General features: G+C 63.0%; 88 protein-coding genes, 1 tRNA gene, 2 pseudogenes and 1 riboswitch (2 of these 92 running past the window's edge). Of the genes and pseudogenes, 37 read left to right on the forward strand and 54 right to left on the reverse strand.

The window, feature by feature from the left end; translation table 11 throughout:
- Positions 1 to 1077, reverse strand: partial view of a DNA helicase RecQ gene (gene recQ, locus H3221_RS09405; protein WP_196474020.1) — the 5' portion only. 1056 nt of this gene lie to the left of the window's left edge; the window shows 1077 of its 2133 coding nt (coding positions 1-1077); the start codon lies at positions 1075 to 1077; its stop codon lies off the left edge, out of view.
- 171 nt (positions 1078 to 1248) lie between these two features.
- Here recQ and H3221_RS09410 point away from each other — a divergent pair, with 171 nt between their 5' ends.
- The 4 genes from H3221_RS09410 to lapD all read left to right on the forward strand — a co-directional run bounded on the left by H3221_RS09410 (position 1249) and on the right by lapD (position 5098).
- The gene (locus tag H3221_RS09410; protein ID WP_196474019.1) at positions 1249 to 1833 is read left to right on the forward strand and encodes a UPF0149 family protein; all 585 of its coding nucleotides are present in this window, start codon (positions 1249 to 1251) and stop codon (positions 1831 to 1833) included.
- A gap of 45 nt (positions 1834 to 1878) precedes the next feature.
- Positions 1879 to 2277, forward strand: coding sequence for a YbaN family protein (locus H3221_RS09415; protein ID WP_196474018.1), 399 nt, complete (start codon positions 1879 to 1881; stop codon positions 2275 to 2277).
- A gap of 183 nt (positions 2278 to 2460) precedes the next feature.
- On the forward strand, positions 2461 to 3141 hold the full coding sequence (lapG, locus tag H3221_RS09420) for a cysteine protease LapG (RefSeq protein WP_196474017.1): 681 nt from the start codon (positions 2461 to 2463) through the stop codon (positions 3139 to 3141).
- A 10-nt stretch (positions 3142 to 3151) separates the two neighbouring features.
- The gene (gene lapD / locus H3221_RS09425; RefSeq protein WP_196474016.1) at positions 3152 to 5098 is read left to right on the forward strand and encodes a cyclic di-GMP receptor LapD; all 1947 of its coding nucleotides are present in this window, start codon (positions 3152 to 3154) and stop codon (positions 5096 to 5098) included.
- 94 nt (positions 5099 to 5192) lie between these two features.
- Here lapD and H3221_RS09430 read toward each other — a convergent pair whose 3' ends face one another.
- Together H3221_RS09430 and H3221_RS09445 are read right to left on the reverse strand one after the other, a co-directional pair.
- The gene (locus H3221_RS09430; RefSeq protein WP_079784014.1) at positions 5193 to 5534 is read right to left on the reverse strand and encodes a tryptophan synthase subunit beta; all 342 of its coding nucleotides are present in this window, start codon (positions 5532 to 5534) and stop codon (positions 5193 to 5195) included.
- A 151-nt stretch (positions 5535 to 5685) separates the two neighbouring features.
- Positions 5686 to 13809, reverse strand: a complete 8124-nt coding sequence (locus H3221_RS09445) for a retention module-containing protein (protein ID WP_196474015.1) — start codon at positions 13807 to 13809, stop codon at positions 5686 to 5688.
- A gap of 445 nt (positions 13810 to 14254) precedes the next feature.
- On the opposite strand from H3221_RS09445, the gene H3221_RS09450 reads away from it, so the two are divergent.
- From H3221_RS09450 to H3221_RS09460, 3 genes are read left to right on the forward strand one after another with little or no spacing between them, the layout of a single operon-like run.
- Positions 14255 to 15610, forward strand: a complete 1356-nt coding sequence (locus H3221_RS09450) for a TolC family outer membrane protein (RefSeq protein WP_196474014.1) — start codon at positions 14255 to 14257, stop codon at positions 15608 to 15610.
- A gap of 33 nt (positions 15611 to 15643) precedes the next feature.
- On the forward strand, positions 15644 to 17794 hold the full coding sequence (locus H3221_RS09455) for a type I secretion system permease/ATPase (RefSeq protein WP_196474185.1): 2151 nt from the start codon (positions 15644 to 15646) through the stop codon (positions 17792 to 17794).
- Between the two features lie 12 nt (positions 17795 to 17806).
- On the forward strand, positions 17807 to 19165 hold the full coding sequence (locus H3221_RS09460; RefSeq protein WP_160016768.1) for an HlyD family type I secretion periplasmic adaptor subunit: 1359 nt from the start codon (positions 17807 to 17809) through the stop codon (positions 19163 to 19165).
- Positions 19166 to 19293: 128 nt separating this feature from the next.
- On the opposite strand, the gene H3221_RS09465 is transcribed toward H3221_RS09460, so the two are convergent.
- The 4 genes and pseudogenes from H3221_RS09465 to H3221_RS09475 form a co-directional block, all read right to left on the reverse strand.
- Positions 19294 to 19887 carry a tRNA-uridine aminocarboxypropyltransferase gene (locus H3221_RS09465; protein ID WP_196474013.1) on the reverse strand — a complete coding sequence of 198 codons (594 nt, stop codon included), beginning with the start codon at positions 19885 to 19887 and terminating at the stop codon, positions 19294 to 19296.
- A gap of 83 nt (positions 19888 to 19970) precedes the next feature.
- A pseudogene (locus tag H3221_RS09470) lies at positions 19971 to 20945 on the reverse strand (methyl-accepting chemotaxis protein); the annotation flags it as partial.
- Between the two features lie 309 nt (positions 20946 to 21254).
- A pseudogene (locus H3221_RS25795) lies at positions 21255 to 21536 on the reverse strand (PAS domain-containing protein); the annotation flags it as partial.
- A gap of 117 nt (positions 21537 to 21653) precedes the next feature.
- Entirely contained in the window at positions 21654 to 22547 is an 894-nt protein-coding gene (locus H3221_RS09475) for a LysR family transcriptional regulator (protein ID WP_074675036.1), read from the reverse strand.
- A 279-nt stretch (positions 22548 to 22826) separates the two neighbouring features.
- Here H3221_RS09475 and H3221_RS09480 point away from each other — a divergent pair, with 279 nt between their 5' ends.
- The 10 genes from H3221_RS09480 (at position 22827) to H3221_RS09525 (ending at position 34927) form a co-directional block, all read left to right on the forward strand.
- Positions 22827 to 23669 (forward strand): sugar phosphate isomerase/epimerase family protein, encoded by an 843-nt coding sequence (locus H3221_RS09480; RefSeq protein ID WP_196474011.1) that lies wholly within the window; start codon positions 22827 to 22829, stop codon positions 23667 to 23669.
- A gap of 9 nt (positions 23670 to 23678) precedes the next feature.
- Entirely contained in the window at positions 23679 to 24719 is a 1041-nt protein-coding gene (locus H3221_RS09485) for an isopenicillin N synthase family dioxygenase (protein WP_196474010.1), read from the forward strand.
- A gap of 202 nt (positions 24720 to 24921) precedes the next feature.
- Positions 24922 to 25728, forward strand: coding sequence for an ABC transporter substrate-binding protein (locus H3221_RS09490; RefSeq protein ID WP_196474009.1), 807 nt, complete (start codon positions 24922 to 24924; stop codon positions 25726 to 25728).
- A gap of 100 nt (positions 25729 to 25828) precedes the next feature.
- Positions 25829 to 27343, forward strand: a complete 1515-nt coding sequence (locus H3221_RS09495; RefSeq protein WP_196474008.1) for an amino acid ABC transporter permease/ATP-binding protein — start codon at positions 25829 to 25831, stop codon at positions 27341 to 27343.
- Positions 27340 to 28062: a class II aldolase/adducin family protein gene (locus tag H3221_RS09500; protein WP_196474007.1), complete on the forward strand. Its 723-nt coding sequence runs from the start codon at positions 27340 to 27342 to the stop codon at positions 28060 to 28062. The genes H3221_RS09495 and H3221_RS09500 overlap by 4 nt, the downstream gene beginning before the upstream one ends.
- A 169-nt stretch (positions 28063 to 28231) precedes the next feature.
- Positions 28232 to 29191 carry an agmatinase gene (gene speB / locus H3221_RS09505; protein ID WP_196474006.1) on the forward strand — a complete coding sequence of 320 codons (960 nt, stop codon included), beginning with the start codon at positions 28232 to 28234 and terminating at the stop codon, positions 29189 to 29191.
- Positions 29192 to 29270: 79 nt separating this feature from the next.
- Entirely contained in the window at positions 29271 to 30665 is a 1395-nt protein-coding gene (locus H3221_RS09510) for a YjiH family protein (RefSeq protein ID WP_196474005.1), read from the forward strand.
- A 73-nt stretch (positions 30666 to 30738) separates the two neighbouring features.
- Complete coding sequence (locus H3221_RS09515) at positions 30739 to 32340, forward strand: 5-guanidino-2-oxopentanoate decarboxylase (protein ID WP_196474004.1); 1602 nt, start codon at positions 30739 to 30741, stop codon at positions 32338 to 32340.
- A 257-nt stretch (positions 32341 to 32597) separates the two neighbouring features.
- Positions 32598 to 33938, forward strand: coding sequence for a purine-cytosine permease family protein (locus H3221_RS09520; RefSeq protein ID WP_196474003.1), 1341 nt, complete (start codon positions 32598 to 32600; stop codon positions 33936 to 33938).
- 257 nt (positions 33939 to 34195) lie between these two features.
- Positions 34196 to 34927 (forward strand): MBL fold metallo-hydrolase, encoded by a 732-nt coding sequence (locus H3221_RS09525; protein ID WP_196474002.1) that lies wholly within the window; start codon positions 34196 to 34198, stop codon positions 34925 to 34927.
- A 6-nt stretch (positions 34928 to 34933) separates the two neighbouring features.
- Here H3221_RS09525 and H3221_RS25585 read toward each other — a convergent pair whose 3' ends face one another.
- Complete coding sequence (locus H3221_RS25585; protein ID WP_017677423.1) at positions 34934 to 35062, reverse strand: PA1414 family protein; 129 nt, start codon at positions 35060 to 35062, stop codon at positions 34934 to 34936.
- An 87-nt stretch (positions 35063 to 35149) separates the two neighbouring features.
- The gene (gene aceK / locus H3221_RS09530) at positions 35150 to 36868 is read right to left on the reverse strand and encodes a bifunctional isocitrate dehydrogenase kinase/phosphatase (protein ID WP_196474001.1); all 1719 of its coding nucleotides are present in this window, start codon (positions 36866 to 36868) and stop codon (positions 35150 to 35152) included.
- A 213-nt stretch (positions 36869 to 37081) separates the two neighbouring features.
- Here aceK and H3221_RS09535 point away from each other — a divergent pair, with 213 nt between their 5' ends.
- Positions 37082 to 37972: a DMT family transporter gene (locus H3221_RS09535; protein ID WP_196474000.1), complete on the forward strand. Its 891-nt coding sequence runs from the start codon at positions 37082 to 37084 to the stop codon at positions 37970 to 37972.
- A 183-nt stretch (positions 37973 to 38155) separates the two neighbouring features.
- Here H3221_RS09535 and cysK read toward each other — a convergent pair whose 3' ends face one another.
- Positions 38156 to 39127: a cysteine synthase A gene (gene cysK, locus H3221_RS09540; protein ID WP_196473999.1), complete on the reverse strand. Its 972-nt coding sequence runs from the start codon at positions 39125 to 39127 to the stop codon at positions 38156 to 38158.
- A 207-nt stretch (positions 39128 to 39334) separates the two neighbouring features.
- Here cysK and H3221_RS09545 point away from each other — a divergent pair, with 207 nt between their 5' ends.
- Entirely contained in the window at positions 39335 to 40180 is an 846-nt protein-coding gene (locus H3221_RS09545; protein ID WP_160016783.1) for an AAA family ATPase, read from the forward strand.
- 188 nt (positions 40181 to 40368) lie between these two features.
- Positions 40369 to 41547, forward strand: a complete 1179-nt coding sequence (locus H3221_RS09550) for a vWA domain-containing protein (protein WP_196473998.1) — start codon at positions 40369 to 40371, stop codon at positions 41545 to 41547.
- A gap of 125 nt (positions 41548 to 41672) precedes the next feature.
- Here H3221_RS09550 and H3221_RS09555 read toward each other — a convergent pair whose 3' ends face one another.
- Positions 41673 to 42719: a DUF2167 domain-containing protein gene (locus tag H3221_RS09555; protein WP_196473997.1), complete on the reverse strand. Its 1047-nt coding sequence runs from the start codon at positions 42717 to 42719 to the stop codon at positions 41673 to 41675.
- 215 nt (positions 42720 to 42934) lie between these two features.
- Entirely contained in the window at positions 42935 to 49027 is a 6093-nt protein-coding gene (locus tag H3221_RS09560; protein ID WP_196473996.1) for a peroxidase family protein, read from the reverse strand.
- A gap of 554 nt (positions 49028 to 49581) precedes the next feature.
- On the opposite strand from H3221_RS09560, the gene H3221_RS09565 reads away from it, so the two are divergent.
- Complete coding sequence (locus H3221_RS09565; RefSeq protein ID WP_196473995.1) at positions 49582 to 51054, forward strand: sensor histidine kinase; 1473 nt, start codon at positions 49582 to 49584, stop codon at positions 51052 to 51054.
- Positions 51055 to 51065: 11 nt separating this feature from the next.
- Here the strand turns inward: H3221_RS09565 and H3221_RS09570 are convergent, their stop codons facing one another.
- Both H3221_RS09570 and H3221_RS09575 read right to left on the reverse strand, forming a co-directional pair.
- Positions 51066 to 51734, reverse strand: a complete 669-nt coding sequence (locus H3221_RS09570) for a response regulator (protein WP_160016788.1) — start codon at positions 51732 to 51734, stop codon at positions 51066 to 51068.
- A 75-nt stretch (positions 51735 to 51809) separates the two neighbouring features.
- Positions 51810 to 64124: a peroxidase family protein gene (locus H3221_RS09575; RefSeq protein WP_196473994.1), complete on the reverse strand. Its 12315-nt coding sequence runs from the start codon at positions 64122 to 64124 to the stop codon at positions 51810 to 51812.
- Between the two features lie 667 nt (positions 64125 to 64791).
- Here H3221_RS09575 and H3221_RS09580 point away from each other — a divergent pair.
- From H3221_RS09580 to H3221_RS09590, 3 genes are read left to right on the forward strand one after another with little or no spacing between them, the layout of a single operon-like run.
- Positions 64792 to 66531 carry a type I secretion system permease/ATPase gene (locus tag H3221_RS09580; RefSeq protein ID WP_196473993.1) on the forward strand — a complete coding sequence of 580 codons (1740 nt, stop codon included), beginning with the start codon at positions 64792 to 64794 and terminating at the stop codon, positions 66529 to 66531.
- 6 nt (positions 66532 to 66537) lie between these two features.
- Positions 66538 to 67884 (forward strand): HlyD family type I secretion periplasmic adaptor subunit, encoded by a 1347-nt coding sequence (locus H3221_RS09585; protein WP_196473992.1) that lies wholly within the window; start codon positions 66538 to 66540, stop codon positions 67882 to 67884.
- Position 67885: 1 nt separating this feature from the next.
- Positions 67886 to 69229, forward strand: a complete 1344-nt coding sequence (locus tag H3221_RS09590; RefSeq protein ID WP_196473991.1) for a TolC family outer membrane protein — start codon at positions 67886 to 67888, stop codon at positions 69227 to 69229.
- A 54-nt stretch (positions 69230 to 69283) separates the two neighbouring features.
- On the opposite strand, the gene H3221_RS09595 is transcribed toward H3221_RS09590, so the two are convergent.
- The 4 genes from H3221_RS09595 to H3221_RS09610 form a co-directional block, all read right to left on the reverse strand.
- Positions 69284 to 69808: a DUF2937 family protein gene (locus H3221_RS09595; protein WP_196473990.1), complete on the reverse strand. Its 525-nt coding sequence runs from the start codon at positions 69806 to 69808 to the stop codon at positions 69284 to 69286.
- A gap of 4 nt (positions 69809 to 69812) precedes the next feature.
- Positions 69813 to 70586, reverse strand: a complete 774-nt coding sequence (locus H3221_RS09600) for a class II glutamine amidotransferase (protein WP_143509008.1) — start codon at positions 70584 to 70586, stop codon at positions 69813 to 69815.
- A 4-nt stretch (positions 70587 to 70590) separates the two neighbouring features.
- Positions 70591 to 71037, reverse strand: a complete 447-nt coding sequence (locus tag H3221_RS09605) for an HIT family protein (protein WP_196473989.1) — start codon at positions 71035 to 71037, stop codon at positions 70591 to 70593.
- A gap of 63 nt (positions 71038 to 71100) precedes the next feature.
- Positions 71101 to 71574, reverse strand: a complete 474-nt coding sequence (locus H3221_RS09610) for an MFS transporter (protein ID WP_196473988.1) — start codon at positions 71572 to 71574, stop codon at positions 71101 to 71103.
- A 105-nt stretch (positions 71575 to 71679) separates the two neighbouring features.
- Between H3221_RS09610 and H3221_RS09615 the strand changes: the two genes are divergently transcribed.
- Entirely contained in the window at positions 71680 to 73722 is a 2043-nt protein-coding gene (locus H3221_RS09615; protein WP_196473987.1) for a S9 family peptidase, read from the forward strand.
- An 87-nt stretch (positions 73723 to 73809) separates the two neighbouring features.
- On the opposite strand, the gene H3221_RS09620 is transcribed toward H3221_RS09615, so the two are convergent.
- On the reverse strand, positions 73810 to 74124 hold the full coding sequence (locus H3221_RS09620; protein WP_196473986.1) for a hypothetical protein: 315 nt from the start codon (positions 74122 to 74124) through the stop codon (positions 73810 to 73812).
- Between the two features lie 84 nt (positions 74125 to 74208).
- Here H3221_RS09620 and H3221_RS09625 point away from each other — a divergent pair, with 84 nt between their 5' ends.
- Together H3221_RS09625 and H3221_RS09630 are read left to right on the forward strand one after the other, a co-directional pair.
- Positions 74209 to 74550 (forward strand): YajD family HNH nuclease, encoded by a 342-nt coding sequence (locus tag H3221_RS09625; protein WP_003461667.1) that lies wholly within the window; start codon positions 74209 to 74211, stop codon positions 74548 to 74550.
- Between the two features lie 47 nt (positions 74551 to 74597).
- Complete coding sequence (locus H3221_RS09630; protein ID WP_003461669.1) at positions 74598 to 75068, forward strand: RNA methyltransferase; 471 nt, start codon at positions 74598 to 74600, stop codon at positions 75066 to 75068.
- Positions 75069 to 75103: 35 nt separating this feature from the next.
- Here the strand turns inward: H3221_RS09630 and H3221_RS09635 are convergent, their stop codons facing one another.
- The 5 genes from H3221_RS09635 to rnd all read right to left on the reverse strand — a co-directional run bounded on the left by H3221_RS09635 (position 75104) and on the right by rnd (position 79521).
- Positions 75104 to 76330: a gluzincin family metallopeptidase gene (locus tag H3221_RS09635; protein WP_196473985.1), complete on the reverse strand. Its 1227-nt coding sequence runs from the start codon at positions 76328 to 76330 to the stop codon at positions 75104 to 75106.
- A gap of 101 nt (positions 76331 to 76431) precedes the next feature.
- Positions 76432 to 76881, reverse strand: a complete 450-nt coding sequence (locus tag H3221_RS09640; RefSeq protein WP_196473984.1) for a YcgN family cysteine cluster protein — start codon at positions 76879 to 76881, stop codon at positions 76432 to 76434.
- A gap of 136 nt (positions 76882 to 77017) precedes the next feature.
- Positions 77018 to 77950 carry a D-2-hydroxyacid dehydrogenase gene (locus H3221_RS09645; RefSeq protein WP_196473983.1) on the reverse strand — a complete coding sequence of 311 codons (933 nt, stop codon included), beginning with the start codon at positions 77948 to 77950 and terminating at the stop codon, positions 77018 to 77020.
- 147 nt (positions 77951 to 78097) lie between these two features.
- Entirely contained in the window at positions 78098 to 78391 is a 294-nt protein-coding gene (locus H3221_RS09650) for a YcgL domain-containing protein (RefSeq protein ID WP_160018322.1), read from the reverse strand.
- Positions 78388 to 79521 carry a ribonuclease D gene (gene rnd, locus H3221_RS09655; protein WP_196473982.1) on the reverse strand — a complete coding sequence of 378 codons (1134 nt, stop codon included), beginning with the start codon at positions 79519 to 79521 and terminating at the stop codon, positions 78388 to 78390. Before rnd ends, H3221_RS09650 begins: the two co-directional genes overlap by 4 nt.
- 131 nt (positions 79522 to 79652) lie before the next feature.
- On the opposite strand from rnd, the gene H3221_RS09660 reads away from it, so the two are divergent.
- Positions 79653 to 80714, forward strand: a complete 1062-nt coding sequence (locus H3221_RS09660; protein WP_196474184.1) for an SMP-30/gluconolactonase/LRE family protein — start codon at positions 79653 to 79655, stop codon at positions 80712 to 80714.
- A gap of 42 nt (positions 80715 to 80756) precedes the next feature.
- On the opposite strand, the gene H3221_RS09665 is transcribed toward H3221_RS09660, so the two are convergent.
- Together H3221_RS09665 and gdhA are read right to left on the reverse strand one after the other, a co-directional pair.
- Positions 80757 to 81437 (reverse strand): spermine/spermidine synthase domain-containing protein, encoded by a 681-nt coding sequence (locus H3221_RS09665; protein WP_196473981.1) that lies wholly within the window; start codon positions 81435 to 81437, stop codon positions 80757 to 80759.
- Positions 81438 to 81610: 173 nt separating this feature from the next.
- Positions 81611 to 82948, reverse strand: a complete 1338-nt coding sequence (gdhA, locus tag H3221_RS09670) for an NADP-specific glutamate dehydrogenase (RefSeq protein ID WP_196473980.1) — start codon at positions 82946 to 82948, stop codon at positions 81611 to 81613.
- A gap of 324 nt (positions 82949 to 83272) precedes the next feature.
- Between gdhA and H3221_RS09675 the strand changes: the two genes are divergently transcribed.
- From H3221_RS09675 to H3221_RS09690, 4 genes are all read left to right on the forward strand, one after another.
- A complete protein-coding gene (locus H3221_RS09675; protein WP_196473979.1) occupies positions 83273 to 84127 on the forward strand; it encodes a sulfurtransferase in 855 nt (284 codons plus the stop codon).
- Positions 84128 to 84325: 198 nt separating this feature from the next.
- Positions 84326 to 84805 (forward strand): hypothetical protein, encoded by a 480-nt coding sequence (locus H3221_RS09680; protein WP_196473978.1) that lies wholly within the window; start codon positions 84326 to 84328, stop codon positions 84803 to 84805.
- 150 nt (positions 84806 to 84955) lie between these two features.
- Positions 84956 to 86215: an OmpP1/FadL family transporter gene (locus H3221_RS09685; RefSeq protein ID WP_196473977.1), complete on the forward strand. Its 1260-nt coding sequence runs from the start codon at positions 84956 to 84958 to the stop codon at positions 86213 to 86215.
- Between the two features lie 229 nt (positions 86216 to 86444).
- Positions 86445 to 87056, forward strand: coding sequence for a response regulator transcription factor (locus tag H3221_RS09690; RefSeq protein ID WP_196473976.1), 612 nt, complete (start codon positions 86445 to 86447; stop codon positions 87054 to 87056).
- Here H3221_RS09690 and H3221_RS09695 read toward each other — a convergent pair whose 3' ends face one another.
- The 22 genes from H3221_RS09695 to moaB all read right to left on the reverse strand — a co-directional run bounded on the left by H3221_RS09695 (position 87057) and on the right by moaB (position 106349).
- Positions 87057 to 88805, reverse strand: a complete 1749-nt coding sequence (locus H3221_RS09695; protein WP_196473975.1) for a hybrid sensor histidine kinase/response regulator — start codon at positions 88803 to 88805, stop codon at positions 87057 to 87059.
- Positions 88806 to 88817: 12 nt separating this feature from the next.
- Positions 88818 to 89864: a lipase secretion chaperone gene (locus tag H3221_RS09700; RefSeq protein ID WP_196473974.1), complete on the reverse strand. Its 1047-nt coding sequence runs from the start codon at positions 89862 to 89864 to the stop codon at positions 88818 to 88820.
- 42 nt (positions 89865 to 89906) lie between these two features.
- Positions 89907 to 90833, reverse strand: coding sequence for an esterase/lipase family protein (locus tag H3221_RS09705; protein WP_196473973.1), 927 nt, complete (start codon positions 90831 to 90833; stop codon positions 89907 to 89909).
- A 145-nt stretch (positions 90834 to 90978) separates the two neighbouring features.
- Positions 90979 to 91530, reverse strand: coding sequence for a glutathione peroxidase (locus H3221_RS09710; protein WP_196473972.1), 552 nt, complete (start codon positions 91528 to 91530; stop codon positions 90979 to 90981).
- Between the two features lie 205 nt (positions 91531 to 91735).
- Positions 91736 to 91861, reverse strand: coding sequence for a hypothetical protein (locus H3221_RS25590; protein WP_263482737.1), 126 nt, complete (start codon positions 91859 to 91861; stop codon positions 91736 to 91738).
- On the reverse strand, positions 91858 to 93063 hold the full coding sequence (locus H3221_RS09715) for an MFS transporter (protein WP_196473971.1): 1206 nt from the start codon (positions 93061 to 93063) through the stop codon (positions 91858 to 91860). The genes H3221_RS25590 and H3221_RS09715 overlap by 4 nt, the downstream gene beginning before the upstream one ends.
- A gap of 52 nt (positions 93064 to 93115) precedes the next feature.
- Entirely contained in the window at positions 93116 to 93520 is a 405-nt protein-coding gene (locus tag H3221_RS09720; RefSeq protein ID WP_196473970.1) for a MarR family winged helix-turn-helix transcriptional regulator, read from the reverse strand.
- Positions 93521 to 93593: 73 nt separating this feature from the next.
- The gene (locus H3221_RS09725; protein ID WP_196473969.1) at positions 93594 to 94325 is read right to left on the reverse strand and encodes an adenosylcobinamide-GDP ribazoletransferase; all 732 of its coding nucleotides are present in this window, start codon (positions 94323 to 94325) and stop codon (positions 93594 to 93596) included.
- Positions 94322 to 94894 carry an alpha-ribazole phosphatase family protein gene (gene cobC / locus H3221_RS09730; protein WP_196473968.1) on the reverse strand — a complete coding sequence of 191 codons (573 nt, stop codon included), beginning with the start codon at positions 94892 to 94894 and terminating at the stop codon, positions 94322 to 94324. Before cobC ends, H3221_RS09725 begins: the two co-directional genes overlap by 4 nt.
- Positions 94894 to 95949, reverse strand: a complete 1056-nt coding sequence (gene cobT, locus H3221_RS09735) for a nicotinate-nucleotide--dimethylbenzimidazole phosphoribosyltransferase (RefSeq protein WP_196473967.1) — start codon at positions 95947 to 95949, stop codon at positions 94894 to 94896. Before cobT ends, cobC begins: the two co-directional genes overlap by 1 nt.
- Positions 95946 to 96467, reverse strand: a complete 522-nt coding sequence (gene cobU, locus H3221_RS09740; RefSeq protein WP_196473966.1) for a bifunctional adenosylcobinamide kinase/adenosylcobinamide-phosphate guanylyltransferase — start codon at positions 96465 to 96467, stop codon at positions 95946 to 95948. The genes cobT and cobU overlap by 4 nt, the downstream gene beginning before the upstream one ends.
- Before the next feature lie 78 nt (positions 96468 to 96545).
- Positions 96546 to 97997, reverse strand: coding sequence for a cobyric acid synthase (locus tag H3221_RS09745; RefSeq protein WP_196473965.1), 1452 nt, complete (start codon positions 97995 to 97997; stop codon positions 96546 to 96548).
- Positions 97997 to 99007, reverse strand: coding sequence for a threonine-phosphate decarboxylase CobD (gene cobD / locus H3221_RS09750; protein ID WP_196473964.1), 1011 nt, complete (start codon positions 99005 to 99007; stop codon positions 97997 to 97999). Before cobD ends, H3221_RS09745 begins: the two co-directional genes overlap by 1 nt.
- The gene (gene cbiB, locus H3221_RS09755) at positions 99000 to 99908 is read right to left on the reverse strand and encodes an adenosylcobinamide-phosphate synthase CbiB (protein ID WP_196473963.1); all 909 of its coding nucleotides are present in this window, start codon (positions 99906 to 99908) and stop codon (positions 99000 to 99002) included. Before cbiB ends, cobD begins: the two co-directional genes overlap by 8 nt.
- Before the next feature lie 3 nt (positions 99909 to 99911).
- Positions 99912 to 100571, reverse strand: a complete 660-nt coding sequence (gene bluB, locus H3221_RS09760) for a 5,6-dimethylbenzimidazole synthase (protein ID WP_196473962.1) — start codon at positions 100569 to 100571, stop codon at positions 99912 to 99914.
- The gene (locus tag H3221_RS09765) at positions 100562 to 101854 is read right to left on the reverse strand and encodes a cobyrinate a,c-diamide synthase (protein ID WP_196473961.1); all 1293 of its coding nucleotides are present in this window, start codon (positions 101852 to 101854) and stop codon (positions 100562 to 100564) included. Before H3221_RS09765 ends, bluB begins: the two co-directional genes overlap by 10 nt.
- Entirely contained in the window at positions 101854 to 102465 is a 612-nt protein-coding gene (cobO, locus tag H3221_RS09770; protein WP_196473960.1) for a cob(I)yrinic acid a,c-diamide adenosyltransferase, read from the reverse strand. The genes H3221_RS09765 and cobO overlap by 1 nt, the downstream gene beginning before the upstream one ends.
- Before the next feature lie 185 nt (positions 102466 to 102650).
- Positions 102651 to 102860, reverse strand: a riboswitch (cobalamin riboswitch).
- 33 nt (positions 102861 to 102893) lie between these two features.
- Entirely contained in the window at positions 102894 to 103214 is a 321-nt protein-coding gene (locus H3221_RS09775) for a hypothetical protein (RefSeq protein WP_196473959.1), read from the reverse strand.
- A gap of 6 nt (positions 103215 to 103220) precedes the next feature.
- The gene (locus H3221_RS09780; protein WP_196473958.1) at positions 103221 to 103745 is read right to left on the reverse strand and encodes a C40 family peptidase; all 525 of its coding nucleotides are present in this window, start codon (positions 103743 to 103745) and stop codon (positions 103221 to 103223) included.
- 84 nt (positions 103746 to 103829) lie between these two features.
- A complete protein-coding gene (locus tag H3221_RS09785) occupies positions 103830 to 104450 on the reverse strand; it encodes a C40 family peptidase (protein WP_196473957.1) in 621 nt (206 codons plus the stop codon).
- Between the two features lie 148 nt (positions 104451 to 104598).
- Complete coding sequence (locus tag H3221_RS09790) at positions 104599 to 105813, reverse strand: molybdopterin molybdotransferase MoeA (protein WP_196473956.1); 1215 nt, start codon at positions 105811 to 105813, stop codon at positions 104599 to 104601.
- On the reverse strand, positions 105810 to 106349 hold the full coding sequence (gene moaB / locus H3221_RS09795) for a molybdenum cofactor biosynthesis protein B (RefSeq protein ID WP_192985312.1): 540 nt from the start codon (positions 106347 to 106349) through the stop codon (positions 105810 to 105812). The genes H3221_RS09790 and moaB overlap by 4 nt, the downstream gene beginning before the upstream one ends.
- A gap of 68 nt (positions 106350 to 106417) precedes the next feature.
- Between moaB and mobA the strand changes: the two genes are divergently transcribed.
- From mobA to H3221_RS09810, 3 genes are all read left to right on the forward strand, one after another.
- Positions 106418 to 107008, forward strand: a complete 591-nt coding sequence (gene mobA / locus H3221_RS09800) for a molybdenum cofactor guanylyltransferase MobA (RefSeq protein WP_196473955.1) — start codon at positions 106418 to 106420, stop codon at positions 107006 to 107008.
- Between the two features lie 86 nt (positions 107009 to 107094).
- Positions 107095 to 107316, forward strand: coding sequence for a YgdI/YgdR family lipoprotein (locus H3221_RS09805; RefSeq protein WP_196473954.1), 222 nt, complete (start codon positions 107095 to 107097; stop codon positions 107314 to 107316).
- 116 nt (positions 107317 to 107432) lie between these two features.
- Positions 107433 to 107509: transfer RNA gene (locus H3221_RS09810), tRNA-Pro, on the forward strand.
- 61 nt (positions 107510 to 107570) lie between these two features.
- Here the strand turns inward: H3221_RS09810 and H3221_RS09815 are convergent.
- Both H3221_RS09815 and H3221_RS09820 read right to left on the reverse strand, forming a co-directional pair.
- A complete protein-coding gene (locus H3221_RS09815; protein ID WP_196473953.1) occupies positions 107571 to 107807 on the reverse strand; it encodes a glutaredoxin family protein in 237 nt (78 codons plus the stop codon).
- Between the two features lie 48 nt (positions 107808 to 107855).
- Positions 107856 to 108998, reverse strand: a complete 1143-nt coding sequence (locus H3221_RS09820) for a DUF5610 domain-containing protein (RefSeq protein WP_196473952.1) — start codon at positions 108996 to 108998, stop codon at positions 107856 to 107858.
- Between the two features lie 319 nt (positions 108999 to 109317).
- Between H3221_RS09820 and H3221_RS09825 the strand changes: the two genes are divergently transcribed.
- Both H3221_RS09825 and H3221_RS09830 read left to right on the forward strand, forming a co-directional pair.
- The gene (locus H3221_RS09825) at positions 109318 to 110565 is read left to right on the forward strand and encodes an OprD family porin (protein ID WP_196473951.1); all 1248 of its coding nucleotides are present in this window, start codon (positions 109318 to 109320) and stop codon (positions 110563 to 110565) included.
- Between the two features lie 119 nt (positions 110566 to 110684).
- Complete coding sequence (locus H3221_RS09830) at positions 110685 to 110957, forward strand: Rho-binding antiterminator (protein ID WP_196473950.1); 273 nt, start codon at positions 110685 to 110687, stop codon at positions 110955 to 110957.
- 103 nt (positions 110958 to 111060) lie between these two features.
- Here H3221_RS09830 and H3221_RS09835 read toward each other — a convergent pair whose 3' ends face one another.
- The 4 genes from H3221_RS09835 to rlmD form a co-directional block, all read right to left on the reverse strand.
- Positions 111061 to 111600: a DUF2058 domain-containing protein gene (locus H3221_RS09835; RefSeq protein ID WP_017677480.1), complete on the reverse strand. Its 540-nt coding sequence runs from the start codon at positions 111598 to 111600 to the stop codon at positions 111061 to 111063.
- Between the two features lie 144 nt (positions 111601 to 111744).
- A complete protein-coding gene (gene mazG, locus H3221_RS09840; RefSeq protein WP_196473949.1) occupies positions 111745 to 112575 on the reverse strand; it encodes a nucleoside triphosphate pyrophosphohydrolase in 831 nt (276 codons plus the stop codon).
- Between the two features lie 12 nt (positions 112576 to 112587).
- Positions 112588 to 114831: a GTP diphosphokinase gene (relA, locus tag H3221_RS09845; protein WP_196473948.1), complete on the reverse strand. Its 2244-nt coding sequence runs from the start codon at positions 114829 to 114831 to the stop codon at positions 112588 to 112590.
- A gap of 134 nt (positions 114832 to 114965) precedes the next feature.
- Positions 114966 to 115343, reverse strand: the 3' end of a protein-coding gene (gene rlmD / locus H3221_RS09850; RefSeq protein ID WP_196473947.1) for a 23S rRNA (uracil(1939)-C(5))-methyltransferase RlmD. 981 nt of this gene lie beyond the right edge of the window; the window shows 378 of its 1359 coding nt (coding positions 982-1359); its start codon lies off the right edge, out of view; its stop codon occupies positions 114966 to 114968.

The following is a 115343-nucleotide window of genomic DNA, read 5'->3' on the forward strand; positions in this document are numbered from 1 at the left end:
GTGCTGCTCGATGCGCTTGTGACGCTCATCGCCGTCGGAATTGTTGAGCATCTGCTTGAGGAAGATCACGTCCTGCAGGCCGTAAGCCATCCAGGCATCGGCCGGCAAGCCGTCGCGGCCGGCGCGCCCGGTTTCCTGGTAGTAGGCCTCCAGCGACTTGGGCAGATCCAGATGACAGACGAAGCGCACGTTGGGCTTGTCGATGCCCATGCCGAACGCGATGGTCGCCACCATGATCAAGCCTTCCTCATTGAGAAAGCGCTTCTGATTGAAGGCACGCAATTCGTTGGGCAAGCCGGCGTGATAGGGCAACGCCGGGAAGCCCTGACTACTGAGAAAATCGGCGACCTCCTCGACCTTCTTGCGCGACAGGCAGTAGACGATGCCGGCATCGCCCTTGCGCGCGGCGAGAAAGCCGAGCAGTTGCTTGCGCGGCTGATCCTTGGGCTGGATGCGGTAGAAGATGTTCGGTCGATCGAAGCTCGACAGAAAGCGCTCGGCGTTGTCCAGATGCAGGCGCTGGACGATTTCCTCACGGGTACGTTTGTCCGCGGTAGCGGTCAGGGCGATGCGCGGCACATTGGGAAAGAGCTCGGCAAGCTGACCGAGTTGCAGATACTCAGGCCGGAAATCATGGCCCCACTGCGACACGCAGTGCGCTTCGTCGATGGCGAACAGGGCGATATCCAGGCCCTGCAGGAAGCTCAGCATGCGCGGTTGCACCAGGCGCTCGGGCGCCAGGTAGAGCATCTTGATCTGCCCGCGACGGATACGGTCGGCGATCTCGCGCTGCTCGTCAGGGCTCAGCGTGGAATTCAGCGCCACGGCTGCCACACCCAGCTCGTCCAGGGTGGCCACCTGATCATCCATCAGGGCGATCAGCGGAGAGACCACCACTGCCAGGCCCTCGCGCATCAGTGCCGGCACCTGGAAGCACAGCGACTTGCCGCCGCCGGTAGGCATCAACACCAAGGCATCGCCGCCGCCGGCCACACGCTCGATGATCGCGGCCTGATTGCCGCGAAAAGCGTCGTAGCCGAAAACGTCTTTGAGAATGCGCATGGCGTGGTCGAGCATGAAGGCCTCCGAATCTGGCCGCGCATTATGCCGCAGGATCGCAGGCAACAGGGCACCTACCCGTCCGAAGCCGCTGAATCACCGTTAGTAGAGCGCCCGTGCTGGTCGCAGAGGCGGCGGTGAACTAGAATCCTTCCTCGTTTATCCCCTAAGCCTCAAGGTAACCCCACGATGTCCTTCGCTGAGCAACTGTCCCGCCTGCAAGCCTTTCTCGATGCCGATGAGCTGCACGAAGAGGCGTTGGACTACGTGGCCGCCCATGGCTACCTGACCGCCCTGGCGATCTGCCCGGATCAGGTACCGGAGCGTGAGTGGATCGATGCGCTGTTCGCCGAGACGCCGAACTACCGCAGCGACGCCGAACGCGAAGAGATCGAAAGCACGCTGGTCCACCTCAAAGCCCACATCGCCCGCCAGCTGGCTGGCGAGGAAGAGCCCGAGCTGCCGTGCGACCTGGAACTCGGTGACGAGCCGGATGACTCCGATCTGCGCGGCTGGTGCATCGGTTTCATGGAAGGCGTGTTCCTGCGTGAAGCCGTGTGGTTCGAAGATGCCGAAGACGAAGTCAGCGAATTGTTGCTGCCAATCATGGTCGGCTCGGGCCTGTTCGACGAACAGACCGAGTTTGCCGAGATCGCCCGCGACCGCGACCTGGTGGACAGCATGATCGACCAGATTCCCGAACTGCTGACCGCCCTCTTCCTGCTGTGTCAGGCTCCGGAAGAAAAACCCGCACTGCTCAAGCCCCGCCACTGACCGAACCCGCCGGGGCACTGCCCCGGCCGCCGCCAAGACCCGCACATGCCGCGTGACATCCAGCCAAGCCGCCATCGCAGTGTCCGCTACCTGCTGCTGACCATCGGCTGGCTGAGCGTGGCACTCGGGGTTATCGGCATCTTTCTGCCGGTGCTGCCGACCACGCCGTTCCTGCTCCTGGCGGCGGCCTGTTTCGTGCGTAGCTCACGGCGCTTCTACCTCTGGCTGGTCACTCACCCGCGCCTGGGCCCATGGATTCGCGACTACCTGGAGGGCCAGGGCATCCCGCTCAAGGGCAAGGTCTACGCCCTGGTGCTGATGTGGGCCAGCATCAGCTTCTCCTGCTATCTGGTGCCCATGCCCTGGGCGCGAGTATTCATGCTCGGCAGTGCCGTGCTGGTCAGCCTGTACATCCTCAAGCAGAAGACCCTGCCCAATCCCTGAGTGCTCTGCGTAGCCCGGATGCACTCCCCCCAGCGCCAGCCCCCCCGGATTGCATCCGGGCTACGGGAGCCAGTCACCTCCTCGACAACCTTTTGACACTACTTTCTCGTTCCAGCGAAGCGGCCGGCAAAAAGCCGACACCTCGCCTAGACTCTGCCAATCGAGCCTGGAGACGACGACCCCATGCGATGGCTGCGCGTTCAGGGATGGCGTTGGCGGCTGCTGATCCTGTGGATCGGCGGCGGGCTGCTGGCCGCGCTGGCAGTAGCCGATTGGGACTTCGCCGTGATCGTGAAGAACGCGGAAAACCGCTACGGCAACCTCGGCCCCGCACGCAACCGCATTCTCGACTGGGAAGAGTCGATCAAGAGCAGCACCAGCCTGAACGAGGCGGACAAGCTCAACGAGGTCAATCGCTTCTTCAACCGCACCATCCGCTTCGTCGATGACAGTCAGCTCTGGCGCGAGAACGACTACTGGGCAACCCCCGTGGAAATGCTGGTCAAGGGCGCAGGCGATTGTGAGGACTATTCCATCGCCAAGTACTTCACCCTGCGCCGCCTCGGCATCCCCAGCGAGAAGCTGCGCATTACCTACGTCAAGGCGCTGAACTACAACCAGGCGCACATGGTGCTGACCTACTACGCCAGCCCCACTGCCGAGCCGCTGGTGCTGGACAACCTGATCAACGACATCCGCCCTGCCTCACAGCGCAAAGACCTGCTGCCGGTGTACGCCTTCAACGCCGAAGGCCTCTATCTCGCAGGTTCCAATACGCGCAAGAGCGACACCAAGAAGCTCTCTCGCTGGCAGGACATTCTGAAAAAAATGCGTGCGGAGGGCTTCGCCATCGGCGAAGGCTAGGAGGAATCCCATGTCCCTACTCAAGCAGCTGTTTCTCGCCATCTGCCTGTTTCTGGTGGTGGCCTTCACCGGCAGTTTCATCGCCGGAGTGGAGAGCTCGCGCGAACAGTTGATCAGCCAGCTGCGCTCGCACGCGCAGGACGCCGCCACGGCGCTGGGGCTGTCGATGACCCCGCACGTGGACGACCCGGCAATGATCGAGCTGATGGTCAGCTCGATCTTCGACAGCGGCTACTTCGCCAGCATCCGTGTGGTGCGCATTGCCGACGACAGCGTGATCGTCGAGCGCAGCACCGAGATCAAACCCGACAATCTGCCCGGCTGGTTCGTCGATCTTGTCGATCTGCAGCCCCAGGGCGGCGATGCGCTGATCATGCGCGGCTGGGAGCAGGCTGCCAGAGTGGAGGTGCTCAGCCATCCACAGTTCGCCCTGGCCAAGCTGTGGGACAGCGCCCTCGGCAGCCTGTTCTGGCTACTGCTGTGTGGCCTGGTCAGTGCCGTGCTCGGTGGCTGGCTGCTGCGTACCCAACTGCGACCGCTGGACAACATGGTGCAGCAGGCGCAAGCCATCAGCCGCCGCGAGTTCCTCACCCTGCCGCGAGTGCCGCGCACGCCGGAGCTCAAGCGTGTGGTGCTGGCCATGAACCAGATGGTCGACAAGCTCAAGACCCTGTTCGCCGAGGAAGCCGCGCGCAGCGAAAAACTGCGCGGTGAGGCCTATCAGGACACCCTCACCGGCCTGGCCAACCGCCGCCAGTTCGACATACGCCTGAGCAACCAATTGGTGATCAACGAGCAGCATCCTGATGGCTACCTGCTGCTGCTGCGCCTCAACGACCTGGGCGGCCTCAACCAGCGCCTCGGCGGCCAGCGTACCGACGCGCTGATCGCCGCATTGGGCGATCAACTCAAGCAACTGCTGGCGTTACCGGAGCGCAGCCAATGGCTGGCATCGCGCAACCGCGGTGGCGAGTTCACGCTGCTTGCGCCCGGCCTCAATGGCGAAGACGCAGAGCGCCTGGCCAGCGAGCTCAGTGAAGCCCTGAACAGCCTGAAGCAGACCGGTGCCAGTGACTGCGATCCCGTTGCCCACATCGGTATTGCCGCCTTTCGCCCCGGCGAACAGAGCGAAGCCGTGCTGAGCCGCGCGGATCAGGCGCTGGCTCAGGCACAGAGCAACACAGACAGGTGCTGGGAGCGCCTCGACGACTTCATCGCCCGGACCACTCAGGGCCTGCACGACTGGCGCGCCTGGATCGACGATGCGCTGACCCAGGGCAAAATACAGTTGTACTTCCAGCCTGTAGCCGACTGTGCTGCGGGGACGCTCATGCAGCACAAGGTCCTGGCGCGTCTGCTCGATCCGGCTGGCGAAGCCATCACCGCCGGGCGCTTCCTGCCCTGGATCGAGCGCCTGGGCTGGGCCGCGCGCTTTGATCTGGCAATGCTCGAACATAGCCTGGCCCACCTCACACAACATCCTCGCCCGCTGGCGCTGAGCCTGTCTGCCGCAACCCTGCGCAATGAACAGGACAAAGCGCGCCTGCTCGATGTGCTGAACCGTCATGAGGACGTCGCACACCTGATGACGCTGGAAATCGACGAACGCCACCTGCCACCGCCTGCCGAGCTGGAAGCGCTGAGCCAGTCGATTCGTGAGGCGGGTTTCAACCTGGGCCTGCAGCATTTCGGTGGGCGCTTCAGCCTGATTGGCAACCTCACCCACCTGGGCCTGGCCTACCTGAAGATCGATGGCACCTATATCCGCGCCATCGACCAGGAGAGCGACAAGCGGCTGTTCATCGAAGCGATCTTCCGCGCCACCAACAGCATCGACCTGCCGCTGATCGCCGAGATGGTGGAAACCGAAGAGGAACTTGCAGTGCTGACCGAACTGGGCGTCCACGGCGCCATGGGCCGCCTTATCGGCGCGCCAGCGCCCTGGGGCAACCAATAATTGCAGGAGCCCCGCCCCAGGGGAGGTTCCAGAGGTTACAGGTTGTCGCACCGACTGCTTCGCCGCGGGGCGCGGCTCCTGCAATGGCGGGGTTCTAAACCAGATCGTGCTCGTCGTCGCCAAGCAGGCCGCTGAGGCCCTCGATTTCGGCACGGGCGATGGCACGCTGGTCGAGCTTCTGTCGCGCGGCCTCGGGCAGGTCGGTGTAGCGGATAACGCCTCGTTCGACCAGCACGCTGACCACGTCTTCCAGTACGCGCACCAGCTCCAGGTCAGACTGTTTCAGGCTGTCCAGGCGTGCCTTGACCTCTTCCTTGGCCTCGAGCCAGCTGTGTAGCTCCTCGCTCTCGACAGCCAGGTTCTCCGTCATACCCTCAAAGGGCTCATGTTCGACTCGCAACAAACGCCCGGCCGCGTCGCGCTGTACGTAAACCATCGCTGCCTCCAGCAAACGCCATAAAAAAGCCCGCTACTCGGAACGGGTAGCGGGCTTACTCTAGTTGAGTGCTCCAACTAAGGAAACTCTGATAAGCATTTCCCTTTGCCTGAAAGGCCGCCAGCGCAGCACTGACGGCCTCCCTCACACCTCAGGCGACCAACTGCTGGCTGTTCAACATGTCATCGATTATGTCAGCAGCATTGCCCATACCGCCGCCAAGCAAGGTGTTCTCCAGGGTGATGGTCTGATCGATGGTGGAGGTGTCAGCCACGTTGCCGGAGCTGGAAACACTGATCACTGTATTGGTGGCCGTGAAGCTGAAGCTCAGATAGTCATCCAGCACATTGGCGTCGCCGGAGTCGCTCACACCCACCAACAGATCGGACAGATCCAGCTTGTCGCCCAGGCCGAAGTCCTTCACGACATCGTGGTAGTTGCCGTCTCGGTCGCCAGCATTCCAGACGAAGGTATCGTTGCCGCTGCCGCCGAACAGCACGTCATTGCCGGTGCCACCGATCAGGATGTCATCGCCGCCCTGGCCGAACAGCCAGTCGTTGCCGGCGCCACCTTCGAGCTTGTCATCTCCTCCGACACCCGGTACCGACGCCCCCAGTTGCTCGGCATGCAATTGGATAAAGTCCATGATTTGCGCCTGGGTCGGGGCTGCGCCCAAGGTTATCGTCAGGTGATCGATCAGCACCTGATAACCCGGCGCCTTGCTGGCATCTATCCACAGGGTATTGAGCGAGTCACCGAACAGGTAGTCGTCACTTGCACCAGCTACCAGATGATCGTCACCCAGGCTGGCGTAGCCACCATCGGTGACGCTGCCGGGATCGAGTACCGCAAAAAGCTGACTCGGCGTGGTCACGATCTGCGGCTCGCCTACCGCACCGTTAACGGTGTTACCACCGAATGATAGTGACCCCTGCCCTGTGACATCGGTATTGTCGAAGAAACGCAGCACATTGCTGTTGACCCCGGTACCGATGCCGATGGCATGCACCTCGGCGCGATCCATCAGCGCCGTCGCATCATCCAGAGCCCGGTTGACGTCGCGGTAGTTCACCGTGCTGCCGCTGTTGCCGTTGTCATTGTTATAAGTGGTCGGGTCGCCATCGGTCAGGAAGTAGGCGAGGTTGTTATAGTCGTTGGCCTCCACCCCATCGAACCAGGCATTGGCCTGCTGCATCGCCGCCTCGTAGTTGGTGGCGCCGGAAGCAGTCAGCGCCATCAGCACGTTGTTAGGCGCCGCCAGGGCTAACTGGATCTGCGTCAGGGTACCGCTGAGCAACAGGCTGGAGCTGGACGAGAAGGAGATCAGCGCGATGTTGATCTGCCCCGTGTGAGTGCCCAGCTTGCCGACAAAGGCATTGACCGCATCCTTGAGCAACCCCAGCCGGCTGCTGTATCCCCCCGGGCCATCCGGATTGTCCGCCATACTGCCGGAACGATCGAGGATCAAGGCAATGTTGTAATTCTCCGCCGGTTTGACCACCGGAGGCTTGGCACCACCCAGATCGCCAACCAGCACATCATTGCCGAAGGTCCCTTCGATAGCCCCTTTGCCATCGTCGCACTGACTGGGCACATGATGGGGCACGCTGGAGTTCGGTGTGTCGTCGGCGTTGCTGCCGACTACCAGCACCGACTGGTCGCCGCGGATGCAGATATCCAGATCGGCCGTAGCGTGGTCGCCGTCGCCGTCGCTCACCACATAGGTGAAGCTCTGCGTCAGTTGCCCACTGGGGCCGAAGTTCAGGTTGCCTTGTGCGGAGAAGTCGAACTGCCCGATATCGTCGCCATCCAGATGAATCTTCAGCGTTCCGGTTGCGGTAGTGAGCGTCAGCTCAGCGGTCGCGGCATCGAAGCCCCAGGCGACAGTACCAGCCCCGCTCACCTCGATGCCGTCGCCGGCTTCATTGAGGCTGAAAGTCTGGCCATCGACGCTGACTGATTCGATACGCCCCAGACCGTCGGCGCCCAGGCTGTCGTTGACCAGAACGTCACCAGAGACGCTGCCGCCCAGATCGGCCAGGTCCAGCAGAGTTTCGGACAGGCTGTCAGGCTCGCTGCTGATCACCGAACCATCACTGGCGATCTGCCCCATGAAAGAACCCGTGAAACTGACACCCACGGAGTGCGCGGTAAAGCTATTGGTGGCGCTGTTGTTATCACCATCGACGTTGCCGATGAAGTTCGTCCAGTTGTTGGCGATCCAGCTGGTCAGCGTCGCGCCCTGCGCTCCGACGGTAGGCTCACCATCGGAAATGAAGTACAGCTTGTGCTGCTGCGCTGGATCGGCACCCGGAGCGTTGATGTCGCTGGTGATCTGCGTCTTGGCCACGCCCAGGGCCTGCTCGTAGTTGGTGAAACCACTGACGGTAAGACCCTCGACCGCCGTGAGCAGATCCGTGTAACCCGGATCACCCAGCGCGCTGAAGGTGAAGTCGCCGATTTCTGCAGCGCCCGAGTTGAAGGTGATCAGATTGACGTGCACCGGTGCAGAGAGGCCGGCATAACCCTGGGCAAGGTCGATCACCGCTTGCTTGAGGGATTCCAGCTTGGAACCGGCCATGCTTAACGAGATATCCAGCACCAGGGTGAGGTTCACCAGCGGTGGCGCGGCCTGCACGATGCAGTCGGGCTTGTCGCTGGCGGCAATGGGCACGTCATCCTGCACGTCGATCACCAGCGTCCCTGCCGCGAAGCCGGCGGGTAGCGGGTCGCCGTCGCCATCGGTCGCCTGCAGCATCTTGGAGAAATCGATGGGCTGCCCTGCCGTACCCAAGGTCTCGCTATCGTCGCCATCGCCCAGCGGATGATCCAGCGGACCTTTGAGCTCGAAGCGATAACTGCCGTCAGCACCCACCTCGAAGCTGAATACCGGGTAGCCCTCGACACCCGCCACCTCACCGATCAGGGTGGAATTGACCAACTGGTCGCCATCCCATTCGTACTCGACCCGGTAGCTCAGTTCGACGCCACCGGAGCTGAGCTGCTGCGTCAGCATCGAAGCCACATCACCGGTCAGGCTGAAGTTCCCCGGCCCATCGGCGCCGAAATCGACCAGCGCATGCAGCGTGCCGGCACTGCCTTCGACCACCAGTGTCTGGCCGGCCTCGGGATTGCCCAGATAGGGCGAGCCGAGCTGATCCTCGTGCACCAGGTGATCGAAGGTGGGCGCGCAATTCTCGTCCACGGCCTGATACTGCGGGTGCTTGGCAACGATCACCTGGGTTCCACCGAAGGCGCTGTTGCCACCGACCAGGTAGCTGCCCAGGCCTAGCTCGACGGGATTGATGACGTCACCATCGCCGTCGTAGAACTTGGTACCGGCCTTTATGTAATAGGCCTCGACGGTGCCGCCATAGGCCTGCTCGACCCAGGCAACGTAGCCTTGCGGGTGGCTCGGATCCTTGATGTCACTCCCGCCGGGGTATTCGATCTTGACCGCCTTGGTGCCGTCGACGGTGTCGACCAGGAACAGCACATGGGAAATGCCATGATCGATGTTCTTGGGATCGCAGCCACAGTCCTTCTCGGCCAGGGTTGGCACGTCGTCCTGCACGTTGATGACGAACAGACCGCCAGCCCCCTGCGGTATCTGCAGCGGGTCGCCATCACCATCGGTGATCGCCAGCAACTGGGTGAAGTCGATGCCAAAGGCACCGTCCGACGACCAGAGCTCGTTGTCATCACCATTTTTCAGCGGATGGTCGATTGGCCCCTGCAGTTCGAATCTGAAGTCGCCGTTGGCCTTCACCACCAGTTCAAATACCGGATAACCGCCTGCAACCGTGGCCGTCGCAGTAAGCGTGGTGCTGACCAGATTGCCGTCGTCATCGAACTCCTGGGTGACCTCGTAGTCGAGCGGCTCACCGCCAGACGTCAGTCCCTGGGCATTCAGCAACTCGGCTGCACTATCCTCCCCCACCAGGCTGAAATCACCGGGCCCATCGGCGCCGAAGGCCACCAGTGAGAGCAAACTGGCCGCGCCCGTCGTAGTACTGATCACTAGAGTCTGGCCGGGGCCATCCGGGTTGCCCTGATGGGGATCGGTCAGTTTGTCCTCATGTACCGTACCGCCTACCGGTGAAGGCGTCTTGACCGTCCAGGTGGCCTGGATATTGACATCGTTGTAGTCGTTATCGCTGGCGCTGGCGCTGTTGATATCCTCCCAGTTCTGGTTTCCGGGAGCGTCGTTGTCTTGTACATGGGTCTTGCCGGCGGGGTTGAGCGCCGGGTTGTCGAACAGTACATCAGTGCCGCCACTGCCGGTAAGCGGCTGACCATCAGCCACAGCCTGCCACTGCCCATCGATCAACTGGAACGTTAGCGCAGTGCCGTCAGGTACATCGTTCGAGGCACCATTGGGGATGATGAAGAAGCCCACTGACGCGGGATCGAGCCCCTGCAGCGTGATGAAATCATTGATCTGCATGGCGGTGGTATTACCCCAGACCAGCACGCCACTGACCGGTATGCCATCAGGCCCCTTGATGTAGTAGCCGTAGCTGTTGAGGTAGCCGGCATCACCGCCCTTGTAGGTAAGGGTCAGACAGTGATTGGGGCCGTCATCCACCAGCTCAGGTACATCGTCCTGCACGTTGATGACGAACAATCCAGCAGCATCGAGCGGCATATCCAGTGGGTCACCATCGCCGTCGGTAGCGGTGATCAACTGGGTGAAATCGATGCCAAATCCGCCTTCCGACGACCACAACTCATCGTCGTTACCATCCTGAACCGGATGATCGATGGGCCCTTGCAGTTCGAAGATGAAGTCGCCGTTGGCCTTCACCACCAGTTCAAATACCGGATAGCCTCCCACGGCAGTGGCCGTGAGCGTGGTACTGAGCAGATTGCCACTGCCATCGTGCTCTTCGATCACCACGTAATCCAGGGGCTCACCGCCAGAGGTGAGGCCTTGCGCCCACAGCAGGCTCTCTGCCGTATCGGCATCCACCAGGCTGAATTCACCGGGACCATCGGCGCCGAACGACACAAGGGCAGAAAGGCTTCCTCCACCAGTGACAGTGCTGACCACCAATGCCTGCAACGCACCGTCGGGGTTACCCGTGTGCGGGGTGCTCAGCAGGTCTTCGTGCACAATGCCACCCACAGCAGGTAGCTGCGGATTGGGTTCGTTGAGCGTCGGCACATCGTCTTCGATATCGATCACGAAACTGCCGGCATCGAAACCGTCGGCCAGCGGATCACCATCGCCATCGGTGGCTACCAGCACACCGGAGAAATCCAGCGCCAGGCTGTTGTCACCAAGGGTTTCGGAGTCGATACCATCATCCTCCTGATGGTCCAACGCGCCCTTGAGTGTAAACAGGTAGCTGCCATCGCTATTGACCTCGAGGCGGAAGACCTCGCTGCCACCTTCACCAGCCGTAGCGGTGAGCGTGGTGCCATCCGTAGACACGACGTAGAACAGCGCAACACCGCCGGAGCTCAAGGCAAGTGTCTGCAGTCCAGACAGCGCACCGGGCTCCTGACTCAGGTGGAAACCACCGCGACCATCGGCGCCGAAGTTGACCAGTACATCCAATGCGCCGATACCGCCCTCAACCGTGAGGGTCTGCTCAGGCTCGCTGCCGGGCTCGGCGTTGCCGTTACCCAAGGCATCTTCGTGCACCAGCCCACTGACCACCGGCTGTTGCGGATTGGGCTGGGCCGGCAACGGCACGTCATCCTGAATCTTGATGACGAACAGGCCTTTCGCGCCTTCAGGCAGCTGTAGCGGGTCGCCGTCGCCATCGGTAACGGTGAACAGGTGAGTGAAGTCAAGGCCGATGCCGCCTTCGCTCGACCATAGCTCGTTATCGTCGCCGTCATCGCTCGGATGATCGATGGGTCCTTGCAACTCAAAGCTGAAACTGCCATCGGCGTTGATTATCAGGGTGAATACCGGGTAGCCGCCAACTTCTGCGGCAGCCGTTGCGGTTAATGTGCTAATCGGGTTGCCGTCAGGGTCCGTGGTCGTGCTGATGCTGTAGAGCATCGGCTCGCCGCCAGAAGTGAGGCCCTGGGCACCCAGTACCTCTGCCACCGTTTCACTGTCCACCAGGCCGAATGCACCAGGGCCGTCAGCCCCGAAGGACACCAGCGCCATCAAACTACCGGCGCCACCCTCCGTACTGATCAGCAGACGCTGACCAGCTTCAGGGTTACCTGGATAAGGTGTGTCCAATTGGTCTTCGTGCACCGTGCCGCCGACGGGAGCCTTGGTGGTCCATGCCACCTGGATGTTCACATCGTTGTAGTCGTTGTCACTGTTGCCGTCGCTGACGTCTTCCCAGTTCTGGTTGCCCTGCGCGGCATTGTCGTCAACATGGGACTTGCCAGCGGGGTTCAACGCTGGGTTGTCGAACAATACGTCAGCACCACCGGCCCCATTGATGGGTGTATCGCCGATGAACGCTTGCCACTGCCCCTCCACGAGCTGGAAGGTTACTTCGGTGTTGCTGGCGGCGCCGTTCAAGCCCCCATTGGGAATGATGAAGAAACCAACCTCACTCGGGTCGAGCCCGTGAAGGGTGATCGAGTCGCCCTCTGTCAGGCCGCTGGTGTCGCCCCAGATGATCTGACCGCTAATCGGCTCACCATCCGGGCCTTTGATGTAATAGCCATAGCTGTTGAGGTATGACGCATCACCGCCCTGATACGTGATGGTCAGGCAGTGTTTGCCACTGTCCTCCACCAACACGGGTACGTCGTCCTCCACGTCGATCACGAAGCTGCCAGGGTTGAAGCCACCTGGCACCGCGTCGCCGTCGTAGTCGGTGGCGATCAGCAGCTTGGAGAAGTCCAGCGCGAGGTCCTTGTCGCCCAGCAGCTCGCTGTCATCTCCGTCCTTGCGTGGATGATCGATCGGCCCCGACAAGGTAAATACATACCCACCATCGCTGGTCACGACCAAGGTGAATACCGGCACGCCACCCGCAGTCGCTGTCAGTGTGCTCGTGCTGCCATCGTCCGAGACCGCAACTGAATAGACCAACGGTTCGGTAGCCGAGGTCAGAGCCAGCGCCTGCAGATCGGTCAATGCCTCAGGGTCGGTACTCAGCTGGAACCCCCCGCGCCCATCAGCCCCGAAGTTGACCAGCACATCCAGCGCCCCCGGATCACCCATGAGCTGATGGGTTTGCGCGGGCAGGTTGCCGGGTTCGGCGTTACCAATACTGACCAGGGCATCCTCATGCACCAGGCCTCCGACGACCGGAGGCTCACCTTCGCTTTCGACCAGCTCGGGACTGTCATCGTCGACCATGATGCTCAGGTTGCCGGTCGCAGGGGTGCCGTTGCCGTCCGTGATGGTGTAGGTGAAGGTAAGGAAGAGATCGTTCTCGTCGCTGCCTCCGGGCAGCGGCGGCTCGTGATCCAACGCGGCTAGCAGTTCAAATGTGTAAGTACCGGCCAACAGGTCGGTGACTTCGAGCGTGAAGACCTCCTGATCACCAGCGAAAGCCATCAACGTCAGTCCATCCAGACTCACTTCATAGCTAAGCGCCACGCCCCCCGAAGTCATCCCAAGCTCAGACAGCCCAGCCGTGCTCCAGGTGAAACCACCCGGGCCGTCAGGACCAAAGCTGTAGCCCAAAATACCGAATACCGAGGCAGCCTCACCGGGAAGATCGTTTGGACCGCCTGCAATGCCGCCTGACAAACCCTCCTCGTCGACTGCATTGATAGCCTCGCCCCCGGTAGGGGCACCGTCAACCTCGAGCACCACCGCGTCATCCGGATCGACAATCGGCTCGCCATCGGGGAATTCGGGACCGGTGCTGAGCCCTGCGGTGGGAAAACCTATCACGGGGTCGAGTGCGCCGCCGACCTCGCCGAGCAGCACGAAGGAGTGGCCGCCACCGACACCGCCTGCACCACCACCTGCACCCGGGCCGGCGGCGGTGGCTTCACCTTCAAGGGTCGGGTCGACGCCGGCCTCGATCGCCGCCTGCAGTCGCTCGACGTCGGTCAGATCGCTATCGCTGGGAACGGGGGGCGGCGCATCGGCCGTCGGAGTCTGCGAGTCGGGACTGGCGGCAAGCATCTGCGCGTCGAGCGTCATGCTGCTGTCGCGCCCAAGCGTCAGTTGCTGGCCGTTGGTCATGGCAATGGCCACCGCGCCAGAGGCGCCGGTTACCAGTTGCTCGCCCGCGTAGACCCGGTCTCCTTCACTGATCGGCCGGCGCGATCCGTCGCTCGCTACCGCGAACACTTCGCCGACAACCTGACTGACGACACCAATAAGAGTAGCCATGATTCCATCCTCACTACGGCTGCCGACCACCGCCGACACGTACCTACCGAAAGGGTCAGAACACCTTTTCGAAGCCGAGGAGAAACCCAAGACAGCTGATTGAAATGGAACGGCGCAAAATCCCAAAAACGCTACTGACAAAAAAATGTCACTACAACCTGCGTCGAACTACTCCATCAGATGAATCCCCGCCCTGTGATGCCTGACAACCCATTTCAGCTGCACAACCCACGGAAAATGAGGGTTTGCGCAGCTCACAGGTTCAAACAATGTGCTGCTTTTCGCAGAGTTCATAAGATTTTTTCTGAATATAGGTTGTGAAAAAAACATCTTAGGTTCTCCAAAAGTTGTTCTTAGCTCTGATGTTACAAGCCTGAAACGGTTTTACAGGCAAAAACGCCATTTTAATGGCGACAGGATAAGAACTCAGTCAGGAGAAACGCCAATGCGCACCTTGACCCCGCTATGGAGCGCCATGCTTTTGGCGACTGTTTGCAGCCAGGCGCACGCCATGAATCTCTCGGAAGCGATTCAAAGCACGCTGGACAATCACCCGGAAATCCACGCAGCCGCCAATAGTCGACTCTCATCGGATGAGGACGTGAAATTCGCGAAAGGGGGATATCTCCCAACGGTCGACCTGTTGGTCGGCTACGGTCGCGAGCAGACGGACAGCCCCAGTACCCGCGCACTGGGCGATCACAACAAGGAGACACTCAACTACCGCGATGCCGAACTTCGACTGAGACAGATGCTCTTCGACGGCTTCAATACCCCCAATGAAGTGGCACGTACCGAGGCCGTGGTGAACTCACGGGCCTATCGCCTGCTCGGCACCTCCGAAAGCCTGGCCCTGCGCACCGTCGAGGTGTACCTCGACGTGCTGATGCGTCGCGAAATGGTCACCCTGGCCCGCAACAACCTGCAGGCACACCAGCGCATCAACGATCAGATCGGCTTGCGCAGCCGCCAGGGCGTTGGCAGCACTGCCGACCTGGATCAGTCCGAAGCTCGCCTGGCACTGGCGCAGAACAACCTCTACACCGAAGAGGTCAACCTGGCCGATGCCGAAGCCAACTTCTTCAGCGCCGTGGGCCGCCTGCCGGATCAGCTGGAAAGCCCGGCTTCGATCAAAGGTGGCATGCCCGCCGATCTGCTCGCCGCACGGCAAACCGTGATGGACAACAACCCGTTCCTGAAATCGGCACAGGCTGACGTCCACGCCGCCGAGAAGCAGTACGAGGTCGCCAAGTCGCCCTTCTACCCGCGCTTCGATCTGGAGCTGGCGACATCGGCCGATGACAACGTGCAGGGCGATGAGGGTCACTACAACACCTGGCGAGCCGCGGTGGTGATGAACTACAACCTGTTCAACGGCATGCGCGACAAGGCCCGGCTGCAGTCGGCGGCGCACCAGATCAACGAGTCGATGGACATCCGCAACAACGCACTGCGTGTGCTCAACGAGAACCTCTCGCTGGCCTGGAACGCCATGGAAAACGCGCGTCTGCAAACCCCCAAGGCACGTGATTATGCGGACTACACCTCACGGGTTCGCGAGGCCTATCAGCAGCAGTTCAGCCTGGGTCAACGCACCTTGCTCGACCTGCTCGACAGTGAGAACGAGCTGTTCACTGCCAACCGCCGTTACACCGAAGTGCGCTACGGCGAAGAGTTCTCGATGTACCGCGTCGTTGCGGCAATGGGTGATCTGCTGCGTCAGCAACAGGTCGTGGTCCCGGCGGAAGCTGTAGCCCTCACTGAAGTGAAGAGCGAGGCACGTTTGCCGGATATGAAGTAGTACCGGCTTGAGGAGTAGTAGAAATTGACCACCATGGAACTGCCAGGGGCGGCCAGTGACCCGCGACTCAGCCACGACGATCCGCTGCTGGATGGTTTGTTGATCCTCTGCCGGCTACACGGCTGCTCAGCCAGCCGTGGCACCCTCAGTGCCGGCCTGCCCATGCCGGAGCAACGCATGAGCCCCGACCTGCTGCCGCGTGCTGCGGCACGGGCCGGGCTGCAGGGTCGCCTGTTGCAGCGTGACCTTGCCAGCATTTCCGCCCTCAACCTGCCCGTCCTGCTGTTGCTCAAGGACGGTCGCTGTGCGGTCTTGCGCCAGTGGGGGCCGAAGCAGCAGGCGCAGATCCTGCCCTGCGAGACCGATGGTGGCGAACAATGGGTCAGCCGTGAACAACTGGCCGCCGAGTACAGCGGCCGGGCCTTTTTTGCCCGCCCGCGACATCAGCTGGAGGAGGCCCGCACGCCGCTGGTGCCCCGCATCGAAGCCTGGTTCCGCGACACCCTCAAGCTGTCGCGCTGGCTCTACACCGATGCCGTCCTGGCCAGCCTGCTGATCAACCTGCTGGGCCTGATGGTGCCGCTGTTCGTGATGCAGACCTACGACCGCGTGGTGCCCAACCAGGCGACCGCGACGCTCTGGGTGTTGGCCATTGGTCTGTTTATCGGTACCGGCTTCGAACTGCTGCTCAAGGTGCTGCGCGCGCACCTGCTCGATACCGCAGGCAAGAAAACCGATGTGGTGTTGTCGGCCACCCTGTTCGAGCGCATCACCGGCATGTCGATGAAGGCACGACCGGCCACGGTGGGTGGCTTCGCGCAAAGCATCCATGACTTTCAGGGACTGCGCGATTTTCTCACTGCGGTGACGCTGACCAGCCTGATCGACCTGCCTTTCTCCCTGTTGATGCTGCTGGTGATCGGGCTGATCGGCGGGCCACTGGTATTCATCCCGCTGCTGGCCTTCCCGATCACCGCGTTGTTCGCCTACATCATCCAGGTACGCCTGCGCGATACCGTGCAGAAGAGTCTGCAGCTCGGCTCGCAACGCCAGGCGCTGCTGATCGAAACCCTCGGCGGTCTGGAAACGCTCAAGGCCTGTGGTGCCGAAAGCGAGCGCCAGCACCAATGGGAGCAAACCCACGGCGCCCTCACCCGCCTGGACGGCCATGCAAAATTCCTCGCCTCACTGGCCACCAATGGCACCCTGTTCCTGCAGCAGTTCGCCGGCATGGCCACTATAGTCGCTGGGGTCTATCTGATCATCGCCGGCAACCTCAGTGTCGGTGCGCTGGTGGCCTGCTACATGCTCGGCAGCCGCATCCTCGCCCCACTGGGACAGATCGCCGGGCTGATCACCCGCTACCAGCAGGCACGTCTGACCATGACCAGCACCGATGCCCTGATGGCCCTGCCGCAGGAGCGTCAGGACAAGCAACGGCCGCTGGATCGCACCCAGCTCAAGGGTGCCCTGGAAGTCCGGCAGATCAGCTTCACCTACCCCGAGCAGAGCGCACCGGCGCTGAACAACGTCAGCCTGCGCCTGGGCGCTGGCGAGCGCCTCGGCATCATCGGCCGCAGCGGTTCGGGCAAGAGCACTCTGGCGCGGCTACTGATGGCCTTCTACAGTGCCGACGAAGGGCAGATCCTGCTCGACAACCTCGACCTGCGTCAGCTCGATGTCGCCGACCTGCGCCACCAGATCGGTTACGTCGCCCACGACCTGCCGCTGCTTGCCGGCAGCCTGCGCGACAACCTGACCCTCGGCGCCCGATACATCAGCGACGCGCGCATGCTCGAAGTCGCCGAGCTCACCGGCGTGGTGGAACTGGCGCGACAGCATCCGCAGGGTTTCGAACGCCCGGTAGGCGAACGCGGCCAGTTGCTGTCCGGTGGCCAGCGCCAGGCCGTGTTGCTGGCCCGCGCACTGTTGCTCGACCCGCCAATCCTGGTGCTCGACGAACCCACCAGCGCCATGGACAACACCAGCGAAGACCTGCTGCGCCAGCGCCTGCACAAGTGGGTGCAGGGCAAGACGCTGATCCTCATCACCCATCGCGCCTCCATGCTCAGCCTGGTGGATCGCCTGGCCGTGCTGGACAACGGCCATGTGGTGGCGGACGGGCCGAAGCAAGCGGTGATCGAAGCCTTGCGCAAGGGCCGCGTCGGCCCGGCCAGCCTGTAGGAGCGACGTGCGATGCAAGCGACCCAGAGCCTCGGCAACTACTTCAGCAGCCTGCGCGAGAAACGTCAGGACACCGAGTTCATGCCGGAAGTCGAAGGTGCCATTCTGGAGGACTCGCCCTGGCTCAGCCGCGCCACGATCTGGGTGGTCAGCGCCTGCCTGCTGGCAGCGCTGGTCTGGGCGAATTTCGCCGTGCTGGAAGAGGTCACCACCGGCGAAGGCAAGGCCATCCCGTCGAGCAAGGTGCAGGTGATCCAGAACCTGGAGGGCGGCATCGTCAGTGAGATCTTCGTGCGCGAAGGCCAGGTGGTGAACAAGGGCGATACCCTGCTGCGGCTGGATGACACACGTTTTCTCTCCAATCGCGGGGAAACCGAAGCGGATAGACTGGCGCTGATCGCCCGTCTCGAACGGCTGAGCGCAGAGGCCGAAGGGCGCGAACCACAGCTACCCGAGGAAATCACCCGCGACGCGCCACAGCTGGCCGAAGACCAATTGGCCCTGTACCGCTCGCGCCAGCAACGTCTGCGCAGCGAGCAACGCACCTTGGGCGAGCAACTGCGGCAGAAGGAGCAGGAACTTGCCGAATTTCGCTCCAAGGCCCAGCAATACCGCTCCAGTCTCGGCCTTTTGCAGCAGGAGCTGAACATGTCGCAGCCGCTGGTAGCCTCAGGCGCCATCTCCGAGGTCGAAGTGTTGCGTCTGCGCCGCAGCGTGGTGGAAGTGCGCGGCTCGCTGGAGGCTACCAACCTGGCCATCCCGCGCGCCGAAGCGGCGATGAGCGAGATCAGGAGCAAGATGGAGGAGTCCGAGCTGGCATTCCGCGCCGAGGCCTTCAAGGAGCTCAACGAATTACGCACCGAACTGAAGAAGATCACTGCTACCAGCGTTGCCATCCAGGACAAGGTGACCCGTACCACCGTCACCTCGCCGGTGCGTGGGGTGATCAAGCAGCTCAAGGTCAACACCATCGGTGGCGTGGTGCAGCCGGGCAGCGACATGCTGGAAATCGTGCCGCTGGACGACAGCCTGCTGATCGAGGCCAAGGTCCGCCCGCAGGACGTGGCCTTCCTGCATCCCGGGCAGAAAGCCATGGTCAAGTTCACCGCCTACGACTACACCATCTACGGCGGACTCAAGGCCAACCTCGAACTGATCAGCGCCGACACCATCACCGACGAGGAAGGCAACAGCTTCTACCTGATCCATGTGCGCACCGACAAAAGCCACCTCGGTAGCGAGGAACAGCCACTGCTGATCATCCCCGGCATGGTCGCCACGGTGGACATCATCACTGGCGAGAAGAGCGTACTGGCCTACCTGCTCAAGCCCGTACTCAAGGCCCGCTCGGAAGCCATGCGCGAGCGTTGAATACGTGCCATGCCCGTTGCGTGGTCTGGATGAAGTCCGGGACAGGTTGTCGAGACGCAGAACCGCCCCGGATTGCATCCGGAATACGCGCCCGAAGCCATACCCCAGGGTGCGCCATGCGCACCTCGTTAACGCTGGTGATTGCGGATGAACACCTCGTCCCCCATCGCCGCAATCTGGCCTTCGATCAACGCATCGAAGGGCCGCAGTAACGCATCGAAACCCAGCGGCGCCTCCAGCACGTCCAGCGCGGCAGTGATCGCTTCGATGGTCGACAGCGCCCCTTCTGCTGGAGCCTTGCGCAGGCGATAGCGCGAGGGTGCTGCGGCGCTCAGGCTGACTCGCGGCAATGCCATCAGCGACGGATTGAGGTGCAACAGTTTGCGCGCCTTGCGCCAGGTGCCGTCGGGCACCACCAACAGCAGCGGTTTCTCCTTGGACGCGTAGCCTGTCAGGGCGACAGCCTCTTCACCTGGAAACAGCAGGCAGGCTCGATAATCAGGCTGCGCGAGTAATTGCGGCAGATCAGCGAATACCTCACCGACGCGCAACTCGGCATTGCGCAGCCCAAGCGCAGCCAGGCGAGCGGTATTGAGGGCATGACCGACCTCACTCGGGTGCTGCAGGATAAGCACACGAGTACGACTCTCGAGGTCGGGAATCAGCGGACAGAGGCAATGGCCAAGCGGGCGCTGGCAGCGGGAGCAGGTCGGACGAGACATGCCGCGCAGTGTGCCAGAACGGCTCGGGCTCGCGTAGCCCGGATGCAATCCGGGAACATTCCGGATTACATCGGGCTCCAGGGTCAGCGGTTGAAGCGCTCCGCAAGACTGTGCAGGTAATCGGCCATTTCCTCCAGCTCGCGACTGATGGCCGCGCCCTGATGCGCCTGCCCGGCACTGTGATCGGAAAGCTGGGCGATACGAGTGATCTGCCGGCTGATGTCCTCGGCCACGTGGCTCTGCTCTTCGGAAGCCGCCGCCATCTGCTGGCTCATGCTGGTGATGCGCGTCACTGCCGAGCTGATGCCCTCCAGCGCATCGCGAACCGACTCCACGCTCTGCACACTGCCGCGGGAAATGTCCTCGCCCTTGCCCGCCGTGACCACCGCACGCTCGGCCCCTGCACGCAAGTCGGCGATGATCTGGTGAATCTGCTCGGTGGACTGGCGCGTGCGCGAAGCCAGCGAGCGCACTTCATCGGCCACTACCGCGAAACCGCGGCCCTGCTCCCCTGCCCGCGCGGCCTCGATGGCGGCGTTGAGCGCCAGCAGGTTGGTCTGCTCGGCAATCGAAGTAATCACGTCGGCCACACTGCCGATGGACTGCGTGGAGTTGGCCAGCTCGTTGACCGCCTGGCCAATATCGTTGACCGCCTTGGCCATCTGGCGCATCGAATCAAGGCTGCCTACAGCCAGATCGCGCCCCTCACGTGCCAGGCGATCAGCCTCTTCGGCAGCATGCGAGGTGTTCTGCACGTTGTGTGCAACTTCCTGAATGGTCGCCGCCATCTGGTTGATCGCCGTGGCCGATTGATCGGTCTCGGCACGCTGTTGATCGAGCATCTGTGCGCTGGATTGCGATAACTCGGCGGACTGCGTGGCGCGCTTCTTGACGTTCTCGCCAGCATCTTCCAGCCGCGTCAACGCCGTCTGCAGTCGCGCCTCCTCACTGATCATCGCCATATCCAGCAACGCCTGGGCGCCACGGTTGTCGCTGTAGGTCAGCGCCACCAGGCCGCTGGTAAAGGCTTTCGGATGCTCGGCCAGCGTGCGGCGGATCAGCTGCCGGGTCCGATAAAGCTGGTAGGAACCCAGCGCGAACAGCGTCAGCACGATGAAAGCCATCAGCGGCCAGCCAGAGACCACCCAGTGCGCCGCGAGGATCAGCAGCGACGCGGCGATCAGCGGCCAGGAACGCACCACATCGTACGTCCAGTATTCCAGTTTCGGCACGGGTGATTTGCCAGCCCGCAGCCGGGCATAAAGCGCTTCGGCGCGACGCTTCTGGGCCTCGGTTGGCAGTGAGCGTACCGACTCGTAGCCCGAAACCCGGCCGTTCTCGTAGACGGGCGTGACGTAGGCACTGACCCAGTAGAAATCACCATTCTTCGCACGATTCTTGACGATGCCCATCCAGGGTTTGCCCTGCTTGATGGTGTCCCACATATGGCCGAACACCGCCGGCGGCATGTCCGGATGGCGCACGAGATTGTGCGGCTGGCCGACCAGCTCCTCGCGGGTGAAGCCGCTTATCTCGACGAAGGCGTCGTTGCAGTAGGTGATGTTGCTGTTGAGGTCGGTGGTGGAAATCAGGCGTTCATCAGCGGGGAAGGTTCTTTCCCGCTGAGTCACGGGCAGGTTCTGGCGCATCGAGGCTTCCCTGTTCGAATTGATGTTGGTACAGACGTATGGATAAGTACTAGCACAGCCTGATAACCGCGCCAGTTGTAGGCTCTAAGCCTCTCGAAGGAGAAAGACGACCCTGTTTCAGATTTGATTCAGTTGCGTCTTGAGCAAGTCGCGAAAGGTCTGAATCAGCGGCTCGCGAGTGCGCCCCCGGCGCAGGATCAAAGAGAACGGTGCCTGGTAGCCAAATACCGCTGGCAGCAATACCCGCAGCTTGCCTTGATCCGCCCAGGGCTGGGCGTAGTGCTCCGGCAAATAGCCGATGTAGGCGCCGGAGAGCACCAGAATCAGCTGCGCCTCCATCGACTCCACGGTAGCCGCACTGTGCTTGAAACCATGGCGGGCCAGTTCGGCCTGGCTCCAGTAGCCACGACCGACCATGCGCTGCTGGGTGATCAGCTCCTCAGGGATCCGCCTCTGCTCGAACAACGCATGCCGCTCGCTGCAATACAGCCAGTGCTGCTCGCGGTACAGCGGCTGGTAGACCAGCCCGTTCATGCGCGTGGAAAAGGCGCCAATGGCCAGGTCCAGGCGGTTGTCCAGCACCGCCAGTTGCAGCTCATAAGGGCTCATCACCGACAGGTGCAGGTGCACGCCCGGGTGCTCCTGGCTGTAGGCGCCGATCACCTCGGCCAGCGGCAGGGCCGGATCGCTGACAGTGGAGTCCAGCACGCCGAGGTTGAGCGTACCGCGCAACTCGCCCTTGAGCGCCGCCGAGTAACGCTCGAAACCTTCCAGTTCGCCGAGCAGGCGCAAGGTTTCCTGGTGAAACAACTCGCCCTTGCTGGTCAGGCTGAAGCCGCCACGGCCGCGATGGCAGAGCACGATGCCGAGCTGACTTTCCAATTGGCTCATGTAGGTACTGATGGCCGACGTGGAAAGATTGAGTTCCTGCTGCGCGGCGGCGAAGCCCTGATGACGCACCACGGCGACAAAGATCTTCAGCAGTTTCAGGTCGGGTAAAGCGAGGGACATGGCGGCGCACGACAGATGAACGGAGCGCCAGTGTAGCGCCCTGCCCTGGCCTGGCACATCCAGCAAACGTAGCCCGGATGAAATCCGGGACATCGCACGGCGTATCGATAGTTCAGTAATCACTGAACTAAGTATTTGTTCGATGCGATTTAACCCGTTCCTAGGCTGAGCCAACAATGCCGCCATAACCAGGCGCCGGCTCGAACCGCACGCCACCGGGCGCCACACCACGCCCCTTGCCAATCTGCCGCTGACCTTCGCCCTCTCCAGGAGACGGCCATGCGACTGGAAATCTTCCGTACCCTCTGGGGTTACCGCGGCAGTTGGCAGCAAGCGCTCGATGAAGCGCTCGGTGCCGGCTTCGACGGTATCGAAGCGCGCATCCCCGAGACCGCTGCGCAGCGCGCCATCAATGCCCGTCTGCTGCGCGAGCAGAACGTCCCCTATATCGCCACCCTGTTCACCTCCACACCGGTACTGCCGCGCCAGAGCGATAGCCCGCAGGTACACCTCGAAGACCTGCGCATGAAGCTCGACTGGGCCGCCGAGCTGAGCCCACGCCTGGTCAACGTACTGCCCGGCAATGATCGCTGGGCGCTGAGCGAACAGGTCGATTTCTTCGGTCGCGCCGCCGAACTGGCCTTGGCCTGCGGCCTTCACGTCTGTTTCGAAATTCATCGCGGCCGTTCCCTGTACAGCCCCTGGGTCACGCTGGACGTTATCCGTCAGGTCCCCGAACTGCACTTCACCAGCGACATCAGCCACTGGCTGGTGACCTGCGAGCGCCTGCTCGACGACCCTGCCGACGACCTCTCGGCCTTCATCGAGCGGGTCGACCACATCCAGGCCCGCGTCGGCTATGACCAGGGCCCGCAGGTGCCGCACCCCGGCGCGCCGGAGTACGCCGAGGTGCTGGCCTTCCATCAACGCCACTGGGAGAGCATCTGGAGCAGCCAGGAGAAGCGCGGCCTGCAGATCACAACCCTGACGCCAGAATTCGGCCCGGACGGCTACCTGCACCACCTGCCCTTCACCGACGTGCCAGTGGCCGACCTGTGGCAGCTAAACCAGTGGATGGCGCGCTGCGAGCGCCAGCACTTCCACCGTTTCACCAGTCGCTGAGGAGCCGTGATGAACACCAACGCCAAGCATTTCACCGAAATCCCCGTGGTCGACATCGCCGGCCTGTTCAGCAGCGACCCGGCCGCGCGCCTGGCCGTGGCCGAGAACCTGGGTCGCGCCGCCCGTGAGGTGGGCTTTCTCTACATCAGCGGCCATGGCATCGAGCAGACGCTGATCGATGGCCTGCACCGCGCCGCCGAGGACTACTTCGCCCAGCCCCTGGACGCCAAGATGCTCCACTACATCGGCACCTCGGTCAGCCACAAGGGCTTCGTACCCGAGGGCGAGGAGCGCTACGGCGCCGGCAAGCCGGACCACAAGGAAGCCTTCGACATCGGCTTCGAAGTCCCCGCCGACAACCCGCTGGTACTGGCCGGCACGCCGCTGCTGGGGCCCAACGACTGGCCCACTCTGCCTAACTTCAAGGAGGCGGTGCAGGCCTACTACGCGCGCATCTTCCAGCTCGGCCGCACGCTGTTCCGTGGCTTCGCCCTGGCCCTTGGCCTACCGGAAATCACCTTCGACGAGATGGCCAAGTTCCCGCCGTCGAAGCTACGCCTGATCCACTACCCCTTCGACGGCGACGCCCATGATGCACCCGGCATCGGTGCCCACACCGACTACGAGTGCTTCACCATCCTGCTCGCCGACCGCCCGGGACTGGAAGTGATGAACGACCTCGGCCAGTGGATCGACGCCCCGCCGCGCGCTGGCACCTTCGTCGTCAACATCGGCGACATGCTCGAGGTGATGAGTGCCGGCACCTTCGTCGCCACCTCACACCGCGTGCGCAAGGTCAGCCAGGAGCGCTACTCCTTCCCGTTCTTCTATGCCTGCGACTACCACACGCAGATCCGCCCGCTGCCGCAGTTCGAGGCAACAGGCCAGCGCTACGAAACCATCAGCATCGGCGAGCACATGTGGAGCCAGGCGCTGCAGACCTACCAATACCTCAAGAAGCGCGTCGAGAACGGCCAGTTGCAGCTGCCCGAACGCGCCCGCGCGCCGTCCAGCTTCGGCCACCTGAAGCACCAGCCGAGCGCGCTATGACTTTCCCCTCTGCCACCACAGGGGCTCCTCTAAAAACGTAGGCGAGGCAGTCAGTGCAAGGCGAAAACAGGCGAAAAACGACCGGGGTCGCGCTCGACTTTACGAGCTGCAAATGAGCATTTTGAGCCTGTTTTCAACGCAGCACTGACAACGCAGATAGTTTTTAGAGGTGCCCATAAAACCTGATCCGGAGATAAACACAATGGCAACCCGTACCCCGCTGCGCACCACCACCCTGGCTCTGGCCTGCACCCTCGCCGGACTGTTCACCACCGCCCACGCCGCCGAAACGCCCAAGACTATCGCCGGCGGCGAGCTGAAGGTGGGCATGGAAATTACCTACCCACCGTTCGAATACTACGAAGGCGACAAGGTGAAAGGCTTCGACCCGGAAGTTTCGGCGGCTCTGGCCAAGCGTTTAGGGCTGAGCGCCAGCTTCAGCGACATCACCTTTCCCAACCTGATCCTCGGCCTCGACGCTGGCCGCTTCGACACCATCATTTCCGGCATGTACATCCTCCCCGAGCGCCTGGAGAAAGCCGACGCCATCCCCTACGCCAAGACCGGCGCAGCAATCATGGTGCGCAGCGACGCCACGAAGAAACCCGCCACCCCCGAAGAGCTCTGCGGCCTGACCGTCGGCCTGCAACAGGGCACCTCATGGATTCCGGCATTGCAGAAGGTTTCCGACGGCTACTGCAAGGAACAGGGCGCCGGCGCCATTACCATCAACCAGTACCCGACCACCTCGGAAACCTCCCAGGCGCTGCTCTCCGGCCACATCCAGGCGCACCTGGAGATCGACGCCGCCTCGCTGCTGATCGTCGAAAAATCCCGGGGCCGCATCGCCATCAGCTCCCAAGGTTCGATCTACCCGCAGGTACTGGGCATCTATGTGAAGAAGGGCAACGCCCAACTGCTCGATGCCCTGAAAACCGCGCTGGACGACTTCAAGGCCAGCGGTGAATACGCCGAACTGCTGAAGAAATACAACCTGGAAGAAGCCTAAAAAGCAGCCGCAGGCGACAAGCTGCAAGCCACAAGCGAAGGCAACAACCGATTCGCTTGCAGCATGTGGCTTGTGGCTTACGGCTCGCTGGAGATAACGCATGCCGTTTGAATGGAGCTATTTCTTCTCCCTGTTTTCCATGCCGGCCTTCTGGGCCGCGTGCTGGACGGTGGTGAAACTCAGTAGCCTGGCCTGGCTGCTCGGCCTGGTGCTCGGCTTCGGCCTGGCCAGTGCCAAGCAAGCCGCCGGTCGCTGGCTCAGCGCACCGGCCGCGATCTACGTCTGGTTCTTCCGCAGCGTGCCGCTGTTGGTACTGCTGATCTTCGTCTACAACCTGCCGCAGCTCATCCCGGCCAGCGGCAAGGTACTGTCCAACCCGTTCTACGCCGGCCTGTTCGCCCTGGTGCTGACCGAGGCGGCGTACATGGCGGAAATCCACCGTGGCGGTCTGCTTTCGGTAGCCAAAGGGCAGCGCGAGGCCGCCCGTGCCCTGGGTATTGGCCGGCTTGGTACGCAGCGGCTGATCGTCGTGCCTCAGGCCTTTCGTATCGCACTGCCGACGCTGACCAACGAGTACGTCACCATCGTCAAGCTGACCTCGCTGGTCTCGGTGATTTCCCTCAGCGAACTGCTGCTGGTCGGCCAGCGCCTTTACGCGCAGAACTTCCTGGTACTCGAAACCCTCGGCGCCGTGGCCGTGTACTACGTGCTGATCGTCAGCCTGTTCGGCTGGAGCCTGCAGTATCTGGAGCGCCATCTCGACCTTGGCCGGCGTAAACCCGGCACCCTCGCCGACGCCCAGGTGGCCAAGCTGCGCAGTAGCCTGCCACAGATGGCGGCCGGCAACACCCGAGCTCGCAAGCCTGGCACGCCGGCGGCGCTGTACCTGAGCAATATCCACAAGCGGTACGGCAACCACCATGTACTCAAGGGCATCGATCTGAGCGTGCAGCCTGGCGAGGTGATTTCCATCATCGGCCCGTCCGGCTCCGGCAAGACCTCGCTGATTCGTACCGTCAACGGTCTGGAAAGTATCGACGAAGGCGAGATCGTGCTGTTCGGCGAGAGTTTCATCCAGGCCGGCGACCGCCCCGAGAACCGCCGCCAGCGCGAAGGTGTGCGGCGCATCGGTATGGTGTTCCAGAGTTTCAATCTGTTCCCCCACCGCACCATCCTTGACAACGTCCTGCTCGCGCCGCGCTATCACGGCCTGGTTGATACCGCCGAACTGCGCCGGCAAGCCCTGGCGCTGCTGGACAAGGTCGGCCTGCTGGCCCATGCCGACAAATACCCGCACCAGCTCTCCGGCGGCCAGCAACAGCGCGTAGCCATCGCCCGCGCCCTGGCCATGCGGCCGGACATCATGCTGTTCGACGAGCCCACTTCGGCGCTTGACCCGGAACTGGTGGGCGACGTGCTCGCGGTGATCCGCGATCTGGCCCGCGAAGGCATGACCATGCTGATCGTCACCCACGAAATGGACTTCGCCCTGTCGATCTCCGACCGCGTGCTGTTCATGGAAGACGGTCATGTCCAGCTCGACGACTCGCCCGACGCCATCCGTCACGGCAACCACCAGCGCGTACGCCGCTTCATCGGCCTGGAGAACGCATGAACGATATCGCCACCCTGCGCCGCGACCTGGCTGCGGCCTACCGCCTGGCTGCCCTGTTCGGCTGGGACGACACCCTCTACACGCACTTTTCCGTGCGCCTGCCGGGCGACGGCGAGCCGCGTTTTCTGATCAACCCCTTCGGCCTGTTCTTCGAGGAAATTCGCGCCAGCGACCTGATCGTGGTGGACATGCACGGCAAGGTGGTCGAGGGCAACGCCGACTACAACGTCGCCGGTTTCACCATCCACAGCGCCGTGCACATGGCTCGCGACGACGCCCATTGCGTGATCCACACCCATACCCTGGCCGGCATGGCGGTGGCCGCGCAGAACGATGGCCTGCTGCAGCTCAACCAGATCAGCACCGAGTTTCACCAGCGCCTGGGCTACCACGCCTACGAGGGCGTGGCGCTCGATCTGGACGAACGTGCGCGCATCCAGGCCTCGCTGGGCGACAACATCGCCCTGCTGCTGCGCCATCACGGGCTACTCAGCGTCGGCGCCAGCGTGGCCGACGCCTTCTACGTGATGTATTACCTGAACCGCGCCTGCGAGATCCAGCTCGCCGCCATCGGCGGTGGCCAGCCCTGCAGCGAGATTCCGGCACACCTGTCGCAGCATGCCTGCGAGCAGCTGCAGGGCGCGCAATGGCAACGCCAACTGCTGTGGCAGGCCTGGCTGCGCAAGCTAGATCGCCTCGACCCCAGCTACCAACAGTAGGGTGCGCTGTGCGCACCTTGATCATCTGCGCCGCCAGTCAACGCAGCTGGCACGGGGCTTACAGCTTTACTTCAAGCAATTCTGAAGTAAGTTTTTGCCCCAGCCGATTTTTCCCAGCGCCTGGCCGGTCAAGACTTCGGCCACAACCAGAACGAGCCTGAGGCCCCCCATGGACAAGACTTTCCACCAGCCCCTGGGCGGCAATGAAATGCCCCGCTTTGGCGGCATCGCCACCATGATGCGTCTGCCGCATATCCAGAGCACCGAGGAAAAACGCCAGCTCGATGCTGCTTTCGTCGGCGTGCCGCTGGACATCGGCACCTCGCTGCGCTCCGGTACCCGCTTCGGCCCGCGCGAGATCCGCGCCCAGTCGGTGATGATCCGCCCGTACAACATGGCCACCGGTGCAGCCCCCTTCGACTCGCTGAACGTGGCCGATATCGGCGACGTGGCGATCAACACCTTCAACCTGCTCGACGCCGTGCGCATCATCGAAGAGGCCTACGACGAGATCGTCGAACTCGGCATCAAGCCGCTGACCCTGGGTGGCGACCACACCATCACCCTGCCGATCCTGCGTGCCCTGCACAAGAAGTACGGCAAGATCGGCCTGGTCCATATCGACGCCCACGCCGACGTCAACGACCATATGTTCGGCGAGAAGATCGCCCATGGCACCACCTTCCGCCGCGCCCAGGAAGAAGGCCTGCTCGACAGCCAGCGTGTGGTGCAGATCGGCCTGCGCGCCCAGGGCTACACCGCCGAGGACTTCAACTGGAGCCGCAAGCAGGGTTTTCGCGTGGTGCAGGCCGAGGAGTGCTGGCACAAGTCGCTGGAGCCGCTGATGGCCGAAGTACGCGAGAAGGTCGGCGGCGGCCCGGTGTACCTGTCGTTCGACATCGACGGCATCGACCCGGCCTGGGCCCCCGGCACCGGCACCCCGGAAATCGGCGGTCTGACCACCATCCAGGCCATCGAGATCATCCGTGGTTGCCAGGGCCTGGACCTGATCGGTGGCGACCTGGTGGAGGTCTCGCCGCCCTACGACACCACCGGCAACACCTCGTTGCTCGGCGCCAACCTGCTGTACGAAATGCTCTGCGTGCTTCCGGGGGTTCAGCGTCGCTGACCGCCGGTTTTTATTGCTCCGCCCGGGCGCCCCGCGAGGTGCCCGGTACATCCCTACAACAACAAATCAGGGTGCCCAGATGAATCGCGAAGAAGCCATGCCGCTGCTGGATGACCAGCCGCCGGCAGATACCTCCTACAGCCTGCGCCAGTTACTGATCTTCCTGATCCCCTCGCTGCTCGGCGTGCTGCTGTTTCTCACCCCAATCGTTTACGAAGAAAAGGTCACCATCGGCCTCGGCGTCATGGCTGACGCACTCAAGGCTGCCGTCAGCGATCAGCTGCCTGCCATCGCCACCGCCCTGTTGCTGCTCTCCGCCGTCCTCGGCCTGTTCGGCAGCCTGCTCAAGCCACGCTGGCTCACCGAGCGTCGCGCGTTGAACGACCTGTTCGTGTTGCCGTCGCTGTGGCTCGCCCTGCGCGTGTTAGGCGGGCTGTTCGCGGCCATGACATTCTGGCAATTCGGCCCGGAATGGGTGTGGAACGCCAATACCGGCGGCGTGGTGCTGAAAGACCTGGCGCCGGTGTTGATCACCTTCTTCCTGGTCGCCGGTCTGATCCTGCCGCTGCTGACCGACTACGGTCTGATGGAGTTCATCGGCACCATCGTGCGCAATGTATTTCGCAAGATCTTCGGCCTGCCCGGACGCTCGGCCATCGATGCCATCGCCAGCTGGCTCGGCTCCGGCACCGTCGGCGTGCTGATCACCGCCCAGCAGTACCACAAGGGTTTCTACAGCGCGCGGGAAGCGGCGGTGATTGCCACCAACTTCTCCATCGCCTCGATCGCCTTCAGCCTGCTGATCACCAGCTTCATGAAGCTCGACCATCTATTCGTACCCTTCTACCTGACCGTGGTGGTCGCCGGTCTGGCCGCCGCCATCATCACCCCGCGTATTCCACCCCTGTCGTGGAAGCAGGACGAGTACGTCGCCGGGGTCGGCAAGCAGATCAAGGAAGATGTGCCGGCCGGCACCTCGCTGCTGCGTTGGGGCCTGGCCCAGGCGGTGCAGCGCGCCAATGCCAACCCCTCGCCGGCACAGATGGTGAAGATCGGCGTGCACAACGTGGTCGACATCTGGCTGGGCCTGCTGCCGCTGGTAATGGCCATTGGCACGGTATCGTTGGCCATCGCCGAGTTCACCCCGATCTTCAACTGGCTGTCCGCGCCCATCGTGCCGCTGCTCGAACTGTTGCAACTGCCGGAAGCCGCCAAGGCAGCGCCGGCGATGCTGGTGGGCTTCGCCGACATGTTCCTGCCGGCAGTGCTGGGCAAGGGCATCGAGAGCGAGCTGACGCGTTTCGTGGTGGCCTGCGTGTCGCTGACCCAGCTGATCTACATGTCCGAGGTCGGCGTGCTGATCATCAAGGCCAAGCTGCCGCTGAATCTGCTGGAGCTGTTCGTCATCTTCATCATCCGCACCCTGATCACCCTGCCGATCATCGCGCTGATGGCGCACTGGATCGTTGGTTAATCCATTCCCTCCCCTCTCCCCCCAGGAGAGGGGGCGGGGATGAAGATCTCCCGTCCCACACAGGATCCATGACATGACCACCTGCGGCGAATTTCTCGTCAAACAACTGGAAGCCTGGGGCGTCGACACCGTGTTCGGTATCCCCGGCGTGCACACCGTCGAGCTCTATCGTGGCCTGCCATCGAGCAGCATCCGCCACGTCACCCCGCGTCACGAACAGGGCGCCGGTTTCATGGCCGACGGTTATGCACGCGTCTCGGGCAAGCCGGGTGTGTGCTTCATCATCACCGGCCCGGGGATGACCAACATCCTCACCGCCATGGGCCAGGCTTACGCCGACTCGATCCCGATGCTGGTGATTTCCAGCGTCAACGAACGTGCGCGCCTGGGGCTCGGCAAGGGCTATCTGCACGAGCTGCCCAACCAGCGGGCGATGACCGCCGGGGTCAGCGCCTTCAGCCATACGCTGATGAGCGTCGAGGAACTGCCTGGCGTGCTGGCCCGCGCCTTCGCCGTGTTCGAAGGCGAGCGGCCACGCCCGGTGCATATCGAGCTGCCGCTGGACATCATCACTGCCGACGCCACGCACATGACCCTGGCGCCACGGCCGACGGTGCGCCGCCCGGCGCCCAACCGCACGTTGATCCGAGAGGCCGCCGGCCTGCTCAGACAGGCCGAGCGCCCTCTTCTGCTGCTCGGTGGCGGTTGCGTATCCGCCGAGGCTGAAGCCCGCGCTTTGGCCGCTGCACTGGATGTGCCGACCGCGCTGACCATCAACGCCAAGGGCCTGCTCCCGCCGGGTCATCCGCTGCTGCTGGGCAGCAACCAGTCTTTGCGCCCCGTGCGCGATCTGGCGCTGGAGACCGACGTGGTGCTGGCCATCGGCACCGAGCTGGGCGAGACCGACTACGACGTGGTGTTCGATGGCGACTTCCGCCTGCCTGGCCGGCTGATTCGTATCGACATCGACGCTCAGCAACTGCAGCGCAACTTCACGCCACACCTGGCAATCCAGGGCGATGCACGCGTGGCCATGCGCATGCTGCTGGCCGAGTTCGACCCGCGCGAAGCCAACGCGAACAGCCCCGGTGCCCGGCGTACCGCAGCCGTACAGGCGCGCCTTAACGAAGACTTCAGCGGCTGGGCACATTACCGCCAGCTGTTCGACTGCATCCTCGATGCCCTGCCCGACGCCCGCTTCGTCGGCGACTCGACGCAGACCGTGTACAGCGGCAACCATCTGGTCGAACTGGACGGCGCGCGGCGCTGGTTCAATGCCTCCACCGGCTACGGCACCCTGGGCTACGGTCTGCCGGCGGCCATCGGCGCCAAGCTGGCCGAACCTGCGCGGCCGGTGATCAGCCTGATGGGCGACGGCGGCATCCAGTTCACTATCGCCGAGCTGGCCAGCGCCGTGGAGGCGCGAATCGGCATCATCGTGCTGCTGTGGAACAACGCCGGCTACGGCGAGATCAAGCGCTACATGCAACGCCGCGACATCGAGCCGATCGGCGTCGATATCTACACGCCGGATCTTGTCGCCATCGCCCGTGGTTTCGGCTGCGCCGCCGAACGTGCGCGTGACCATGCGCATCTGGCCGAGCTGCTGCGTAGCGCACCCGAAGATCGCCCTTTGATCATCGAGGTGCAGGAGGCCACGCCCTTTCATCCCTGACTACATTGATCGCGGCTAAAGCCCCTCCTACAGAAAGCGGATGACCGTGTAGGAGGGCCTTCAGCTTGCGTAGGGTGGATGACGCTTCACCCATCCACCAACTGCAATGGTGGATGAAAAAGGCGTCATCCACCCTACCCGACTGCACCAACCCGAAGCCCGGATTACATCCGGGCGACGGGCATAACCACAAGATCCCGCTGTATCACTGACTGCCGCCTACTCATACCAATAATCAAGCATCGGGGAGTCGTTCAATGTTCAAGAATCTCAGCCAGCACTTCGGCCAGGATGGTCTGGCCCCAACCGACGAGGCGCATCGCAGCCTCGGTCTCGGCGGCACTATCGCCTTGTGGCTAGGCGCCAACGTGGTGGTCACCACCATCCTCACCGGCATGCTGCTGGTGCCGGATCTGAAATTCACCCAGGCCATGCTCATCGTCCTGATCGGTTCGGCTATCGGCATCCTGCCGCTGGTACTGGTCGGCCTGATGGGCCAGCGTTCGGGCCTGACCACCATGGTGCTGGCACGCGGCAGCTACGGCGTGCACGGCGCCAAGCTGCCGTCGCTGGTCAATTTGCTGACCCTGCTGGCCTGGAGCTGGATCCAGGCGCTGCTGGCCGGCATGAGCCTGAACTACGCGGTGGAGCACCTGACCGGCTACTCCAACCTGCCGCTGTTCACCATCCTCTGCGAAACCCTGGTGCTGCTGATCGCCCTGCGCGGCCACCTGGGCATCGAGCGAGTCGAGCGCTGGGCCGCCATCGGCATGCTCCTGCTGGCCGGCGCGGTGTTTTACGTGATGGGGCAGAAGTTCGAGTTCGCAAGCCTGCTGGCCATGCCCACCGAACCGCGCAACGAGATCACCCCCGGCATCGCCTTCGATATCGTCATCGCCACCGCGTTTTCCTGGATTCCTCTGGCCGCCGACTACAACCGCAACTGCCGCAGCCAGGGCGTGGCGGGGATCGGCACCTGGGTCGGCTATGTCGCGGCAACGCTGCTGGCCATGGGCCTGGGCGCCACGGTGTCGGGCTTCTCGGTATTGACCGGTATGGAGCAGACCTACGACCCCGCCGTGCTGCTGGCCGGTTTCGGCTTCGGTCTGCCGGCGGCCATCGTGGTGTTCCTCTCGGTGATGACCACCAATGTGATGTGCGTGTACAGCGCGTCGCTGTCGTACCTGAACATCAGCCCGAAAACCCCGTTCTGGAAGCCGGCGCTGGCCATCGGCACGCTGTCGATCCTCGGCTCGCAGATCCCCGGCATTCTCGACAACTTCCAGAGCTTCCTTCTGGTGATCGGCAGTGTGTTCATCCCGGCCTTTGCGGTGCTGATCGCCGACTACTTCCTGATTCACAAGGGCGACTACGCGGTGGACGAGTTGCTCAGTGACGACGGCGGCCGCTACCGTTACCTGAGCGGTTTCAACCCGGCCGCATTCGTCGCTTACGGCCTGGGCGCGGTGCTGGCCTACTACTGGGGCTGGGTCTCACCGCTGGCCTGGGGCGCTTCGCTGCCGGTGTTCCTGATCACCGCTGCCAGCTACGCGGTACTGCGGCGCTGGGTGCTGGTGCCACGGGCGCAGCTGGCGTAGCGTGATGACAAATCTGGCGGGTTGCACCCGCCCTACCTGAAACGACTGAGCCTGACTCACTCTCGTAGGGTGCGCCGCGCGCACCCGCTTGTAGTCCGGGACAGCACGATGATCGGTGCGCACGGCGCACCCTACGGGCCTGACGCATCAGCGGTGAGAGTCGCGCCTCACGGCGAATCGCACGTACGCCGCAGAATAACGGCTTCGCCCTGGGCGGGGCTCATACACTCAGTCGATCGATTGCCGCGAGAGATATCATGAAAATCGTCAGCCGTGACCGTTGGTTCGAAGTGGAGCACCGCCACGATGGCATCTGCCTGATCCACGAGCCCTACGTGCGTCCCTTCTATCGCTGCAACATGTGGCATGTGCAGGGGCGCGAGCATGACGTGTTGATCGACTCGGGTTCCGGGCTGGTCAGCCTACGCGAGCAACTGCCGTGGCTGACCGAAAAGCCACTGCTGGCGGTGGCCAGTCACTGCCACTTCGACCATATCGCCGGGCATCACGAATTCGATGAGCGCCTGGTGCATCCGGCCGAAGCCGATATCCTCGCCGCGCCGGATGGCACCAATACCCTGGCCACCGACTTCGTCGGCGACGACATGTTCGAGGCGCATCCGGATTGTCCGCTGTGCTACGCCGAATACCGCGTACGAGCAGCACCAGCCACCCGCCTGATCGAGGATGGTGACGTACTGGATCTGGGTAATCGGGTCTTGCAGGTGCTGCACACGCCCGGCCATTCGCCGGGTGGCATCAGCCTATGGGAAGCGCAGACGCAAACGCTGTTTTCCGGCGACATTCTCTACGACGGCCCACTGATCGAAGATGCCTACCACTCGAACCTGGACGATTACGCGCGCAGCCTGAAGCGTCTGCGCGAGCTGCCGGTACGCACTGTGCACGGCGGGCATTTCGCGAGTTTCTCGGGAGAGCGGATGCGCGAGCTGATAGACGCCTGGTTCGACGCCCATCGGCTCACCTGACGAGTTTCAGCGACGCTGACGCTCGCGGCGCAGGCGTTGCTGCTCGGCTTCACTGATGCGAATCGGCTGAGGTTGCGGGGCGAGGCCAAGGGCCTGCAGCAGGGCTTGCAGTTGTTCTTGCAGCTTGGCGAGCATGGGTACGACCTCCTGCCAAGTAAAGGGAAGAGCCAGCGGCTCACCTATAAGATTAGGCCGGGCCAAACGGATTTCAACCAGCCTCCGTCAAATCACCGGACTCTTGCGTCGATAGGGGAACACGTCGATCACCTTGCCCGCCCGAATCGCCTCCTGCAATTGTTTCCAGTAATCGGCCTCATAGAGATTGCCATGCAGCTGACTGAACAGCCTGCGCTGCTTGATATCGGCAAACAGGAACGGCGGAAATTCCTCGGGGAACACGTCCATCGGTCCCACCGAGTACCAGGGTTCGGAGCTCATCTCGTCCTCGGGGAAACGCGGTGGCGGGATGCGGCGAAAGTTCACCTCGGTGAGAAAGCAGATTTCGTCGTAGTCGTAGAACACCACGCGGCCATGGCGGGTGACACCGAAGTTCTTCAACAACATGTCGCCGGGGAAGATATTGGCCGCCGCCAGTTGCTTTATGGCCAGGCCATAGTCGTCCAGCGCCTCGCGCACCTGCGCCTCGTTGGCACTTTCCAGATAGAGATTGAGCGGCGTCATGCGCCGTTCGGTCCAACAGTGCCGTACCAGCACGGTGTCCCCCTCCACCACCACGGTCGACGGCGCCACTTCCAGCAGTTCGGCGAGACACTCGGGCTCGAACTTGGCCCTGGGGAAACGGAAGTCGGCGAACTCCTGGGTATCGGCCATGCGCCCCACACGGTCGACGCTTTTCACCAGGCGATACTTCTCGATCACCGTCTTGCGATCCACCGTCTTGGCGTGAGCGAAGCGGTCCTTGATGATCTTGAACACGGTGTTGAAGCCCGGCAGGGTGAACACGCTCATGACCATGCCGCGTACACCGGGCGCCATGATGAAGCGATCATCGGTGCCGGCCAGGTGGCCGATCAGGGCGCGATAGAACTCGGATTTGCCGTGCTTGTAGAAGCCGATCGAGGTGTATAGCTCGGCGATATGCTTACCCGGCAGGATGCGCTTGAGAAAGCCGACGAATTCGGCCGGGATCGCCACGTCCACCATGAAGTAGCTGCGGGTGAAGGAGAAGATGATCGACACCTCCGCCTCGTCGGTGATCGCCGCATCGGCCTGGATGCCCTGGCCCTCGCGGTGCAACAGCGGGATTGCCAGCGGCCACTGCTCCTCACGGTTGTAGATGCGCCCGATCAGGTAGGCGCCCTTGTTGCGGTACAGCACCGAGGAAAACAACTCGATGCACAGCTGCGGGTCCTTGCAGACCCAATCCGGCAGACTGGCGCGCAGCTGCTCCTCCAGGCGCTGCAGGTCGCGGGGCAGATCCTCGTAGGGCGCATCGAATCGGTAATCGTCGAAGATCGCCTGCAATGCCGGGAGTAGTTCGCCAGCAGGTCGATAGTTGCGCGTCTGGGCGGCGCTGGGCTGCTTACGCAGGGACGGTCGCGTGGTGTGGATGAACATGCAGCCATCGCTGATCTGGTCATGGCTGAACAGGCTGCAGAAGATCGAGTTGAACCAGGTTTCCGCCAACTCGTCATCGAAACGCAGGTCGATCAGGGCGATGTAGGCGCTCTTGACCAGTGGCCACTGCGTGACTTCCAGCAGCGAAGCGTCGAACCCGTGCAGCAGGTGCTCGCGTGTTTCTGCGACCTTCTCTTCGTACAGGTTGATACGCGCCGCCGAGGCTTGCTGCGCCTCCTGCCACTGCGCCTGCTCGAAGCGCACGCGCGCGCCATCGGTGATCTGACGAAAATGCTCGCGATAGTCGTCGAAGCCATCGAGGATCAGACGAGCGATCTCGCCGGCCGGCCATTGCTGCGCCATGGAAGTGCCTCGCAAGGAAATCGGTGAAGCGAGCTTAGCCGCAAAGCCGGCCAGCCCGTAACCCGGATGCAATCCGGGAACTATCGTACAAGTCTTCGCGGATTTCATCCGGGCTACGGGCTGGCACAAAACCTCGTTCGAAAGCGCAATGCGGATTGCCAGAACCCCGCCCAGCGGCAACACTCTCGGCCCCACCCTATCGGATGCTTCAGCGTGCGTACCGCCGATATCCTTCGCCTGCTGCTGCTCGCCGCCATCTGGGGCGCGAGCTTCCTGTTCATGCGCGTTGCCGCACCGGTCCTCGGCAGCATGCCGACCGCGTTCTTCCGTGCCAGCTTCGGCGTGCTGGGCTTGCTCACACTGCTCCTGCTGCTGCGCTGCGATTGGGACTTTCGCGGCAAGTTGCGCATCTGCCTGGGCCTGGGCGTGATCAATGCCGGCCTGCCTTCAGCCATGTATTGCCTGGCGGCGCTGATGCTGCCGGCCGGTTATTCGGCGATCTTCAACGCCACCACGCCCTTGATGGGCGTACTGATCGGTGCGCTGTTCTTCCATGAGGGCATCACCCGCAGCAAGGCGGCGGGCGTATTCCTTGGTCTGTTCGGCGTGGCAGTGCTGACCCGCACCGGCCCGGTGGCCTTCGACCTGCAACTGCTGATGGGCGCCGGCGCCTGCCTGGTGGCCACCACCTGCTACGGCTTCGCCGGCTTTCTCACCCGTCGCTGGATCGGTCAGCAAGGCGGTCTGGACAACCGCCTGACCGCCTTCGCCAGCCTGGCGGGGGCCAGCCTGTTCCTGTTGCCGCTGTTCATCGGCAGCCTGGCGCTGCAACCGCCGGCTAGCTGGGGCGGTATCGAGGTGTGGCTGTCGCTGGCCGGCCTTGGCCTGGTCTGCACGGCGTTCGCCTATGTGCTGTATTTCCGCCTGCTGACCGATATCGGGCCGATCAAGGCCAGCACCACCACCTTCCTGATTCCGCCGTTCGGCGTGTTGTGGGGTGCCCTGCTACTGGGTGAGCCGCTGAGTTGGGACTACCTGCCCGGCTGCGTGCTGATCGCGCTGGCGCTTTGGCTGGTGGTCAGGCCGAGCGTAACCAGAACGTAGGGGGCGCCGTGTACACCAGAGCCACCGAGGAACAACCTCGGCGCGCAAGGCGCACCTTACGAAAAAGCCGCCCGAGGGCGGCCTTGATCGCGGGTGGTCAGCAGGGCGTGGAGTGGATCGCGCCTCATCGTTCTCAGAGCGGTGGATGTGAAAGGCGACATCCACCCTACGCCTGCTGCCGCTTTACTGCTGCAGCTCCTGCTCGGTGAACATATCGCTGAACAGCATGCTCGACAGGTAGCGCTCGCCGGAGTCCGGCAGGATCACCACAATGGTCTTGCCCTGCATGTCCGGCTTCTCCGCCAGACGCACTGCCGCCACCATGGCTGCGCCGCAGGAGATGCCGCAGAGAATGCCTTCCTCGCGCATCAGGCGCAGGGCCATGGCCTTGGATTCGTCATCATTGACCTGCTCGACCTGATCGACCATCGCCAGGTCGAGGTTCTTCGGCACGAAACCGGCGCCGATACCCTGGATCTTGTGCGGCGCGGGTTTGACCTCGTCACCGGCCAGGGTCTGGCTGATCACCGGCGAGCCCACAGGCTCCACCGCAACCGACAGGATCGGCTTGCCCTGGGTTTGCTTGATATAGCGCGAAACCCCGGTGATGGTGCCGCCAGTGCCCACACCAGCGACCAGCACGTCGATGGCACCTTCAGTGTCGCGCCAGATTTCCGGGCCAGTGGTCTTTTCGTGAATGGCCGGGTTGGCCGGATTCTCGAACTGCTGCGGCAGGTAGTAATCGGGGTTGGCGGCGGCCAGCTCGTTGGCCTTCTCGATAGCGCCCTTCATGCCCTTGGCGGGTTCGGTCAGTACCAGTTCGGCACCGAGGGCCTTGAGCACCTTGCGTCGTTCCAGGCTCATCGAGGCGGGCATGGTCAGCACCAGCTTGTAGCCACGTGCAGCAGCGACGAACGCCAGGCCGATACCGGTATTGCCGGAGGTCGGCTCGACGATGGTCATGCCTGGCTTGAGCACACCGCGCTCCTCGGCATCCCAGATCATGCTGGCGCCGATGCGGCACTTGACCGAGTACGCCGGGTTGCGGCCTTCGATCTTGGCCAGAATGGTCACGCCTTTGGGCCCCAGGCGGTTGATCATGACCAGCGGCGTGTTGCCGATGGCCTGGGAGTTGTCTGCGAAGATACGACTCATGACGGAAGTCCTTGCGGGCAGGGAAAACCCCAAGCCTAAGCCTCCCCCTGGCACACGTCCAGCCAGCAGACCGAAAGCCGGGTGACTCGCCATTCAGTGACTGAATACTGCGTCTGCGTTCACAGCCACCGGAGCTGCGCGTTATAGTCGCACTCTGAATTTCTGCTGCGGGCCGGCCCCGCGCGTTACCGTTCCGAGGATTTTCCGATGAAGTTCGAAGGCACCCAGTCCTACGTCGCCACCGACGACCTCAAACTCGCGGTCAACGCCGCCATTACCCTGCAACGCCCGCTGCTGGTCAAGGGTGAGCCAGGCACCGGCAAGACCATGCTTGCCGAACAACTGGCCGACGCCTTCGGCGCCAGGTTGATCACCTGGCATATCAAGTCCACCACCAAGGCGCACCAGGGCCTGTACGAATACGATGCGGTCAGCCGCCTGCGTGACTCGCAGCTCGACTCGGACAAGGTTCACGACGTTCGCAACTACATCAAGAAAGGCAAGCTGTGGGAGGCGTTCGAGTCCGACGAGCGCGTGATCCTGCTGATCGACGAGATCGACAAGGCCGACATCGAGTTCCCCAACGACCTGTTGCAGGAACTCGACAAGATGGAGTTCTACGTTTACGAGACCAACGAGACGATCAAGGCCAAGCAGCGCCCGATCATCATCATCACCTCGAACAACGAGAAGGAACTGCCGGACGCCTTCCTGCGACGCTGCTTCTTCCACTACATCGCCTTCCCGGATCGCGACACCCTGAAGAAGATCGTCGACGTGCACTACCCCAACATCAGCGGCGAGCTGGTGGCCGAGGCGCTGGACGTGTTCTTCGATGTACGCAAGGTGCCAGGCCTGAAGAAGAAGCCCTCGACCAGCGAGCTAGTGGACTGGCTCAAGTTGCTGATGGCCGACCACATCGGCGAAGCCGTGCTGCGCGAGCGCGACCCGACCAAGGCCATCCCGCCGCTGGCCGGTGCCCTGGTGAAGAACGAGCAGGATGTACAGTTGCTCGAGCGCCTGGCCTTCATGACCCGCCGCGCTTCTCGGTAAACATCGGGCTGCTGCGCACCGCTTGGCGCGCAGCCCACTTGATACAGGGCTCGCGAGCTAGGGCCAGGCAAGGCGAAAGCGAGCTGAACAGCGCAGCGTACTGCAGTACGTGAGCATGGGCAGCGAGCTTTCAACGCCGCATGGCCGACGCGCAGCAGCCCGGCCAGAACTGACATGAGGGCGCAGCCATGCTGCTCAATTTATTCAACGAAATGCGCGCGGCCAAAGTGCCGGTGTCGGTGCGCGAGCTGCTCGATCTGATCAACGCGCTCAAACACAACGTCGTGTTCGCCGACATGGACGAGTTCTACTACCTGGCGCGCGCGATCCTGGTGAAGGACGAACGTCACTTCGACAAGTTCGACCGGGCCTTCGGCGCCTATTTCAAGGGCCTGGAGAACCTCAACGAACATATCGAGGCGATGATCCCCGAGGAATGGCTGCGCAAGGAATTCGAGCGCCTGCTGAGCGATGAAGAAAAGGCGCAGATCCAGAGCCTGGGCGGCCTCGACAAGCTGATCGAGGAGTTCAAGAAGCGCCTCGAGGAGCAGAAGGAAAAGCACGCCGGCGGCAACAAGTGGATCGGCACCGGCGGTACCAGCCCGTTCGGCTCCGGCGGCTACAACCCGGAAGGCATTCGCGTCGGCGATGCCGGCAAGCGCCAGGGCAAGGCCGCCAAGGTGTGGGATCAGCGCGAGTACAAGAACCTTGACGACCAGGTCGAGCTGGGTACGCGCAACATCAAGGTCGCGCTGCGCCGCCTGCGCAAATTCGCCCGTCAGGGCGCCGCCGAGGAGCTGGACCTGGACGGCACCATCGACCACACCGCCAAAGACGGCGGCCTGCTCAACATCCAGATGCGTCCGGAACGCCGCAACACGGTGAAGCTCCTCCTGCTGCTGGACATCGGCGGCTCGATGGATGCCCACGTCAAGGTCTGCGAGGAGTTGTTCTCGGCCTGCAAGACCGAGTTCAAACACCTGGAGTATTTCTACTTCCACAATTTCATCTACGAGAGCGTGTGGAAGAACAACATGCGTCGCACCAGCGAGCGCACCTCGACCATTGACCTGCTGCACAAGTACGGCGCCGACTACAAGGTGGTGTTCGTCGGCGACGCCGCCATGGCGCCCTACGAGATCACCCAGGCCGGCGGCAGCGTCGAGCATTGGAACGAGGAAGCCGGCTACGTCTGGATGAAGCGCTTCACCGAGAAGTTCAAGAAGATCATCTGGATCAATCCCTACCCCAAGGACACCTGGAACTACACCGCCTCCACCGGCCTGGTGCGCGAACTGATCGAAGATCGCATGTACCCGCTGACCCTGCAGGGGCTGGAAGACGGGATGAAGTACCTGTCCAAGTAAGACTTCAAGCCGCAACGAAAAACGCCGCGAGCCCTCTGCAGGGTTCGCGGCGTTTTCGTAGCCTGGAAGCAATTCGGCAATAGTGCGAAAGAGCCCCCGGATTGCATCCGGGCTACGGACTGAACTCAGCGTTTGTCCGCATCATCCGGCTTGTTCAGATCCATCACCGTTTGCCCTGGCTCTTGTGGCTTGGCCTCGGCAGCGGTTGCGGCAGGTGCGCTCACTGCTTCGGCCGGATCTTGCTTCTTGCGCAGACCGATACGCTTGAACAGCCAGCCACCCACCACCACCGGGATGAACCAGAACTTCTTCAGCAGTACCAGCAACATGGCCAGCAAACCGGTCTTGGCAGCAACCTTGCCGGCTACCAGCGCGCCGAGGCCGTATGCGGCAACGGTGTCCAGATCCGGATCGAACTCGGCATAGCGCTGGCCCGGGTTGAACTCGGTCGCAGCCAGCACAGCCGGCACGCTGGCCTCGATCTCCGCCAACTGATCCATGTTGGCGACGAAGTTCAGCACCAGCACGCCCTTACGACCCAGCACGCGAATGTTGTAATTCAGGGTATTGACGTCGCTGTCGCCGAACTTCAGCTCCTTGGCCCAGTGCAGTTTCTTGCCTTCGGCATCGTAGTGCGGCTCGGCAGCCCAGCCGACCAATTGCACGGCCTCGTAGCCGTTCTCTTCACGCCAGGTGTTGGCCTCACGCATGTCGGCCTGCATGTCCTCGAGCATGTCACCGTAGTCGATATCGGCGGCGTCCTCGTCGGACACGTAACCACTGTCTTCGTACTCGACCGTCACACCCCAGGATTCGTCGGCCAAGGGCGATACGCCAGCCGGCAGGATCATGCCAAGCGGCGGGACGTCATCCGGTGGGTTGCCCCAACCATCGACCAGCAGACGTTGAGCGTTCTCGCCGTCGAGAAACACCAGGGTATCGGGCAGATTGAGGGTAGCAAGATCGTTGCCCAGGACGACGCGACCGGTCTTGAACTCCAGGCTGGCAACAAACTCTTCGGGACTGATGAACTGCGCTGCGTCCTCGGTCTCGATGACCTCTTCACCGACCACAGCATTTTCTGGCTCGGTCTCGGGATTGGCGTATGCAACACAGGTGAACGGCAGGACAGCAGCCAGCACGGCTGCCAGGATCGAATCCTTGATCGGCATGGAAACTCCATAAACACAGGTGGGTAAATGTAACTGCGTATTACATTACCACGCGAATGGAACTCGACATGCGTCCCAGCGCAACTTTTTGCGATATTCCCTCGCACCTGAAAAGAAGACCACGAAGCACCGCCCCCGCAGGCGATGCTCCGCAGTCAACCTGGCGCCGACCCTGGCTTACCGCGCATGATCCGAACGCCAGGGATCACGCCACCTCATGCCAACTGAAAGTCGGTGATGGCCACGCTGGTGTGATCGATTACACCGACCAGGCGGATACTGCCGCCATCTGCACCGTTGACCGTCACCAACACATCGTTGCCGGCATCGGCGATTGACACGCGACTGGAGAACGTCGCGGCAGTCAGATTGAATGCCGCGATATTGAGCAGGTCCTGCCCTCCTGCCGGGTTGGCGTCGAAACCGATGATGGTATCGTTGCCGAAGTTGGGCCCGAACATGAAGATGTCGTTGCCCTGATTGGCGTACAGGGTGTCGTTGCCGACACCGCCGATCACGCTGTCGTTACCGGCACCACCATCGAGGATGTCGTCACCGTCGCCGCCGTCGAGGATGTCGTTGCCACCCTCGCCGAACAGGGTATCGGCCCCCTCGCCTCCCAACAGACTGTCGGCACCGGCTCCGCCGTAGAGGGTATCGTTGCCGCCCAAGCCGCTGAGCACATCAGCGCCGCCCAGGCCGCGCAGGATGTCGGCGGCCGTCCCACCGGTCATCTGGTTGGCCAGACCATTGCCCGAGGCATTGGCTGCACCGGCACCGAGATGCACGTAGTTCTCCACATTGGCGCCCAGGGTAAAGCTGGCACTGGTGGAGTAGACGGTATCGACCCCTGCGCCAGCAGCCTCGACCACCACATCGCCGGGGTTGTCGACGTAGTAGCTGTCGTTGCCCGCCCCACCGACCAGACGGTCGATTCCGGTACCGCCATCGAGCACATCGTTGCCCGCGCCGCCGGTGATGGTGTTGGCCAAGGTGTTGCCGTAACCAGTGAAATTGCCGCTGCCGATAAAGGTCAGGTGCTCGAGGTTCTCGCCCAAGCCATAGCTGAGCAGCGTGGTGCGCACCGTATCGGTGCCGGCGCCGACTGCCTCGATCACCTGATCGCCGAGGTTATCGACGATATAGATGTCGTTGCCCAGACCACCGAGCATGACATCGGCGCCGAGGCCGCCATCCAGGGTGTCGTTGCCCGCGCCGCCGTCGAGGATGTCGTTACCGGCCAGGCCGTTGAGCACGTCATTGCCGCCCAGGCCGAGGATATGGTCGTCCAGCGCGGTGCCATTGAGCGTATTGGCCGCATTGGTGCCCATGATCACCGCACTGGCCACCACCGCGGTAGCCGCCGAGGTCAGCGACTCGAAGCTGCCGCGGTTATCGGTGTAGCTGACCTGCACCCGCACCTGCTGGCCGGCCTGAGCCGCCGTCAGGGTGAAGGACTGCGCGGTGGCGCCGGCGATATTGCTGAAACTATCGCCGCTGCCGACCTGCCACTGGTAGGCGAAGGTCGCCCCGACCAGACCATCGGCATCGGCGATCTGCGCGGCGGAAGCGATCAGCACCTGGCCGACGCTGGGCGAGGCGTTGCTGAGCTGTGGCAGCCCGGTGGGCGCATCGTTGACGTTGAGCACCGGCGCGGTGACCGCAGAAACCAGGCTCTCCGGGTTGCCCCAGTCGTCGTTGAAGCTGACCACCACACGCAGCGGCAAGCCGACCTGGGCGTCACCGGGCTGGAAGCTCTGCCCCGTACCGACCTGCACCCACTCACCGGCCACCAGCGCCTGCCAGGCGTAGCTGAGAACGGCGAACTCGGTGCCATTGGGATCGCTGACAGTGGCGGCAGCCAGCAGCATCTCGTCCTCGGCCGGCATCATGTTGCTGATCGATACCGTGCCCTCGGCCGGCCGATCAATCAACCAGACCACCTGGTCAGCGAACTGCAGCCGTTCGATATTGCGGATCAGGTCGGAGCCGTCGGTACCGACGTTATCCACCACCAGATAGCTGCCGGTGCCGTCGAACGTCTCGATCATCTCGTAGTTGGCAAACGCGCCGCTGAACACCGCGGTGTCGATATCGCCCTCCTGATTGCCATCGAGAATCTCGCGCACGATGCGCAGCTGACTCGGGTTGATCTCACCACTGAACATCCGCGCCTGGATCTCCTTCATGCTATCGACACTGAATAATTCGATACTCGGGTCGAGCGTGCTGCGCACGCTGATGCGCACATTGAGCCAGGCATCGCCATCGATCACGTCGTTACCGGCACGCCCCTCGATAACGTCGCTGCCGCCGCCGCCGAGCAGGATATTGCCGCCGCTGAACACCACCGGGTCGGAGGCATCGTGCGGGTTGTCGCGTGGTTCGGCCATCATCCCGAGCACGGCCTCCAGCCCGGCGATACGGTTCATCCCGGACAGAGTCAGCTCGTGATTGAACAACGAGTTCTCACCAGCCGCGATGTCATCCACGCGGTCGTCGCCGAACAACTGATCGTCGTGAATCCAGCCGGACAGCCCTTCGACCTGATCGAAGCGGTCACGCAGGATGTCTTCGAAGTCGGTGGCGAAGATCGGCGTGTTCAGATCGGAATAGGCCGCCAGGCTATTGCCCTTGTGGATCGCCCAGTCGAAGCCCCACATGCCCTCGTTACGATGGATGCCGGCGCCCTGAACCATGATGTCGTCGCCGGACTCGCCGTCGTAGTCATTGTCGTTGCCGCCCCCCATCATCACGTCGTGACCAATGATCGGGCTGTTGAAGAACAACTCCGAGTTGTCGCCGGCCAAGGTGTCGAAACCGGCGCCGCCCTCCATCCAGTCGTCGCCTTCGTTGCCGAGGATGAAGCTGGGTCCGTCGCCGCTGAAGATGAAGTCGTTGTCACGTCCGCCGAAGATTTCCTTACCGTCCGGCCCGCCATAGATGAAGTCCATGCCAGCACCACCGAACACAAGGTCAAGACCGGGACCGGTATGGATCACGTCGTTGCCGTCATCGCCATGGATCACGTCGGCGTCACCGATATCGGTGATGATGTCGTCGCCAGCGCCACCGAAGATATGGTCGATGCCGTAACCACCTTCCAGCCGGTCGTTACCGCCGTCGCCCCACAAGGTATCGTCGCCTGCCCCGCCGATCAGGATGTCATCACCGTTGGTGCCACCCAGCACCACATGGGCATCGCCGGTGTAGCGCAGGTAATTGCTGTCCGGTCCTGCTGTGGCTGGATTGTCACGAATAACCAGCGGCGCCAGGGCGTTGAGGACCGGGTTGCTGCCCACCGGATCGGCATACTGCTGACGGTTCATGTCCAGTTCGAGGATGTAGTCCACACGCTGGAACAGCGCCCCCGGCAAGTGCGAGGCGTTGGGGTCGCCCAGGTCAGTGTTGCGCATCACCAGGGCGGCGAAGCTGTTGGCTTCCAGTTCGTTGAGCAGGTTCATGCCCTGGGTACGGCTGAGGTAGTAGAAACGATCACCGTTCTGCAGGTTCTCCATCTGCACTTCGAAGACGAAGTTGAACGTGGAGCCGAGAATGCCGCCGAACGGCATGTTCTGCTCGGCCAACCCGCCGATCCAGAAGTCCACCAGATCCAGCCCGCCCTTGTTCACGGCATACTCGCCGCGTGCGTTGAGGAAGTCATCGCGGTCCGCCGGTGCGCCCGTTCCTCCCAGCACCAGGGCCATTGCGGCATCGCGCTTGTCCTCCAGGGTGATGGCCGAGGTGATGCTGCTGTGCGTGCCATAGGCAGCGATGAAGTTGATGATCGAGGCCGGTGTCTTGATATTCAGAGTGAAATCGAGCCAGCTGTCATAAGGTTTGAGCTGGCTGTCGCCGGTCATCTCGTAGAACTGCGCACGGGCGTTGTTCAGCGAGGGCACTCCGGTATCGCGACCGCGGGCGATATTGATCGCCGCCAGGTCCAGCGGCAGGCCGACCAGATTGTTGCGCAGCGCCTCGGTGACGAATTCGTCGATCTCGTTTCCGGTCTGCCGGGTCATGCCGCGGATGATCGAGCCGGCGGCCTGTTCGGCACTGAGGGTGCCACCCTGGGTGAACTCGATGGGGTTGAGGAAGGCCTCGATCAAGCCGATGTCGCTGGACTGCATGCTGTTATCCAGACGCGCCACCGTCTCGTTGAGCATGGAGTGACCGAAGCGATACACCACATGGGCAAACTCGGCAACGATGGCCGGATCGATGTCTGCGGTGTTGGAGAAGACGAACACGTCCACCAACGGCTGCACGGTACGAGCGAATTCCTCGAACACCAGGTGCTGGTACTGCATCTCGTTGACGAAACGCGCGGCCTGGAACAAGCGCTCACCGTTCCAGATCAGCCCATCGGCACTTGCCGGCACCTCGCTCACCGGCAGCAACAGCCACTCGTTGATAAAGGCCAGATCGCCAGTATCGAGAATCGTCTGCTTGTTGGCCTCGACCAGACGATTGTGCTCGGCGTGGAACACATGGTGCACCGCAGTCAGGCCGATATTCTCGTTGCCGCGGCCGTCACCCGTGATGAAGTGGGCATCGAGCAATTCGTTGTCGTACTCAAGGTTACGTCCGGTCATGGGGTTGACTGCAACAGCATTGCCAGCCACCTCATCGGCATCGGCCACCAGTTGGCCGCCGGCTATCACCGGTACCGCGTTATGGGCGATATCGTCGAGGAAGCCATGGCCGGTGCGCACGGCTCCCTGGGTGCTGATGGGATTGTCCGGATCGCCCTCCACCTGAACCGGCGGATTGCCGGGCATGATCAGCATGGCGAAACCATTCTCACCACGGATGAACTGACCGTACTCGTCGGTGGCCAGCAGCGGCACGTTGGTCACGTCGGCATCGGTGAGGTCGATGCCGAGCATCTCGCGCGCCTGCGCCTTGATATCGGCCCAGGTGGCCAGGCCGCCATTCTGGCCGTCGAGCATATGCCCGGTAGCCACCGGCTTACCGTCCACCATTACGTACTCACGCAGGAACACCTGATGCGAGGCGTGCGAAGTGTAGGTCTGGTTCTGGTCGATGAAGGGCGTCGTCTGGTTGGTGTGTTCGCGGATATCGTCCGCCGTGCCGAGAACGCCATCTGCCCCGGGTTGGTTGGTAGCGCGAGTGAGCACCATGAAGTTGCTGTGCGAACCCTCGACGTACAGCGGGTCGTCTGGCTGTAGCGGGATATATACGGTGCCACTGCCACCTTTGTTGACCAGATCCAGACCATGGTCGAAGAACTGGCCGAACAGGGTCATCCACGAGTTGAAAGGCGCGGTCAGACCTTCGTCCGGGGCGACATTGGGGATCACTACGGTGCCGTTCTCCACCACGATGCCAAACTCGTCCAGCAGCGTATCCAGCGCCGCCGAAGCGGCAACGACTGCGGCATCGTCGGCAGCAGCCTCAGCCAGTACGGCCTGGTGGGCGGCCGTGTCGCTGGCCAGTTGCGTGGCAGCTTCCTGTTCCAGCTGGTTGGCAGCCTGCGCGGCAGCAGCAGATTCGGCGGCCACCGTGGCTTTGGCATTGGCATCAGCCTGAGCCTGGGCTGTAGCGATCGCTGCACTGAGGAAGGCTGCCTGGGCGGTGCCTTCGTCCGGCGTACCAATGGCCGCCACATACGCCTGCAGAGCCAGGCTCTGCACCTCCACCGCGCTGGCGACCACTGCCAGCGCATCGCTATAGACCTGAGCATCCTGGTCAGCCAGCGTTTGGGCGCTCGCAGCCGCCGTGCTGGCGGCCTGAGCAGCAGCCGTGGACGCGGCCAACGTAGCAGCGCTGGCCTGTACCTGGGCGCTGTTACCGGCGGCGGCGCTTTCGGCCGCTTTCAACTCGTTGTGCGCCTGCATCACCAGCAACGCATCGGCATAGGAATTTTCCGAGCCTGCGTAATCCAGCGCCGCGACCACTGCCGCCAGGTTGCCCAGGCTCTGGTCGACGATCAGGTTGCTGATGGTGCGCGGCTGCGAGTCGACCACGTAGCCGTTGGTCTGGGCATAGCTGGTGCTTTGGCTGCCAGTGGGGAAACCGGGAGGAGCGCCCGGGCCATCGATACCATTTTCTGCATCGCGGAATACCGGATCGAGCAGGCGGGGCATCAGTTGATCGGCCGAGCCATAGTACTGTTGGCCCGGAACCAGATTGTTATAGGTGCCATCGACGGTGCGCAGGCCCCAGGGCAACAGTGGGTTGCCGACCAGGTCATAGAGCGACTCACCGGCGGCATGGGCTTCGGAAATCTTGATCTGCTGGAGAATGAATACAAGATCGGCTTGATTGACGGTTAGAGTGGCCATCTTTGTTCCCTCAATGCTGAGTACAACTGACGTTCAGGTCAGGAAAACCACATGCATACGGCAACATTGCAACGGCGTGGTCGGACGTTGGCGGACAAGTACAGAAGAGAGGGGATGTGGCAGGCGACTGCGCCGCACACCCCGCGACAGGTGGCGAGTTCGGAGCTCGCCGACCATTCAGGGTGGTGGTGGTCCGTGAAAACGCAGCGCGAACGGATCGGCTGGACTGTTCACCGATCGACTTCTGACAACGAGGCGCAAAATCATGGTTTACCTTCCCGGATGAGCACGCTCGACGTTGCGCGCCCTCTCCTGCGCAGCGACTCCAGCACGCTCACACTCGACTGCAAGGGCCCTGCGGGGGGCCAGGTCAAGCTGAGGTCCAGCCGATGCCGGCACCGCTCTAGGGCATCGTCGCTACTCCAGTCGAGGCAGTAACCGCTATAAAAGCCACCTCGCAGCGCATCCTGGACTAGCTTGTTGAGACAGGCGTCGACTGATTGCGTCGACTGCCTGCCCAAAGCGCTTGTCACCATCATCGGGGAGCAAGGCGAATGACCACAGAGGCAAAGGTCGAATCAAATTCGAAGACTTTCGTCGAGCCTGCAGATCAGACCATGGTCGAGTCGCCCGATACCTGGCCGCAGCGCCTCTGGCACCCGCTTGCCGGGCTCAATCGCTCGACCCAGTTCATCCTGCTCGCCGCATTGATCCTGGGCGTGAGCATGGCCTTCGTGGGCAACCTGGTCAGCCAGCAGATCAAGCTTGCAGCCGCACACAGCGCCGGCGAAGGCGCGGCCATCTATATGGAGGCGTATCTGGATGAATATGTGCAGGAACTGGCCTCGGCCAGCACGCTGAAAGCCGAAAGCGTGCAAGCCATCGACAACCTGATGAAAGACACCTCGCTCAAACAGCACATCCTCTCGGTGAAGATCTGGCTGCCCGACGGACGCAACGTCTACAGCACCAGCAAACGCCCGGTTTTCTACTATCACCCTGCCGGGCCCATCGCCGAGGCCATGCAAGGCAAGGTGGTAACCCGTCTGAGCCCGCTGGATCATGACGAGCATGCCTACGAGCGCAGCTTTGGCCGGCCGCTTTACGAAACCTATGTGCCGCTGCGTGAGTTCGGTAGCGGCAAGATCATCGCTATCGGCGAGTTCTACGAGATGGAGCACGAGATAGACAGCATTCACCTGCAGGTCTGGGCGATCATCGCCGCTGCGACCCTGGCCATGCTGGTGCTGCTGTTTCTCATCGTCCGCCACGGTGACCGTATCATCAGCAAACAGCAGACAGTGTTGCGCCAGCAGATGCATGCACAATTGGCGCTGCACCAGCAAAATGACACCCTGCAGCGACGCATCGCCACCGCCAGCCAGGAATTCGCCACGATCAATGAGCTGACCCACAGACGCCTGGGCGCTGACCTGCACGATGGCCCGGCGCAGCTCCTGACCCTGATCCTGCTGCGTCTGGATGAGCTGGCGGCGTTGTCGACAAATACGACCAGCGAGCCTCTGGAGACGATCCGCAACGCCGCCCAGGAAAGCCTGCGCGAGATTCGCGGCATTTCCCGTGGCCTGGCCCTGCCGGAAATCAACGAGCTGAATCTGCACGAGCTGCTCAGACTGGTGGTGCAACGCCATGAGCAACGCAGCGAAACCAAGGTGCAACTGGAACTCGGCGAGTTACCCGAATCGCTGAGTCTGCCCTACAAGATCTGCATCTATCGCCTGGTACAGGAGGCGTTGAACAACGCCTTCCACCATGCTGGCGGCCAGGGGCAGTGGGTCAGCGCGGAGTGCAGGCAGGGCGTGCTGGAGGTACAGGTGGCGGATGCTGGCGCGGGCATCGATCAGGCTCTTCAGGCCGCGACAGGGTCACATCGCTCGCGCCTGGGACTGGTAGGCATGCGCTATCGAGTGGAGTCTCTGGGCGGGACGTTCGAGCTCGAATCGGCCCCCGGGCAAGGTACCCGGGTCACGGCCAGGTTCGATTTACGCGACGACGATAACCGCTAGGGCCTGTACCTTCACGGTGCTCCAATGCCCACGGTCCAGGTCTTGTGGCTTTCCCAATAGCGGCGCACAGCTGCCACCGCCTCGACGCGATTGCGCGCATGCAGCTTCTGCATCACGTTGGTCATGTAGTACTTCACCGTCTTCTCGCTCAACCCCAGCTTGGCCGCCACCTCACGATTGGTCAGGCCGTTGGCGACTTCACGGATGATCTGTTCTTCGCGGTGAGTGAGGTCTACCCCGCGCTGCTCGGTCTGGTGCTTGCGAAAGTTGCTCAACAGCCGTGTCGCCAGCGCCGGGGTAATGAAGGTTTCACCCTTGGCCACGGTGCGAATCGCCTGAATCAGCTCGGGACCACTGACCCCCTTCAGCACGTAGCCCTGAGCACCGCCTTCCAGGGCCGAGTACGCATCGTCCTCGGACTCGGACACCGTCAGCATCAGCACCTTGACCTTCGGCTGCGCCTTGCTGATGGCGCGCACCGCAGCGAAGGTATCGCCAGGCATGTTGACATCCATCAGCAGCACATCGGGCTGACAGCGCGCGGAAATTTCCCGCGCCTCGTCGGCGCAACCGCCCTGCTCCACCACCTCGAAGTCCTCGACCCGGCCCAGGGTCGCAGCGACCCCCTGACGCAGCATTGGATGGTCGTCGACTATGCCCACCTTGATCTTGTCACTCATCGAATATGCTCCCCTCAAGGTTTATACCCTTGTCGCCATGGTGCCTGGACAGAGCCAGGCACCAGGCTTTTCGAATCAACTCAACTGGAAGTCCGCCGCCGTCACCGTAGTGTGGTTGACGACTCCGACCAGGGTGATAGTGCCGCCATCGACGCCATTGATGGTCACGACCGTGTCGTTTCCAGCATCATCGATGGCAACCCGGCTGCCGAAGGTATCCAGCGTCAGGCCGAAGGCCGCGATGTTCAGCAGATCCTGGCCACCAGCCGGATTGGCATCGAAGCCGATGATGGTGTCGTTGCCGAAGTTCGGGCCAAACACCAGGATGTCGTTGCCCTGACTGGCATTGATGACGTCATCACCCGATCCACCGGTCATCACGTCGTTGCCCAGGCCACCGTTCAGCACATCGTTGCCCTCGCCACCCTCCAGCAGATCGATGCTGTCACCGCCCAGCAGGGTGTCATTGCCGGCCTCGCCGTAGAGCAGATCGATACCGGCCCCCCCTATCAGGGTGTCGTTACCTTCGCCGCCATACAGCACATCGTTGCCACCTGCCCCATTGAGCGTGTCATCGCCGATGCCACCGAACATCATGTTGGCCAGGCCATTACCGTTGGCATTGGTACCGTTGGCTCCGACATGCACCAGGGTTTCCACATTGGCTCTCAGGGTATAGGTGGCGCTGCTGGAGTACACCGTATCGATGCCACCGCCGGCAGCCTCGACCGTTACATCCCCAGCGACATCGACGTGGTAGCTGTCGTTACCCGCACCACCGACCAAGCGATCGACGCCCACCCCACCATCCAGCGTGTCATTTCCTGCACCACCAGTGATGGTGTTGTTGAGGGCATTACCTGTACCGGCGAAGTTCCCTGCGCCGATAAAGGTCAGATGCTCCAGGTTATCGCCCAAGGTGTAACTGGCCAGCGTGGTGCGCACCGTGTCGGTTCCTGCACCAACACCCTCTACAACCTGGTCACCCACACTGTCGACGACATAGGTGTCGTTACCGACCCCACCGGTCATGAGGTCGTCACCTTCGCCACCGTTGAGCGTGTCGTTGCCGGCACCGCCCTCCAGGACGTCATCCCCAGCCAGACCATTGAGTACATCGCTGCCCGTACCGCCGACGATCTGGTTGGCTAGCTCATTACCATTACCTGTGAAAGCGCCGCCGTTGATCTTGACCAGATTCTCGACATTGGCGCCCAGGGTGTAACTGGCCAGCGTCGTGCGCACCGTGTCGATGCCCGCATCGACCTCTTCGATCACCTGATCGCCGACCGCATTGACCACATAGGTATCGTTGCCAGCACCACCACTCATGCTGTCGTTACCCGTACCGCCGTCGAGGAAGTCGTCACCGTCACCACCGTTCAAGGTGTCGTTGCCGGCACCGCCAAGCAGCGTATCGTCGCCATCGCCACCTTCGAGCAGGTCGTTACCCGTTCCACCGTTGAGGGTATCGTTGCCATCCATACCTTGCAGGGTGTCGTTACCGCCCAGGCCATTGAGCACATCGTTGCCCACATTGCCCTGCATCACGTTGGCCAGCGCATTACCGTTGGCCACAGTGCTGCCAACGTCGCCATGGATCAGGTTCTCGACATTGGCACTCAGGGTGTAATTGGCCAGGCCCGAGTACACCGTGTCGATGCCAGCGCCTGCCGCCTCCACCACCACATCGCCGGCATTGTCGACGTAGTAAAAGTCGTTACCGGCGCCACCGACCATCCGATCTACGCCCGCCCCACCATCGAGCACATCGTTACCCGCACCGCCAGTGATGGTGTTGGCCAGAGCATTACCCGTACCGACGAAGTTACCCACGCCGATAAAGGTCAGGTGCTCAAGAACCGCTGCGAGGTTGTAGGCATTCAGCGTGGTGCGGACGGTATCGGTGCCACCGTCCTCCTCCTCGACTATCTGGTCGCCGAGGCTGTCGACCACATAGGTGTCGTTCCCTGCACCACCGGTCATCAGGTCGTCGCCCGTGCCACCATTTAAGGTGTCGTTGCCCAGACCACCATCCAGCACATCATCGCCGGCCAGGCCGTTGAGCGTGTCATTGCCGCTGCCGCCGACGATATGGTTGACCAAAGCGTTGCCGGTACCGGTGAAGTTGCCGCCATTGATCTTGATCAGGTTCTCGACATTGGCCCCCAGGGTGTAGCTGGCCAGCGTCGTGCTGACCGTATCGGTACCGCCATCCACCTCCTCGACCACCTGATCGCCTGTGGCATTGACCAGATAGCTGTCGTCTCCAGCACCACCGGCCATAGTGTCGTTGCCGAGACCGCCGTCGAGCAGGTCGCTGCCATCGCCACCCTGCAGGCTATCGTTGCCGGCGCCACCGTTGAGCACATCATCGCCAATCCCACCGATGAGGGTGTTGGCCAAGCCATTACCGGTGCCACTGAAGGCATCCGTACCGAGGTAGGTCAGGTGCTCGACATTGGCGCCCAGGGTGTAGCTGGCCAGCGTGGTGCGAACCAGGTCCGTACCGCCTCCGGCGCCCTCCACCACCTGATCGCCAGCATCGTCGACCTCATAGGTATCGTTGCCCGCTCCGCCGATGAGGATATCGGCCCCCAAACCACCGACGAGGGTGTCATTGCCGCCGCCGCCGTTGAGCGTATCGTTGCTGTCGCCCCCCTCGATCACGTTGGCCAGCGCATTACCGGTTCCAACGAATGGGCCCGCACCGATGAAGGTCAGATTCTCCACGTTGGCGCCCAGCACGTAGCTGGCCAGCGTGGTGCGCACGCTGTCGTTGCCGGCATTGGCCGCCTCGATGACCTGATCGGCGAAGTTATCCACCCTGTAGGTATCGTCGCCACCACCACCGCTCATGCTGTCTGCGCCCACGCCACCATCGAGCAGATCATTGCCGGCACCACCCTGGAGCATGTCGTTTCCGCCACCGCCATTGAGGCTGTCATTGCCGGCTCCGCCTGCCACCTGGTTGTCCTGATCGTTGCCACTGCCGTTGAAGTCCCCTTCTCCGACGAACGCCAGATTTTCCAGGTTATCGCCCAGGCTGTAGCTGTTCAGGGTCGTGAGCACGGTATCCGTACCGCCACCCAGTTGCTCGATCACCTCATCGCCCAAGCTATCGACCACAAAGGTGTCATTGCCGGCACCACCGATCATCTGATCGTCGCCCTCGCCGCCATCGATCAGGTCATTGCCGGCACCGCCATCGAGGATGTCGTTGTTGGCCAGCCCGAAGAGGCTGTCGTTACCGCCCAGCCCCTCGAGCAGATCGACACCCGGCGTGCCGATCATCACATCGTTGCCTTCGGTGCCTACTGCACCGAGACCGAGAACGACTGCGGACGAGGTGACGAACTCCAGCGTGTTGCCGTTATCGTTGTAGCTGACAACGACGCGGAGCATCTGACCGGCCAGCGCCTGACCGGGAAGGAAGGTCACACTGTTGGCTCCGGGTATGTTGGCGAAGCTCTGCCCATCACCAACTTGCCATTGATAGTGCAGCTCGACGCCATCAAGCCCATCCGCATCAGTGAACGCAGGCGTTGCTTCAATCTGCTGACCGGTGACAGGTGTCAGATTGCTGAGCAACACGCTACCCACCGGCAGATCGTTTGGATCGCCACCTTGCACGACCAAACTGGTCGGTGCCGAGAGCACGGTTTCCAGCACGCCGTGGGCGTCCTTGTAGATCGCCTTGACGCGCAGGGCCAACCCCTCGAACTCAGGCGTCACGGTGAAGTTCGGGCCGGTGGCACGGGCAGCTTCGCCGCCGATGTTTTCCGTCACGATATCTTCGAAGGTGCCGTCGCCCTCGGGGTCCACTTGCCAGTAGTAGCTGATGGGGCCGGTGATCGAACCACCCAGGTTACTGGCGCTGACGTTGTCGCCGTCCGTTACCCAGGCTGCCGAAACACTGAGCACCTGGCCGACGCTGGGCGAGCCATCGCTGATGCGCAGCGCACCTTCTACCTCGGCGTTGCGCCCTTCGACCAGCACCATGACCTGGTCGTTGAACTGGATGCGCTCGATATTGCGGATCATGTCCGCGCCATCGGCACCGACCACGTCGAGGAGGCCGTCACCATCGTTGTCCAAACCATCCGGGCCAACGTGGCGTACACCGAACAGGCCATCGCCCCACTCGAGCACTTCATACTCGGACATCAGCCCGGAGTAGACCGCCGTATCGAAGGACTGCCCGAGGTCATCCGGGTCGACCGTGCCGGACATCAGCTCGCGGACGATGACCAGTTGTCCCGGGTTGTAGGTGCCGTTGAGCATCAGCGGGATCATCGGCACCATGCTGTTGAAGCTGGCGATCTCTGCGCCGCTACCATCGTTGTTCTCACGCACGCTGATGCGCACGTTGAGCCACATGTCACCGTCGATCAGGTCGTCGCCGCCGTTACCGGCGATCAGGTCGCTGCCGTTACCGCCGAGGATGATATTGCCCGCGCCGAAGGAGGTGACCTCGCCGAGGCTGGTCAACGGATCGGCCAGTTCGTTGATGAACGCCCGCAAGCCGTCGACCATGTCCATATAGTCGTCGCTCAGCACGCTGCCGTAGGCGCCGGACAGCGCAATGGCCGTGGCGTCGCGGTCGTCGCCGTTGAGGATGTCGGCATGCTGCGAGCCCGACAGCCCTTCCATGAACTCGAAGCGCGCCAGCACCGATACATCGGACGGTGCCACCGGCGTTTCGTCGAAGGCGCGCAGACGGAAGTCCACGTTGACCCCGAACGGATCGTCGCGGAAGCCCGCCCAGTCGAAGCCGGAGCCGCCAACGTAGCGGTCACCCTCGCCGCCGTTGCCGAACATGATGTCATCACCACCTTCGCCGTCCATGCGGTCGATGATGCCGAACTCACCGATGAACACGTCGTGGCCGATCACATCGTCCAGTCCGAACTCGCTGAAGTTGTCGCCGCCGTTGCCGTCGGGACCACCCAGTTCCAGCCAGTCGTTGCCTTCGTTACCAAACTGCGCCTCATTGCCGCGAGTGCCGAGGATGAAGTCATCGCCCGGCCCACCGAAGATCTCCGTACCGTCCTCGCCGGAGATGACGAAGTCCTTGCCGTGGCCGGCCATCACCAGGTCGAAGCCATTGCCCGTATGGATCACATCGTTGCCTTCGCCGGCACGGATCACATCGTCACCTCCCATGTCGGTGATGATGTCGTCGCCGGCACCGCCCATGAGGAAGTCGTTACCGAAGCCGCCTTCCAGACGGTCGTTACCGGCGTCTCCCCAGAGCGTGTCGTCGCCGATGCTGCCGATCAGGGTGTCATTGCTCTCGGTCCCGCCGAGCACCACGTGCTCGTCGCCGTTGTACTGCAGGAAGTTCGGCCCGCGAATCACTTCCGGTAGCAGCGGGTCGCCGCTATCCGGATCGGCACGCCCGTCGACGCCCAGGCCGGTGTACTGCTGAGCCTGGTTCACCTCGAGGATAAAGCCCGGCGTGGAGAAGATATCTCCCGGCAGGTGGGTGGCATCGGTGTTGGCCATGACCATGCGCGAGAAGAAGTTGTTCTCCATCTCGGTGAGCATGTTCAGGCCAGCCAATCGTTCCAGATAGTAGAAGCGGTCGGCATCCTGCAGCGCCTCCATCTGCGTCTCGAAGACGAAGTTGAAGCTGGAGCCGAGCATACCGCCGAAGGGCATGATCTTCTCGGCCAGGCCGCCAATCCAGAAGTCGATCGTGTTGACCCCGGTGGTTGCCGCCGGGCCATTGAGGAAGGCCATGCGATCGACGCCTTCGGCGTCCGCGTCGAACAAACGGCCTTCTGGCGTACCGTCATCGATCAATGCCGTGCCGCCGAATACCAGGGCAAAGGCCACCGCCCGTTTCTCGGCCAGAGTATCGACATCGAGTGCCAGCAGGGCGGCATGCGTACCGTAGGCAGCGATGAAGTTGACCAGCGAGGTCTGGTGCTTGAGGTTCATGGCGAAATCGATCCAGCTGGTATACGGCTTCAGCTGGCTATCGCCGGTCATTTCATAGAACTCCTGGCGCGCCGCATTGAGCGACGGCACCCCGGTCTCGCGACCGCGTGCCAGGTTGATGGTGGCCAGGTCCAGCGGCAGACCGAGCAGGTTGTTGCGCAGGGCCTCGGTGACGAACTCGTCGATCTCGTTGCCCAACTGCCGGGTCATGCCGCGCGCCAGGGCGCCGGCGGCCTCTTCCGCCGAGACGCTGATGTACTGTTCATTACCCGGCCCTACCGGCTGTAACGGATCGAAGTCCGGATTGTTCAGCTGGTTGAACATCAGTGGATTGAGGAAGGCCTCGATCAGCCCCAGCTCGCTGGAGACGAAGTTCGGATCGAAGCGATCCACCGTCTCGGTCAGCATCGAGTGGCCGAAGCGGTACACCACGTGGGCGAACTCAGCCATGATTGCCGGATTCAACGTGCTGTCGTACACCTGGGTGGCGTTGAAGAACACGTCCACCTGCGGCTGCACCTTGCGCGCGAACTCCTCGAATACCAGGTGCTGATACTGCATCTCGGTGGCGAAACGCGCGGCCTGGAACAGTCGCTCGCCATTCCACACCAACCCATCCGGGCTGCCCGGCAGGCTATTGACCGGTTCCAGCAACCACTGGTTGATGAAGTCGATATCGTTGGAGGCCAGCACCACGTCCTTGGTATGCGCCACCACGCGGTTATGCTCGGCGTGGAACACATGGTGGATGGCGGTCAGGCCGATATTCTCGTTGCCGCGGCCGTCGCCGGTGATGAAGTGGGCATCGAGCAGCTCGTCGTCGAAGAACAGATTGGACGACACAGGATTACCCAGGTCATCGGTCAGGCCAACGATACCGTCAGCATCGGCGGTCTTCATCGCGCCTGTCTGGCTGTTGATGGGGTTGGCGTTATGCGCAATATCGTCGAGGAAGGCGTGATTGGTGCGCACGACGTCAGGAGGTACTGCCACCCCGCCCGGCTGAGCGGAAACCAGACCGCCGCCGGTGACGAACTGCGGGTAGCCATTGGCGCCAGGGATGAACTTGCCGTACTGGTCGGTAGCCAGCAGCGGCACATTCACCACATCGGCATCGGTAAGCACGATGCCCAGCATGTCGAGCGCCTGGGCCTTGACCTCGGCCCAGGTCGGCAGGCCGCCATCGGCGCCATTGAGCAGGCGCCCGGTGGCCACCGGACCCTCGTCGGTCATGGCGTATTCACGCAGGAACACCTGGTGCGAGGCATGCGAGGTGTAGGTCTGGTTCTGGTCGACGAATGGCGTGGTCTGGTTGACATGCACATGCACATCGTCCGACGTGCCGAGTACACCGTCCGTACCGGCGAGCACTGCCTGGTTGGTGGCCCGAGTCAGCACCATGAAGTTGGTCGAGCCGCCCTCGACATAGAGCGGATCGTCCGGCTGCAGCGGGATGAACACCGTGCCGTTGCCGCCCTTGTTGACCAGGTCCAGGCCGTGATCGAAGAACTGGCCGAACAGGGTGAACCAGGAGTTGAAGCCGGCCGACAGCCCTTCGTCCGGCGCGCTGTTGGGGATAAACAGCGGCATACCTTCCGGGATCGGCTGGCCGTTGAGATCCAGCAGCACACCGTTGACATCCAGAGTACCCAGGCCGGCATCGACATAGGCCTGTACCGCCGCCGGATTGGTGATCGTCTGGTCGACGATCAGGTTGGAGATGGTCCGCGGATCGGCATCCACCACGTTCCAGGGCGCGGTGGGATCGTTCGGGTTGGTCACATCGGCCGGATCGTAGGCATAGTTGCCGTTGCTGAACTCACCGCCCGGGATGCCCGGCCCATTGAAGTCGATGGTGTCGCCATCGGGGTCGTTGATGAAGTCCTGCGTCGTCGAGGTCGGGAACGGCTGATCTGCCGCACCGAAGTGCTCCTGCCCGGAGACCAGGTTGTTGAACGTACCATCCACCGTGCGCAGGCCCCAGGGCAGGCGCGAGTTGGGGATGATGTCCATCAGTTCCTCGCCGGCGGCATGGCGCTCGGCGATGATGATCTGGTCGAGAATGAACTGCAGGTCAGAGCGAATCAACCGCAGGCCATTGCCGGGGCTGACCACGTCGCTTTCCACCGGCAGCGGAGCTGGCGGCAGCGGCAGTTCACCGCCCGCTACCGGGTCGGTAGCCACGGAGGCCACCCGCTCCAGCACGCCGTTATCGTCCTGGTAAATGGCGATCACGCGAATCGCCAGACCGTCCAGGTTGGGGCTGACGCGATAGGAGACGCCATCCTGAGTGGACGGCCGCGCACCGCCTTCTTCGACGATATCCTGGAAGATGCCCGAGCCTGGATCCGCCTCGAACTGCCAGACATAGCTGACCGGCCGGCCATTGATCAGACCATTGCCATTGTCCTCGTCGCCGACGCCTGCGGCGGAAACCCGTAGCAGTTGGCCCATGGCCGGTGCATCGACAGGGTCGCCATTGACGTCGAGAATCTGCAGCGCGCCGGTGGGCGAGAAGTTGCCGCCCTGCTGGGTACCGGCCACCTCCTCGACGAACTGGCCGCCGACCAGCACCAAGGCGCTGTCGGCGAACTGGATGCGCTCGATATTGAGCAGGCGGTCGACACCTTCGTCGCCAACGTTGTCGGTGACGATGGTCATGCCGGCCAGCGTGGTCACGGTGTAGTTCTCGCGCGGCCCGCCGTACAGCGCGGTGTCGAAGCTATCGGCGCTATCGAGGATCTCGCGCTGGATCACCAACTGGCCTGGGTTGTACACGCCGTCGAGCATCAGCGTGATCATGTCTTTCATGCTGTTGAAGGACGCGATCTCATTGCCCGTACCGTCGTTGTTCTCGCGCACGCTGATACGCACGTTGAGCCAGCGATCACCGTCGATCAGGTCGTCGCCGCCGCGACCTTCCAGCACGTCGCTGCCGCCACCGCCAAGAATGATATTGCCGCTACCGAAGGAGGTCTGCGGCGCCCCGAAGAACTCGGTGAGCATCTGCTGCAGGTTGGTGATGCGGGCGATGCCCTCGGCAGTCAGCAGACTGCCCTGGGCACCGGCCTGGGCGATCAGCGCAGCATCGGCGTTGTCGCCGCGCAGGATGTCGGCATGTGCCGAACCGGACAGGCCTTCCACCTCGGCGAAGCGGTCGAGGATACCGGCATTGGATGGCGCCACCGGCGGCTCGACGAAGTCGTCGACGATCAGGTCGACCTTCACACCGACCTGATCGTCCTTGTAAGCGGCCCAGTCGAAGCCAGAGTTGCCGTCGAAGTGATCGGCGCCTTCGGAGCCGATCATGATGTCATCGCCGCCCTCGCCTATCACCTCGTCGAAACCGGGACCGCCGACGAACACATCATGGCCGTTCACGGTATCGGTGGAGAACGGCTCGAGGTTGTCGCCGGGGGCGCCGTCCTGGGTGCCGATCTCGATCCAGTCGTCACCCTCGTTACCAGCGGTCTGCAGGTTGCCCTTGGCACCGAGGATGAAGTCGTTGCCAGTGCCGGCGAAGACCTCCGAAACGTCCTCACCGGTGATGATGAAGTCGTTGCCATGGCCGCCGAGGATCAGATTGAAACCGTTACCGCCGTGGATCACATCGTTGCCGTCGCCACCCTTGAGCACATCGTCACCGCCTTTGTCGGTGATGATGTCGTCGCCCGCGCCACCTTCGATCACGTCGTTGCCGTCGCCACCTTCCAGGCGGTCATTGCCGCCATCGCCCCACAGGGTGTCGTCGCCGATACTGCCGACCATCACGTCGTCGTCAGCGGTGCCACCCAGCACCACGTGCTCGTCGCCGGTATAACGCAGGTAGTTGGTGTCGACCTCCGGCGTCTCCGGGTTATCGCGGATAACCAGCGGGATCAGCGGGTTGTCGCCAACCGGGTCGGCGCTACCGAGCCCGTCGTTGAACTGCGCCGACTGATTCACTTCGAGGATCAGCCCCGGCCTGGAGAAGATATCCGCCGGCAGGTGCACCGCATCGGTATGGCGCATCACCAGCTTGGCGAAGGAGTTGTCCTCCATCTCGGTGAGGAAGTTGAGGCCATCCAGACGCGCCAGGTAGTAGAAGCGGTCACCGTTCTGCAGCGCCTCCATCTGCGTCTCGAAGACGAAGTTGAAGCTGGAGCCGAGCATGCCGCCGAAGGGCATGATCTGCTCGGCCAGGCCGCCGATCCAGAAGTCGATGTCATTGACCCCGGTGCTGGCCGCCGGCCCGTTGAGGAAGGCCATGCGCGCGTCGTCGGAGATCGCGCCGCCACCGAGCACGATATCCATGGCCGCAGCGCGCTTGGCCGCCAGCGAGGTCACCCCGGTGATGCTGGCATGTGTGCCATAGGCGGCAATGAAGTTGATCAACGACTCTGGATGTTTCAGGTGCAGGGCGAAGTCCAGCCAACTGGTGTAGGGACGCAGCTGGCTATCGCCAGTCATGGCGAAGAATTCGGCGCGCGCCTCGTTCAACGACGGCACGCCAGTGTCGCGACTGCGGGCGATATTGATCGCCGCCAGGTCCAGCGGCAGGCCGAGCAGGTTGCTGCGCAGGGCTCCGGTGACGAATTCGTCGATCTCGTTGCCCAGTTGCCGGGTCAGGCCGCGGACGATGGCGCCAGCAGCCTCTTCGGGCGACAGCGTGCCGTTATCGTCGAACGCCAGCGGGTTGAGGAAGGCCTCGATCAGCCCCATGCTACTGTCGTTCTGGAAGCTCGGATCGAAGCGATCGACCGTCTCGGTCAGCATCGAGTGACCGAAGCGATAAACGGTGTGAGCGAACTCGGCCATGATCGCCGGGTTGATCGTGGCATCGTAACCGTTGGGGATGAGGAACTCGTCCACCAATGGCTGCACCTTGCGCGCGAACTCCTCGAACACCAGGTGCTGGTACTGCATCTCGGTGCCGAACTTGGCGGCCTGGAACAACCGTTCACCGTTCCATACCAGAGTCGAAAGATCGGCCGGAATCGCGCCGACCGGCTGCAACAGCCACTGGTTGAGAAAGGCGATGTCGCCATCGGCGGCGGCCTGCAGAGCCACGTCCTTGGTATGTTCGACCAGGCGATTGTGCTCGGCGTGGAACACATGGTGCACGGCGGTCAGGCCGATGTTCTCGTTGACCCGGCCGTCACCGGCCATGAAGTGGGCGTCGAGCAACTCGTCGTCGTAGGTGCCAGCCAGGCCGTCGTTGACCCCGGCCACGCCATCGGCATCGGCCACCAGCGGCGCGCCGGTCTGGCTGTTGAACGGGTTGGCCGAATGAGCGATGTCATCGAGGAAGCCATGACCGGTGCTCAGCGCCAGAGAAGCGTCCACGGGTGCAGCCAGGCTGGCCTCGACCAGACCGCCGGCGGTGACCAGTTGCGGCATGCCGTTAGCGCCCGGGATGAAGTTGCCGTACTGGTCGGTGGCCAACAACGGCACCCGGCCGACATCTTGATCGTCCAGTTCGATGCCCAGCACGTCACGAGCCTGGGCCTTGAGCACGCCCCAGGTGGCCATACCGCCAAGCTCTACGTCGTCCTCGGTGCCGAAAATGCCGTCGCCGCCCAGATCGCGGTTGGTCAGCAGTTTGCCGGTGACCATGGGTTGGCCATCCACCAGCACATAAGCCCGCAGGAACACCTGGTGCGAGGCGTGCGAGCTGTAGGTCTGGTTCTGGTCGACGAACGGCGTGGTCTGGTTGACGTGCACACGGTTACCGTCCGCGTCCACCTCGACGCTGGCACGGGTAACCACCATGAAGTTGGTCTGCGGTGTGGCCGGGTTGTACAGCGGGTCGTCCGGCTGCAGCGCAATGAAGACGAAGCCGTTACTGCCCTTGTTGACGAGGTCCAGGCCATGGTCGAAAAACTGGCCGAAGAAGGTGAACCAGGTGTTGAAGCCGGCCGAAAGCCCTTCGTCCGGCGCAGTATTGGGGATAAATAACGATTGGCCGGCAGGAATCGCCACGCCGTCGAGATCCAGCACGGTACCAACGGGATAGGGGTTGCCATCCGGGTCCAGCTGGCTGCCGTCGGCCAGCATGCCCATCCCGATATCAATGAAAGCCTGCACCGCCGCCGGATTGCTGATGGTCTGGTCGACGATCAGGTTGGAGATGATCCGCGGGTCGGCATCGGCCACATTGCCAGTGGCGCCGTAATCGGTATTGGTCACCTCTCCGCCCGGCGCACCGCCATTCATATCGAAGGTGTCGCCGTCCTGGTCATTGCGGAACTGCTGGTCCAGCAACAGGAGGAACTCCTGGTCGGCGGCGCCCCAGAAGGTACGGCCCTCCACCAGGTTGTTGTAGCTGCCATCCACTGTACGCAGGCCCCAGGGCACCTGGGAATTGGGCAGCAATTCACTCAGGCTCTGCCCGGCTGCATGCGCCTCGGCAATGAAAATCTGCTGCAGGATGAACTCGAGATCGGACTTGATGAAATTGGCCATTTCCTTACACCTCGGATGCCCAGCGGCTGAATGCGCGAAGTCGAAGGAATCCCTGGCACAGAAGCAGCCCACCCCATCCGTTGCGCATTACGCAATCGTCAGAGCGTTCCCGGGATAGAGGCCAAACGCTGCCACACCGACATGCTGGGCTGATCGGCGTGCAATCAGTGCTTGGTATGTCCCTATGCTGACGCTGGCACGAAACCTAGCGTCAGAAATCAGGCAGTGTGAGACCCGTGCAATTGCGGGTCGGCGAAATGCCCTGTCAAAGACGCCTCAGGCGTCCGGTAAAACGTGATTCCGAGGGTGATCGCCCCCATGCAGGAGCTCTCGAACGAAAGCCGTGTCGACTTCTTGGCTCGGATCACACGACTAGACTTAAGTCCTAGCCCATAGGATTGTCAAGATACCGTCAGTCGCCTCGTTAGTTATCTTTCATTCCTATAAGCTTTTATTGAATAAAGATTTTTTTGATGAAACAAAACGAAACATGGAAAAAATAAGCCGCTGAAATACCTTGCACATCGACGAAAATTCCATCTATACCTACATGGCGACACCATAGAAGACAAAAAAATGTCTCCAATAGACGGTCCTGCGCATCAATCGTCGAAATGCCGTCACCCCAAGCAGGACACCCAGCGAACATGCAGTGCCGGAGGGTCCCATGGACGTCCCGCAGTCCCCGCGTTCCGAGCTGGCCGAGGTGCTGTTTCGCCTGCGCCGTACCTTTTACGCACTGGCCGCCTTCAGCGGGGTGATCAACCTGCTGATGCTGACCCCGGCTGTTTATATGCTGCAGGTCTATGATCGCGCCCTGGTCAGCAGCAACGTCACTACCCTGCTAATGCTCACCGTGCTGGTGATCGGTCTGTATGTACTGATGGCGCTGTTGGAGGTGGTGCGCTCGAGCGTGCTGATCCGCGTCGGCAACCGTCTCGACATGATGCTCAACAAGCGCATCTTCGGCGCCGCCTTCGAGCGCAACCTGCGCCGCGCCGGCGGCAACCCCGCCCAGGCGCTGCAGGACCTCTCGCAGGTTCGCCAGTTTCTCACCGGTAACGGCCTGTTCGCCTTCTTCGACGCCCCCTGGACCCCCATCTTCCTGCTGGTGATCTACCTGGTGCACCCACTGCTCGGCCTGATTACCCTGATCGGCTCGTTACTGCTGGTGAGCCTGGCCTGGCTGACCGAAGTCAGTACCCGCAAGCCGCTGGCCGAGGCCAATCAGGCCTCGCTGGTATCCGGCAGTTTCGCCAACAACAACCTGCGCAATGCCGAAGTGATCGAAGCCATGGGCATGCTGCCGGCGATTCGTCAGCGCTGGTTCGGCAACCACCTGAAAATTCTCGAACTGCAAACCCTGGCCTCAGACCGCGCGGCCTACATCGCCGGGGCCAGTCGCTTCGTGCGTGTCACCCTGCAGTCGCTGATCCTGGGCGCCGGCGCCTTGCTGGCAATCCAGGGCACGATCACCCCAGGCATGATGATCGCCTGCTCGATCCTCTCCGGTCGTGCCCTGGCGCCAGTGGAGCAGGTAATTTCGGCCTGGAAGCAGCTGCTCTCCAGCCGCGCTGCCTGGGCCCGGTTGTCCGGGCTGCTGACCGACTTCCCTGCGCACAAGCCCTCCATGCCGCTACCCAAGCCGCTGGGCATGCTCCACGTGGAGAACGCCTTCGCCAGCGCACCGGGCTCGCCCACGCCGATCCTGCGCGGCGTCAGCTTCAACCTGTCGCCCGGCGAAGCTCTGGGCATCATCGGGCCCTCGGCATCGGGAAAATCCACCCTGGCCCGCCTGCTGGTTGGCGTCTGGCAAGCGCAAGGCGGCAAGGTGCGCCTGGACGGCGCCGATATCTATCAATGGAACAAGGCCGAACTGGGTCCCTGGCTCGGCTACCTGCCGCAGGACGTCGAACTGTTCGAAGGCAGCATCGCCGAGAACATCGCGCGCTTCGGCGCAATCGACAGCGAGGCAGTGATCCTGGCCGCCAGGCAGGCCGGCGTGCATGAAATGATCTTGCACCTGCCGCACGGCTACGACACCCATCTGAGCGCCGACGGTGGCTCGTTGTCTGGCGGGCAGAAGCAGCGCATCGGTCTGGCCCGCGCACTCTATGGCGAGCCCTCGCTGATCGTCCTCGACGAGCCCAACGCCAGCCTCGACGACGTCGGCGAAGCGGCGCTGCTGCAAGCGCTGCTCGACCTCAAGCAACGCGGCAAGACCCTGGTGCTGATCTCCCACCGCCCCACCGTGCTGAGCATGGTGGACAAGGTTCTGGTACTGCGCGAAGGCGCTGTACAGATGTTCGGCAGCCGCGATGAGGTATTCGCCGCGTTGCGCCAGGCCAACGTGGTCCCCACCGGTAAAGGGGCGCCGACCCTGGCCTCGGTACGGGCCAAGGAGTGACATGTCATGTCCGATCTGCAGTTCGAAAGCAAGGGGCTGATACTGACGGATAGCCCCTGCACAGTTGACATGGACGATGGCAAACCCAGTCGCTGGGGCTTGTCGCTGGTGCTCGCCGGCTTCGGCGGATTCATTCTCTGGGCCATTCTCGCGCCACTGGATGCCGGAGTGGTGGCCAATGCCACGGTCAACGTCACCGACAACCGCAAGACCATCCAGCACCTGACCGGCGGCTCGGTCGGCGCCATCCTGGTGCGCGAGGGTGATCTGGTGCAACGCAACCAGCCGCTGATCGAACTGGACGCCACCCGCGCTATTGCCGAGCAGGGCATGGTCCGCGCGCAGTACATCGTGGTCAGCACAGTAAAAAGTCGCCTGCAGGCCGAGCGCGACGGCGCAGCACAGGTCGAGTTCGACCCTGAGTTGCTCAGCCAGTTCGCCGACGACCCACGCCTGCATGCCTCCGTCGCCCTGCAGCAGCGCCTGTTCACTACCCGCCGTACGGCATTGACCGGCGAAGCCGAGATTCTCCGCGAGAACATCCTCGGCGCCGAGGAGCAGCTCAAGGGCCTGCGCCAGGTCCAGTACTCGCGCAGCGCGCAGATCAGGCTGCTCAACCAGGAGCTCGACGGCGTGCGCAGCCTCGCGGCGGAAGGCTATGTGACGCGCAACCGCATGCTCGAACTGGAACGCAACGCCGCCGAACTGAGCGCCTCGCTGGCGCAGAACATCGCCGACACAGGACGTACGCGCAACCAGATCGCCGAGCTCAAACTGCGCATTCTCCAGCTTGAACAGAATTACCAGCAGGAAGTGCAATCGCAGCTCAGCGATATGCAGAAAGAGGCCGCCGCCCTCGCCGACCGCCTGCGAGCACTGGACTATGAAGTCACCAACACAGTGATCCGCTCGCCCATCGACGGCGTGGTGCTGGGGTTGTCTGCCTCCACCATAGGCGGGGTGATCCAGGCCGGCTCGCGGATCATGGACGTGGTGCCGGCCAATGAGCCGCTGCAGGTGGATGCCATGGTGCCAGTGCAGGCCATCGACAAGATGCAACCTGGATTGCCGGTGGACATCGCCTTCCCCGCATTCAACCACGCGCAGACGCCGAACATTCCTGGTCGCGTGCTGACGATTTCCGCCGATCGCCTTATCGACGAGACCAACAAGCAGCCCTACTACCTGGCCGAGATCGAGGTCACCGCCGAAGGCATGGACAAGCTGGGCAACAATCGCATTCGCCCTGGCATGCCAGCCACCGTGACGATCAAGACCGGTGAACGCAACCTGATGAGCTATCTGATGAAGCCCATGCTCGACCGTATCGATGGGGCCTTCAAGGAGCAATGACATGCTCGTACGCCAGATCCTGTCAGGCCTCTGCTGCCTGGTCAGCCTGCCCGCCCACTCCATGGACCTGGTGCAGGCCTGGGAATTGCTGCAGCTGCAGGGCCCGACCTATCGTGCGGCCGTCCACGAACGTGCCGCAGGGCTTGAAAACCCCGCCATCGGCAGAGCCGGGCTGCTGCCACAGGTCACGGCCAGGGCCAGCAAAAGCCAGGTGGACGGTACCCAGGAGCAACAGAATGTACTCGGCCGGCGCATCGAGAACGATCTGGACTACGACTCGGAAAACCTCAGCGTGCAATTGCGCCAGCCGCTGTACAACCGCCAGAAAATGGTCGAGTACCGCCAGGGCAAGCAACGCGCCAGCTACAGCGAAGCGGTGTTCGATGCCAAGACGCAGAGTGTTGCCGTACGACTGGCCAGTCGCTACTTCGATGTGTTGCTGACGCGCGAGACCATCGACCTTTCGCGCGCCAAGCTCAAGGCTTTCGAGCAGCAGGTAGCGGCTGCCAAGCGCCGCTTCGACCTGGGCGACGGCACCATCACCGATGTCGACCAGGCCACCGCACGACGTGACCTGGCGAGGGCCGGCGTGATCGAAGCCGAGGACAATCTGGTGGTCGCCCTGCGCCTGTTGCAGGAGTTGCTCGGTACCAACCCGGACCAGCTCTCCACCCTGCACACGGACTTTCCAACCCCGCCGCTGCAACCGGACAACCTTCAGGACTGGCTACAAAAGGCGCAACTGAACAACCCTTCGCTACGTGCGCGACAACTCAATCATGGCCTCGCCGAAGAGGAGGTCAAACGCGCCAGCAGCGCCCACTGGCCCACTCTTGATCTGGTACTGGGCTATACCGACAGCGAGAGCGATTCGCTCTCCACCATCAACCAGACCAACCGCTACAGCTCCATCGGCCTGGAATTCACCATGCCGCTTTACTCCGGCGGCGGCGTCAGCGCACGGGTGCGCCAGGCCACCGCGAGTCGTGAACAGGCCGGTGAAGAAGTCAATGCCAGCCGCGAGGAGGTGTTCTCCGCCACAACCCGTGAGTTCCGCGGTGTGCAGAGCGGCCAGGCGCGCATTCGTGCCCTGCAGCAGGCCGTCATTTCCAGCGAGCGGGCGCAGGATTCGGCGCGCAAAGGGTTTCTCGCAGGCTCCAGTACCAATGTCGATATACTCAACGCCGAAGAACAGGTGTTCATCGCCCGCCGCGACCTGCTCGAAGCCAAACTTCGCTATCTGCTCGCACGCCTGCAGCTGGCCGCAGCGGTCGGCCTGCTCGGCGAGGACGATATCCTCCAGGTCAATGCCTACCTGGGTCCGGAGTTGGCTCTCGGCTACTGAGCGCCGTACTCACCAATCGCCGGTGTTTTGCCCGATGCCCCCATGAACGGGTATTCAGCGCCAGTGGCGCTGTTGCGCACGCCTGGTCTGCCCTGCGCCGAACACCCAGCCGCACGACACCACCAGCAGCTCCGCCAGCCAGGCCAGCAGCAACGCGCTGATCACGCCCCAGAGAATCGCATCCGGGGTAAACAACACCTGATAACGGTATGCCTGCAGGGTTTCCTCGAACAGCTGGTGATCCGCGCCGGTCGCCAGGTGCCAGGCCTGGGCGTACCAGGGGCCCTGCATGGCCTGCCATTCGCGTTCGAGCAAGGCTGAGCGCTGCACCAGGTGCGCCACGCTATTGGCATCGCTGCGCATCACCGGGTCGTCGCTGACGCGATAGTGTGCGACCAGCGCATCCATATCGCCCTTGAAGAAATTGCGCGCAGTTTCCTGGAAGCCTTTGAGACTCTGCTGCGACTCCAGGCGATGAGCCTCGACCCGCTTGGCATAGTCATCGACGAAGCCCGGCACCTGCACGCCGAGCAACAGGCCAAAAGCGAACAGCGTCAGACGCAGGTAGCTTCTAAGCATGGGATCAGGCCTTGCCGTCAGTGATGCATTCGCCACGACGCCACAGGCGCCATTCGCCCGGCTGGTACAGCGACCATTGTTCATTGTCGGTCAAAGGTTCGGTGGCGATCACCGTCACCACGTCATTGGGCGTGGTTTGCGACTGGAAATCCACTTTCAGGTCGGCGTCCTTGAGTTGCGCAGGGCCGAACGGCGCGCGACGGGTGATATGCGCGAGCTTGGTCGAACAGAAGCTGAACAGCCAGTCGCCATCGCTGAGCAGGCAGTTGAACACGCCGAGCTTGCGGTAGCTGGCACAGGCTGCCACCAGCACCGGCAGGAGCATTTCCACCGATACCGGCTCGGGAAAGGCGCGGCGCACGCGGTTGAGCAGATCGCAGAACGCCGCCTCGCTATCGGTTTCGCCGACGGGTCGGTAGAAGGTGGTGGAGCCTTCCAGACCCGCCAGTTGACCGTTGTGCGCGAAACACCAGTTACGCCCCCACAACTCACGGCTGAAGGGGTGAGTATTGACCAGGCTGACCTTGCCGACATTGGCCTGGCGGATATGGCCGATCACCACCTCGCTCTTGATCGGGTAGCGCTGCACCAGCTGCGCCACCTCGGATTCGCTGCTCGCCCGCGGGTCCTGAAACAGACGCAAGCCCCGCCCCTCGTAAAAGCCGATGCCCCAACCATCGCGGTGCGGGCCGGTGCGGCCGCCCCGCTGCATCAGCCCGGTAAAGCTGAACACGATATCGGTGGGTACATTGGCGCTCATGCCGAGCAATTCGCACATCGAATCAATTCTCCTTGCCGAGGATCAGACGCAAACGATCGGCTTCGTCCTGCAGACGCGCGTCGAGTCGCTTGCGACCCATTGGCAGAAATCGCACCAGCAGTCGCCAGAGCAACGCTGGCAGGTCACCCGGCCGCCGCGGAATCAGGTGTAAATGAAGATGGGGAACGTGCTGATTGGAATCAGGACCATCATTTATCAGCAGGTTGACGCCGTTCTTGCCGTAACCCGCCTCACGCAGTGCAGCGGCCACACGCGCGGACAAGGCCAGCAGACGCTCACGAACCGCTGGCGGCAGATCATGTAGATACGGCGCATGCAGACGACTGACGATCAGCACATGGGCCGGACGCATCGGGAAGATGTCCAGCAGCACGATGAAGTCTTCGTCTTCATACAGACGGTGAGCGGGTAGCCGTCGCTCGGCAATGGCACAGAACACGCAATCCATCGGGCCTCCCTTGCACAAGGCCATCATGCTGAACGCCTGGGTCGGCAGGCGCAAGGGGTCAGATCAAATACGCGGTTCCATACGGCCAGAGCGATCGCGCTCGTAGTCGCGAATAGGCAGGTCGTCGTCTTCTTCCATGCGTTCGCGCAGGGTGCGCGGGTCTTCGTCAGGCTCAGATACCTGTTCGCCCTTGCGTCCTTTCCACCAACGTTCGATGGGCCAGCGAACAGCGACGAACACCAGATACACGGCAAGCGCGATCAAGCTGTAAAGCGCCAGATCAGCGACCGCGCGCCAGGCGTTGTTGCCGACCTTGAGCAATATATCCATGGCGGTAACCGCAAGGGCGGGCGCGAACAGCTCACGTACCGGATCGACGATGGTCGGGCTGAACAGCAGCACGGCAATCAGCACGGCGAGCGGCTCGCGCAGGTAGCGCCACATCCAGCTGGTCAGGCGCATCCACACCAACAGGCAACCCAGGGCGGCAATCCCATAGGCCGCCCAGGCCAGGAGGTAGTCGTTTTCAGTCATCATAAGCAGGCGCCAGCGTGGCAGGTCTGACAAAGGGGCGCTTATGATAGCGGCTTTTGCCCAGCGCGGCGCCCCTGCCGTCGCCCTATCGTTCTCTGGAGCTACGCCATGCCCTCTGCCCCCATCGCCCGCCAGGAAGCCGGCAACGACCCTTATCACTGGCTGGAAAACCGCGACAGCGACGAGGTGCTGGCGCATCTGCAGGCAGAAAACGCTTATCTGGATGCCGTGCTGGAACCTCAACAGGCCCTGCGCGAGCAGCTGTTCGAGGAGATCAAGGGGCGCATTCGCGAGACTGATCTGTCGCTGCCGACGCCCTGGGGCGACTACCTCTACTACCAGCGCACCACCGCCGGGGACGAATATCCGCGGCACTATCGTTGCCGCCGCCCTGCCGATGGCTCACTGGACGTCGACGCGGCCAGCGAAACGCTGTTGCTCGACCCCAACGAGTTGGCCGCCGGTGGCTTTCTGTCCGTCGGCGCATTCAGCATCAGCCCCGACCAGCAGCGCCTGGCCTACAGCCTCGACAGCAGCGGCGACGAAATCTACCGCCTGTTCGTCAAGGAACTGGACAGCGGCCAGATCAGCGAACTGCCCTTCGACGACTGCGACGGCAGCATGACCTGGGCGGGCGACAGCCAGACGCTGTTCTTCACCGAACTGGACGACACCCACCGCCCCTACAAGCTCTACCGTCATCGCCTCGGCGAAGCGGGCGCCACAGCCGTATTCGAGGAAGCAGATGGCCGCTTCTTCCTGCATTGCTACCGTTCCAGCTCCGAGCGTCAGTTGATCCTGCAACTGGGCAGCAAGACCACCAGCGAGGTCTGGGTGCTCGACGCGCAGCAGCCGCAGGGCGACTTCAACTGCCTGGCACCGCGTGAGGAAGGCCACGAATACGATGTCGATCACGGCATGCTGGACGGCCAGTGGTGCTGGCTGATCCGCAGCAACCAGAGCGGCATCAACTTCGCGCTCTATCGCGCCACCGAGGCGCAACCGCAACGCGCGCACTGGCAACAGATTCGCGCGCACGACCCGCAGGTAATGCTCGAAGGTGCCACGCTGAACCAGCGCGCCCTCACCCTTGCCCTGCGTGAGGGCGGCCTGCCGATTCTGGAGGTGCAGCCGCAGGGTCAGGCGCCCTATCACGTGCAACTGCCGGATGCGGCCTACAGCCTCTACGTACAGGACAGCCTGGAGTTTCACAGCCCGGTGATCCGCCTGCGCTACGAAGCGCTGAACCGCCCCGCGCAAGTGCGTCAACTGGAACTGGCCACGGGCGCTCAGCAGGTCCTCAAGCAGACACCGGTGGAAGGTCCGTTCGATGCCGATGCCTATGAGAGCCGCCGCCTTTGGGCCACTGCGGCCGACGGCACGCAGATACCGATCAGCCTGGTGGCGCGCCGCGAGGTATTCGCCGCAGCAAAGCCCGCACCGCTCTATCTCTATGGGTACGGCGCCTACGGCGCGAGCCTCGACCCCTGGTTCTCCCACGCCCGCCTGAGCCTGCTGGATCGCGGTTTCGTCTTCGCCATCGCGCACATACGCGGTGGCGGCGAGATGGGTGAAGCCTGGTACCGTGCCGGCAAGCTCGAGCACAAACAGAACAGCTTCGATGACTTCATCGCCAGCGCCGAACGCCTGATCACCGAAGGTCTGACCACCACCGCGCAACTGGCGATCAGCGGCGGCAGCGCCGGCGGCCTGCTGATCGGCGCCGTGCTCAACCAGCGTCCCGAGCTGTTCGGTGCAGCCATTGCCGAAGTGCCTTTCGTCGATGTGCTCAACACCATGCTCAACCCGGATCTGCCGCTGACCGTGACCGAGTACGACGAATGGGGTGATCCGAACCAGCCCGAGGTATTCGAGCGCATCAAGGCGTATGCGCCCTACGAGAATGTACGCGCCCAGGCCTATCCGCCCATCCTCGCCGTCGCAGGCTACAACGACAGTCGCGTGCAGTACTGGGAAGCGGCCAAATGGGTGGCCAGACTGCGCCGCGACAAGACCGACGCCAACCTGCTGCTGCTCAAGACCGAACTCGGTGCCGGCCATGGCGGCATGAGTGGACGGTATCAGGGCATCAAGGATGTGGCACTGGAGTACGCCTTCCTGTTCCGTGTGCTCGGGATAGCGCACCCGTAGGAGCGGCTGAGGCGGCATTCCGCCTCAGCCGCGATTCCACAAGCATCGTGACTGAAGCGGAATGCCGCCCAACCGCTCCTACGTCGATCACTCCGCCTTGCGCTGCCCGTCCAGCCCCTGGCTATTGCGGCGCAGTTGCTCATCGAGCTGCGGAATCGATTGATCGCCAGTGGATTTCGGCGCAGTCCCTGGGGGCGTTTGTCCCTGGGGCGGCGGTAAGAGGGGCGCCGATCCCTGGCGCTTGATCGTAGTGGGCGTGGAAGGCTGGCCGTAAGGCTGTGGCGTCGCAGTGCCCGGCGCACCTGCCCCAGGCGCGGACGGCATGCGCATCGGTTCCTGAGCCCAGACCAAGCCGCCAAGGCTGGAGGCCAGAATCATCACGGCGAACATAGGCAAGCGCATGACATATCTCCTGTGCAGCTGGCTTTCGTTCTATTCTGGCAACATATCCAGTCAAGCGTTCACCTCCCGATAACAGGTTCTGTCATGAGCACCAATAACAACCGCTACTACCTGTCCGCCCAGGCCGAAGAGGGCTACCGGCAGAAAGCGCTGAAAATGTACCCCCATGTCTGCGGCCGCTGCGCCCGCGAGTTCTCTGGCAAGCGCCTGAGCGAACTGACCGTGCATCACCGCGATCACAACCACCACAACAACCCGGCCGATGGTTCCAACTGGGAGCTGCTGTGCCTGTTCTGTCATGACAACGAACACTCGCGCTACACCGACCAGCAGTATTTCGCCGAAGGCTCCACCGCCAGCCCTCAGGCTGCCAAATCGACCTACAAGGCCTTTGGCGATCTGGCCAGCCTGTTGAAAAAGGACTAGGGCGCGCTGGTCAGCACCGTATAATCGGCGCTTTTGCGAGTGCCACCGTGGCCAACAAACGATACGCCTGCATCGGCCTGTTCAACCCGAAATCCCCGGAAAACGTCGGCTCCATCATGCGTGCGGCGGGCTGCTATGACGTCAGCTCGGTGTTCTACACCGGCACCCGCTACGACCGCGCCAAGGATTTCATCACCGACACCAAGAAGGTTCATCAGGATATCCCGCTGATCAACATCGACGATTTGCGCAAGATCCTGCCGCTGGGTTGCACCCCAGTGGCGGTGGAACTGGTTGATGATGCACGCGCCCTGCCCGCCTATACCCATCCCGACCGGGCGCTGTACATCTTCGGCCCAGAGGACGGCTCACTGCAGCAGGAGATTCTCGACTGGTGTGGCGCTGAAGTCGTGTACATCCCTACTCAGGGCTGCATGAACCTGGCCGCGACGGTCAACGTGGTGCTCTACGACCGCCTGGCCAAAGGTAACAATACTCGCTCCGGCCCCTTGTTCTGACTAGAACCAGCAGACAGGGAGCGAAGCGGTAACACTCATCGCAGCAGCCGCGTATCCAACGTATTCGAAGGACCACCGATGACGTTCTCGGTGATATCGATGAAGTCCTGGGTGCTGACCTTGTCCAGACGCATCAGCCCGCGGGTGACGTCATCCAGCGACAGGTTGCCCTTGTCCTTGGTCTTCTGCCGAATTTCCCGGTCCAGCTCCTGCAACAGCAACACCGCACGCGCCGTGACGGGGCCGCTGGCATTGTCGGTACGCAAACTGCTGACCGGTTTGCTCCAGCGAATCAGTTGCTCGCGGATCTTCTGATAACGGTCTTCACTAATGCCGCCCGCGCGGCGCATCAACTCGATGGCGTAGTACTCGGCCAGGCCTTCGGCGATCCAGTCACTGCGCTCGCGACCATAGATGCGGCCGAACACATGCACCAGTTCATGCACCAGTGAGCTGGTGCCGTTCTCGCTGACCAGGGGACGGTCGGCGTGCATGTAGTAGGAATTGGCCGCCGACAAGCCACCGCGCCACATCGGATTGCCAGCGCCGACGATCAGCAGTTTGTCCGGATCACGCGGGAACACCTGCTGGATCTGCGGCCAGACGAAGGTCAGGAACGTCATGATATCCATGCGCCGCATGCCCTCGCCGATTGGCGCGGAGATGGCAACTTCGGTATCGCCCAGACGAGTACGGCGGGTACCCAGCTTGCCAGCCAGCATCCAGCCGGTCGGGCGGTCGAACCTGCGCTGCGGGTTGTCGATGCGAAAGCGGTTCTTGCCGATGCGCGGCCAGCCGGTCTCGACGCTCTTCCAGCCCTTGGGCAGATCGAACTGCAGGCGCGCCACCAGCTCGGTCTTGTCCTGCTGATCGAGCTTGGCCGCCGGAATCAGGTCGTCGCCCCTGAACAGTGCCCAGTCGTCGGTCATCCTGGCGTCGTAACGCCCTGGCTTGCGTTCGCTGTCGATCAACACGCGGTAGCTCAGTACGCTCTTGCCCTCGCCCGGCTGCCACTTGCCGCGCCCGGCAGCCTCCTGCGACCACTGGCCGTCAGCCTTGAAATCGCTGAAACGCCCGTCTTCGCCAAGATTGAAGTCGAGGCTGCGCACCCGCTCGCCCTTCTCCAGGGTGATGCTGACTTCAGCCTGATTACTCTCGGGCAGAAAGCGCACCCGGTAATCCAGATCGACTTTCTGCGTGGCGGCGAAGGCCGGCAAGCTCAGCAGCAGCAGAGACGCGTACAACGGTAAGCGAAGGGACATCGAGCAAAACTCCTGATGCAGGACGTGGCACCCTATGACAGCTGCGCCACAGGGCAAATTCCATGGACGGGCGACAGATTTGCCACGAAGCCGCGCGCCGATCAACCCGCGCGGAAAATCAGATGATCTTCCCAGTCGTCTTCGGCCACGCTGTTCTCACTGAGCATGCGCCCCGACTGGGAGATGCGTTCGGCGTGCACAGCGTCAGGGTCGCCGCTGACCAGGTGGTGCCAATGCGGCAGATCCTTGCCTTCGCTGACCAGGCGATAAGCACAGGTCGGCGGCAGCCACTGGAACTGATCGGCCTGCGCCGGGGTGAGCTGAATGCAGTCGGGCACATGCCTGACCCGATTAGGATAATCGCTGCAGCGACAGGTCTGCAGGTCCAGCAATTTGCAGGCGATGCGCGTGTAGTAGACGGCGCCGTCGTCTTCGTCCTCGAGCTTCTGCAGGCAGCACAAGCCACAACCGTCGCACAGCGATTCCCACTCGCCCTGATCGAGTTGATCCAGCGTCTTGCATTTCCAGAAGGGTTCGAGGTCAGCAGCCATGGCAGCAGTATGTACTCAGGCGAAAAAAGCGCCGCAGTCTAGCGTGAGGCCCAGCCCCGGCCAAGCGGTGCATGCCGAACGGCGGGGGATTGGGAGCCAGTTGACGCAGGGTGTGCCATGCGCAGCGCTTCGGTGCTCAATAACCGCGGGCGAAATCCACTTCACCCCGTAACGGCTCTCCCGTTTGCCAGCGCGCCAGGTTGTCGATGAAAAGCTCACTCATCAGTGCCGGATCGGTAGGCGCCGAGCTGTGGCCGGTGAGCAGCAGACGCGGCGCTGTCCAGAATGCATGACCGGGCGGCAGCGGCTCTTCGCGACAGACGTCGATCACCGCAGCGGCCAACTGGTTGTGCTCGAGCGCGGCAACCAGATCGGCATCGACCACGGCGACACCGCGCCCGGCATTGATCAGCACCGCCTCTGGGCGGAAATGGGCAAGCAGCCGGGCATCGTACAGATCGTGCGTTGCCGGCGTGTCCGGCAGCAGGTTGACCACGTAATCAGCCCAGGCGACCAGGTGCGGCAGTCGATCCATGGCCGCCACTTCGAGAAATGGCGCCTGCTCACGCGCCTGGCTGGCGACGCCACGCAGCTCCACGCCGAAGGGCTGGAGGAAATCGGCGACGGCCTGACCGATATCGCCACAACCGACCACCAGCACCCGGCGCCCACGCAGGCTGCGCGGCAAGCCGTGATCCCATCGCTGCTCGACCTGCGCCGCCAGCCGGGCCAGCAGACGCCGCTCTTGGGCCAGCAGATGACCAAGCACGTATTCGGCCATCACCTGACCGAAGATGCCGACGGCGCGGGTCAGACGGTAATCACGCGGCAGTCCTTCCGCCAGCAGCGGCGTGATGCCGGCCCAGGTCGACTGCACCCACTGCGGGCGCGCCCCGTCGCGCAACAAGGGCGCGAGCAGATCGGGCTGCCCCAGCCACAGGTCGCAGTCGCCGGCTAGCGCACACAGCTGTTCCAGCTGCGCGCCGGCGACCAGTTGCAGTTCAGGGCAGGTGCTGCGAATGCGCTCGGCGTAGAAGGCATGATCCTCCTCAGCGATCAGCAGGCGCATGACTTACTAGGCCGTTGAAAAACTACCTGCGTTGGCAATACTGCGTTAAAAAAAGCCTCAAAATGCTCATTTACAGCATGTAAACTGCGCTTTTTCGGCTTTTTTTGCCTTGTCTTGCCTGCCTCGCCTACGTTTTTCAAGGGCCTGTTACACCGGATCGTTACGGCGCAGCAGCTCATCGGGCAGATGCTGAATGTACTCCTCCTCAGGAGGCGGCATCTGCAGGTGATAGCCCTGCTTGTCGAGATTTTCCAGCACGGTGGCAATGTCTTCCCGAGACAACTGCCGCTCCGGGCTGAGCACCAGATCGAAGGCGTGTGCAGGCGGGCCGAAAACCGCGAGCAGCCCCTCGGGCACACGCTTCAGGGCATCGGCCTTGAGCACGTAGAGGTACATCTCGTTCTTGCGCGGGCTTTTATAGATGGAACAGATGCGTTTCACGCGGACTCTCCTTCAGCGGCCAGGCAGTCAAGCAGCGCCTGCCCCATCAACTCCCGGCGCCAGCCGCGAAGGGAGTCGGGCAATTGATAAGGACCATTGGGATAGCCGCTTTTCAGCAAGGCCTCCAGTGTCTTCTTGCGCAGCATCAGTTCGGGCACGATATCCAGTCGCTCGCCCTCGCGCTGGCCGACGGCTCGCAGCTTCTTCAACAAGGCCGAGGCTTCGATTGGCAGCGGCTCGGGCAAGGCTTCGGGCCACTGCTCGGGCGGCAATGCGGCCGCCTCGCGAATCAGCTGCAGCAGCGTTTCTCCATCCTGACGCACGGTTTTCGGGTGCATGTCCTCGATCCGCGCCAGCGCTACCAGATTGTCCGGCTGGGTACGTGCCAGCGGCCACAACGAATGCTCACGCAAAACGCGATTGCGTGGCTGGTTGCGCGCGCGCGCCTCGCGCTCACGCCAGGCGCACAGCGCGCGCAGCACAGCCTGCTGCTGACGCGAGAGTTTCCAGGCCAGCTTGGCATCGCGCCAGGCATCTTCCGGCGCGACTTCACGCCCGAGATTGGCGACCAGTTCGGCACCGTCTTCCAGAATCCACTCGACCTTCTGCGGCGCCAGGCGAGCCATCAGGGCGTGGTATACCTCGACGAGATGCAGCACGTCCTCGGCGGCGTAGCGCACCTGCAGTTCGGACAGCGGCCGCTGCAACCAGTCGGAGCGGGTTTCGCCCTTGGGCAATTCGATATCGAGCAAGGCCTGCACGAGACGCGAGTAGCCCATGGAGAAGCCGAGATTGAGGTAACCAGCCGCCAGTTGCGTATCGAACAGCGGTGCCGGCAGGCTGCCGGTCAGGCGGAGAAAGACCTCCAGGTCCTCACTGCACGAGTGCAGCACCTTGACCACGCTCGGCGCTTCGAGCAGCGCGACGAACGGCCGCCAGTCGCCGATGCGCAAGGGGTCGATCAGATAGGCACCATCGCCACCGCTGACCTGCAGCAATCCGGCGATGGGATAGAAGGTGTCGACGCGCATGAACTCGGTGTCCAGCGCGACGAAGGGCAGCGCCTGCCAGGCAGCGCAATGCTCAGCCAGGCTGGCGTCGTCGAGAATCCAGTGAATGTCGTTAGCCACGCGGCTCTCCCGTCTAGAATGCCGCGCAGTATATATGCCCAGGCCATCGCACGGGGCAGCGACCTGCCGCCGATGGCGGGAACTGTGTAATCTGTGCCGCGCACCGCCTCCGACCCGGAAGAACAACAATGCTGAAGAAACTGCTTGCCCTGATCGTCATGCTGCTGGCCGCAGCGGCCAGCTACCTGGCCCTCACCCCTAGCCCGATCGATCCGCTGCCCTGGGATGCCGCTCCCGCCCCGGCGATGACGGGCGCACTGGAGCCCAACGACACCCTGATGAAGGCCGAACTGTTGGCGCGCGGCCAGGTGCATGGCCCGGAAGACACCGCCGTCGATGGCCAGGGCCGGGTATACGCCGGCCTGCATGACGGCCGCATCGTTCGTGTGCTGCAAGATGACAGCCTGGAAACCTTCGCCGACACCGGCGGCCGCCCGCTGGGCATGAACTTCGACGCCAGTGGCAACCTGATCGTCGCCGACGCCTACAAGGGCCTGCTGAGCATCGATCCGCAAGGCGCGATCAAGGTGCTGACCACGGAGGCTGAAGGCTTGCGTTTCGCCTTCACCGATGACCTGGACATCGCCAGCGACGGTACCATCTACTTCAGCGATGCCTCATCACGCTTCGAACAGCCGGACTACCTGCTCGACCTGCTCGAGGCCCGACCGCATGGGCGTCTGCTCAGCTACAACCCAGCCAGCGGCGAGACCCGTGTCTTGCTGAAGGACCTGTATTTCGCCAACGGCGTAGCGCTGTCGGCCAACGAGGACTTCGTGCTAGTCAACGAGACCTATCGCTATCGCATCACTCGTTACTGGCTCAAGGGCGACAAGGCCGGCCTGCACGACATCTTCATCGACAACCTGCCCGGCCTGCCGGACAACCTGCAGGGCGACCGCAACGGCACCTTCTGGGTTGCGCTGCCGACACCGCGCAAGGCCGACGCCGACTTCCTCCATCGCCACCCCTGGCTCAAGGCGCAACTGGCCAAGCTGCCGCGCGCGCTGTGGCCAAAGGCAATCCCTTACGGCTTCGCCATCGCCCTTAACGAGGACGGCGAGATCATCCGCAGCCTGCATGACACCAGTGGTACGCACCTGCGCATGGTGACCTCGGTGAAACCGGTAGGCGACTACCTGTACTTCGGCAGCCTGGACAACGACCGTATCGGCAAACTGCAGATTCACTGAGCAACGCGGTTACCCAGGTCAGTCACGACCTGGGCAGCCGGCTCAGACCTTCTGGGCAATCCAGATGGTGTGCCGCGTGCCCCGATTGCCGTGGGCATACACCTGCACCGCCTCGCCCTTGAAACCGGCCTTGCGCACCTTCTCCGAGAATGCCCGGTCGGCGCTGGACGACCACACTGCCAGCATGCCCTTGGGCCTCAGCGCCTTGGCGCACTGACGCAGGCCGTCCATGCTGTACAGCCAGTCATTACCCTTCTGGGTCAGCCCTTCGGGGCCGTTATCGACATCCAGCATGATCGCGTCGTAGTACTGCTCGGCGGCCTGCAATACCTTGGCGACGTCCTCCTGGATGATCACCGCACGCGGGTCATTCAACGGATAACCGGACTTCGCCCCCAGCGGGCCACGGTTCCACTCGACCACTCCGGGCACCAGCTCGGCCACCGCCACCTCGGCATCCGCAGCCAGATGCTGCAGCGCCGAGGCCAAGGTGAAGCCCATACCCAGACCACCGATCAAGACCCGCACCTTTGGCCGGCCGGCGATCTGCTTGCAGGGAATCGCAGCCAGGGCATCTTCCGAGCCGTGCATACGAGTATTCATCAACTGCCCACCATCGCCGCCAGCGATCTTGATGACGAAATCTTCGCCGTATTCGAAGAGGTTCAACGCGCCATTCGTACCCGGGATCGCAGCGGTGTCGAGCAAGACAAAACGTTTCATGCAGGGCTAGGGCCTGTGTAGCGAGCGTGAGGGCACGCAGCATGCCTGAGCCTGAATCGCTCGAGCAACACAGCCCCGCCAGAAACGACGAAACCCCGTGTTCTCACACGGGGCTTCGTGGCCACAGCGATGCTTTTTCAAACTCTTTTCAAGGTCAGACTTCGCGTCTGGTATCAGACCACGCCTTGCGCCAGCATGGCATCGGCAACCTTGACGAAGCCGGCGATGTTGGCGCCTTTGACGTAATTGATGCGGCCGTTCTCTTCACCGTGATGCACGCAGGCATGGTGGATGTTCTGCATGATGCCGTGCAGACGCTCGTCCACCTCGCCGGCGCTCCAGTGCAGGCGCATGGCGTTCTGGCTCATTTCCAGGCCGCTGGTGGCGACGCCACCGGCGTTGGAGGCCTTGCCTGGTGCGTAGCAGATGCCAGCCTCGACGAACAGGTCCACCGCCTCCAGAGTCGACGGCATGTTGGCACCTTCGGCCACGCAGATGCAGCCATTCTTCAGCAGTGTGCGAGCGTCCTGACCGTCCAGTTCGTTCTGCGTCGCGCAGGGCAACGCGATATCGCACGCCAGGCCCCAGGGCCGCTGCCCAGCGAGAAACTGCAGGCCATAATGCTCGGCCATCTCGCGCAAACGACCGCGACGCACGTTCTTCAGCTCCATCAGGTACCGCCATTGCTCGTCGCTGAGACCACCCTCGGCATACAGCGTGCCCTCGGAGTCGGACATCGAGATCACCCGACCACCCAGCTCAATAACCTTCTGCGCGGCGTATTGGGCGACGTTGCCGGAGCCGGAAATGGCCACGCGCTTGTCCTCGAAGCCCTGGTCGATACGCTTGAGCATCTCCTGCGCGAAGTACACGCAGCCATAGCCGGTGGCTTCCGGGCGAATCAGGCTGCCACCGTAGCTCAGACCCTTGCCGGTCAGCACCGAGGTGAATTGATTGGACAGGCGCTTGTACTGGCCGAACAGGTAACCAATCTCGCGACCGCCAACGCCGATATCGCCGGCCGGCACATCCAGATCGGCACCAATGTGGCGATACAGCTCGGTCATGAAGGACTGGCAGAAGCGCATCACTTCGCCTTCGCTCTTGCCCTTGGGGTCGAAGTCCGCACCGCCCTTACCACCGCCCATGGGCAGCGAGGTCAGCGAGTTCTTGAATACCTGCTCGAAGGCGAGAAACTTGAGCACGCCCAGGTTCACCGAGGGGTGGAAGCGCAGACCGCCCTTGTATGGGCCGATGGCGCTGCTCATCTGGATGCGGTAGCCGCGGTTGACCTGCACCTGGCCACGGTCATCGACCCATGGCACGCGAAACAGGATGGCGCGCTCCGGCTCGACCATCCGTTCGAGAATGCCCGCCTCGCGATAACGCGGGTTGGCCTCGAGGAAGGGCCACAGGCTGCGCACCACCTCTTCTACCGCCTGGTGGAATTCCGGCTGGTCAGGATCACGCTGTTTAAGGCGCGCCAGAAAAGAATCGACGGACAACGACATACGGCACCTCGACACCACGCAAATAAAGTGGCCGGCACTCTAGCAGGCAGCAAGGCACCAAAACAGATCAAAATGTCGCCTTGATGAAACTTTTTAGTGCATCAGCCCACATGCCAAGATTGGAAAGGCCTCTGTAGCGAAATTCAACCGATTTACATAGCGCACCAAATAATGGCCACAAACGCACGAATATCGACCATCGCATTTGCACAACTGACGCCACAGCCCTGCTGAATGAGCTGAAAAGGCGCTTTGCTGGTGGAGTATCGAATAGCAGGCCAGGCGGTATGATGCGGCAAACCCTGCTACGAAACAGGAGGCACCATGCCACTCGCGCAACTGATCAGCACGGAACACCTTCAACAACGTCTGGGACAGGAAAACCTGCTGATCCTGGACTGCCGCTTCGCCCTCGAAGATCCCGCCTATGGGCGTCGCAGCTACCTGGATGGACATATCCCAGGCGCGCATTTCCTCGATCTCGAACAGGACTTGTCCGCGCCAGTGGTCAAGGGCGTCACCGGCCGTCATCCGCTGCCCGACCCAAGCGCACTGGTCGAACGCCTGCGCAGCTGCGGCCTGCGGGCGGACAGCCAGGTGGTGCTGTACGACGATGGCCCCGGCGCCTTCGCGGCGCGCGCCTGGTGGTTGCTGCTGTGGCTGGGCAAACGCGACGGCCTGTACCTGCTCGATGGCGGTTTGAAAGCCTGGCGTGAAGCCGGCCAGGAACTGACCATCGCGCCACCGAGCAACGCTCCCGGTGATTTTTCCGCGCAACCCGACAGCAGCCTGCTGCTGACGGCTGATCATCTGGCCCAGCGTTTGGGCAACCCGGACCTGACCCTGCTCGACGCGCGGGCACTGCCGCGCTTTCGCGGCGAGGTCGAGCCGCTCGACCCGGTCGCCGGCCATATTCCCGGCGCACAATGCGCTGTATTCACCGACAACCTGGGTAGCGATGGCCGCTTCCTTCCGGCAGAGGCACTGCGCGAGCGCTTCGACGATCTGCGCGGCGAGCGCCCAGTGGACAATCTGGTGGCTTACTGCGGCTCCGGTGTCACGGCCTGCCACAACCTGTTCGCCATGAGCCTCGCGGGTTACCCGCTGATACCGCTCTACGCCGGTTCCTGGAGCGAGTGGATCACCGATCCGGCACGGCCGATTGCCACTGGCGACTGACCGGTGGTTTCTAAGCACTAATCGAAATATGCCCAATAACTCAGATCTGGAATCAATTTAAAAACAGTCCTTTACGGCTGAAATATCGCACTAGACTTGAAAATGAGCGGCTAACCCCGCTCCCGGTGGGGCCTTTATCGAAAACCACTAGAAAAGCTGCCACGCGCCCGGCCCCACCGGCACTCTTCCGAGGATGCCATGGGAATTGCCGCCTGCGATCTCAGCCAACATGTAATCCGCCCTACCCTGCTCTATCTCGAACGCCATAGCGCCACGGCCGAAGCGCTGCTGCTTGGGGCTGCGGCCTGTCAGTCGGCACTGGGCAGCGCGCTGGATACCCCGCAAGGTCACGGCCTGTATCGCATCAGCGAACAGCGTCACCAGATACTCTGGGACCAGCATCTGGCATTCGATCCGGAGCTTGCCAGCCGTGTGCGCGGTCTCGCCAGCCAGCACGCCTTTCTTGAAGCGCCACACGTGGAGCTGACGGTCAACCTGCGCTATGCCACGGCCATTGCCTGGCTACTGGTCGAAAGCGAGAAACTCGAGTTGCCAGCCGCCGACGACCTGCTGGCCCTGGGCCGAATCTGGTGCAAGGTTTTTCAGCCACAGGCTCGTCAGGATGACTTTCTCGATGCCTGGCAACGCTGCGTCGAGCCCGTCAGCCGGGTAGCCTGACCGAATCATCAGAAAAATCAGCGTGGAAAATCCACACATTATCAAAACAATTGTCCGACAATCCGCTCTATTTCGGGAACTTCAGCGTCTTGGCAGGGGTCAGGAAAAACTGTAGCGTGCGCCCCCTCGCCTCACCACAGGAGCTTCCCCGTGAGCAAACGTCTTCTCAAGACCGGTCTTGCCATCGCCATCACCGCCACCTCGAGCCATGGTTTCGCCAGCGGCTTCGCCCTCAACGAACAGAGCATTTCCGGCATGGGCACCTCCTTCGCCGGGCGCTCATCATCCGCCGACGACGCCAGCACCGTGTTCGGCAATCCCGCCGGCATGGCGCGCCTCAAGCGCGAAGAAGTGTATGCAGGGGCAGCGGCGATTCATGCCAAGAGCGATATCGACCGAGTCAGTGCCCGCTCTCCGGTCGGCTCGATCAGCGGCGGCAACGACGGCGATATGGTGCCGACCACTGGCGTACCCATGGGCTACTACGTCAAGCCACTGGACGAGAAGGTCGCCTTCGGTATCGGCGTCTACGTGCCCTTTGGCCTGATGACCGACTACGAGAGCAGCTTTCAGGGCCGCTACTACGCCGACAAGAGCTATGTGCGGGTGATCACCGTGCAGCCGACCCTGAGCTATCGCTTCAACGACAAGCTGTCGGTGGGTTTCGGCCCGACCTTCAATCACATCGAAGGGGAACTGACCTCCTCACTGTTCACGCCGCTCGGCGATGGCAAGGTGAAGGTCAAGGGTGATGACGTGGCCGTGGGCTTTAACGCTGGCGTGCTCTACGAGTTCACCCCACAGACCCGCGCCGGCCTGACCTACCACTCGCGCGTCAAGTACGAGCTGGAGGGCGACACCCGTGTCGAAGCGTCGCCGCTGGCCGGCATCGCAGGCAAGTACGACGCCAATCTGGACCTGACCACGCCCGAGTCGGTGGACCTGTCCATCACTCACGATCTGAGCGATGCGCTGACGCTGTATGTCGGCAGCACCTGGACGCGCTGGAGCCGCTTCAAGGAAATCCGCGTCGAGAACGACTCCGCAGCGCTGCCGGCCAACCTCTCCACCATCGTCGAAGAGCAGAACTGGCACGACACCTGGGCCCATGCGGTCGGCCTGTCGTACAAGGTCAGCCCGCAGTGGACGCTGCGCACCGGTATCGCCATTGACCAATCGCCGACCAACAACGTCGATCGCTCGCCGCGCGTGCCCTCCGGTGACCGCACCATCTTCAGCGTCGGCGCCGGCTGGAGCCCCAACCCGGACATGACCATCGACGTGGCATACTCCTACCTGCAGGAAGAGTCGGTGGACGTGAACCACGTCAGCGCTACCCGTGGCACCTACCGTGCGCGCTACAAGAACAGCGCTCACGGCCTGGGGGCTTCACTCAGCTACCGCTTCTAATCGAGGCGCGGCAATGGCTAACAGCCTATTGAAAACTACCTCGGCTTTGGCTTCCTGCGTCGCTCTACCTCCTGCATCCATGCAGTCGTGCGTTGCCATTGCTGCGTTAAAAACAGCCTCGCGTGCGAGCCCAGTCAAAATGCTCATTTACAACACCCGCTTCTAATCGAGAAGCGGCATTGGCTAAACTCACGCGGCAGAACAACAATAAAAGCCGCGTGAGAACGTCATGACAGCCCTCTGCACTACCCTGCCCGACAATCTTCGCCTGCTGCTGGTCGACGACCACCGCATCTTCCTCGACGGCCTTTCCCTGGCCTTGTCGCCACTGAGCCAGAACCTGCAGATCCACACCGCGCACAGCGCTGCAGAAGCAGAACAGTGTCTACGCCAGCATGGCTACGACCTGATCCTGCTCGACCTGCGCCTGCCTGACGAACCTGGCATCGAGCTACTGCAGCGCTGGCTGGCGCGCGGTGATAGCACGCCGGTGGCGATTCTCAGCGCCAGTGATTCCGCACTGGAGGCACAAGCGGCGCTGGCCGCTGGCGCACTCGGTTTCATTCCCAAGAGCGCCGATGGCCATGCGCTGCGTCAGGCGGTGACCCGCGTCTTGCTGGGTGAAACCCTGCCAGCACCAAGCCGCCCATCACCGCTGACACCCAGGCAGTTGGAGATTCTCCAGTTACTGGCAGAAGGCTTACCGAACAAGGCCATCAGCCGCGAGCTGGGCCTGGCCGAAGACACAGTAAAAACGCACCTCAAGGCGCTGTTCGAAACCTTCGCCGTGCATACCCGCACCGCCTGCGTCAGCGCCGCCCGTCAACGCGGCTGGCTGTGATCAGCTGAGCACCTGGCGTGCTTGCAACTGAGTGGCCAGCACCTGGCGTAAACGCGCCGGCAACAAGGGCTTGCCCAGAGGAATGACGTGCGCCGGCAGACAGCGTTCATGCAGTTCCGGGCTCAGATCAGCCGTGATCAGCAACGCCGGCAACATCTGCCCAGCCGCCTCACGCAGTCGTTCGATGGCCTGCAGCCCGTCGCCCCGCTCAGCCAATCGATAGTCGCTGATCAGCAACTGCGGCACCTCCTGACGCAGCGCCTGCAGCGCACCGGCCAGATCGGCGCAGGCCTGCACCTGGCAACCCCAGCGACGCAGCAAGCCGGCCATTGCTTCGCGCCCGGTGGCGTCGTCTTCGAGCAACAGCACGCGCCCACGCAATGCCAGCGCAGCATCGACACGTGGCGCCGGCGCCGGTACCTCGGCCAATGGCAGGCGCAGGACGAAACACGCACCGGCGTCAGGTCGGGAATGTAGCCGCAGGGGATGCTCCAGCACCTCAGCCAGCTGCCGCACGATGGCCAGGCCGAGACCGAGTCCGCGTTCGGCATTACGTCCGGGATTGTCCAACTGACGAAACTCCTCGAACACCAACGCCTGCTCCGCCTCGCTTAGACCGCAGCCATCGTCCGCCACCTCCAGCACGATCTCGTCGCCATCGCGCCGCGCACTCAGCTTCAGGTGCCGCGCCTGTGCGTGTAGCAGCGCATTGTTGAGCAGATTGCGCAGCAGTCGCTCCAGCAGCAGTGGATCGCTGTACACCCCGCACTCGTCACAGTGCAGCTCAAGTTGCAGCCCTTGCTGCTGCGCCTGCGGGGCCACTTCGGCCATCAGCCGTTCGAGCAACGGGTGCAGGGCGAAGGCATGGGGTCTGGCCTGCACGCCACCGGGCAAGGTCAGGCGGGTGTAGTCGAGCAACGATTGCAGCAGACGCCCCAGCTGCTCTACCGAAGCGGCCAGACGCGCGCTGATGCGCCGAGTCTGCTGGTCACCGCCCTGCTCCACCAGGTGTTCAGCGTACAATCCCATGGCGTTGAGCGGCTGACGCAGGTCGTGACTGGCCGCCGCCAGCAGGCGCAGCTTGCGTGCGTCATCGGCTTCGGCGCGCTGGCGCGCCAGGTCGAGCAGGCGCAGGTTCAGCCAGGCGCCGCGCTGCCCGTGCTCCTGCATGTAGGCACCCACGCTGCCGATCAGGTTGGCGCAGAACAGAAACAGGCCCTGGTAGGCCAGCTCGCCGCCGGTTTCACCGAACAGCACGCCCATGCCGATGAAGAGCAGGCAGAAGCTCCAGCTGCACAGGCTGATAGCCCGAAACGACAGCCCCAGCAGGGCGTAACCGAACAGCAGGATGAGGAACAGGCCGTCGTAGGGCATCGCCACGCCCTGCTGCCAGCACCGATGCACGATCAGCGCGACGCTGAAACCGTTGACCCAGTAGGCTGCGGCGTAGGCCAACGGCACCCTGGTAGGCGGCACATCGCGGCGTCGACAGTAGAAGAAGGACAGCACCACCGCGGCCAGCGCCAGCAGGCGCAACGGTAACACCGAGAGACTGACCGTCAGCGGCATCAGCAGAAAATCCAGCAGCGCATAGATGAGCTGAAACAAGGCGGCGGTAGGCGCGATCAGGGGCAGACGTCGACGAATACGCTGCACCCGATGCTGGGCAAACCCAGCCTCCAGCTCGGCGACGAAACGCAGCGAGCGATAGCCACGGCGCTGCTGGGCCAACAGCAGGCGCTCGCTCATGGGTGGCATCCGTCAGGGGTCGAGCGGCTCCGGCTGTTTCGCGGCAATGGCGTCATAGGTTTCCACACGGTGTCGGTCTTCACTGCTGAACAGCCGCTCGCGCAGTTGGCGCTGCAGTTGCTCGCCATCTGCCTCGCTCAGCCCCCGACCTTGCAGGCTGGCCAATTCATTGCGATAGGCCTGGTAATGCTGCTGCCAGTCGCGCTCGCGACGCTGCTCATCCAGCAGGCGCTGCACGGTGTCCGGATCATAGGTCATCGCCAGGAAATCGCGCACCTGTTGCTCGTCCGCACCATCACGCCAGAGTTGCTCGCTACGCTGCAGTTGCTCCAGGGCCAGCTGCTGGCGTTGCTCGCTTGCTCGCAGCGCATCGGGTAGTCGCTCACGCAACTGTTCGAGCATCTGCGTGCGCTGCGCCTCGCCGAGGTCATCACGCTGCTGCACTGCCAGGCTATCGAGGGTGTAACGGGCATAGGCCTGTTCGGCGCCAAACAGCGCTTCCTGCGCAGCGGCAGAAAAATGTGCGCGGCGCAGCTCGTCCAAACGCGCGAAAGCCGACTGCAGGGCCTGCAACTGAGCCTGCGGTTCGACCTGCTGCCAAGCCTCCAGCGGCTGCTCCATCAGCGCCATGCTGGCGCGCTTGTAGTCCAGGTAATCACCCAACAGGCTGATCATCTGCCCAAGCGCCGGTTCCGGCAGACGCCGTCCTGCATCGGCCAATAACACCTCGATCACCGCATCGAGCCCGGAATGATCGACCGCGCTGAGGAAGTAATCGAAGTAATCGCGAACCGCCAGATCCAGCAGCAGATTGCCGGCCGCGTCGGTTTTCAGCTGGCCATCGACCTCGGTACCAGCCAGGCTGGGCAAGGTCGCGGCTATTGCCGGTTGCGCCTTGGCGGCGGAAGCCGAAACCTGCTCGATCGACGACTGCCGCGACGGCACGGCGACAGTGGCAGCAGGCTGTACTTCAGGCACTGCTGCCGGCCAACGCCAGTACAGGGTAAAGCCACCAACCAGCACCACGACAACCAGGGAAAGACCGAAGAATCTGGACATGCGACCTCACTGCGGCGAGTTGCCCCGCCGCGCTCATCAGGATCAGACGCCCTTGTTCTTCAGGCGATTGGCATGTTGGCGATACAGCGATACCGGCTCGGTCCAACCGCGAATACCGAACAGGTGGTTGATCGCATCGACGTGATTCATGTTGTAGCTGTCGCCGATCACCTGACCCAGGTAAGTGGAGCAGACGCCCACCAGACCGTCGTTCTTCTCGCTGCCGAATACCAGGCCAGTGAAGGCCAGGAAGGGATCGGCCGCGTCGAGCACGTTGGTATAGGCGGCATTACCGGTCCAGGAGTAATAGCGGATGCTGTGCCCACGCACGCTGTGCACCTCGCTGGACTTGGCACAGTAGCTGCTGGTGTTGACGCCCCACGGGTGGCGACTGTTCAGCGCGCTGGTGCCTGCGGTGGTCAGAGTGCCCAGCGCGTTGATGCCGTTTTGCGGGTTGCTCGACCCGGACAGCAGATTGATCACCGCACCAAGGGCGTTGGCGATGGCATTGGCGCCGCCTTCGATACCGCTGCCTGGCGGTAGCACACCGCGCACCACGTCAGCGACCTTGGAGCCCTTGTTGACGCCGTTGATCGAGGTCACCGAGGCCACCAGATCGGGTCGCAGCGAAGCCGCCACGCGTGATGTCGGCGAGCCTTGGCTATGGCCGATCAGGTTGACCTTGCCACCACCGGCTGCGGCCCAGGGCACGATCTGCCGGGCCAGCTCGGCGCCACGCTGCTCGCTGTCATTGAAGGCAGCGACACTGGCGACGTGTACCCGGGCGCCGTCGCGCTCGAGGTTCCAGGGAATGGTATGGAAGTAATTGACCAGTCCGCCGATGGTATTGAACCCGGTCACGCCGTGTACCAACACGATCGGATATCGGGTCTTGGTGTAGTTGGCCTGGGCATCGACGGCGCCAAGCAGAGCGAGTGTTGCCAGGGCAGTGGTATAGACGCGACGCATGGGTGCCTCCTTATTGTTCTTGTGGGCACGCCGGTTGAACTGCGTCCGGCGCCTGGCCAGTCTAGGCAGGCAGACGGACACGGCCCATCGCCCAGATGGGTGAAGGGCCTTGAAGCGGAAAGGCTCAGAGCCTGTTCAGAGAGTCTCAGGGTTGCGAGGCGATCGCCTTTTCGACGGCCGCGATCAACTCGGGATCGTCAGGCTTGGTCAGGCTGGAGAAACTCGCCACCACCTTGCCCTGCCGGTCGACCACGTACTTGAAGAAGTTCCAGCGCGGCTGCCGGCTCTGCTCGGCCAGTCCCTTGAACAACGGGATGGCATTGGCACCGGAAACCGGCTGAGGTTCGGTCATGGCGAAGGTCACTCCGTAGTTGACGTAGCAGACGGTGGCCGTCTCCTTGCTGTCGGCCGACTCCTGACGGAAGTCGTCGGACGGCACGCCCAGCACTTCCAGGCCCTGATCCTTGTAGCGCTGGTACAGCGCTTCGAGCCCTTTGAATTGTGGGGTGAAGCCGCAAAAGCTGGCGGTATTGACCACCACCAGCGGCTTGCCCGCGTACTGACAGAGATCGATGCTGGCGTCCTTGCTACGCAGTTTGGGCAGCTCACCCTGGAGCATGGCCGGGCACTCTGCGGCCAGCGCTGGCAACGCCAGGCTGGACAGCAACAGGGAACAGGCAAGACGACGAAGAAACATGGCAGTGACCTCAGGCGATGACGCGATCTCACCACGCTACTCGCAGGCCCAACCGCAAGCAACTCGGGTCTGTACGAAAAGTCGTCGAGCGAAGGTCAGGCCAGGCAAAAACGGGGGAGGAAGCGGAGTTTACGAGTTGTAAATGAGCATTCCGAACCCGTTTTTAACGCAGCATCACCGAGCGCAGGCACTTATCGTGCAGAACCTAGCAGATACCGACGCCCAACTGCAGCAGAGCCAGCCCACCCTGACGCCAGCCCCACCAGGCCAACGCCAACAACAGGCCAAGGCCCAGCGTCAGACCGGAGAAGAGTAATACCTTGTGACTCACGCCGGCGCACCTTGCAGACGCGCCACCGGCACCTCACGCACCGGCCAGTTCAGCGCTGCGGCCATCACACTCAGGCCGATGGAGATCTGCCAGACCAGGTCGTAGCTGCCGGTGGTGTCGTAGAGGTAGCCACCCAGCCAGCCACCCAGGAAGGAGCCGAGCTGGTGGAAGAGGAAGACGATACCGCCGAGCATCGACAGATTGCGCACGCCGAACAGGGTCGCCACGGTACCGTTGGTCAGCGGTACCGTGGACAGCCACAAGAGGCCCATGGCGATGCCGAACAGGTAGGCGCTCCACTGCGTCAGCGGCGCCAGCAGAAACAGCGTGATCACTACCCCACGCAGCAGATACAGGATACTGAGCAGGCGCGGCTTGGACATGCGCCCACCGAGCCAGCCAGCGATGTAGGTGCCAAAAATGTTGAACAGCCCCACCAACGCCAGCACCGTGGTGCCGGTCACCGCCGGCAGGTGGTGATCGACCAGATAGGCCGGCAAGTGCACGGCAACGAACACCACCTGAAAGCCACAGACGAAGAAGCCCAGCGCCAGCAGCCAGAAACCGGAATGACTGGTCGCCTCGCGCAGCGCTTCGACCAGCGTCTGCTGCGGCCCATTGCTCACGGGTGGCGGTGCTTCCTTGATCATCACCGACAGCGGAATCATCAACGCCACCAGCAGCCCCAGGGCCAGCAGTGCCGCCGACCAGCCGAGCCAGCCGATCAGGCCAAGCGTGCCAGGCAGCATGGCGAATTGACCGAAGGAGCCAGCCGCGGCAGCAATGCCCATGGCCATGCTGCGTTTTTCCACCGGCACGGCGCGACCGACCACGCCGAGAATCACCGAGAACGACGTGCCGGACAGACCGATGCCGATCAGCAGGCCTGCGCTCAGCGATAACGACAGCGGGGAGTCGGCCATGCCCATGCACACCAGCCCCAGCACATAGAGCACGCCGCCAATGACGATCGCCTTGCGCGCGCCGAAACGGTCGGCCAGCGCACCGGTGATCGGCTGGGCCAGGCCCCAGATCAGGTTCTGCAGGGCGATGGCGAAGGCGAACACTTCACGGCCCCAGCCGAACTCCGCACTCATCGGCGGCAGGAACAGGCCGAAGCCATGGCGCGTGCCGAGCGACAGCGCCAGGATCAGCGAGGCGCCGAGCAGCAGCCAGGTGGTTGAACGCCATGCAGTTGTCATCGGTATCTCCAGCGGACGGTCGCCTGCGACCGTATAGGCAGTGGTGCGGCCATCAGGCCAGTTCCTCGAGCAGGCTCATCAGCTCGGCGCGACGATCTGCGCCTAACCGGGCATTGAGCTCACGCTGCGCGTGTTCCCACAGCGGCAGCGCCTGTTCGATGCGTTGCAGGCCGGCTTCTGTGAGCCGTACCTCGCGTGCGCGCAAATCGCGCCCTTCTCCCAGTTGCACGAGCCCCTGTTCCTCCAGCACCCGCAGGTTGCGCCCGAGCGTGCTGCGATCGAGCCCCATGGCTTCGGCCAGCAGGGAAATGCTCGGCTGACCGAGCCGCTGCACATGGCGTAGCAGGGAAAACTGCGCGGCACCCAAGCCGACGGCAGCCAGGGCATCGTCGTAGCGGCGCGTGACACCACGACTGGCGCGGCGCAGTTGGGTACAGAGACAGGAGGTCGGCAACATGAATGCAGGTATATACCCGCATCAGCGATTGGCACTCATACAGTTGCCGGCCGCCTCGCCATAACAGTTGTGATCAGAGACTCAGGGCCAGCGCCAGAAGCACCGTACACTCGGCCAGTTCGACCAGCGCACCGGCCGTATCGCCCGTGGTGCCACCGAGGCGTGACAGCAACGCGCGGCGCAGCCAGACGAACAGCAGCAAGCCCGTCGCCAGCGCCAGCAGCCCCGGCCAGCCGAACAGCAGCATGCCCAGCAGATGCGCGCCCAGCACCCAGGGCAGTTGCCTGCGCGGCAGATGATCGACCAGGGCCTGGCCCAGCCCACCGGCCCGCACGTAAGGCGTGGTCGCCAGCAGCAGCGGCAACAGGCTGCGCCCCAGCCAGGGCAGCAGCAACAGGTAGATGCCCTGCCCGCCTTGCAAGAGCGTGAACAGCGCAGTGAACTTGAGCAACAGCAGCAGCATCAGCACCACGACCGCAATGGGACCGCTGCGCGGGTCCTTCATGATTGCCAGGGTACGTTCGCGATCACCGAAACCACCGACCCAGGCATCAGCCGTGTCGGCCAGGCCGTCCAGATGCAGGCCGCCGCTCAACCCCACCCAGAGCGCCAGAATGATCGCCGCCTGCAATAACGCCGATGTCTGCCCCAGCAGCAGATGGGCGAGCCACAGCAGCAGACCGAGCAGCAATCCAACGACCGGATACCAGAGCAGCGAGCGCCCCATCTGCTCGGGCGTGGGCATGCCCGGCAGGCTGACCGGCAGACGCGTGAGGAACTGCAAGGCGATCAGCAACGCGATCATGACAACTCCGTCAGTTGCCCATCGGCATCCAGGCTCAGGCGAAAACGCTGGGCATAGCCGACGTTGACCTGCAGCAGATCCTGGCGTGGCAGACCGCGCGCGCGCGCCAGCAGCAGGCGCATCACGCCGCCGTGAGTGACCAGCAGCAGGCGCTCACCCGCGTGGTGCTGCTGTAACCGCTGCAAGGCAGCCAGCACACGCGCCTCGAACTGCAGCAACGGCTCGCCATTGGGCGGTGTGAACGCATAGGGATCGGCCCAGAAGCGGCCCAGCGCCTCAGCATCGCTGTCCATCAGCTGTGCAGCAGTGCGACCTTCCCAATCACCGAAATGCAGCTCTTGCAGATCAGCCTCGTAATGCAGCGGCAAGGCATTGGCCAGCGCAACTTCCTCGGCGAAACGCGCGCAGCGCTGCAATGGCGAGCTGACCAGGCGATCCCAGGGGCCGGCGCCCTGCACCGCGTCGCGCAGCTGCGCCCAGCCCTGCTCGGTCAGCGCATCATCCAGGCTGCCACGCAGCCCACCACCCAGCTCGGTCTCACCGTGACGCAGCAATTCCACATACAGCATCAGCTCGGTCTCTCGGCGACAGCAGCTTCGGCGAAGGTCGCCATCTGCCCGTGCAGGGCACAGGCCAGACGCAGCAGCGGTACCGCCAGCGCGGCGCCACTGCCTTCACCCAGGCGCAAGCCCAGCTCCAGCAGCGGTTCGGCCTTCAGCGCCTGCAACACGCGAACATGACCCGGCTCGGCGCCATGGTGGGCGAACAGCAGCCAGTCACGGCAGCCGGGATTCAGGCGCACGGCGAGCAAGGCTGCAACGCTGCAGATGAAGCCATCGACCAATACCGCAACACCCTGCTGCGCAGCGGCCAGATAGGCACCCGTGAGCGCGGCGATCTCGAAGCCACCCAGGTGGATAAGCGCCTGCAACGGCCCGTCGATCTGCGTGCGGTGCAGAGCCAACGCAGCATCGATCACCCGCGCCTTGTGCGCCACGCCGGCACCGTCCAGCCCGGTGCCTGGGCCTGCCAGTTCGCTCGCCGGGCACCTCAGCAGCCAGCAGGCCAGCGCCGCCGCCGCCGTGGTATTGCCGATGCCCATCTCGCCACCGATGAACAGGTCGCAACCAATGGCCCGCGCGCGCTGGATGCTGTCGCGACCGGCCTCCAGGCAGGTCATCACCTGCGCCGGGCTCATGGCTGGGCCATGGGCGAAATTCTGCGTACCGGCACCGACCTGCAGATGATGCACGCCAGGCAGCGGCGGCAGCGGCTCGGCTGTACCCAGATCGATGACTTCCAATTCTGCATCCAACTGACGCGCCAGTACGCTGATCGCCGCACCGCCCGTGACGAAGTTGGCCAGCATCTGCCCTGTCACCGCCTGCGGGTAGGCGGAAATTCCTTCGGCCACCACGCCATGGTCACCGGCAAAGATGGCGATCCACAATGTGTCCAGGCTCGGCCGCTCGCGCCCCTGCAGCGCGGCCAGATGGACCGCGAGACGCTCCAGCCGCCCCAGCGAACCCGCCGGCTTGGTCAATTGCTGCTGACGCGTCTCGGCCTTGCCCCGCGCAACATGATCGAGCGGCTGACAAGGCCCTTGCCACCATTGCAGGCTCATAACGCATTCCCCTTCAACACCATGGGCAAACCGGCGACGGTGAACAGCACGCGCTGGCTGCGCTCGGCCAGCGCCTGGTGCAGCCAGCCGGCCTCATCGACATAACGGCGGGTCAGCTCGCCCAGCGGCACCACCCCCAGCCCGGTTTCGTTGCTGACCAGCAGGATGCGCCCGGGCAGCTCTTCCACACTGACGAGCAGTGCATCGCGTTCGACTGCCAGCCGAGCCGGATCGTCCTGCATCAGCAAATTGGTCAGCCACAGGGTCAGACAGTCCACCAGCAGACAGCGCCCGGGCGCGGCCTGTTCGCGCAGCACCTGGGCCAGCGCCAGCGGTTCCTCGACCAGCGCCCAGTGCGCCGGACGACGCGCGCGATGCTGAGCGACGCGCGCATTCATCTCGCCATCGAGCGGCTGGCTGGTGGCGATGTACACGACGTCCAACCCGGACTCGTCGGCCAGCTTCTCCGCCAGCCGGCTCTTGCCGGACCGGGCACCACCGAGTATCAATTCAAGCATCTTCACTCCGTAGGATGCGCCCTGCGCCCCCCTCAATCGCTTTGCCGGTACGCACGGCCCAGGCGGTCCCGCGACACCCTATCCGATGCCGCAAAGTGCCCTGAGTTTTCCACTGTCCAGATGCAGTTCAACCTGATCGGCCAGGCGTTCGATATCGCGCTCGCGCAGCGCCTGATAATCCACCGTCTGCACCTCCTGCAACCCGGCCCAGCGCAACAGTGCGGCGAGCGCCGAGGGTTGCTCGAACAGACCGTGCAGGTAGGTGCCGAGCACCTGGCCATCGTCGCTGAAGCCACCGTCGCTGCGGCCGTCATCAAGCTGCACGGCGCCGTTGAGGCCCGGACCGCGACTGACACCGGCATGAATCTCGTAGCCGCTGACATCAGCCTGCTGCAGACACAGCCGGCCGCGCACGTTGCGCAGCTGTTTTTCCGGCTCCAGCAGCGTTTCGAACTCCAGCAGGCCGAGGCCCTCGCTGCTGCCGGCCGCGCCTTCCAGAGCATGCGGGTCGTGAATCTGCCGACCGAGCATCTGCAGACCACCACAGATGCCCAGCAGCTTGCCGCCATAACGCAGGTGGCGCGTGATGGCCGCGTCCCAGCCCTGCTCGCGCAGGCGCGCGAGATCGGCGCGCACACTCTTGGAGCCCGGCAGGATGATCAGGTCAGCCGGCGGGATGGCCTGGCCCGGGCCGACGAAGGTCAATTGCACCTGCGGATGCAGGCGCAACGGGTCGAAATCGGTGTGGTTGCTGATACGCGGCAGCACCGGCACCACTACGCGCAACGCCTGCGCATCCTTGGCCTGCTGACGGGTATCGACGGCGTCCTCGGCTTCCAGGTGGAAATCCATCAGATACGGCAGCACGCCGAGCACCGGCTTACCGGTGCGCTGCTCCAGCCAGTCCAGCCCCGGCTTGAGCAACGCGATGTCACCGCGAAAACGATTGATCACGAAGCCCTGGATGCGCGTCTGCTCGCTCGGGCTGAGCAGCTCCAGGGTGCCGACCAGATGGGCGAACACGCCGCCCTTGTCGATGTCGGCGATCAGGATCACCGGACAATCCACCGCTTCGGCAAAGCCCATGTTGGCGATGTCACCGGCACGCAGGTTGATCTCGGCCGGCGAGCCGGCCCCTTCGACCAGCACCAGCTCATGACGTTCGAGCAAGCGGGCGTGGGACGCCAGCACCGCCGCCATGGCCACCGGCTTGTAGCCGTGATAGGTCAGCGCCTGCATGTTGCCGATGGCGCGGCCGTGGATGATCACCTGGGCGCCCATGTCGCTGTTGGGCTTGAGCAGCACCGGGTTCATGTCGGTGTGCGGCGCCAGGCCGGCCGCTTGCGCCTGCACCGCCTGTGCCCGGCCGATCTCGCCGCCGTCAGCGGTCACGGCGGAATTGAGCGCCATGTTCTGCGGCTTGAACGGCACCACGGACACGCCCTGGCGCCGCGCCCAACGACACAGCGCCGTCACCAGTGTGCTTTTGCCGGCATCGGACGTGGTGCCCTGCACCATTAGTGTGGCCATCAGCGCGCTTCCTCGAGACTCGCCAGTATCGGCGCGCACTCCAGCAGCCCCTGCTGCAGACGCTGCCAGCCACATTCGTCGGCCGGCAGGCCGAAGCGCAGGCTGTCCAGCTCGGTAAACAGTCGCACCAGAATACCGCGCCGCGCCAGCAGCTCGGCGCACGGTACCGCGCGACGGGTGCAGCAGAACTGGAACAGCGACGAGCCACCGGTCGATGGCAAACCGCAGTCACGCAGCAAGGCGGCCAGACGCTCGCCATCGGCCAACAGGCGCTCGCGTTGGCGGCGCTGCCCCTCGTCATCGACCAGCAGGCTGCGCGCCACGCTACGTGCCGGACCGCTGACCGCCCAGGGCCCGAGCAGCCCCTCCAGCTCATCCAGCAAGGCCTGCGCGGCCAGGACGAAGCCCAGCCGTAAGCCCGCCAGACCGAAGAACTTGCCGAACGAGCGCAGCACGATCAACCCCGGCATGTCGCTGTAGGCGGCCAGACTATGCTCCGGCGTGCAATCGATGAAGGCTTCGTCGACCACCAGCCAGCCGCCGCGCTCGGCCAATTCGTCGTGCCAGTCGAGCAGGCGCGCCGGCTCGATCAGGCGGCCGGTCGGATTATTGGGGTTGACCACCAGCAATACATCCAGTTGCGGCAGCGCGCGAGGCACCGAGCCCTCGCTCAGCTTGATCACCCGATGTCCCTCGCGCCGCCAGGCGGCAGCGTGCTCGGCATAGGTCGGCGCGAGGATACCCACGCTGCTGTGCCCGCGAAGACGCGGCAAGGCCTGTATCGCCGCCTGCGAACCGGCTACCGGCAGCAGGCTGACGGCACCGTAATAATCGCGCGCCGCCTGCTCCAGGCCGTCATCCGCTTCAGGCAGACGTGCCCAGGCCGAGCCCGGTACGGCCGGCAGATCCCAGCCGTAAGGCGCAACCCCGGTGGACAGATCCAGCCAGTTCTCCAGGGGGATGCCATAGCGCTGCGCCGCTGCGCGCAGACGACCTCCATGCTCAAGCAACCCAAACCTCCCAAACGATCAGGCATAACAGCCACAAACCAACGCCGGCGATGACGCTGTTCATCGCCCGTTCAATATCCCGCGCACGCGGCGGCAGGCCTTCGCCCAGTTGTGGGCGTTCATGCACCTCGCCGTGATACTCCGCCGCGCCGCCCAGACTCACGCCCAGGCTGCCGGCACCAGCAGCCATCACCGGGCCAGCATTGGGACTGTCCCACAAGGGCGCCTGCCGGCGCCAGCAGCGCAGGGCCAGGACAGTGCGCCCAAGCAACGCATAGGTCAGCGCGACCAGACGCGCCGGGATGTAATTGAGCACGTCATCGATCTTCGCCGCCGCCCAGCCGAAGCGCTCGAAGCGTTCGTTGCGATAGCCCCACATGGCATCGAGGGTATTGCTCAGGCGGTACAAGACAACGCCGGGTGCGCCCGCGACGATGAACCAGAACAAGGCGGCGAACACCGCGTCGGAGCCGTTCTCCAGCACTGACTCAGTGCCGGCGCGGGCCACCCCGGTTGCGTCCAGCTCGGCGGTGTTGCGGCTGACCATCCAGCCGACGCGCTCGCGCGCCAGCGCAAGGTCGCCCAGACGCAGTGCGCGGGCCACCGGCTGCGCGTGCTCGTACAGGCTGCGCAGGCCAAGGGCGAAGTACAGAGCGACAATTTCCACCGCCCAGCCAAGCGAAGTCAGGTGCACCAGCAGCCAGGTGAGCAGGGTAAGCGGCAGCACCGCCAGGCACCAGGCCGTGACGCCATGGCTGCGCCAGCCGCCGCCGGCCGGGTTGAAGCGCTGCTCCAGGCGCCCCGCCAGGCGACCGAAAGCCACCAGCGGATGCGCACGCCGAGGCTCGCCCAGCACGGCATCCAGCGCCACGCCGGCGCAGGTGATCAGTGCCAGGCTCATCGTTCAGTCACCCTGCATTCCCCATCGATTCTCGAACAGCAGCTCGCTCAACGGGCGTGGTGTGGCCCAGCCCTCTTGCACCAGCATCGGTTTTTCGTAAAAGGCCTCTACTGGCCCCAGACACAGCAGCGCCACCGGCTTGCTGCCTGCCGGCATGTCCAACAACGCGGCCAGCGCTTCGGGGTCGAACAGCGACACCCAGCCGAGCCCGAGCCCTTCGGCACGCGCAGCCAGCCACAGATTCTGAATGGCGCAGGCCACCGAGGCCATATCCATTTCCGGCAGCGTGCGTCGTCCAAAGACATGTGCGTCGCGTCCCTCCATCAGCGCCACCGCCAGTAGCTCGGCGCAGTCGCGAATACCCTCGACCTTGAGCCGCATGAACTCGTCACTGCGCTCGCCCAGGGCCTCGGCAGTGCGCACCCGCTCGGCCTCCACCAGCGCATGAATGGACTCACGCAGTTGCGAATCACGGATGCGCACGAAACGCCAGGGCTGCATCAGGCCGACGCTGGGCGCGTGGTGCGCCGCTTCGAGCAACCGCGCCAACACCTCGGCCGGTACCTCGCCGCCGCTGAAGTGGCGCATATCACGGCGCTCGGCAATGGCGCGATACACCGCCGCGCGCTCCTCATGGCTGAACGCATGCTCGCTCATGGACATAGCAGCGCGGCGGCCGCCTCCGGGTTGGACGGCAGGTAGAAGTGGATATAGCTGGCCGTGAGCCGTCCCAGGCGATACACCGCCTCAGCCACCGGCTTGCCGTTCGGGCAGCGGCCGAGCGCCAGGGGCGGCAATGGGCTTTCCAGCCGCGAGTGATGGTAGCTGTGGCCACGCAGATCGCCTTCAGGCAGCGTCACCTGCTGCAAGGCCAGGGCGGTCAGGCGCGGTTGCAAGGCCGCGCTGCCGCTGAGCAGGCCGAGCATGCGCCCACTGCCGCCCTGCTTGTCGCGCAGCTCATCGAGCAGATAGAGCATGCCGCCACATTCGGCGAGCAAGGGTTTGCCGGCCTGATGATGGGCACGGATCGACGCAGCCATGGACTGGTTGCCTTCCAGCTCGGCCAGGTATAGCTCCGGATATCCGCCCGGCAGATAAAGACTGTCCACCTCCGGTAGCTCACGATCAGCGAGCGGTGAGAAGTAATGCAGCTCAGCGCCGAGCGCCTGCAACAGATCGAGATTGGCCTGATAGAGAAAGGCGAACGCCGCATCGCGCGCAATGCCGATGCGTACGCCAGCCAACAGCGGCGCCAGTTCATCGACCTGCGGCGCGGCGAAGCTCACCGCAGGCGGCAGGTCGACGTTGGCACTGGCTGCCAGCGCATCGGCCGCGGCGTCCAGACGCGCGTCCAGATCAGCCAGCTCGGCCGCCTGCACCAGCCCCAGGTGGCGACTGGGCAGCTCCACAGCAGCGCTACGCGGCAACGCACCGAACCAGCAAATACTCGCTGGCAGCGCATCACGCAGAATCTCACCATGACGGCCGCTGGCAACGCGATTACCGAGCACGCCGGCAAAGGGCAAGTCTGGCTGGAAGGTGGCAAGCCCGTGGGCCAGGGCGCCGAAGGTCTGCGCCATGGCCGCACCGTCGATCACGCCCAGCACCGGCACGCCGAAATGGCGCGCCAGGTCGGCCGCCGAGGGCTTGCCGTCGAACAGGCCCATCACCCCTTCGATCAGGATCAGATCGGCCTCACCGGCGGCCTGCCAAAGCAGCCGGCGACTTTCCGCCTCGCCGACCATGGCCAGGTCGAGCTGATACACCGGCGCGCCACTGGCGCGGGCGTGGATCATCGGGTCGAGGAAGTCCGGGCCGCATTTGAACACGCGAACCCGGCGCCCCTGACGCGTATGCAGGCGCGCCAGCGCGGCGGTGACGGTGGTCTTGCCCTGACCGGAAGCTGGTGCAGCGATCAATAGTGCCGGACAGTGACGTGTGGTCATCAGAATTCGATGCCCTTCTGTGCTTTTACCCCGGACTTGAATGCGTGCTTGACCAGGCTCATGTCGGTGACGGTGTCAGCCGCCTCGATCATCCCAGGCAAGGCGCCGCGCCCGGTCACCACCACATGCTGCAACAGTGGCCGGGCTTCGATATCGGCCAGCACCGTGTCCAGTTCGAGGTAGCCATGCTTGAGGGCTATGTTCAGCTCGTCCAGCAGCACCAGGCCGACCGACTCATCACTGAGCAGGCGCTGGGCCACCGCCCAGGCTTGCTGAGCCTTGGCGATATCACGCTGGCGATCCTGGGTTTCCCAGGTGAAGCCTTCGCCCATCACGTGATAGCTGACTTCCTCGGGAAAACGGCGGAAGAAGGTTTCTTCACCGGTGCTGGCCGCACCCTTGATGAACTGCACCACGCCGACCTTGATGCCATGACCCAGGGCACGCGCGACCATGCCGAAGGCGCTGCTGCTCTTGCCCTTGCCATTGCCGCTGTGCACCAGCAGCAGGCCGTATTCATCCTGGGCCTGGGCGATCTTTTCGTCGATCAGGGCTTTCTTGCGTTGCATGCGCGCCTTGTGGCGGGCATCGCGGTCGGTCGATTCGCTCATGCGGTGATCCTGTCAGGCGCCCGTCCCACCGGTTTGATAGGCAGTGGAACGGCAACGAGGAAAACGACGCGGCAATGATCCGCACATCCTCGTTCAGGCGCTAATGGCTGGTCAGGCGAGCGGAAGACAAAAAACACGAACGCCCCGGAGAACCGAAGCGTTGGCCGGACAACGCCCTCCGCGATGCCGTGAAACTGCTACAGGCCGGTCTCCGGGCTTGTGAGTGAACCATGGGTTCTGCGTCGCGCCTTCCCGTGCACATACACAGTGGACTGAAGCGACGTTTGACTCACCTACCGTTGCGGGGGCAGCGCCGGCATTGGAACCGGCTTCCCTGTTTCACCCCTTGGCCGCCATTCACGGCAACGCGGGGCACCTGAAGCAAGGCGCGCAGGGTAGAGGCTGGCAGCCCTGCCCGTCAACGCCGCTCAATGCCTGGGCATGAACCCGGGCGGCTTGCGCGCCAACCAGTCGACGAACGTTCGCAAACGCTCGTCGCTCAGCAGCGCCTCGCGGCTGTTGTAGGTCAGCGCCAGCTCCTTTTCGCTGAAAAGCCGATGAATCTGGTTATGGCAGGCGCGGCAAACCCACAGCGTGGCGGTAATTCGTTCATGACGGGGATAGCGCTTCTGCACATACACCTTGTCGTGCAGCGCCTTGGGAATCAGGTGATGCCGGGTCAACGCGACTGGGCGTGCGCACAGCTCGCAGAACTCGGGCTGAGGCGGCAGGCGAATGGGATCGACCATGGCTGCTCAGGGATTACGCGCGAGCTCTGGCGTGATGACCCGCTTGGCATCGAGGTAGACACGCTGCCAGTAGACGTTGTCGAGGCTATCCAGACGCACCGTGCCGCCACTGGACGGCGCATGCACGAAACGCCCTTCGCCGACATAGATCCCGGCATGACTGACAGCGCGCCCGCCATTGGTGGCAAAGAACACCAGATCGCCGCTTTGCAGGGCGTCGCGGCGGACATCAGGTGTGCGCATGGCACTCAGCTCACGCGTCGAACGCGGCAAACTGATACCAGCGGCATCGCGATAAACGTAGCCGATCAGGCCGCTGCAGTCGAAACCGCCTTCCGGGGTGTTGCCACCGTAGCGATACGGCGTACCGACCAGGCCAAGGGCGCGGAACAACACGTCCTCAGCGCCGCCCTGATAGGAGGACGAGGAGACTGGAGGGGTGTAACCAGGCTGGGGAGAAGGCGCGCGACTGCTGCAGGCACTCAGCAGCAGAGCGAGAGCGATGAGGGCAACACGGGTCGTGGCGGGCATAAGCGAGGCGATCCTGAGCCTGAATGCGCTCTACTCTGCCGATTCACGACGAACGGCGCAACCCTGAGGGTACGCCGTGATACATCAGTTGTGACGCTTGGCTGCGACCTGTTCTTCCACCGGAGCCAACGCAAGGACGCGCTTGGCCTGCAGATAACTGCGGTTCCAGTAGCTGTCATCGAGACTGTCGATGCGCACACCACCGCTGCGACTGCTGCTGGAGTGGATGAACTGGTCATCCCCCAGATAGATGCCGGCGTGGCTGACGCGACCACGACCACGATCGTTGAACAGGATCAGATCACCCGGTTCGAGATCGGCACGCGCCACCTTCGGCGCATCGAGGTTGATCAGCTCACGCGTGGAGCGTGGCAGCTCCAGGCCGACTTCTTCGCGGAACAGGTAGCCGACGAAACCGCTGCAATCGAAACCGGATTGCACCGAGGTGCCGCCGTAGCGATAGCGCGTGCCGACCAGCGAACGCCCAAGCTCCAGCAGACTGTCTGCCAGCTGCGGCATTTCATAGGGTTTGTCATCGGTTAGCGCATTGATTTCATCGTCGGCAGGCTGAACCTGCTGAGACAGCGGACGAGCAACTGGCTCGCTCGCAATATCGCCAATCTGCGGCTGTGGCGAGTGGCCGGCGCAGGCAGCGAGCAAGACTGTGAGTGCAAGAGGCACGAGGGGTGCGAAGCGTTTTAGCATGGGCACGACCGTGGCGGTTGAATTTACAAGCCCGCGACTATGCCTTCTATAAGGTTCATTTGCAAATTCTATCGCTGGAAATGTGACCCAGTAGTTTCGTCGCGCCATCTAAAGCGCCCGACCGTTCGCACAGCCGGGCGATTCAGGGCTAGCCGAGAATCTCGCTCAAGGGAATGAAACGCAGCCTATCCCCTTCGGCCAGCGTGGTGCCCTCCATCACCTCAGCCAACCCTTCGGCCCAGGCGGCGCTGCGCAGCACGCCTGAACTCTGGTTGGCATAGGGCACCGCACGGCCATTCTCCAGACGCGCGCGCAGATACTCGCGGCGCATGCCTGGCTTACCCCAGGCAAAACCTGCCGGCACCACGAAGCCCAATGGCTCGACCCGTTGCACACCCAGACGACGCAACATGTACGGGCGCGCCAGCAGCCCGAAGGTGACCAGTGTCGAAGCCGGGTTGCCCGGCAAACCGATTACCGGGACGCCCTGATAGTGGCCGAACGTCAGCGGCTTACCCGGCTTGATCGCCAATTTCCACAGCGCCAGCTCGCCCGCCTCGCGCAGGGCCATGCCGAGAAAATCCGCCTCCCCAACCGAAACGCCACCGGTGGAGAGAATCAGATCGACCTCGCCCAGCGCACCCAGTGCTTCGCGGGTGCGCTGCAGATCATCAGGCAATATACCCGCATCGACCACGCTGCAGCCCAGCCGTTGCAACCAGGCAATCAGCAGACGCCGATTGCTGTTGTATATCTGCCCCGGGCCAAGCGCCTGCCCCGGCTCTACCAGCTCGTCGCCGGTGGATAGCACGGCAACGCACAGGCGCCGCCGCACCGCCAGCCGTGCAGCACCGAGCGAGGCTGCCAGCCCCAGCTCGATTGGCCCCAGACGGGTACCGGCCGGCAGCACACATTCGCCGATGCGGGTTTCCTGACCTTGAGCCCGTACGTTCTGCCCGACTTTCAGCGGCTCGCGGAAATGCACGCGCCCTGCCTCATCCAGCTCAACGTTTTCCTGCATCTCGACGGTGTCAGCACCTTCCGGTAGCGGCGCACCAGTGAAAATGCGCGCACAGGTTCCGGGCTCCAGCGATGTGGGCGCGGTGCCCGCCTGAATGCGCTGGCTGACCGGCAACGCCTGGCCATTGCAATCGGCCAGGCGCAGGGCGTAACCGTCCATGGCACTGTTGGCCCAGGGCGGCAGATCCAGCGCCGCGATCAGCGGCTCGGCCAGCACTCGGCCATCCGCCTCGGCCAGCACAACCTGCTCGACCTGCTCGACTGGTGTCGCCTCTGCCAAAGCCAACAAGCGCTCCAGCGCCGCCTCCATGGGCAGCAGACCGGGATGATCGCAACCACTCATCCGCGCGTCTCGCAGGCGCCCACCTGTTTCAGATGCGGCACGAAGTTGCAGGGACGATGCCGTGCATCCAGTTGCTCGCCGAGAATGCCGTCCCAGGCGGTGCGGCAGGCGTTGGTCGAACCCGGCAGGCAGCACACCAGGGTGCCGTTGGCCAGACCGGCCAGCGCGCGCGACTGAATGGTGGAAGTGCCGATATCGGCCACGGAGATCTGGCGAAACAGCTCGCCAAACCCGTCGACCTGCTTGTCCAGCAGGCAGGTGACCGCTTCCGGCGTGCTGTCACGGCCAGTGAAACCGGTACCACCGGTAATCACCACCACCTGCACCTGATCCTCGGCAATCCAGGTCGCCACCTGGGCGCGGATCTTGTAAAGGTCATCCTTGAGCAGAACGCGAGCGGCCAGTTGGTGCCCGGCGACGGTCAGACGGTCGACCAGCAATTGACCCGAAGTGTCGGTCTCCAGCGTGCGCGTGTCGCTGACGGTCAGCACGGCAATGTTCAGCGGCACGAAAACCGCGTCGGCCTTGTGGTTCATGGCAGGCATCCAATTGGGAGAGAATGGGCGCTGTTATATCACACAGCCTGCCTTCGGAGACTGCACACATGCCCGCATCCAACGCCCGCCCCACCTGCTCCGTGCTGCTGCTTTCCGGTGGCCGAGGCCTGCGCATGGGCGGCCGCGACAAGGGCCTGTTGGAGTGGCGCAGTCGGCCGCTGATCGCGTGGCTGCATGACCTGACCCGGCCGTTGAGCGACGACCTGATCATCTCCTGCAACCGCAACACTGAGCGCTATGCGCCCTATGCCGACCAACTCGTCGCAGATCAGGATCAGGACTTTCAGGGGCCGCTGGCGGGTATCCGCGCCGGCATGGCCGCGGCACGCCACGAGCAGATGCTGGTGCTGCCCTGCGATGCCCCACTGGTCGACCGTGCATTGATCGAGTCACTGCTCGCCCACGCGGGGAAACGGCCAGTGGTGATCCGCCAGGGCAACTACTGGCAGCCATTGTTCTGCCTGTTGCCCACGCGGCTCAAGGACGATCTGGAACACGCCTGGCAATCCGGTGAACGCAGCCCGCAACGCTGGTTCGGCAAACTGGCACCCATCGCCGTCGACTGCGCTCTGGAAGATGCCCGACTGGCCAACCTGAACACACCGGAAACGCTCGCGCACAGCATCCCTCCTTGCTGAAACGGGAAGCCCTGCGCGGAACTCATACGGCAGTTTCACGTCTGAGCGAGGGTATAGCACCTCTTTAGCATCCAAGGAGACAGACCATGACCAAACGGATCATCCCCGCCCTGCTGATGGCAATCGGCTTCACTGTAATGGCCGGCTGCTCCACGCCGTCGGTGATCACCCTGAACGATGGGCGTGAAATACAGACGGTGGACAAACCCCAGTTCGATGAAGATTCTGGCTTCTACGAATTCGAGCAACTCGACGGCAAGCGCGCCACGATCAACAAGGACCAGGTGCAGACCGTCAAGGAACTCTGAGGCAACGCTGAAGAACACCCGAGTCCGTACCGGCCGCTGAGGGAGATGATCAGCCTGCATATTTTTCAGGCTAACCCCTTGTGCGGTAAAAGTTTTTCGGTAGAATACGGCTCATTCGGAGTGTAGCGCAGCTTGGTAGCGCGTCTCGTTCGGGACGAGAAGGTCGCAGGTTCGAATCCTGTCTCTCCGACCAATCAAAAAACCCGCCTTGATAGGCGGGTTTTTTATTGCCTTCGATTTGTCGGTACCGCCTTTCAGCTCAGAAAAGCCACCACCTGCTCAGCATCGAATGGCCAGTTCAGTTCGCTTCCACTGTCGCAGCGGCGCAGCACCGGAATGCGCAAGCCGTAATGCTCGACCATCCCCTCATGCTCGGCAATGTCGATCAATTCGACCAGCAGACCATTCTCCACGAATGGCATGAGCAGCGCCTCGGCCACCTCGCAAAGATGACAACCCAGGGTTCCGAAAAGTTGGCATTCAGGCGTCATGATCGCACCTCTCTATCAGCAAGGTGCGCAGTTTAACACCGGCCGGGATCAGCTCGCGTCAGCTCCCGTGTCGCCCACCTGACCGGCGAGCAGCGACTGCAAGCCGTCGAGCAGGCTGCGGTTGAGGCTTTCGGCCTTTTCCAGACGCGGCAGGTCGAAGCGCTCGTCGAGCGAGAAACCGCCCTTGAGCAACTCTTTGAGCATGCCACCGGCATCCTGCGCCAGGTCCTCGGCACTGCGCAGCGCATCGAGCAGGCCCTGAGCATAGTCCTGCAGCCCGGCATTGACCGCACTGGCGCCCTGCCCGGCCACCGCGCCATAGGCATCGGTGGCCTGACGCACAGTGGTCTGCGTCAGGCGCAGCGACATCGAAGCCAGTTGCTCGCCGTCCATATCCAACGCCATGGCACGGTCGAAGGCACCTGCCAGATCGCCAGCGTAGAAGGAGTCGGAAAGATCCTGAACCTGACCGAAAAGCTTCTCCAGCGCCTTGATCTCGTCATCATCCAGCTCGCCTTCGACGTCCACTTGCCAGCCACCGATGCGCAGGCTGCCAGACTGGCTACTGCCTGCCACAGTGGTGGACTTACCGTCGCTGGCGGCGGCGAAACTGCTCTGCGACCAACTGACCGAAGCCTGCGCCACGGAAATGCGCAGGCGGTCACCATCGCGGGTGGTGACGGAGAGGTCGAAGGTCTCCGCCAACGCACTGAAGCGCTCGCTGTAGCCCGCCACAGCAACCGTGCCCCCCGCGCTCGGGACAGCGCTGCCGAAGCGCTTGTCGAGATCGGTGAAACCATCCTGAATGCGCTTGTAGGTATCATCGATATCGCCAGCCACCTGACCTTTGAGCACACCCATGCCATCGAGAATCTTGCGCGCCTCGGCGAAGCCTTTCTCCACTCCATCACGCGCCTGGGACAGCAGCTTGTCCAATTTGGTCGGATCAGCGCCAGCCGCCGCCTCGCTCTGCAGGCGCTGCTCGATGAACCCCAGAATCCGCCCCGCCACTTTCTCCGGGGTGTAATCATCACGCGCCCCTGACAGCGAGCCCGGCGGCACGCCGAGTTTCTCGGCGAGGCGGTTGGCCAGGGTAGCCTGCGCATCGGCGGCACTGTTGCGTGCGGCCATGGACTGGCTGGCTTGCGCAGCACGGGACGCAGCGGAGTTTAGTGAGCTCAGAGGATTCATGACCGGGTACCTGAACAGGTTATCTGCCGAACTTAACGGCCGTCAGAAGCCAAGCTTTAACCCTTGGCGACCAACGGTTGCCAACCTTTCTCAGTTGCCGTGCACCCGATCGGGATTTATCCGATGGCTGGAAAAGCCGAGCAAAAACCTGTCAGCCCCGAGATAGAGCCAAGCCCCAGCGATGCCGCCGCTTCGCTCAAAGCCCTGCCAGACTAAAGTCTTACAGTCGATTCGCAGGTGAAATGCTTTATTTCATCGCGCCGTAACTGGCCGGTCACATCGTGGCCGACCTGCTAATAACAACGAGGAGACAAGAATAATGAGTAAGACTCCCCTCGCCCGCGCCGTGGCCCTCGCCACGCTGGGCGCCAGCCTGACCCTGCCGAGCCTGGCACAGGCTGACTTCATCGGCGACAGCAAAGCGACGCTTGAACTCCGCAATTTCTATATGAATCGCGACCTGCGCGACACGACGGCGGCCCAGCAGTCCAAGCGCGAGGAATGGGCACAGGGCTTCATCCTCAAGGCCGAGTCCGGTTTCACCGAGGGCACCGTGGGTTTTGGTCTGGACGCCTATGCGGGCCTGGGCTTGAAGCTCGACTCGTCTGACGAACGCGCCGGCACCAACCTACTGCCTAACGCCTTCGGCAACGAAGGCCCGGACGAATATTCCGAAGCTACGGGCGCCGTGAAGGTGCGCCTGTCCAAGACGGTTGCCAAGGTCGGCGGCCTGATGCCCAAGCTGCCCGTCGTCTCGTCTGGCGACTCGCGCCTGCTGCCTCAAGTCTTCAACGGCGGCATGATCACCTCGCAGGAACTCGCCGGACTGACCCTCAACGGTGGTCAACTGCGTGAAGTGAACTTCCGCAACTCCACCGACAGCCAGGACATCACCGCCACCAACGTCGGCGGCGAAAGTGATCGCTACAATTTCGCCGGCGGCGACTACAAGTTCAATGGCGGCAACACCACCGTTGGCGCGTGGTACGGCGAACTGGAAGATATCTACGACCAGAAGCTGTACAACCTGATTCACGTGCAGCCGATCGGCGACTGGAAGCTGGGCGCCAACCTGGCTTATTTCGACTCCCAGGACAACGGCCGCAAACTCGGCGGCAAACTGGATAACGACCTGACCTCGGTCAATCTCTGGGCGGGTATCGGGGCGCACACCTTCCGCGTGGGTTATCAGAAGGTCGGCGGTGACAACGCCTTCCCCTTCCTGAGCGAGACCGATCCCTACATCGTCAACTACATCCAGATTCTCGACTTCACCCGCAAGGATGAGAAATCCTGGCAGGCGCGCTATGACGTCAACTTCGCCAGCTATGGCATTCCGGGCCTGACGGCATTCGTCCGCTACGTGACTGGTGACGGCTTCGACGGCGTGGGTGGCGCAAGCGGCAAGGAATGGGAACGCGACGTGGATATCAGCTACATCATTCAGGAAGGCCCGTTGAAGAACCTCGGCGTGCGCTGGCGTAACGCGATGGTACGCTCCAATGCGAGCATCGGCGATCTGGACGAAAACCGCCTGATCGTCAGCTACACCATCCCCCTGATGTAAACACTCCAGCCACACGAAAACGCCGCAACGCCTGTATCGGGTTGCGGCGTTTTTTATCTGCCTGGAAAACATCGGAGCCATTTCTCGACTAGGCTCTGGCGATCTCGGAGAAGAACTCGATGGACGACTACCAACCCCTGGCCTGCGACCTCTACGACTACCTGGAGATCGCCTGCATGCATCACTATCAGCTGGATATCGAACTGGTCGACGGCGCCCACCTTCAAGGCGAGGCGCTGACCACCGAGACGACAGCGAGCAAGGAAGAATTTCTGCTGGTGCGTACCGCCGACGGCGAACAGCGCCTGCGCATGGATAGCCTGCTGGCGATCACCCCACAGAATGCGGGCGCCAGCTTTGGCCGGGTGCTATTGAGCGGCAATCGCTGCTGAACGCAACGCACCTACGAGTAGGGTGCGCCATGCGCACCAGCAGCAATCGCACTAAACCACGGTGCGCACGGCGCACCCTACGCGAGCGTGCAGAACCGCTGCGTTACCACATCAGATCATCGGGAATCTGATAGGCCGCGTAAGGATCGTCGGCATCCGGCTCTTCGACATGGGTGTTGAGCAGGACGATGCGCGAGGCATCGCGCTCCTGAATCTTCAACGCCGCCTCGCGCGGGATGATTTCGTAACCACCACCATGGCGGACGATGGCCAGCCAGCCGTTGGACAGTTTGTTGCGCACCATGGTGTTGACCGGCAGGCGCTTGACCTTCTTGTCATCGACGAAGTTGTAGTAGTCCTCGCCGTCGAGCTTGGGCAGGCGTGAACGCTCGATCAGTTGCTTGACCTGCGCCGCGCGGGCTTTCTGCTCGGCTTTTTCCTGCTGCTGACGATTCAGCTCCTGATCACGTGCGGCCTTTTCGGCTTGCGCCTGCAGCGCGGCCTGGCGGGTGCTGTCATCCAGTTCGGCCTGGCCCTTTTGCACCAGACGCTTCTGCTTTTGCTGTTGCTTGCCAGCCTGCTTGGCCTGTTTTTCATTGACCAGGCCGGCTTTGAGCAGCTGGTCGCGCAGGGAAAGACCCATGACTAAAGATCCCGAACATGATTCAGTTGCGGCAGCGACGCAGATTCGCGCTGCCAATCCAAGGCGCCCAGCATAAGGGCTAAGCAGCGGCGGCTCCAGCCCGAAAGCCAAGCCGCAACCCGAATACAATCCGGGCGGCATCCATCAACAGCCTGGCGCCTGCTTTTCCAGCTTCTTGGCCTCGCCCCACAGCGCATCCAGTTCCTCCAGCGAGCAACCGTCCATGCTGCGCCCGGCCTCACGCACGCTGTGTTCGATAAAGCGAAAGCGCTGCTCGAACTTGCCGTTGGCCGCGCGCAATGCCGCTTCCGGGTCGACCTTCAAGTGGCGCGCCAGGTTGGTGACGACGAACAGCAGGTCACCGATCTCCTCGGCCACCGCATCGGCGTCGTTCTCGCTCATGGCTTCGAGCACTTCGTCCAGCTCTTCGCGCACCTTGTCCACCACCGGCAGTGCATCGGGCCAGTCGAAACCGACCTGGGCTGCACGCTTCTGCAGCTTGGCCGCACGCGAAAGCGCCGGCAGCGCGCTCGGTACGTCATCGAGCAAGGACAGCTGCTCGGGCGCAGCGGCCTTCTCGGCGCGCTCCTGTGCCTTGAGTTCTTCCCAGCGTTGCTTGACCGCCGCTTCCTCCAGCTTCGCCATATCCGGCGCGCCATACAGATCGCCATCGGGGAACACATGCGGATGGCGGCGAATCAGCTTGCGGGTGATGCCATCGACCACCCGGGCGAAGTCGAAACGCCCCTCTTCCTGCGCCAGCTGGCTGTAATAGACCACCTGGAACAGCAGGTCGCCGAGCTCACCCGGCAGATGCTCGAAGTCGCCACGCTCGATGGCGTCGGCGACCTCGTAGGCCTCCTCCAGGGTGTAGGGCACGATGGTCGCGTAGTTCTGCTTGAGGTCCCACGGGCAGCCGTGTTGCGGGTCGCGCAGACGGGCCATGAGGTGCAGCAGGTCGTCGAGTTGGTACATGAATACGTCCTGTCATGCCACGCGGTGGCGACGCGCCTCGATGATATTGGGCAGCTGACCGATACGCGCCAGCAGGCGGCCAAGGGCATCGAGCCCTGGAATCTCCACGGTGATCGACATGGAGGCGGTGTTGTCCTCCTTGTTCGAACGGGTGTTGACCGCCAGCACGTTGAGCTTCTCGTTGAGCAACACCTGGGTCACGTCACGCAGCAGACCGGAACGGTCGTAGGCCTTGATGACGATTTCCACCGGGTAGGTCTGTACCGGCACCGGCCCCCAGCTCACCTGGATCATCCGCTCCGGCTCGCGCGCAGTCTGCTGCAACGCCGTCGGGCAATCCTGACGGTGAATGGTGACGCCACGCCCCAGAGTGATGTAACCGACGATCGGGTCGCCCGGCAGCGGCTGGCAACAGCCGGCCATCTGCGTCAGCAGGTTGCCGACCCCCTGGATCTGGATATCGCCCCGCTTGCCCGGCTTGAAGCCCTGCGCCTTGCGCGGAATCAGCTCCAGCTGCTCGTTGCCGCGCTCCGGCTCGAGCAGTTGCTGAGCCAGGTTGACCGCATGGGCCAGGCGCACGTCGCCGGCGCCCAATGCCGCGAACAGGTCCTCGGCGGTTTTCAGGTTGGCCTTCTCGGCCAGCTTGTCGAAGTCCGCACCGACCAGGGCCAGGCGCGCCAGCTCGCGTTCGAGCAATTGCTTGCCGGCGGCGACGTTCTGGTCGCGATCCTGCAGCTTGAACCAGTGGACGATCTTGGCCCGTGCGCGGCTGGTGGTGACATAACCCAGGTTGGGGTTGAGCCAGTCGCGGCTGGGGGTGCCCTGCTTGCTGGTGATGATCTCCACCTGCTCACCGGTCTGCAGGCTGTAGGTCAGCGGCACGATACGGCCGTTGATCTTGGCACCCCGGCAGTTGTGGCCGATCTCGGTGTGCACGCGGTAGGCGAAGTCCAGCGGCGTGGCGCCCTTGGGCAGGTCGATGGCGTGACCGTCGGGGGTGAAGACGTAAACCCGATCCGGCTCGATATCGACGCGCAGCTGTTCGGCCAGGCCACCAATATCGCCTAGCTCCTCGTGCCACTCGATGACCTGACGCAGCCAGGAGATCTTCTCTTCGTAGTGGTTGGAGCCGGATTTGACGTCGGTGCCCTTGTAGCGCCAATGCGCGCAAACCCCCAGCTCGGCCTCTTCGTGCATGGCGTGGGTGCGAATCTGCACCTCCAGCACCTTGCCCTCCGGCCCGAGCACGGCGGTGTGCAGCGAGCGGTAGCCGTTTTCCTTGGGATTGGCGATGTAGTCGTCGAATTCCTTGGGAATATGCCGCCACAGGGTGTGCACGATGCCCAGGGTGGTGTAGCAGTCACGCACCTCTGGCACCAGCACGCGCACCGCACGCACGTCGTAGATCTGGCTGAACTGCAGGCCTTTGCGCTGCATCTTGCGCCAGATCGAATAGATGTGTTTCGCCCGGCCGCTGATGTCGGCCTTGATGCCGGTAGCTTCCAGCTCCTGGCGCAGATGATCCATGGCGTCGTTGATGTACTGCTCGCGGTCCAGACGTCGCTCGTGCAGCAGTTTGGCGATCTGCTTGTATTGCTCCGGCTCCAGATAGCGGAAGGACAAGTCTTCCAGCTCCCACTTGATGTGGCCGATACCGAGGCGGTGAGCCAGCGGTGCATAGATGTCGAACACCTCGCGTGCCACGCGCTGACGCTTCTCTTCGTCGGCTTCCTTGACCGCGCGAATGGCGCAGGTGCGCTCGGCCAGTTTGATCAGCGCCACGCGCACGTCATCGACCATGGCCACCAGCATCTTGCGCAGGTTCTCGACCTGCGTCTGCGAGCCGACCACCACCGATTCACGCGGATTGATACTGGCGCTGATCGCCGCCATGCGCAGCACACCTTCGATCAGCTTGGCCACCACCGGACCGAAGCGCTGGTGCACCGCAGCCAGGGTGATCTTGCCTTCACGCACGCCGCGATAAATGATCGCCGCGACCAGCGAATCCTGATCGAGCTTGAGATCGGCGAGGATTTCCGCGATGTCGAGACCGGCACGGAATGTCGATGCGTCCTCACTCCAGTGATGCGGTGTGGTATTGGCCTGCTGCTCCAGATCACGGGCAAACTCGCAGGCTTCTTGCAGCGCCTGACGATCCAGCGCCGGATCGACGCGCGTGACATGCTCCAACCAGGCCTCGAGATTGATGCTGCCGTCATCGTTGACTGGCTGATGCGCTCTCACCTGAACCATCGTCTTACCTTCCCTACGGCGCGCATAGGTCGCACCGAGCAGTCGCCGGCCTTCTCTGAGCCGGTCGGATTAACTGAAAGAATGCGCATCCTGCACATCCCTGCGGTACCGAACGTACCGCTTTGGCCCAAGACCTAAGTCTCGGGTTTTTCGAATAGAGCCATCGCCTCGACATGCGCCGTCTGCGCGAACATGTCGAGAATCCCGGCACGGCGCAGGCGATAGCCCTGCTGCACCAGCTCGGCCGCATCGCGCGCCAGGGTGGTCGGGTTGCAGGAGACGTAGACCAGGCGCCGCGCGCCCAACTCACTCATCCCACGCACCGCCTGCAACGCGCCATCACGCGGTGGGTCGAGCAATACTGCGCTAAAACCGCCACGCGCCCAGGCCTCGTCAGCCAGCGGCTTGGACAGGTCGGCACGGAAAAAGTGCGCATTGCCCAGGCCATTGTCGTGCGCGTTGCCAGCGGCCCGCTGCACCATCGCTTCGACGCCCTCCACCGCCACCACTTC

It is taken from the genome of Pseudomonas chaetocerotis (assembly GCF_015712105.2).
GTDB lineage: Bacteria > Pseudomonadota > Gammaproteobacteria > Pseudomonadales > Pseudomonadaceae > Aquipseudomonas > Aquipseudomonas chaetocerotis.

Bases quoted from the DNA above. Each gene is read 5' to 3' on its own strand.
- cobU (WP_196473966.1), bottom strand. From the start codon at position 96,467: ATGCTTGAATTGATACTCGGTGGTGCCCGGTCCGGCAAGAGCCGGCTG.
- relA (WP_196473948.1), bottom strand. From the start codon at position 114,831: ATGGTTCAGGTGAGAGCGCATCAGCCAGTCAACGATGACGGCAGCATC.
- H3221_RS09545 (WP_160016783.1), top strand. From the start codon at position 39,335: ATGAAGTTCGAAGGCACCCAGTCCTACGTCGCCACCGACGACCTCAAA.
- cobC (WP_196473968.1), bottom strand. From the start codon at position 94,894: ATGCTGTATGTGGAATTGCTGCGTCACGGTGAGACCGAGCTGGGTGGT.
- aceK (WP_196474001.1), bottom strand. From the start codon at position 36,868: ATGGCGCAGCAATGGCCGGCCGGCGAGATCGCTCGTCTGATCCTCGAT.
- H3221_RS09615 (WP_196473987.1), top strand. From the start codon at position 71,680: ATGCCCTCTGCCCCCATCGCCCGCCAGGAAGCCGGCAACGACCCTTAT.
- cobO (WP_196473960.1), bottom strand. From the start codon at position 102,465: ATGAGCGAATCGACCGACCGCGATGCCCGCCACAAGGCGCGCATGCAA.
- moaB (WP_192985312.1), bottom strand. From the start codon at position 106,349: ATGAACCACAAGGCCGACGCGGTTTTCGTGCCGCTGAACATTGCCGTG.
- H3221_RS09765 (WP_196473961.1), bottom strand. From the start codon at position 101,854: ATGACCACACGTCACTGTCCGGCACTATTGATCGCTGCACCAGCTTCC.
- H3221_RS09485 (WP_196474010.1), top strand. From the start codon at position 23,679: ATGAACACCAACGCCAAGCATTTCACCGAAATCCCCGTGGTCGACATC.
- H3221_RS09805 (WP_196473954.1), top strand. From the start codon at position 107,095: ATGACCAAACGGATCATCCCCGCCCTGCTGATGGCAATCGGCTTCACT.
- H3221_RS09620 (WP_196473986.1), bottom strand. From the start codon at position 74,124: ATGCGCTTGCCTATGTTCGCCGTGATGATTCTGGCCTCCAGCCTTGGC.
- H3221_RS09625 (WP_003461667.1), top strand. From the start codon at position 74,209: ATGAGCACCAATAACAACCGCTACTACCTGTCCGCCCAGGCCGAAGAG.
- mobA (WP_196473955.1), top strand. From the start codon at position 106,418: ATGCCCGCATCCAACGCCCGCCCCACCTGCTCCGTGCTGCTGCTTTCC.
- H3221_RS09510 (WP_196474005.1), top strand. From the start codon at position 29,271: ATGAATCGCGAAGAAGCCATGCCGCTGCTGGATGACCAGCCGCCGGCA.
- H3221_RS09490 (WP_196474009.1), top strand. From the start codon at position 24,922: ATGGCAACCCGTACCCCGCTGCGCACCACCACCCTGGCTCTGGCCTGC.
- bluB (WP_196473962.1), bottom strand. From the start codon at position 100,571: ATGTCCATGAGCGAGCATGCGTTCAGCCATGAGGAGCGCGCGGCGGTG.
- mazG (WP_196473949.1), bottom strand. From the start codon at position 112,575: ATGTACCAACTCGACGACCTGCTGCACCTCATGGCCCGTCTGCGCGAC.
- H3221_RS09520 (WP_196474003.1), top strand. From the start codon at position 32,598: ATGTTCAAGAATCTCAGCCAGCACTTCGGCCAGGATGGTCTGGCCCCA.
- H3221_RS09460 (WP_160016768.1), top strand. From the start codon at position 17,807: ATGCAAGCGACCCAGAGCCTCGGCAACTACTTCAGCAGCCTGCGCGAG.
- H3221_RS09665 (WP_196473981.1), bottom strand. From the start codon at position 81,437: ATGAAACGTTTTGTCTTGCTCGACACCGCTGCGATCCCGGGTACGAAT.
- H3221_RS09570 (WP_160016788.1), bottom strand. From the start codon at position 51,734: ATGAGTGACAAGATCAAGGTGGGCATAGTCGACGACCATCCAATGCTG.
- H3221_RS09645 (WP_196473983.1), bottom strand. From the start codon at position 77,950: ATGCGCCTGCTGATCGCTGAGGAGGATCATGCCTTCTACGCCGAGCGC.
- H3221_RS09560 (WP_196473996.1), bottom strand. From the start codon at position 49,027: ATGGCCACTCTAACCGTCAATCAAGCCGATCTTGTATTCATTCTCCAG.
- H3221_RS09710 (WP_196473972.1), bottom strand. From the start codon at position 91,530: ATGTTTCTTCGTCGTCTTGCCTGTTCCCTGTTGCTGTCCAGCCTGGCG.
- H3221_RS09465 (WP_196474013.1), bottom strand. From the start codon at position 19,887: ATGTCTCGTCCGACCTGCTCCCGCTGCCAGCGCCCGCTTGGCCATTGC.
- H3221_RS09720 (WP_196473970.1), bottom strand. From the start codon at position 93,520: ATGTTGCCGACCTCCTGTCTCTGTACCCAACTGCGCCGCGCCAGTCGT.
- H3221_RS09610 (WP_196473988.1), bottom strand. From the start codon at position 71,574: ATGATGACTGAAAACGACTACCTCCTGGCCTGGGCGGCCTATGGGATT.
- H3221_RS09415 (WP_196474018.1), top strand. From the start codon at position 1,879: ATGCCGCGTGACATCCAGCCAAGCCGCCATCGCAGTGTCCGCTACCTG.
- H3221_RS09410 (WP_196474019.1), top strand. From the start codon at position 1,249: ATGTCCTTCGCTGAGCAACTGTCCCGCCTGCAAGCCTTTCTCGATGCC.
- H3221_RS09830 (WP_196473950.1), top strand. From the start codon at position 110,685: ATGGACGACTACCAACCCCTGGCCTGCGACCTCTACGACTACCTGGAG.
- gdhA (WP_196473980.1), bottom strand. From the start codon at position 82,948: ATGTCGTTGTCCGTCGATTCTTTTCTGGCGCGCCTTAAACAGCGTGAT.
- lapG (WP_196474017.1), top strand. From the start codon at position 2,461: ATGCGATGGCTGCGCGTTCAGGGATGGCGTTGGCGGCTGCTGATCCTG.
- H3221_RS09675 (WP_196473979.1), top strand. From the start codon at position 83,273: ATGCCACTCGCGCAACTGATCAGCACGGAACACCTTCAACAACGTCTG.
- H3221_RS09550 (WP_196473998.1), top strand. From the start codon at position 40,369: ATGCTGCTCAATTTATTCAACGAAATGCGCGCGGCCAAAGTGCCGGTG.
- H3221_RS09580 (WP_196473993.1), top strand. From the start codon at position 64,792: ATGGACGTCCCGCAGTCCCCGCGTTCCGAGCTGGCCGAGGTGCTGTTT.
- H3221_RS09455 (WP_196474185.1), top strand. From the start codon at position 15,644: ATGGAACTGCCAGGGGCGGCCAGTGACCCGCGACTCAGCCACGACGAT.
- H3221_RS09680 (WP_196473978.1), top strand. From the start codon at position 84,326: ATGGGAATTGCCGCCTGCGATCTCAGCCAACATGTAATCCGCCCTACC.
- H3221_RS09775 (WP_196473959.1), bottom strand. From the start codon at position 103,214: ATGGTCGATCCCATTCGCCTGCCGCCTCAGCCCGAGTTCTGCGAGCTG.
- H3221_RS09500 (WP_196474007.1), top strand. From the start codon at position 27,340: ATGAACGATATCGCCACCCTGCGCCGCGACCTGGCTGCGGCCTACCGC.
- H3221_RS25585 (WP_017677423.1), bottom strand. From the start codon at position 35,062: ATGCTCGCCAAGCTGCAAGAACAACTGCAAGCCCTGCTGCAGGCCCTT.
- cobT (WP_196473967.1), bottom strand. From the start codon at position 95,949: ATGAGCCTGCAATGGTGGCAAGGGCCTTGTCAGCCGCTCGATCATGTT.
- H3221_RS09780 (WP_196473958.1), bottom strand. From the start codon at position 103,745: ATGCCCGCCACGACCCGTGTTGCCCTCATCGCTCTCGCTCTGCTGCTG.
- lapD (WP_196474016.1), top strand. From the start codon at position 3,152: ATGTCCCTACTCAAGCAGCTGTTTCTCGCCATCTGCCTGTTTCTGGTG.
- cbiB (WP_196473963.1), bottom strand. From the start codon at position 99,908: ATGAGCCTGGCACTGATCACCTGCGCCGGCGTGGCGCTGGATGCCGTG.
- H3221_RS09555 (WP_196473997.1), bottom strand. From the start codon at position 42,719: ATGCCGATCAAGGATTCGATCCTGGCAGCCGTGCTGGCTGCTGTCCTG.
- H3221_RS09495 (WP_196474008.1), top strand. From the start codon at position 25,829: ATGCCGTTTGAATGGAGCTATTTCTTCTCCCTGTTTTCCATGCCGGCC.
- H3221_RS09715 (WP_196473971.1), bottom strand. From the start codon at position 93,063: ATGACAACTGCATGGCGTTCAACCACCTGGCTGCTGCTCGGCGCCTCG.
- H3221_RS09605 (WP_196473989.1), bottom strand. From the start codon at position 71,037: ATGGATTGCGTGTTCTGTGCCATTGCCGAGCGACGGCTACCCGCTCAC.
- H3221_RS09695 (WP_196473975.1), bottom strand. From the start codon at position 88,805: ATGAGCGAGCGCCTGCTGTTGGCCCAGCAGCGCCGTGGCTATCGCTCG.
- H3221_RS09745 (WP_196473965.1), bottom strand. From the start codon at position 97,997: ATGGCCACACTAATGGTGCAGGGCACCACGTCCGATGCCGGCAAAAGC.
- H3221_RS09820 (WP_196473952.1), bottom strand. From the start codon at position 108,998: ATGAATCCTCTGAGCTCACTAAACTCCGCTGCGTCCCGTGCTGCGCAA.
- H3221_RS09450 (WP_196474014.1), top strand. From the start codon at position 14,255: ATGCGCACCTTGACCCCGCTATGGAGCGCCATGCTTTTGGCGACTGTT.
- H3221_RS09445 (WP_196474015.1), bottom strand. From the start codon at position 13,809: ATGGCTACTCTTATTGGTGTCGTCAGTCAGGTTGTCGGCGAAGTGTTC.
- H3221_RS09835 (WP_017677480.1), bottom strand. From the start codon at position 111,600: ATGGGTCTTTCCCTGCGCGACCAGCTGCTCAAAGCCGGCCTGGTCAAT.
- H3221_RS09825 (WP_196473951.1), top strand. From the start codon at position 109,318: ATGAGTAAGACTCCCCTCGCCCGCGCCGTGGCCCTCGCCACGCTGGGC.
- H3221_RS09790 (WP_196473956.1), bottom strand. From the start codon at position 105,813: ATGAGTGGTTGCGATCATCCCGGTCTGCTGCCCATGGAGGCGGCGCTG.
- speB (WP_196474006.1), top strand. From the start codon at position 28,232: ATGGACAAGACTTTCCACCAGCCCCTGGGCGGCAATGAAATGCCCCGC.
- H3221_RS09595 (WP_196473990.1), bottom strand. From the start codon at position 69,808: ATGCTTAGAAGCTACCTGCGTCTGACGCTGTTCGCTTTTGGCCTGTTG.
- H3221_RS09575 (WP_196473994.1), bottom strand. From the start codon at position 64,124: ATGGCCAATTTCATCAAGTCCGATCTCGAGTTCATCCTGCAGCAGATT.
- H3221_RS09590 (WP_196473991.1), top strand. From the start codon at position 67,886: ATGCTCGTACGCCAGATCCTGTCAGGCCTCTGCTGCCTGGTCAGCCTG.
- H3221_RS09690 (WP_196473976.1), top strand. From the start codon at position 86,445: ATGACAGCCCTCTGCACTACCCTGCCCGACAATCTTCGCCTGCTGCTG.
- H3221_RS09635 (WP_196473985.1), bottom strand. From the start codon at position 76,330: ATGTCCCTTCGCTTACCGTTGTACGCGTCTCTGCTGCTGCTGAGCTTG.
- H3221_RS09515 (WP_196474004.1), top strand. From the start codon at position 30,739: ATGACCACCTGCGGCGAATTTCTCGTCAAACAACTGGAAGCCTGGGGC.
- H3221_RS09525 (WP_196474002.1), top strand. From the start codon at position 34,196: ATGAAAATCGTCAGCCGTGACCGTTGGTTCGAAGTGGAGCACCGCCAC.
- H3221_RS09815 (WP_196473953.1), bottom strand. From the start codon at position 107,807: ATGACGCCTGAATGCCAACTTTTCGGAACCCTGGGTTGTCATCTTTGC.
- H3221_RS09430 (WP_079784014.1), bottom strand. From the start codon at position 5,534: ATGGTTTACGTACAGCGCGACGCGGCCGGGCGTTTGTTGCGAGTCGAA.
- H3221_RS09640 (WP_196473984.1), bottom strand. From the start codon at position 76,881: ATGGCTGCTGACCTCGAACCCTTCTGGAAATGCAAGACGCTGGATCAA.
- H3221_RS09480 (WP_196474011.1), top strand. From the start codon at position 22,827: ATGCGACTGGAAATCTTCCGTACCCTCTGGGGTTACCGCGGCAGTTGG.
- cysK (WP_196473999.1), bottom strand. From the start codon at position 39,127: ATGAGTCGTATCTTCGCAGACAACTCCCAGGCCATCGGCAACACGCCG.
- H3221_RS09725 (WP_196473969.1), bottom strand. From the start codon at position 94,325: ATGATCGCGTTGCTGATCGCCTTGCAGTTCCTCACGCGTCTGCCGGTC.
- H3221_RS09700 (WP_196473974.1), bottom strand. From the start codon at position 89,864: ATGTCCAGATTCTTCGGTCTTTCCCTGGTTGTCGTGGTGCTGGTTGGT.
- H3221_RS09705 (WP_196473973.1), bottom strand. From the start codon at position 90,833: ATGCGTCGCGTCTATACCACTGCCCTGGCAACACTCGCTCTGCTTGGC.
- H3221_RS09565 (WP_196473995.1), top strand. From the start codon at position 49,582: ATGACCACAGAGGCAAAGGTCGAATCAAATTCGAAGACTTTCGTCGAG.
- H3221_RS09600 (WP_143509008.1), bottom strand. From the start codon at position 70,586: ATGTGCGAATTGCTCGGCATGAGCGCCAATGTACCCACCGATATCGTG.
- H3221_RS09585 (WP_196473992.1), top strand. From the start codon at position 66,538: ATGTCCGATCTGCAGTTCGAAAGCAAGGGGCTGATACTGACGGATAGC.
- H3221_RS09475 (WP_074675036.1), bottom strand. From the start codon at position 22,547: ATGTCCCTCGCTTTACCCGACCTGAAACTGCTGAAGATCTTTGTCGCC.
- H3221_RS09785 (WP_196473957.1), bottom strand. From the start codon at position 104,450: ATGCTAAAACGCTTCGCACCCCTCGTGCCTCTTGCACTCACAGTCTTG.